The organism is Streptomyces sp. NPDC003284, from assembly GCF_053589675.1.
Window position 1 is genome coordinate 1 of record NZ_JBSFSI010000004.1, and the last position, 115,343, is coordinate 115,343.

Sequence of the window (115,343 nt, forward strand, 5' to 3'; positions counted from 1 at the left end):
GTGGTTTTCCGTTACGCGCGGTCTGCTCCGCAGACACGACGCGCCGCCGCTACGCGGCGGACACATCGCCACGCTCCGCGCGGCCAGCCGGCGACTCCGTCACCGGCTGGGCCAACTCCGTTGGCCCAGGCCCGGATTGCTCCGCAATCCGGGCTGAAGAAATTCGCTCCGCGAATTCCTCAGGCTGGCTGCGAGAGGGGCACGTTTCTTCCTTTAGGTTTCTTGCAAAGACCTAAAACTCTATCAATTCCTCACTGAATTAGAGGTGTTGTGTTGCTGCCAGTTCATGTCTCGGACTCGAGCCCGCGTCAAGGAATACGACTACGACCACCCGGCTGCGGTGATTCGCCGGTTCCGACCCGCTGTCGTCGGCATACCCTCCATCATCCGATCCATGACGGGCTGTCACAATAGAACGGATCGTCGGCGCAAGAGACTGAACCCGATGATCCGGCGGCCCAAGGCGCTACGGACTGCGCGCCACCACCGGACGTGGACACCCCAGACGCTTCCGCATCACCAACCCACCCGGACCACGGCACCCGACGCGGCTGCTGCGTCCCGCCGGGTTCAAGAGGTGCGGGTGTGCCCCGCCGGGCTCAGTGTGGGGGTGTACAGGACGGCGTCGAACGCGGTGGCAGTGTCGGCGAGCGGGGCGTCGGGGTGCGCCGCCGGTGACTTGTCGGTCGTGGTCGGCTGCCACGGTCTCAGGTCGAACACCACCGACCCGGCAGGTCCGGTGAGCGGGGCGGGGGCGTCGGCGGCGTCGGCCGGTCCGGCCTTCGTCAGGTCGTGCAGCCGACGGCTCAGATCCCGGTAGCGGCCCAGTGGGTACCGTACGGTTGGATCGCCGTCGCGCCACACGGCGCCGACCGCGCGGAAGCGGCCGAGTTCCTGTCGGGCGAGGTGTGCGCCGAGCGAGCCGGTCACGCGGCGGTCGAGGTGTTCCACCTGTTCGAAGAGGAGGATCCGGCCGTCCGGGTGGCGGCGTGCGACCTCCTGGAGCGTCAGGTACTGGGCGGCGTCGCGGACGGCGAGGTCGCGGTGGTCGCCACCGGCGGCGCGGTGCTCCAGCAGGAGGCGGTGGAGGTGGTCGGCGTGCGGACGGTCGGCGGGGTCGTCGAGTACGGTGTGCCGCGGCGTGCCGCCCAGCTCCTCGGGGGCTGTGCCGTACATCTCCAGTCCGTAGAACCGTACGTGCCGGGCGGGGTCGAGAGTGGTGTTGTGCCGTCGCAGCCAGCGCAGCAGCGCGCGGTTGTCCGGCAGGGGTGTCCTGCTCCAGGACCACATGCCGGTGATGGCGGCGGGGGTGGGCTCGTCCGGGCCGAGGCCGCGGATGTACGCGTCGGTGGGCCGGGACAGGGCGAAGTTGGTCTCGGCGGCGATGGCCCGGACTGCGTGCCGCTCGACGAGGTGGCGGACGACCGCGTTGCGGGCGGTGAGGTACTCGGTGCGCAGGTGGACGCCTTCCGACCAGCCGAGGACGCGGGCGTCGGCGGCCAGTTCGCCGAGGAGGGCCGCGCACCGGCCGTCGAGTGGCGGCGGGGCGCCGGCCGGGTCCGGCCCGGTGTCCTCGGCTTCCCGCCCGGGCCGTCGGTGCCCTGTGGTCACGAGGTCTTTCCCTTGGCCGCTGTGCTCAGCAGCGGCAGGTAGCGGTCGAGCATCCACGGCAGGCTCAGTACCGACACGGCGCTGGTCGCGTAGACCATCGCAGGGTCGGTGAGGGGCACGTATCCGCCGCGTTTGACGGCGGGCATCCGCCGGAACAGCGTGTTGGCCTCCAACTGCTGTTGTACGGGCTTGCTGAGGTACCAGGAGACCAGGACGTCGGAGTCGATCGAGTCGAGTTTCTCCAGGCTCAGTTGGGCGGCGAAGGACTTGGCGCTCGACGGCAGGCTCGGGGAGACGGTGAAGCCCAGTTGGTGCAGCAATTGCACCCGGGTGTCGGAGGAGAGGTAGAGGTTGTAGCTGCTGGTGGTCGTGCCGGAGCCGAAGGCGACGGTCTTGCCGGTGAACTCCGGATGGCGGGCCTTGGCGTCGGCGATCAGCTTGTCCGTCGACTTCTCCAGCGCGGTGGCCTCGGTGGACATTCCCAGCGCCTTGCCGACCAGCCGCAGTTGGTCCTGCCAGGAGGTCAGCCACGGCTTGCCGGGGTAGCCCACCGTCGGGGCGATGCGGCTGAGCTGCTGGTACTGGGCCCCGGTGAGGCCGGAGTCGACCGCGAGGATGACGTCCGGGCGCAGTGCGGCGATCTGCTCGTACGGCACGTCGCCGGTGGCGTACTTCAGCAGCGTCGGCTCGGCGCCGTGCAGTTTTGGCGCGTCCCACGGCAGGATCCCGGTCTTGTCCCCGGTGTCCCCGCTCATGTCCTGCATGCCGACGGGGGTGACGCCCAGGGCCAGTGCCGCGTCCTGACTGCCCCAGCCGATCGTGACCACGCGCTCGGGGCGGGTGGGGATGGTGGCCTTGCCGACGGCGGAGTCGATGGTGACGGGGAAGGCTGAGGAGTCGCCGGTGGTCGTCTTCCCGTCGGAAGAGGCGTGCGAGGGCGTTTTGCTGTCGCTCGAACAGCCTGCCGCTGCCAGGCAGAGGGCAGCCACCACGGCGGGAAGGATCCGGCCAGTCCAGGTTTTCATAAGGTGAGCCTAACCTAACCCGTCTCGTCTCTTCGTCCACCTCATCCCCTCCCCTATCCCTCACCGACCGGGCGTCCGCGGAAGGCTCCCCTCCCGCCCGTCGGCCACCGGTCGCGTCCGCCTCCGGACCGTTGCTGTTCCGCCGGATCTGCTGGGTCCATGAGTCGGCCCTCGACCGAGGCACCGCCCTGCTGCCTCGGCTGGCCGAGGCGAACTGCGTCTCGGCGGCCGAGGGAGCGAGCCTGGACGGAGAGCGCATGCTTCTGACGGGTCATCAAGGTTCTTTCTTGTGTTTTCTTACGCTCCCTCACATCCCTTTATAGATAGGGGACTTGAGAAGGGTCGTCGAGGATGCGGTTGCGGGAATGCAGCCATGCCCCGCGGCGCGGGGCCTCCTTCCCGTACCGGGCGAGGGCGACCTTGGGATTGAACTCGGGGGTGACGCGCGCTCTGGCGGTGATGACGGCGTCGATGTGCGGTTCGAGCCAGGGGAACAGGCGGGGCAGGGCGCCGCCCAGGACGACGAGGTCGAGGTCGGTGTAGCTGGCCATGGTGGCGATCGCGCCGGCCAGCGCTCTGCCCGCGACGTCGAGGGCTTCCTCGGCTCTCGTATCGGCGTGTTCAAGGCGGTCGGTCAGCTCCGTGAGAGAGTGTTCCGCGTCCTCGGTGGCCAGTCCGGCTCGGGTGAGGATGGCCGTGAGGCCCAGGTACTGCTCCAGGCACCCCCGGGCCCCGCACCCGCAGGCTGGTCCGTTCATGTCCACGGTGATGTGGCCGCATTCTCCGGCCAGTCCATGCGCTCCGCTGTAGACGTCGCCGTCCACGAGGATGCTGCCTCCGACGCCGGAGGCGCCGTTCAGATAGGCCATGGCGGTCGGGCGGGTGCCGTCGGGGTGGGCCGCGTACTCGGAGAGCGCGCCGAGCCGGCCGGTGTTGATCAGGCTGAGGTCCCGCGGGCCGCGGAGCCGGGCGCGCAGGGGGGTGCGGAGGTCGGCGTGGCCCAGGCCGAGTTCCAGCGAGGCGGTGATGGTGGCGTCGGAGCGTACGAGTCCGGGCACAACGACGACGGGTGCGGGCACATGGACGTCCGGGCGGTCCTCGGCGGCTTCGAGGGCGTCGTCGAGCATGCGTCCGACGACGCCCACGTATCCGTCGACGTCGCCGAGCGGCACGGCGTGTTCCCCGGTCGCGGTCCACAGGATCCGGCCGGTGAAGTCCCTCACCTCCCCCACCACATCGCCCGAGGAGAACTGGACGGCAACGGTACGGATGCGGTCGGGCGCGGTGCGCAGCAGCCGCCGGGGCCTGCCTTTGCCGCCCTTGACGTCTCCCGCCTCGTAGGCGAGGCCGCGGGCCATCAGTTCCTCGATCATCGTGGTCACGGTCCCGCTCACCAGGCCGGTCCGGGCCCGGATGTCGCTCCGGGCGCACGGTTCGTGGTCCGCCAGGGACCGCATGATCAGGGCCAGGTTGTGCCGGCCGACATCGGCCGACACCGCAGGTGACGGAGGCATGGGCTACATCCTGTAGCGGCGGCGCGGAGCGTGCAAGCCGTTGATCCAGAGGGCGGGGTCCCCTGTGCCACAGCGGGGCGGGACGCCGTGAAACTATTTACGTCAACCGTTGACTTAAGTGCATGTCTCCTTAAGGTCGCCACACCACCCGCCGGAGTCAGGCCACGACCGGTAGCCCTCACCCGCGGATGCGACGTGATGCCGCCGCGGCATCACCCGGTGGGCCATGACTTCGACGAGGAGGATCCGTGCGCCACGATCAGCACTCCAGGAGATTCAAGACAGCGCTGCTGTCGGCGTCACTACTGCTGTCCGAGGCCGGAGCCGTGTCGGCGACCCTGCCCGAACTGGCCGAGGCGTTCCCGCACGAGAGCCGGACGTCCCTGCAGAACTTCATGACGGTCGGGTCTGCCGCGGTGATGGTGTGCACGCTGCTCGCCGGCGCGCTCGCCGGACGACTCGGCAAGCGGCGGCTCACCCTGGCGGGCATGGCGCTGATGGCCGTCGCCGGGATGGCCCCGCTGGTCCTCATCCCCCTGGGAAGCTTCACCGCGCTGCTCGCCTCGCGCCTCGTCCTCGGTGTCGGCATGGGCTTCGTGCAGCCGCTGAGCGCCAGCGTCATCGCCGACTTCTACGAGGACAGGGAACGCGAGGACATGCTCGGGCGGCAGAGCGCGGCCGTCGGTCTGGGCGGCGTCGTCTGGAACATGATCGTCGGCCTGCTCATGCTGTGGGACTGGAAGGCCGCTTTCCTCGTCTACGCGGTTGGCCTGGTGAGCCTGGCGCTGTACGCGCGCTACGTCCCCGAGCCGCGCCGACGGACCGCGCCCACGGCCGCGGGGCCGAAGACTCCTCGCTGGTACCGGCTGGGTGCGGACGCCTGGATCGCGTCCTGTCTGATGCTCGTCTTCACCGCCGGCTACCAGGCGCTCGTCATCTCCATGCCGCTCTCCTTCGTCGGCGAGAAGCACCTCATCTCCTCGTCCACCGTCTCCCTGGTCATGACGGGTTTCGCCCTGGCCTCGGTCGCCGCCGGGCTGGCCTTCGGAGCGGTCCTGCGGCGCCTCGGCAACTGGACCGGCGCGGTCTCCGCGCTCGTACTGGCCGCCGCCCTGCTGATGTGCGGCTCGGCGCAGAACGCGCCGACCGGGTTCCTCGCGGCGATCACGGCCGGTCTCGGATTCGGCGTCTACATGCCCTTCCTGGTCACCGGGACGAACAACCGGGCCACCCCGCAGACATCCGCCATGGCGACGGCGCTGCTGTTCACCGGTGCGGCGGTCGGCACACTCCTGGCCCCCTCCTACTTCAGCGTGCTCGGCGCGGCCGTCGGCGACACCGACGCCACCACGCAGCTGAGCGTCGCCTCTCTCACCCTCGTGACCGTCGCCGGCCTGACGGCGATCCGATACGTCCGCATGGACCGCACCCCCACCATCCCGCAGCGCGAACTGGAGCAAGCATGAACACCACCCCTGCACGGCCGGCACACCTGATTGCCCCTCAGGCCCTTCCCTACGACGAGTTCCCCGAGAGTGAGAGGTCCAGCGACGGCATGCGCGTCGTCACCGCGGACCTGACCTCCCGGCACGCAGGTATGACCGCCGGAGTCGAGTACGCCCGCAAGGACGGCCACCCCCTGCACACACATGTCCTGACCCCTCCCGGACCCGAGGGGGACGAGCGTGTGTTCCCGCTGGTCGCCTTCGTCCAGGGTTCCGGCTGGCTCAAGCAGGACCTCGGGGCGAACCTTCCCGCCCTGGCCGAGTTCGCCCGGCGCGGCTATGTCGTCGCCGTGATCGAGTACCGCCCCTCCTCCGTGGCCCCCTTCCCGGCCCAGATCAAGGACGCGCGTACGGCGATACGCCACCTGTGCCGCAACGCGGCCGAGTTCCGCATCGACCCGGACCGCGTCGTCATGTGGGGCGACTCCTCCGGCGGCCACACCACGGTGCTCACATGTCTCACGGAGACCGACCAGTACTTCAGTGACGAGCCTCTTCAGGACGAGCCACTGAACATCCGGTGCTTCATCGACTACTACGGCCCCACCGACATCTCCCGGATGAACGAGGAGCCCTCCGTCATGGACCACATCGGCCCCGGCAGTCCTGAGGGCATGCTGATCGGCGGCCTCGACGTGCTGGAGCATCCCGAACGGGTGGCGCCGACCGTGGCGATGAACCACGTGAAGCCCGCCCCCGGACTCAGGCCCCTGCTCATCGTGCACGGCAGCAAGGACCGGCTCGTCCCCTTCGGCCAGAGCGTGCTGCTGTACGACGCGCTCAGAGAGGCGGGGCAGCCCGTCACCTTCTACCGGCTCGCCGGTGCCGACCACGGAGGTGCGCCGTTCTGGCAGGAGGAGATCCTCGACCTCGTCGACGACTTCATCCGGAGCAACCTGCGCTGACACCGGGCGTCCGGCCGGGCCCGGCGGCGTGCACGCGGCGGGGCCCGGCGGCGTGCCTGCCGCTGGCCCGGGCCCGTAGCTCGAAGCGGCCTGCGTGTCCCGGGCCGGGCCATCAGCGCGGTGTCGCAGGACCGGCGGCTCGGCGGCCCGGTCCGCCGGAGGACGCCTCGGAAAGGCCTGCCCAGGAGTGGAGTTGTCTGCGTGAGGACACGGAGAGCTTGCGCATGGCGTTGGCCACATGGTGTTCCACGGTCCGTGGGGAGAGGTGGAGGGTGGTGGCTATCTCTCTGTTAGTCAGGCCCTGTCCCGCGAGGTGTGCGACCTCGTGTTCACGCGGCGAGAGGCAGTCGCGATAGGCGGGCCGGCCCGGACGTGTGCTCGGCACGGTGACGAGAGGGCGGACGCGCGCCCGGACCCGGGACGCGTCCCAGGCAGCTCCGAGCCCGGCTAAGTGGCCTGCCGCGTCGGTCAGTTGCTGGATCGCCGCTCGGTCCGAGGCGTCCACCGCCAGTACGCAGGCGGCAGCGGCCTCGGTGGCGAGGTTCGCGGAGTAGGGCCGGGGCACAGCCGCGTACAGGTCGGCGCAGGCCCGGTAGTCGTCGGCCGCTCCGACGAGGTCGTCCCGGGCCTCGGCCAGTGCGGCACGGCACCAGCGCTGCGCGGCTGCCACCAGGGAAGAGTGCGGCGGAGTCACACCGACCGTGAACTCCGTCGCCATCTGCTGGGCGACGGATACCCGGTCTGCGCGCACGGCCGCGGTCACGGCCCAGGGCGCCACCTCCGCCGCCCACGCCCAGATGGCCTTTCCGCGCAGCCGGGACCAGGCCGCCGAGGCCTCGGCGCAGGCCTCTGCATGGTCTTCCCGGGCCAGTGCCAGCCTGATGCGGACGGTGGACGTGACCATCGACAGCGGGACCAGCTGCCGGCCGGCTCCCCCGCATCGGTCCAGCCATTGCTCCGCCTCCGGCCAGGCGCCGCGCGCCAGGGCCAGCGAGGCCAGTACGGCATACGCCTCGTCGCAGAGGAGCGGGACGTCGGCGCTCTCGGCGGCCAGGTGCTCGGCGAGGGCCGCCAGACCTGCCCAGTCACCGGTGAACCAGCGCAGCAACAGTGTGCTGCTGCGGATGGTGTGGCCGGTGAGATGTCCCGCCTGGCGGCGGTCGGCGAGTGCCTGTGCGCTGTCGAGCAGGTCGCGGGCGTCGTCGTAGCGCCCGAGCCACACCGATGCGTCGGCCGCGTTGCACAGCCCCCGCACCCGGTGCCGTGCTTGTTCGGGGAGCTCGTCCTCGGGAGGTGCGGCGTCGAGTGTGCGGCGTACGGCGGCGTCCTGGAGGGTGAGCAGCAGGGAGACGCGGTTGGCGGCGACGGCGGCTCGTGTCACCGGGTCGGACGTCACGGCCGCCGCCGCGTCGGCCTGCTCCAGCCAGTGGCGGTGCTCGGTGAGGGAGATACCGGGCCAGTGCGGCATCGACATACCCGATGTCACACGTGCGACCAGTTCCGTGTCGCCCGGCAGGGAGTGGACGATCTGTTCCAGGCGCAGCCAGTCGTCGCGGTCGAGCGGGGCCGGTGTGCACAGGAACAAGCCGCGCAGGACGCTCGCGTGGCCGCGGATCTGCGGCGGAAGGGTCTTCGCGTCGGCAAGGGTGTCCAACAGGTTTCTGGCGGCGTCGGGGGGCAGAGCCGCGGCGATGTGCCGCAGCTGGCCGACGGCCAGCCTGGACCGATCGGCCGGTGTCATGGCGCTGTCCGCAAGGGTCTGACCGAGCAGGAGCGCCGCCTCCTTCGGGCGCCCGTCACGCAGGTGCGCCGTCACGGCGCGTTCCACCGCCCTGCACCGACCGCGCTGCCGTCCGGCCGCCCGCAGGTGTGCCGCCACGGACGGCCAGGGTGTGTCCTGACGCTGCCTCAGGACGTGGGCGGCGCGGGCGTGCAGGTCACGCCGGAGGGGACCGGGGAGGGCGGCGGCCACCGCGTGGGCCGCGAGGGGGATGCCGAAACCGTAGCGGTCCGGTCCCTGCTCGTCGATCGCGGACACCGAGAGGGCGGTGAGCAGCGCCGCGCGCCCGGTGGCCGGTTCCAGACCCGACACCGCCACCAGTTCCGCCTCCGAGGCGGGCTCGGCGAGGACGGCTGCCGCGCGTATCAGGGGGTGGTGCTCGGCGGCCACGGCCTGTGTCCGGGACAGGGCCGCCTCCGCCAGCCGGACCGGAGGACCGAGCCGCGCCGTGTCCTCGACCGTCAGCGGACCTGACTGCCCTGTCGAGGCGGCGAGTTGGACAAGGGTCTCCACCACCACCTGCGCGATGCCGCCGGTGAGTTCGCACAGCCGGTCCGCCGCTTCCTGCTCGCACGGCAGGCCCAGCAGTTCGCCGGCCAGCCTCCCTGTCGCCTCCTTGTCCAGCGGCCCGACCCGGCACCGTGCGAGCAGGACCCGGGACGGACAGTCGAGCGGTTCGCCCAGCAGCAGTCCTGGTACGGGGAGTTCATCGGGGCGGCAGGTCATCACCAGGACCGCGCCGATCGGCAGGTCCCGCACCAGACGGCGCAGAGCGGCCGTGGTGGCGGGATCGGCGGCGTGGACGTCCTCGACCACCGCGAGCGTGGGACCCGGGGCATCGGAGACGCTCCGTACCCATCGTGCCCGGACACCGTCGTCCACAGGCCGGGCGCAGGACAGGCACGACAACTGCGCACCGGCCGGTCGCGCCGTCCCCAGCCGACGCACCAGGTGTGACTTGCCCACCCCGGCGGCGCCTTCCACCACCAGGACGAGCGATGACCGAGCCGAGGGCCGCAGGACTCGGTGCAGCAGGTCAGCGCATGCCTCCTCCTCCAACAGCGGCACCGTCACGGTCTGTCGTCTTCCGTCCACGCAGCCGCCGCAGGGGTCGTCACCTGTCTGTGAACCGGCAGTCCTCTCATACCTGTGCTCTCTCCCCTGTCAGCCCATCGGGCAGTTCAAGCATGGACATGTCATACCTCTCGGGAGGTGTGCTGCGCCACCGGTACGGCGGAACGGCTCGCCTCCCGTGCTCTCGTCGCCGGTGCCGACGCCCGCGTTCCGGAAGTCGAGGACGCCGTACCGGGCCTTCGCCGCGGATCTTTCCGATCCGGACTCTTCCGGCGCGGATCCTTCTGGTGCGGTGGATCCTCGTGCTTCACCGGTCTCCGGTCCGGACCCACCGGTGTTCCGAGCCGGTGCAGGAATTCTCTGGGCATCCGTATTTCGCCCCTCCGCATTGAACGGGCGTACGCCGGCGCAGCAGCCTGTTGGCCGCCGGGAGAACCGCTCCGCGCTGCCCCCTGCCGGCCGTACCGTCCATCCCCCCGCCTGGCGCCTCCGCTCCGCTCGCGCGCCAAGTAAGGAACCGCATCATGAAGTCACTCGAAGCCGTCCCCACGATCGTGGCCTGCGCCGTCGTCGCGCTGTCGGCGGGTACGAGCACCGCGAGCGCGTACGACGGCGCTCGAACCGCGGACTCCGCCGTCACGACGAGCCGTTCGGCGGCCCCCGCCGTCGCCGGGCTGTGCACGTCAGGTGCGCTCTCCGGCCAGAGTGTGGCAGGCGCGCGCTCTCCCGGCGAGGTGACGCGTCGGCTCGGCCCGCTGACGCGGCAACACCGGGCGGCGCGCGGCTACGTGGCCGGCAAAGGCGCCCAGGCCGCTCCCGGCGGCTCCCGGACAGACGGCAAGCCGATGGCGGCGACCATCCACCCCGCACAGGGCACGGCGTTCAAGCAGCTTCAGGGCAGCGACGGCGCCTGCGCCACACAGTCCGTCTCCACCCAGGTACGTGTCAGAGACACCGGTACCACCATCTACACCCCGACCATGTACCCGGCGGGCGGCTCGTGCATCGAGCTGGTCACCGTCTACAACCAGGGCGAGGCATCGGTGTCCGCCTGGGACTGGTGCCGCAGCGTCACCTTCAAGGCGTCGGTGCCCATCGACAGCGCCTTTCTGAACACCTACAGCGACGGCCGCACCAGCGCCTACACCGGACGGGTCGTCAAGACGTCCGCGGCGACCAACACCTGGGCCGCCGACCTGTACAACTTCCGGACCGGCGGCTGGGACCGGCTGTACACCCAGTCGGGTACCACGCAGGCCCGTTACGACGGCTGGGACATCTACGAGCTCTACTCCACGGTCGGGGCCTCGGGCCGGTCCGGTTCCTGTGACGCCATGTCGGGCATCACCTTCGAATCCGCGAACATATCGGTGCGCACCAACGGTGTCTGGGCGGCGGCCTCCCCGGCCAACTCCGACACCGGGTACGACGCACCGAACAGCGCCTTCTACTGCCCCACCCGCACCTACCGCATGGTGAACGCCTACGACCACTGGCTGGCTGTCGGCTGACGGGCTGTCCCTGGCTGTCCCGCGCCGCCATCTGGTCCCGCGGTGCCGGGACGGCGGCCGCGATGCGCGCGGTTGCCGCCGGGTGCGGTCGGGTTGCCGACGATCCGGGTCAGGGGGCAGGAATGCGGTAGCGGCCGCCAGTTGCATGCGGGGGCGGACAGGGTGCCGGGAACGGCCACGTCGACCCGTTAGGGTTCGCTTGGCTGGAGAAGCGGTGCCTGGCGATCACCCGCCCGCGAAGCAGCTCGGCCGGAGTGAGGGAAACGGTATGGATGTCCGGCAGTTGGAGTACTTCCTGGCTGTCGTCGACCGGGGCGGCTTCAACCGGGCCGCGTCGGCCCTGTACGTGTCGCAGCCGTCGTTGTCGCAGGCCGTGCGCGCGCTGGAGCGTGATCTGGGGGCGGAGCTGTTCCACCGGATCGGTCGCCGGGCGGTACTGACGGAGGCGGGCAAGGCGCTCATCGAACCGGCTCGTGGCGCTGTCCGGAGCCTGGACATCGCCCGGGCACGTGTTGCCTCGGTGCGCGAGCTGAAGGAGGGGCGGCTGGACGTGGCGTCGATGCCGTCCCAGGCGGTGGAGCCGCTCACCTCGTTGATCCGGGCGTTCCGGCAGCGGCATCCGGGCGTGACTCCGGCGGTCAAGGCCGTCTTCACCGCCCGCGACGTCATCGACGCGGTGCGCACGGGCGCGGTGGAGCTGGGGCTGCTGGCCTCCGCGAGTGAGGTGCCGGACAAGGAAGTACGCGCTCACGTGCTGGATGAGCAGCGGTTCGTCCTGCTGGTCCCGCCCGGTGGTCCGTTCGGTGGCCGGCGCACGGTGCGGTGCGAGGAACTGGCGGGGCAGCGGCTGATCGTGGGACAGCCCGGTACCGGTATGCGGGCCTACGTCGACTCCCTGCGTGACCATGGCATCGAGTTCAGCGTGGCGGTCGAGACGGAGCACCGGGTGGCGCTGCTGCCGCTGGTGCTGGCGGGCGTCGGGCTTGCCGTCGTCACGGAGTCCTGGCGGGGCATCGCGCAGAAGACGGGGGCCGAGGTGCTGGACATCGAGCCCGCGACCGCGCTGCGGGTGTCACTGGTCAGCCGCCGGGGTGTGCTGTCGCCGGCCGCCGCCGAGTTCTGGAGCATGACCGTCTCCGCCGACGGCGACTGATAGGCGGTGCTTATAAGGCAGATTCGGTTTGTGTCTTGGACGCGGTCACCGGGTCGTTGCTGCAATCGACCGTATGACGAACCACCGCATCGCCCTGATCCCCGGTGACGGCATCGGCGCCGAAGTGCTGCCTCCCGCACAGCGGGTCCTCGACGCCCTCGGCCGCCGGCACGGCTTCACCCTCTCCTACACCTCCTACGACGACTGGTCGTGCGAGCGGTACCTGCGCGAGGGCGCGATGATGCCCGAGGACGGGCTCGACCGGCTCCGGGACAAGGACGCCATCCTGCTGGGCGCGGTGGGCTGTCCCGGGGTGCCCGACCACGTGTCGCTGTGGGGGCTGCTCATCCCGATCCGGCGCCGTTTCCGCCAGTACGTCAATCTCCGCCCGATCCGGGTCTTCGAGGGCATCGACAGTCCGGTGCGCGGGGCGGTGGCCGGTGAGGTCGATCTCGTCGTGGTCCGGGAGAACGTGGAGGGCGAGTACAGCGAGGTCGGCGGTCGGCTGAACCGGGGTTTCGCCGACGAGATGGCCGTGCAGGAGGCCGTGTTCACCCGGGCCGGGGTCACCCGTGTCCTGGACTACGCCTTCGGCCTGGCCGCCCGTCGCCATGGCCGGCTGACGTCCGCGACGAAGTCCAACGGCATCGTGCACACCATGCCGTTCTGGGACCAGCTCGTCGCCGAGCGGGCCGAGCACTTCGATGAGGTGTCCTGGGACCAGGAGCACATCGACGCCCTGGCGGCCAAGTTCGTGCTCGAACCGGCCCGGTTCGACGTCGTCGTCGGCTCCAACCTCTTCGGGGACATCCTCAGCGACCTGGCCGCCGCGGTCGCGGGGTCGATCGGCATCGCCCCGGCTGCCAATCTCAACCCCGAGCGGGAGTTCCCCTCGATGTTCGAGCCGGTGCACGGCTCCGCGCCCGACATCGCCGGCCAGGGCATCGCCAACCCGCTCGGCGCGATCTGGTCGGCGGCCATGATGCTCGACCACCTCGGTCACCCGGACGCCGCCAAGGACATCACCGACGCGATCGCCGCCGTCCTGGCGAAGACGGACGTCCGCACCCGGGACCTCGGCGGCACCGCCACCACCGCCGAGTTCACCGACAAGCTCCTCGAACTGCTCTGACCCGCCCGCCCGGTGCGACGAGCGGACCGCGCGGCGGACGTCCGCGAAGGCCATCGCCGCGCGCAGCAGCCGCCGGGGCCGCGTGGACGACGCCGCTCCCTCCCGCGCGGGCTCCCGGCCCGCCCCTTTTTCCCCTTGGCCGCACGCCTTTCCCCTTGGCCGCACGCCGCACCGGTCCACCCGCGCCGAAGGCCGGTCCACACCCCGGTTGCGCCCCGGTCGCGCCCCGTTCCTCGACGAGGAGAAACGCCATGGCAGCACCCGCGACCCTCACGTCAGAGCCCGCCGAGGCAGCCCAAAAGCCCTGGTACCGGCAGTTGTACTGCTGGGTCCTGACCGCCATCATCACCGGCGTCCTCACGGGCTGGCTGTGGCCCGGCGTCGGCACCGCCCTGGAACCCGTCGGCACCACCTTCGTCGCCGCGATCAAGATGCTGATCACGCCGATCGTCTTCCTGACCGTCGTGGCGGGCATAGGCAGCGTCGACAGCCTCGGCCGGGTCGGCCGCGTCGGCCTCAAATCCCTGCTCTACTTCCAGGCCGGCACCCTCGTCGCCCTGCTCGTCGGCCTCGTCGCCGTCAACGTCTTCCAGCCCGGCGCCGGCGTCCACGCCCACCCCGGCGACCTCCACCTGGAAGGAGACGCGAGCCAGTACGTCAAGGACGGCCAGAACCAGGACTGGTGGCACTTCCTCACCGACCTCGTGCCCACCAGCGCCGTCGGCGCCTTCGCCGAGGGCGACATCCTCCAGGTCATCTTCTTCTCGGTCCTCTTCGGCGTCGCCCTCAAAGCCGTCGGCCCCGTCGGAGAACCCCTCGTCGACGGCATCCAGCGCCTCAGTTCCGTGATTTTCAAGATCCTGCACTACGTGATGCTGGCCGCCCCCGTAGGTGCCTTCGGGGCCATGGCCTACACCATCGGCAAGTACGGCATCTCCACCCTGACCAGCCTCGGCCGGCTCATCGGCCTGTTCTACGGCACCTCCGCGTTCTTCGTGATCGTCGTCCTCGGCGCGGTCACCGCCGCCCTGCGGCTGAACATCTTCCGGCTGCTGCGCTATCTGCGCGAGGAGTTCTTCCTCGTCCTCGGCACCTCGTCCTCCGAGAGCGCGCTGCCGCGGCTGATGGTCAAGCTCGAAGGACTCGGCATCCGCCGCGACATCGTCGGCCTCACCGTCCCCACCGGCTACTCCTTCAATCTCGACGGCAGCTCCATCTACCTCTCCCTCGCCGCCGTCTACATCGCCCAGGCCACCGACACCCCCCTCAGCATCGGCCAGCAGCTCAGCCTGCTCGCCGTCATGATCCTCGCCTCCAAGGGGTCCGGCGGGATCACGGGGGCCGGCTTCATCGCCCTGGCCGCCACCCTCTCCACCGTCGGCACCGTCCCCGCCGCCGGCATCATGCTCATCTTCGGGATCGACAAGTTCATGTCCGAGTGCCGCGCCCTGACCAACCTCGCCGGCAACGCGGTCGCCACTCTCGTCGTCGCCCGCTGGGAGAAAGCACTCGACACCGCACACGTGGTGACGGTCCTGCGGACCGGAGAGCCCGACCCGCTGCCCGAGCCGTCACCGCAGCCGGCCGTGAACCCGTCGACCGGCCTGCCCGCTCAGCAACCCTCGAACGTCTGACCACAGACGTCCCGGGCCTCATGTCGCGCCAGGCCCGGGCAGGCGGACGCCCGACGCGTACGCCACCTCGGTGCCCGGCCCGCAGTCGGCCGGGCACCTTCAGCCGGGCACCTTCAATCGACGTCGGCCTCTGGACGTACGTGTCGGTACACGAAGCTCGCCGCGGGGCCGGGGCATCACCACGAGACCGAGGATCACCGGATCCGGGTGCCGGTCCATGGCCTCGTCCGCGTGGTGGGCCGGGACCGGGTGTCGCGGTCGGGTTGCTTCGGTGTGGGGGCTCGGTGGCGTGCTGTCGGGTGGGGTCAGCCGCCTGGGGGAGGTTTGTCCTCCCCTGGTGTCCGCAGCGGGGAGGCCGCGTTCCGGGGTTCCGCCGGGGTCTGGCGGCGTTCTTCGGCGGCCTCGACGATGAGGCGCGCGGCGTGTGCCGGAAGGGCCAGGTTCCTTTGCAGCCATGCGGCACTGGTCTCCGGGGTCTGGGCGGTGGCCAGGATCCATGCCGCGTACATGCGTTCGATGGGTGGCCCGTTCGGTGCGTCTGAGACAGCGCGTGCCGCCTCCTCCGGGAAACCGTCCAGGGCGTGGGAAGCGAACCAGGTCGTTCCGACCGGACCGGCAGGCCGGGCCGGTGGGTTCCGTCCGCCGCGTCGCGCGAGGGACTGCCGCAGCACGGTGCCCACGGAGAGGGTGACAAGTGCGGCGGTCAGCACGAGGGCAGCCACCCATGCGTGACCGGTCCCGGGGTGCTGTGTCCAGAAGGGAAGCAGCCACTCCGTCACGCGTCCGCTGGGGAGGAAGGGGGGATTCACTCGCATCTGAAGCCTCTCGTCGCCCTGGACGGATATCCGGAGGAGGCGGCACGGGCAGTCGCTGAAAGGGGCCGCCCGTGTGGTGGGCGCTTGCCGCGTGCCTGTTCCGTTCGGATGGCAGGCCGTATCGGGGATCAGGGCTACTGCTTCCATGGTCTCACCCTCCGCGGCTGTCCTGCGGGGCAACGTCCGGACCCGGGCACACAGCGTGGGCGAGGCGGTGCTCGCCATCGAGACCTCATCCCGGCCGGCCGGACGATCCTCACCAGTTTCTTGTGTTCGTCGTCCGGGCGAGCCGCGGTGACGGCCCGGTCGGGCGGCCGGGGGGCGGTCGCTTCGTGGCGGGGGTGTTGTCGTCGGTCTCCGGGCAGGTCACCGCGTATGCACCGGGCTGAGCGGTCCGTGCCGGGCGTCTCCTGCCCGAGTGGGCGGGGCGGGCGGTCCGGCACCACCGGGAAGAGGTCTTTCCTGTGTTCCGGACGGACCATGGACGTATGGCCTCGTGACGTCCCGCAAGCGGCGGGCCCACGTGCCGCCGAGATCGGCAGGGCAGAGTGATGACCGGCAGTCCGTCCGCGCCACGGCAACCCGCCCACCAGCGGCAGTTGCCCGGCGTTCCCCTCTCGTCGCTGGTCAGGCGACCTGTGGCGGACCGTGGTGGGCAGATACTCGGCCGTCTGGCCGATGTGATCGTGAGGTTGCGCGGCGCGGACTACCCGTGGGTGACGGGGGTGGTGGTCGGTGTGGGCCGCCGACCGCTGTTCGTCCCGGTCGAGCAGGTGTCCGCCCTGGACAGCGAGGGCCGGGTACGGCTGGCCAGCGCCCGGCTGGATCTCCGCCCCTTCGAACGCCGCGCGGGCGAGGTGCTCCTGCGCGCCGATGTGCTGGGGCACCGGCTGATCGACGTCGCCGAAGCCCGCCTGGTGCGGGCCTCCGACGTGGAGCTGACGTGGCGCGACGGGAAGTGGCTGGTGTCGTGTGTGGACACTCGTCGGCCCCATCGGCTGCCGGGGCTCCCCCGGGGGCACTCGGCGGTGCACGGGCTCCGGGACTGGCGGGACTGGAAGGAGTTCGAGCCGCTGATCGGGCACAGCCGCAGCGCTCTCGCCCGCCGTCCCACGGCCCGCATCCGTCGCCTGCGGCCGGCGAAGATCGCCGACCTCCTGGAGGACGCCTCCCGGGACGAGGAGCGCGAGATCCTCGGTGACGTCCGGCAGGATCCGGAGCTGGAGGCGGACGTCTTCGAGGAACTGGAGGAGGACCGGGCGTCCCGGCTGCTGGATGCCCGGACGGACGAGGAGATCGCCGCCGTACTGACCCGGATGCGCGCGGACGACGCCGCGGATGCCATCGACGATCTTCGCCAGCGCCGCCGCCGTCCGGTGCTGGACCTGCTGCCACCCGGGCAGCGGGCGAAGGTGCTGACCTTGATGGGCTACAGCCCTGACAGTGCGGGAGGTCTGATGGGCATGGACTTCCTGGCCCTTCCGGCGGACGCGACAGTGCGCGAGGCCGTGGCCGCTGTCCGGGACGCGCGCCGGCTCCAGCCGCAGGCGCTGACCACCGTCCACACCGTCGACGGCGCCGGGCGCCTGCTCGCCCTCGCCTCTCTCGTCGCCCTCCTCCAGACGCGGGGCGCCGTCCGGCTCGGGGAAGTGAGCGAGACGGACCCCGTGCGGGTCGGTCCGGACACCGATCTGGTGGACGTCGCGCTGCTGATGGCCGACTACAACCTCCTCACCCTGCCGGTCGTCGACGAAGAGGGAGTCCTGCTCGGCGTCATCACCATCGACGACGTTCTGGAAGCGACGCTGCCGGACGACTGGCGGCGCCGGGACGTCGCGCCGCCCCCGGACGCTCACCGCACGGAAGGACCCGAGAGCAACGCCGTCTCCTGATGCCGGAGGGAGTCCTCACCATGAACGAGCCCCAGCCGCCCCGCCGCCAGCCTGCCCCTCCCGTCCCTCCGGCCTCTCCCGTCCCTCCGGCCTCTCCCGTTCCTCCCGCTGCCCCTTCCGTTCCTCCCGCTGTGCCTTCCGTTCCTCCCGCTGTGCCTCCCGCGCCGGACACCGGGCCCGGAACCCCGCCTTCCGGTCACGGCCACCCCAGCCCCGGTCCCGGCCCCGGCCCCGGCCCCGGCCCCGTCGAACGCGGTGCGCCGTCGCGCCGCCGCAGGCCCGGCGAGGACGCCGCGCCGACGACGCCTCCGCCCGAGCCCCGGCCTGCGTCCGCTCCCCGGCCGCCCCCGGCCGCGGTGCTGGACACGGCCCACCTCGGCGATATCGAGGGTGCCCTGGGGCACATCCGGTTGCAGGAGGCGGACATCGGCCGGGGCCTGAAGCGGCGGCTGCTGACCTTCCTGGCGATCGTCGGCCCCGGTCTGATCGTGATGGTCGGTGACAATGACGCCGGGGGCATCTCCACGTACGCCCAGGCGGGCCAGAACTACGGCTACAGCCTGTTGTGGGTGCTTCTGCTGCTCATCCCTGTTCTCATCGTCAACCAGGAGATGGTGGTACGGCTCGGCGCCGTGACCGGTGTCGGGCACGCCCGGCTGATCAACGAGAGGTTCGGCAGGTTCTGGGGCTGGTTCAGCGTCGGCGACCTGTTCGTGCTGAACTTCCTGACGATCGTCACCGAGTTCATCGGCGTCTCGCTCGCCCTCGGCTACTTCGGCATCAGCAAGTACGTCGCCGTACCCCTGGCCGCCCTCGCACTCGTCGCGATCACCGCCACCGGCAGCTTCCGGCGCTGGGAACGCGCGATGTTCGCCTTCATCGCCGTCAGTGTCCTGCTGGTGCCGCTGACGCTGTTGTCGCACCCACGCTACGGCGCGGCCGCCCACCACCTTCTCGTCCCGGGCGTCCAGGGCGGCGTGACGTCCGAGGCGGTACTGCTGATCATCGCGATCGTCGGCACCACCGTCGCCCCCTGGCAGCTCTTCTTCCAGCAGTCCAACATCATCGACAAGCGCATCACCCCCCGGTTCATCACCCATGAGCGGGCCGACACCATGCTGGGCTCCCTGGTCGTGGTCGGCGGGGCCGTCGCGATCGTGCTCGTGGCCGACTACGCCGTGCGGGGCACGAGCGCCGCCGGGCACTTCTCGGACGCGCTGGGAATCGCCGACGCGCTCGGCGGGCACAGCCGCGTCCTCGGGGCACTGTTCGCCCTCGTGCTGCTGGACGCCTCGGTCATCGGCGCCGCTGCCGTCACCCTGGCCACCAGCTACGCCTTCGGCGACGTGTTCCATCTGCGCCACTCCCTGCACCGCAGCTTCGGCGACGCCAAGGCCTTCTACTCCACCTACGCCGGGATGGTCCTGGGCGCCGCCGCGATCGTGCTCATCCCCCACGCTCCCCTGGGGCTGATCACCACCACGGTGCAGGCGCTGGCCGGACTGCTGCTGCCCTCCGCCAGCGTCTTCCTGCTCCTGCTGTGCAACGACCGGGCGGTCCTCGGCCCATGGACCAATCCACGCTGGCTCAACATCCTGGCCGCAGTGATCATCGCGGTACTCCTCATGCTGTCCGGGGTCCTCGTCGCGACCACCCTGTTCCCCTCGCTGAACACCGCTCTGGTCGCGGTCTGGCTGGCCGGGGTCCTGGTCATCGGGCTCATCGCCGCCGGAGTGTGGTTGCGGCTCGGTCGTGGCCGACGGCCGCCGGCCACCCGCCGGACCCCGGAGGTACCGCGTCGTGAACGGGAGAGCTGGCGCATGCCGCCTCTCGCCCTGCTGAAACCGGTCACCTGGTCGCCCGGCATGAGACTGGGGATGAGCCTCCTGCGCGGCTACCTGGTCGTCGCCGCGCTGCTGTTGCTGGTCAAGGCCGTCCAGCTCGGCTGACCAGACGGCCCGGTCCGGGCCCGGACCGGGACCGGACCGGCGTACGCATCGACCCGGGCCAGGGACCTGGCTGCCCAGCCGGGCAGGACGATCGCCGTGCCGGGCCGTCCTCAGGTCCGGCCGACGCCCGGCGATGGCGATGGCGATGGCGATGGCGGTGGCAGGGGCGGGAGCGGCTCGTCGTAGAGCCAGGCGTGCAGGAGCGGTCCGGTGGTGTGGGGGGCGTGGCGGGCGGCGTGCGCGACGAAGGCGCGGGTGTCGGCGCTGCGGCCGCGGTGGGCGTGGTGCCAGGAGCGCAGCAGGGTGAAGAAGCGCTCGTCGCCCATGGTCAGGCGCAGGGCGTGCAGGGTGCAGGCGCCGCGGGTGTAGACGCGGTCGTCGAAGATGCGGTCCCGGCCCGGGTCGCCGAGCCGGAGGTTCTGCGGCCGGCTGTGCAGCGCGGCCCACTCGCGCCGGGCGATCGCGTCGGCCGGGTCCTCGCCGATGTGCTCGGACCACAGCCACTCGCAGTAGGTGGCGAAGCCCTCGTTCAGCCAGATGTCGCGCCAGTCGCGCAGGCTCACGCTGTTGCCGAACCACTGGTGTGCCAGCTCGTGCGCGACGAGTGTCTCCCAGGTGCGGCCGCCGTCGATGTGGTTGCGTCCGAAGACGGGAAGGGTCTGGTTCTCCACGGGTTCGTCGAGGTCGGCGTCCACGACGACGGCGCCGTACGTCTCGAAGGGGTAGGGGCCGAACCAGCCGGTGAACGCCTCGATCATGGCGGGCTGGCGGGCGAGGTCGTGGCGGGCGTGGTGGGAGAGGTGGGCGGGATAGGCGTCGCGTCCGGTGACGGTCCGGCCGGTCGCGCTGTCGCGGGCCCGCCAGGTGTCGTGGGCGAAGCGGCCGGTGTAGAGGGCGGCGAGGTAGGGAGCCATGGGACCGCTGTGGTGATACGTCCAGCATTCGGTGGCGCCGTCCGCACGGTGTTCCGCCAGTGTGCCGTTGGCGAGCGCGTGGTGGCCCCGGGGCACGGTGATCCGGAAGACGAACTCGGCCTTGTCGTCCGGGCGGTCGTTGCAGGGGAACCAGGAGGGGGCGCCGAGCGGCTGGGCGGCCACCAGTGTTCCGCCGTGTGCGTCGCCGGTGCGGTCCCAGCCGATCGCGCCGAACGGGCTGCGTACGGGACCGGGCCGGCCGCCGTAGGCGATGTCCAGGGTGAAGGGGGCGCCCGCGGCGAAGGGGTGCGGGGTGGGCAGGAGCAGCTTGCTCCGCCTGGTCCTGGCGCGGACCCCGATGCCGTCCACGCGGGCGCTGCGCACCGTGAGCCGTGCGAGGTCGAGTTCGACCTCGCGCAGCGGCCGGGCGGCCACGGCCCGGATGAGCGCCCGGCCCTCCAGGACGCCGGCCGCCGGGTCGTAGGCGAGGCGCAGCTCGTAGGAGGTGGTGTGGTGGCCGTACGAGCCGTGGCCGGGGAAGTACCGTTCGGCGGCGGGCTGCGAGAGGCGGTCGGCGGCGGTCGCCGCGAGCGGGCCGAGGGCGGCGCCGCGGATCAGGGCCCGCCGGGTGCACCGGGTCATGCCGCCTCCCCCGTCGGGAGGACGCCGTCGGCGCGGGGCGGGGTCGCACCGGCGATGGGGTTGCCGGCCCAACGGGTGCCGCCGGGCACGGTTTCGCCGCGCATCACGAGCGAGGACGCGGCGATCGAGGCCCCGGTGCCGATCGTGGTGCCGGGCAGAGCGATGCTGTGCGGGCCGAGGGAGGCTCCGTCGGCTACGCGCACCGTGTCCATCCGCATGATCCGGTCGTGGAAGAGGTGGGTCTGCAGGACACACCCGCGGTTGACGCTGACCCCGTCGCCGAGGCTGATCAGATCGGTCTCGGGCAGCCAGTACGTCTCGCACCACACCCCGCGCCCCACGCGGGCGCCCAGGCTGCGCAGCCACCAGTTGAGCGCGGGGGTGCCGAGGTGGGCTCCGGCTCCCCATGGCACGGCCAGCACCTCCACGAAGGTGTCGAAGAGCTCGTTGCGCCACACGAACGACGACCACAGGGGGCGTTCACCGGGCTGGAACCGGCCCACGAGCAGCCACTTGGCGAGGGTGGTCAGCAGACAGGCCGTCAGGCCGGCGGCCAGCAGGAGCGGAGCTCCGGCGAGCGCCGCCAGCGGCGGTCCGCCCGCGACCAGTGCGTCCTGCTCACCCAGCAGCACGCACTCGGCGAGCAGCGTGCCGAGGACGACGGGCAGCAGGCGGCAGGTCTCCACGGCCGCGCGGGCGGCCACCAGCCGCCGGGACGGGGCGAACGTCCGTGCCGGGTCGGAGTGTTCGGCGACCCGGGGCAGCGGCATCGCCGGGCGGCCGATCCACGACGTGCCCGCCCGGCCGTGGGCCGGTGCGTCGGACAGTACGCCGATCAGCGCGCGGTCGGGGACCTCGCGGCCGGGCCCGACGATGCCGGAGTTCCCGACGAACGCGCGCGTCCCGATGCGCACAGGTCCCAACCACATCCAGCCGCCGTGCAGTTCGTACGGCGCGACGAGCGTGTCGTCGGCGAGGAACGCGCCGTCCCGCACGTCCAGCAGGGACGGCAGGGGCAGCACGGTCGAGATCTCGGTACCGCGTCCGACGCGCGCGCCGAGCAGGCGCAGCCAGTACGGAGTGGCGAGGCTCGCGTAGAGGGGGAACAGGCCGGCCCGGGACTCGTCCAGAAGCCGGGTGACCAGCCAGGCCCTCCAGGCCACGGCTCCGTCCGCCCGGTGCGGGCCGGGGGTGATGGCGCGGCTCAGCAGACGCACGGCCAGGGCCGTGATCAGCATGCCGCACACCATGGTCGTGACCGCGAGGACAGGTGCGGCGACGAGCAGGCGCAGCGCCGCCTCGGACAGGGCCGGTGTGTGGCGCACCAGGAGGTAGGTCGCGAACAGGGCGGGTGCGGAGGCCAGCAGCGACAGCAGGGGCAGTCCGGCGAGGGACAGCGCGTAGGCCAGGTGGCGGCGGCCGCGCCGCCCCTGGGGCGGCGCGGGCCGTCCGCGGTCCGCCACACGCCCGGCCGCCTCGGCGGGCCGGGCGGGGGAACCGGTCCACACCTGTCCGTCGGGGACATGTGTGTCCAGGCAGCTTCCGGCGGTGAGTTCGGCGCCGTCCCCGACCGCGGCGCCCGGCAGCAGCATGCTGCGATGCCCCACCCGTGCGTCGGCGCCGACGCTGACGCGTCCGATGTGCAGGGTGTCACCGTCGAGCCACCAGCCCGAGAGGTCGGTCTCCGGCTCGACGCTGCATCCGTCGCGCAGGTCGGCCAGGCCGGTCACGGGCGGCATGGCGTGCAGCCGGACGTCCCGGCCCGTCGTGCATCCCAGGATCCGGGCGTACCGGGCGGCCCAGGGGGTGCCGAGCAGGGACGGCACGCCGAAGGCGGCCACGGCCCGCTCGGCGCTCCACAGCCGCAGATGGACGGTTCCGCCGCGCGGGTGGGCGCCGGTGGTGACCGAGCGGGTGAGCGTGCGGGCGAGGGCCGCTCCGATCAGGCAGCGCGCCGGTGTGCTGAACAGCACCAGCCAGCCGAGGAGGACCAGCCACCACGAGGTGTGCGGGGTCCACGCGTGCGGGGCGAACCAGCCGAGGACGTCGTCGGCCGCCGCCAGTCCGACCAGCGTGCGCAGTCCGGCGACACCGTAGGCGGCCGTCTGGACGCAGAACTGGATCACCGAGGTACGCCTCGGGACCGGGCGGGCGGGCCGTACGGCGGCCGTGGTGGTGGCCAGGGAGTCGAGGTGGTCGGCCAGGTGCCGGAGCACGGGGTGCCGGTAGACGTCGGCGACGGAGAGGCCCGGGTGCCGCTCCCTGAGCATGGACGTCATCCGGGCCGCCGTGAGGCTGGTCCCGCCCAGGGCCGTGAAGTCGCTGTCCGGGCCGGGCCGCCGGCCGAGCAGCTGCTCCCAGAGGTCGGCCAGCCGTGCGGCCGTCCCGTGCAGGTCGTGCTCCGGGCCGCCGGTGCCGCACTCGTCCCCGTCGAGGGGCACGGGCCAGGGCAGGGCCGGGCGGTCGATCTTCCCGGAGGGACGGACGGGCAGGTCGGTGACCTCTGCCAGTACCGGTACGAGCGCCGCGGGCAGCCGCTCCGCCAGCAGTGCCCTGGCCCCGGCCGCGTCGAAGACCGGCCCTCCCCCGGCGGGCGGTGCGGGGACGACGTAGCCGACGAGCAGGTCCGTGCCGCCCGCGGTCGTCCTGACGGCCGCGGCCGCCGCCCCCACCGCGGGCAGGGCGAGCAGGGCCGCGTCGATCTCCCCCAGTTCGACCCGGCGGCCGCCGAGTTTGACCTGGTCGTCGGCGCGTCCGACGAACACCAGACCTTCGGGGTCGGCACGTACGAGGTCGCCCGAGTGGTAGGCGCGCGGTGCGCCCAGGGCGGGGCAGGGCCGGAACCGTTCGGCGTCCTTGACCGGGTCGAGGTAGCGCCCTGTGCCCACGCCCGCGATGACGAGTTCGCCCTCCTGCCCGTACGCGACCGGTTCGCCGGCCGCGTCGACGACGGCCAGCCGCCAGCCCCGCAGGGGCAGTCCGATCCGTACGGTGCGGCGTGGGGCGAGGAGTGCGGCGCAGGCCACGACGGTGGTCTCGGTGGGGCCGTACGTGTTCCACATCTCCCGGTCCGGCGCGGCGAACCGGTCGACGAGGCCGGGCGGGCACGCCTCACCGCCCAGGATCAGCAACCGGACGCGCCGCAGCGCCTGTTCGGGCCACATGGCCAGCAGCGTCGGCACGGTGGAAACGGCGGTGATGCGCCGTGCGTCGAGCCAGGGGCCCAGCTCGTGGCCCGCGCGCACCAGGGCGCGTTCGGCGGGGACGAGGCAGGCGCCGGAGCGCCAGGCCAGCCACATCTCCTCGCAGGAGGCGTCGAAGGCGACCGACAGTCCCGCCAGGACGCGGTCGCCCGGTCCGAGCGGACGTTCCCGCAGGAACAGGTCCGCCTCGGCGTCGACGAAGGCGGCGGCGGACCGGTGGGTGACGGCGACCCCTTTGGGCGCGCCGGTCGAGCCGGAGGTGAAGATGATCCACGCGTCGTCCTCGGGTGCGGGCGCGCGCAGCTCGCCCGCCGCCGCGCCGGTGGGCGACGGCAGGCCGGCCGGCTGCGGACCGGCGGTCAGGACGGCGCACACCCCCGCCTCGCGGAAGACGGTGGCGGCCCGCTCGTCGGGGTCGTCGGCGTCGACCGGTACATAGGCCGCGCCGCAGCTCAGCACGGCGAGGATCGACAGGTACAGCTCCGCCGTGCCCGACGGCAGCCGGACGCCCACTCTGTCGCCGGGTCCGATGCCCCGGCGGGCCAGGCGCCGGGCGCGCTCGCGGACCTCGGCGCACATGTCGCCGTAGGAGAGTGTGGCGCCGCCGGTGTCCAGGGCGGGCGCCTGTGGATGCGTGCGGGCGGTGGTGTGCAGGACGTCGATCAGCGTGCGTGGGGACGGCGCGTCCGCGGTGCGGAAGAGAGCCCGGTCACCGGACGACGTGTGGGGTCGGCCGAGCGGCTCGAATACAGGCGAAGACAATGCGGTGCCTCTGTCCGTGGTGCCGGGTGGGCGTCATGCCCTTGTCGGCCTTTCAGATGCCGGGAGATGCCAGGTGGTGCACCAATGAAAGGCAAGTCATTCCGCACCGGCCCATGGGAAGGAATTGAGGAACCGTAGATGATGCGTTCTTCCGTGTTCGACCGAAAGGAAATGGCGAAGGGGGTTTCGGTTTTCCGGAAAGAAAGCGGCGAGAAAAAGGGGCGGAAACAGTTCTGTTCAGGTAAGGAATTGTCGGCGGTTCCCGGTTCCCGGTTTCGTGCCCGTGCCGCCGCCGTGCGAGGGAGGGCGACGTGGACCGGTGTGCCGCAGCCGGGCGCGGCCTTCGCTTCACGGGGATTCCGTCGGCAGCAGGACGACCAGCCGGGCGCCGGGCCGGTTGTCCTCGACGCGGGTGCTGCCGTGGTGGGCCATGACGGCGTCCCGGACGATGGCGAGGCCGAGGCCGCTGCCGCCGGTGTCCCGGGCACGGGCGTCGTCGAGGCGGGTGAAGCGTCCGAAGACGCGTTCCCGGTCGGCCTCGGGGATGCCGGGGCCGTCGTCGGCGACGACCAGTCGCGCGGTTCCGTCGTCCGTGCGCAGGCTGACGTCGACCCGTGTGGCGGCGTGCCGCAGCGCGTTGTCCAGCAGGTTGCGTACGACACGGGAGAGGGCGTCCGCATCGCCCGTCACCCGCGCCGCGCCGACGGCGTGCTGGTCGACCAGGAGCCGGGTGCGCCGACGGACGTCGCGCACCTCGGCGAAGACGATCTCGTCGAGGTCGACGGGCCGGGCCCGCAGCCGGGGGCGGGCGTCCAGTTGCGCGAGTCCGAGCAGGTCGTCCACGAGCCGGGTGAGCCGTTCGGTCTCGTGCAGCAGACCGGTGGCGAGGTGCTGCGCGTCGGTCGAGCCGGGATGGCGGGCGGCGATCTCCAGGCGGGTGCGCACAGTGGTGAGGGGGCTGCGCAGTTCGTGGGCGGCGTCCGCGACGAACCGGCGCTGGCGCCGTGTCGCGGTGTCGAGGCGGGCGAGCAGGTCGTTGAAGGTCGCCGCGAGCCGGCCGAGCGCGTCACCGGCGGACGGTACGTCGACGCGGCGGCTCAGATCGGAGGCGCTGATCTCGGCGGTCTGGGCGCGCATGGCGTCCACCGGCCGCAGCGCGCGCCCGGTGAGCAGCCACACCACACCGGTGAGCAGCGCGACGACCGCGGGCACACCGGTGGCCAGGCCCACGACGAGCTGGTCGAGGCTGTGGTCCACGCCCTCGGTGGGCACGGCCACGTACACGGTGAGCGGGGTGTGCCGCGTGCCCGCGGGGACGCCGACGGCGCGCCAGGTGCCGCCCTCGCCCACCGGGACGTCATGGACGGTACGGGCGTGCGGGGTGTCGGACCGGCTCGCGGGGAAGGTGAACGCCCGTGGCTTCCCCCGCAGGTTGGGCGAGCTGGAGCGCACGGCCCCCTTGCCGTCGACGACCTGTACGGCGACCTCTCCGTGGTCGGTCGCCGGTACCTCGGCGGTTATGCGGTCGCTGATCTGGTCGGACGCCACCAATTGAGCGCGTTCGAGCGCGGTCTGGTCGAGACCGCCGATCAGGCTGGCGTGGAGCCAGGCGACGAGCAGCACGGCGGCGGAGACCAGTCCGGCGGCGATGCCCACGGCCGCGGCGGCGGTCAGGCGCAGCCGCAGCGAACGGCGGGCCCACCAGGACCGGACGCCGGGGACCACCTCTCACCTCGCGCCGCCGCGCAGCCGGTAGCCGGCGCCGCGGACGGTCTCGATGGTCCGGCGGTCGAACGGAACGTCGATCTTGCGCCGGAGGTAGCCGACATACACCTCGACGATGTTGGTGTCGCCGTCGAAGTGCTCCTCCCACACATGGGAGAGGATGTCCGTCTTGCTGATGACCTCGTCCTTGTGTCTGACGAGGTATTCCAGGAGCGTGAACTCCCGTGCCGTCAGGTCGATGTCCCGGTGACCGCGGCGGCAGCGGCGGCGAGCGGGATCGAGGGTGAGGTCGTCGACGGTGAGCACGGCGGGCCGGGCCGGTGCTCCTCGGCGCAGCAGGGCTCTGAGGCGGGCGACGAGCACCACGTAGGAGAACGGCTTGCTGAGGTAGTCGTCGGCGCCGAGGTCGAGGGCGTCCGCCTCGTCGTATTCCCCGTCCTTCGCGGTGAGCACCAGCACCGGCGTCCATATCCTGGCCGACCGCAGGCGCTTCAGCACCTCGTACCCCGACAGCGAGGGCAGCATGATGTCCAGGACGATGACGTCGTACCGTTCGTACCGGGCCCGCCACAGACCGTTGACCCCGTCGTACGCGACGTTCGCGACGAAGCCCTCCGCGGCGAGCCCTTCGGCGATGGCCCCGGCGAGCGGGCGCTCGTCCTCGATGATCAGCATCCGCATGGCGGCCTCTCCGCTCCACGATAACGCCGGACGGCGACGGCCGTTTCCGGAGAGGACACCCAGGACGGCTGGAGCGGTCCTCGTGTGCGCGGGTCACCCGCGCAGCGCCGAGTCCACCAGGTCGACGGCCAGGTCCCGGGTGTGCTGGACCGGCAGGCCGTGGTCGAGATACCAGTCGTCCGTGGCCTCCGGGTGGGGGCCGGTGACCGCTACGCGGCCCGCTCCGAACCTGGTCACGAGGGCGGCCGGGGCGCCGTTGTCGTAGACGGCGAGGACGGTGGCGTCGGCGTGCTCGTCGAGGGCGAACAGAGGGCCGTCCTGGAAGTAGAGGGTGCGGGGACGGCCCCGCCAGGTCACCGGGACCAGGGTGTCCCTGTCGTGGCGGACGGTCGCGCCCGGTGAGGAGATGTACCGGTCGGTGTCCCCGGGCAGCAGGCCGAAGCCCGGTGTGGCCCCCGCGAGATAGCCGCCGAGGCAGAACCCCAGGTAGCGGCCGCCGCCCCGGACGAAGGCGCGTATGTCGCGGCGGTGCCGCCGCAGCTTCCGGTAGGCGGAGGTGAGTTCCCCGCCGCCGGGCTGGGCGTACAGCAGGGCCTGCGACAGGGACTCCGCCGAGAGCGGGAGCGTCTCGTGGGGGCCGGTGAACCGGACGGCCAGGTCCCACGGCCCGGCGTCGAGCATCTCGGCCACCGTCTCGGAACATCCGGGCAGCAGGGCGGCGGGGCCGCGGTAGACGAGGGCGAGGCGGCGGTCCGGGGTGGCGGTGCGGGGGGCGGTACCGCGCGCCGTCATCCGGGGCCTCCGGGCTCTCCGCGTCCTCCGGGCTCTCCGCCGCGTACGTCCGCGGATTCCTCCGCGCCCGCTTCCGCGGGAAGCCCGCGCCAGGACGTTCCCGGTGCGAGCCGCTCGCCCTTCATCACCAGCGAGAGCGCGCCGAGCCGGGCGCCTGCGCCCACGACCGTGTCGTAGAGCACGATCGTGCGGGTGCCGACGCTCGCGCCCGGACCGACGCGCACCGTGGACATCTTCATCACCCGGTCTTCGAACAGATGCGTCTGGAGGGAGACGTTCATGCCGACGTCGGCGTCGTCCCCCACCTCGACCAGGTCGAACTCGGTCAGGAAGGTGGTGCCGATCCAGGTGCGCCGGCCGATGCGGGCGCCGAGCGCGCGCAGCACCGGCGGCAGGAACGGCGTCCCCACCAGGGTGCCGACGCCCCCCGGGACCGCCGCCGCCTCGAACAGACCGGTGACGAACTCCGTACGGCGCACGAACAGGCTCCACAGGGGCTCCACGCGCGGCCGGTACCGGCCGGCGACGACCCACTTGGCCGCGACGCAGAACCCCAGGACGGCCAGCGCCGAGCCCGCGGCCAGCAGCGGGGAGACGAGCAGCGGCGCCACGAGCCCGGTGCCGCGGCGGGCCGTCCAGGTCAGGGCGAGCAGGTACAGGAAGGCACCGGTGGCGAGTACCGAGGCGGGCACGGTGGCCCGGAAGAACTCGATCACCAGACGGACGAGCACGGCCCCGCGGGTGGGCCGGAACGTCAGCTTCTCGGGGTACGTCCCGCTGTCCTGGCGTACCGGCAGCCGCAGCGCGGGCGAGCCGAGCCAGGTGCTGTCGGCCGGGACCCGCTCGTCGGCCGGTACCGTGCCGACGCCGACGAGGCTGCCCGGACCGAGCCGGGTTCCGGCGGGCACGAGGGCCGCGTTGCCCACGAACGCGCGCCCGCCGACCTCGGTGGGGGCGAACGCCACACGGTCGGCGGCGAAGGTGGCGACGCCGATGCCCGCCATGTCGGCGACGAACGAACCGTCGCCGAGGGTGAGCAGGTCCGGATCGATGTGCGACGCCGTGGAGACCTCGGCGCCGCGGCCGGTCCGGGCGCCGAGCAGCCGCAGCCACGGCACCGTGTAGAGCGTGGCGTACAGCGAGTTGGTGAGGAGCAGGCTGTGTTCGAGCAACTTGTCCGCGATCCACTTGCGCACGCCGAGCGCCGACCGCACCGGGTGGATGCCCGGCGGTGTCCTCGGCAGGACCAGCCGCTTGCCGAGGGCGACGACCAGGCAGGTCGTGACGACGAGGAGCGGACCGGACACCGCGGTGGCCACCAGTGCCCCGACGATGCCCGCACGCAGCCAGGCCCACCAGAACAGCGCGACGCCCGGCAGGGCGGCGGCGACCACGGCGGTCTCCAGCAGGGCCAGTCCGAGCAGGACGGCGGCCACGTGCCTGGGCCGCCAGCGGTCCGGTTCACGGGTGTCGGCGCCGGGCGCGCCGCGCGTGCCGTCCGGGCCGACGCGGGTGCGCAGCATCGTCTCGACGAGCGGCGAGAGCGCCGCGACGGGACGGGCGGGGGATCCGGCGCGGCGCGCGCCGGCGGGGAGCGGATCGTACGGGCCCGTCACGGACTGCTCGCCGAGCGCGGCCCCGGGACCGAGGCGGGCACCGGGTTCGAGGACGGCGTTGGCACCGACGTACGCGCCCGCGCCGACGGTGATCGGGGCCACGGTGACGCGGCCGTCGGAGACCTGCCACGGCCGCAGCGTCGCACCGTAGCCGATCGCGGCGTCGTGCTCGACGCGCAGCAGTGCGGGCAGGCCGACGAGGCTGGTGGCGATGGTGGTGCGGCGACCGATACGCGCGCCGAGAAGCCTCAGATAGGGGCCCATCAACGCGGATCCGCTGAGCACCCGCAGCGGGCTGATCCCGAGGACCAGCACGTCCAGCGCCCACAGCCGCAGGCAGGTGGCCCCCCACAGCGGGTAGTGGCCGGGGCGGATGCCCGCTGCCAGCGGTCGGGCGAGGACGACCGGGAGGAGCCAGCGTACGGCGAGGTAGCCGGTCAGTACGGCGATCGTCGGTACGACGGCCCCCGCGGCGAAGGTCTGTCCGTGACGCAGGGCGTAGGAGAGCGCCACCGGGCCGGTGAGCAGGAGCAGCAGGCCGTAGAAGGCCATGGCCTGGGCCAGTCCGGCGCGGGCGATCCTGGCACTGCTGTGCCGCAGGGGTGCGGGGCGCGGTGCCCCGGGCCGACGACCGCCGTCCGTGGCGGCGCGGGTGCGCAGACGTGCGGCGAGGGTGCGCACGGTGGGGTTCTCGTAGAGGTCGCGGAGGGTGGGGGCGACTGTGCCGTCTCGGTCGCCGTCGCCGTCGCCGTCGCGCAGGAGCGAGACGGCGCGCGCCGCGAGCAGGGAATGACCACCGAGTCCGGTGAAGAAGTCCGCGTCGGCGGAGAGTTGGCCGGGAGCAAGGCCGAGCACCCGCGCCCAGGCGTCACGTACCCTGCGTTCCGTCTCGTCCCTGGGCGGAATCACGCGGCCCGTGCGGGCGGCGAGCCGGTGGCCGGTCGGCGCGGGCAGCCGCGCGCGGTCGGTCTTGCCGCTCGGCATGACCGGCAGGCGGTCGAGGAAGTCCAGCGTCACGGGCACCATGTAGGCGGGCAGCGCGCGGCGCAGGCGCTCGTGCAGCCGGGCGGTGAGGGTGTCGTCGTCCTCGGAGCGGCACACGGCCGCGTCGTCGGGGCCGGGTGCGGGCGGGGTGCCGGAGGCCGGACGGGATGTGCCGGTGCCGTCATCGGCGCGCACCACGTACGCGGCGAGGACGTGGTCGCGGGCCTCGCCGTCAGCGTCGTGCTCGCCGTCAGCGTCGTGCTCGTCGGCGCCGGTGCGGCGGGCGCCGGGCGGGGTGGTGAGGATGGTGGCGGCCTGGGCCACGGCGGGGTCCTCCAGCAGCACGTTGTCGATCTCGTCCAGGGACACCCGGTAGCCGCGGATCTTCACCTCCGCGTCCGCCCGGCCGAGGTATTCGATCTCGCCCTCGCCGGTCGCCCTGCCGAGGTCTCCGGTCCGGTAGAGCCGGCCGCCGTGGGCCGCGGGGGAATGCTCGATGAAGCGGTCGGCGGTGAGATCGGGGCGGCCCACGTAGCCGCGGGCCAGGCCGGGTCCCCCGAGGCAGATCTCGCCCACCGCGCCGTGCGGCACGCGCCGTCCCCGCTCGTCGAGGAGGACGGCGCGGTACGTCGGCAGGGGCCGGCCGATGGTCACCGGCCGGTCCGGGAGCAGTTCCTGCCAGGTCGCCGTGACGGTGGCCTCGGTCGGCCCGTAGGTGTTGAGGACACGCCGGCCGGGACGGCTCCAGCGCCGGACGAGTGAGGCGGGGCAGGCTTCGCCGCCCACGACGAGGGTGCGGACCCGCGGCAGGTCACGCGGGATGGTCTCCAGCAGCGTCGGCACGCAGTACAGGACGGTCACCTCGCGCTCCTCCAGGAAGTCGGCGAGTTCGACGCCGAGGTGGGCCGGGCCCGCCGGTCCGGCGACGAGCGCGGCTCCTGCCGTCCAGGTGGGCCAGATCTCCTCCAGGGAGAAGTCGAAGGAGAGGGCCATACCCTGGTACACACGGTCCTGGGGCCGGACACCGTAGACGGGGCCGACGACACGCAGGAAGTTGCAGATGCTCGACCGGGCGATCTCCACGCCCTTGGGCCTCCCGCTCGATCCCGAGGTGTACATGATGTACGCGAGGGGGTCGCCCGTACCGCTCGGGTCCTCGTCCGCCGTCCGGCGGACGGCCGGCAGCGTGGCGAGTTCCGCGGCGCAGGTGTCGGTGCGGACGACCCGGCGCGCCCCACCTGCCGCTCCGCTGTCCGTGCGGGCCGTGCGGGCCGCGAGGGCGGACGTGGTCAGCAGTACGGCGGCGTCCACGTCGCTCAGGATGAAGGCGACCCGGTCCGGCGGCGCCGCCGGGTCGATCGGCACGAACGCCGCGCCCGTCTTGCACACACCCAGCAGCCACACGTACAGGTCCACGGAGCGGGGCAGCAGGATGGCGGCGCGGCTTCCCGGACCGATTCCGGCGGTGCGCAGGTAGTGGGCCGCCCGGTCGGCTCGGGCGTCGAGGTCGGCATAGGACAGCCGCCGCGTCCCGCATACGAGGGCGAGGGCCCCCGGGGTGCGGTCGCGTGCGGCCTCGAAGAAGCGGTTCAGTCCGCCGGTGACGCCCACGGGGCGCGCGAGGTCCGGGGCGCCGGGGCCGGGGGCCGGAACGACGGGCGTGGTGGTGACGGGCGTGGTGGTGGTGACGGGCGTGGTGGTACGGGGAGCCATGGGCTTCCTTTCCCTCTGTTCGGGTTCCTCTGGCCGGGCTCCTCTGGTCGGGTCCCTCTGCTCGGGACGTACTTGCTCGGGACGTACTGCTCGGCCGTCCGCCCCTCGGCGGGGCTTCCTGTGACTCCTCCAGCCTGGGCGGAGCTTGCTGAGAAGACGCTGAGAAGGGGGTGCCCTGTGCGGAAACGCGGCCGCCGCGGATTCCTCGGGTTCGCCGTGGTGGCCGGAGGCGGGCGCCCGAAGCCGGAGCCCACCGCGCCGACCGGTACGGACGGGACCTACATGGCCGCCGCCAGTTCGCGGACGAGGCTCGCGCTGACCTGGGGCACCTCGCCGTACTCCGGGTCGTCGCTGTCGACGGGGAGCTGGTGGAGCACCGCGGCGATGCGTGGCGGGAGGCGGACGCCGAGGCCCTCGTGGCAGCGGGCGATCATGTCGGCGCGTATCGCGTGGGGCAGGAGTGTGCCGGAGGTGTCCAGGACTTTCTGGACGCGTTCGCGTCGGCGGGTGTCGGCGAGGGTGTCTGCCTGTCGGCGCCAGGTCTCGGCGTCCAGGACCTCGCCCAGGGCGCGGTGCAGGAGGCTGAGGAGGGAGGCGGCGGTGTGGTTGCCGCTGCCAGCCGCGAACTGGAGCCAGAACTGGCTTCCGTCGCGGTGGCCGGAGATGTACAGGAGCGCTCCGAGGACGAGGGCCCCTTCGGGGTGGATGCGCCGGCTGTTGGCGAGCAGTGCCAGGGAGGCCGCGGCGGTGGGCATGGCGAGGATCAGGGCTGCGGCCAGGTCCAGTTCGTGGGCTGCTTGCTCCTGGTCGGAGGGGAGTGGGCTGGGCGCCGCCAGGAGGCGGGTCCAGCCGCTGTCCCGGTCTTCGGCGGACAAGGACCGCGGCAAGCGGTCCGCCTCGGCGTTGTGCTCGACCTCGGGGTCGGCGGGCTGGTACGTGTCGTGCAGGAGTTGCTGCCGTTCCGTGGTCACCGCTGTCCTCGCTGGTCTCGCAGTGCTCGGGCGAGGCGGGCGAGGGCCTGGGACGCGGTGGAGCGGATGTTCGCCTCGGTGGTGTCCAGGTACTCGGCGATGACGCTGTCGGGGAGTTCGAGCAGATAGCGCAGGACCACGACGTCATGGCGGCGTTCCGACAGCCCCTTGATCGCGTCGTACAGGGCTTCGTGGACTCCCTGGGCCTCGGCGCGGTCCTCGGCGAGCTGGGCCGCCTTGCGGACGACCGCCACCCAGTCCGGCACCCGCACCTGCTCGTCGGCCGTCATCGCCCTCTCCGCCAGGGCGGCGCCGATCTCCTCCTTGACGAACGCCCAGGCGCGGAACGCCGGGACCGGTTCACGGAGCACGCGCGGCCACTGCTGCCGCAGGCGGCCCTTCATTCTGTTCACCGCGGCCTGTGCCGCGCTCTCGTCACGCAGGCGTGCTCGGGCGACCCCGAGCCAGGCCCGCTCGTGCGTCTCGCAGAACGCGTCGTACGTCAGCCGAAGGGCTGGCCGGACCGCCGCCCAGTCGCTCCCCGTCACGTGCCCATCCCCTCCCGGCGCCTCTTCTTCATGGTGGCGCCCGGCGCAGGCCGCCCGCAGCCGTTCAGGGATTCCCGGGCGGTGCGAGCGGCGGTCGGTGAGGGGAACTGGAGTCCCCCACAAGCACATTGGAGCGCATCGGCACGCCTGGTGTTCAGGCGTCACTCGCAGCGATCGTTATTGATCGGAAAATCAGGCAACTTGTATGATCCGATCAACACGACGCCTGTCTGGACGGCGCTATCCGGTCATCGCGAGTCGCCATTCCGGCCGGTGCGGCACCGGAGAGCGATATTCCGTCTGACGCGGTGGGCATAGTGACTGAGGCCGCGCCAGCCGGCCCGCGATCCGCCTGGGCGTGCCCCGGGACGCGAGTGCGGACCCTCGCGCGGTCGCGGGATCGGAGCAGTCCAGGACCCAGGGGGAGCGCATGGCCGCAGGAACCGCCCATGAGGACGCCGACGGGGATCCGGAGGTCAACCTGGACTTCCATGTGCCGCACTCGGCGCGGATGTACGACTACTTCCTGGGCGGGACGACCAACTTCCCGGCTGACCGGGAGGCCGCGGGGCGCGCGCTCGCGGTCTTCCCGTACGCGCGGACGGCCGCTCGCGCCAACCGCGGCTTCATGCGGCGCTCGGTCCGTCACCTGGCCGAGTCGGGGATCCGGCAGTTCATCGACATCGGGACCGGGATCCCCACATCGCCCAACCTCCACGAGGTCGCCCAGCAGATCGACCCCCGGGCGCGGGTGGTGTACGCGGACAACGACCCGATCGTCCTCATCCATGCCGAAGCTCTGCTGAAAGGAGCCCCCGAGGGCGTCACGGCCTATGTGCAGGCCGACGTGACCCAGCCGGAGGCCATCCTCGAAGCCGCCCGCAAGCACCTGGACTTCTCCCAGCCGATCGCACTCAGCCTGAACGCCGTGCTGCACTTCGTGCCCGAAGGCGCACACAAGATCACCGACGTGTTCAAATCCGCTCTGCCGAGCGGCAGCGCGCTGGCCGTCAGTCATCTCACGGCGGAGTTCGCCCCCGAGGAGACCTCCCGTCTCACCCAGGTCTACACGGCCGCCGGAACCCCCACGCGAGCCCGCGACCGCAACGAGTTCGCGCGCTTCTTCGACGGCTGGAACCTCGTCGACCCCGGCATCGTCCCCACCCCCCGGTGGCGCCCCGACGGCAGCAGCGCCGACGAACCCGTCACCGACGCCGAAGCGTCCTGCTACGCAGCCGTGGCCATCCGCCCCTGACCCCCATAGCCGCCGGGTGCGGGCCGGGGAGCCCCGCCGTTTCACCTATCAGGGTGTGTCCGCTATCAGGGGGTGTCCGTCTGCTCGGCCTTCCGAGGCCGCTTGTTCTTGCGACTGTTCTTGCGACGCGACTCGTTCCTCACGGCGTATGCCTCAAGCACGCTCCGGACGTGCTCCTCCGCCGTCGCTGTATGCGGTGGCCGGTGAGGCGACGGAGAGCCGAGGAAGAGGTCAGGGTGGGGCCGTGCGTGACGGGGTCCGCGCCACGGATCACTGGGTGCTCGCGGCGGGCCGGACGACGATCTCGTTCACATCGGTGGCGGGCGGCCGGCCGACGGCGTAGGCGATGGCCTTCGCGATGGCGGAGGCGGGCAGTGCCTCGGCGCGGTAGGTCTTCATCGCGGCCCTCGCCTCCGGATCGCTGATGGCGTCGGCGAGTTCGGACTCGGTCACGCCCGGCGAGACCAGGGTGACCCGGATGCTGCCGTCGGACTCCTGGCGCAGTCCCTCCGAGATCGCCCGGACGGCGAACTTGGTGGCGCAGTAGACGGCCGCCGTGGGCGAGACCTCGTACGCTCCGACGGAGGCGATGTTCACGAAGTGGCCGCCGCCTTGGGAGCGCATCGCGGGCAGGGCGGCGGCGATGCCGTGGAGCACCCCTCGTACGTTCACGTCGATCATGCGGTCCCACTCGTCGGTCCGGAGAGCCTCCAGCGGCGACAGGGGCATCACTCCGGCGTTGTTGACGACGACGTCGATCCGGCCGTACTCGTCCAGCGCCGCGTCGACGAACGCCTGTGTGGCGGACGCGTCGGTCACGTCCAGGGTGCGGAAGGCGGCGGTGCCGCCCTCCTCCGTGATCTGCGCCGCCAGCCGCCGCAGGCGGTCGGTACGGCGCGCGCCGAGGAACACCCGGTGCCCGTCCGCCGCCAGACGGCGCGCGGCCGTGGCAGCGGACGACACGGCGACCAGGACACGCTGTGGCTGGGGGCGGCGCACCCGGCCACACGGTGGGTCTGCGGCGGGTGACTGTCACCCGCGTACGCCTGCACGGCCCGTACAGCGGCCGGTCCTGTCGGCGGCCCCCGCGCCCGGCGCGGAGGCCGCCATGAGCCGACGGTGCCTGCGGGAGGCGCCGGCCCGGGGAGTGCGGGTGGCTACGGAGTCAGTAGAGCACCCAGAGGGAGATACGCCCGTTGTTGTCGACGCAGGTGGCGTCCTGGTAGTGCTTCTTCGCCTCGGGGATGTCCGCCTGGCACGCCGCCATGTCGGGGTACATCTCGGGTCCACCCGCGATGTCGTGCCAACTGGCGGCGGAGGCGGAACCAGCCGTCAGCGGAATCGCGGCCACGGCGGCAACGGCAGCAAGCCCGTAGGTCATTCGCTTGCGCCACGACTTCATGCATCTCTCCTCGTGTGAAGGCCGGACCCGGGTCGGGTCCCTTCGTGTCAGCTCAACCGGTGCCCGAGGAACCACCGGGCAGTCCTCACTTCACAACACCGGCACCAGATCTCCCACCGGCACCAGATCTCCCACCGGCACCAGGTCTCCCACAGGCACCGTCGGGCGGCGAGCGGGGATGCCCTTCGGGGCCACGGCGGTGTCGCCCGGACGCAGGTGTCGGCCGTTGTGCGGTCGGCGAGCCGGTGGAAGCGCGCGGCCTGCGCAAGGAGTCCGCGGGCGTGTGGCCTGTTCAGGTTTCGACACGCGCCCCCTCAGCTCGGCATATCCCGCCTCGCAGGGGATATCAGGGAGTATGCCGAGAGCCCCCGGGGGCTCTCGACGTCGCCACACCAGAACGGAAGGAACACTCTCGTGGGCATCATCGCCTGGATCCTGATCGGCCTCATCGCGGGCGCCATCGCCAAGGCACTGACCCCTGGCAAGGACCCGGGCGGCTGCCTGGTGACGATCCTGATCGGCATCGTGGGCGGACTGCTCGGCGGCTGGCTGGGCAAGGTCATCTTCGGCGTCCACTCGATCAACGGCTTCTTCAGCCTCTCCACCTGGATCGCCGCGATCGTCGGTTCCGTGATCGTGCTGCTGGTCTACCGCCTGGTGACAGGCCGCTCGCGCTGACATCCGGTGCGATGACGAGGCAGGCGACGCCCACCGGCGTCGCCTGCCTCGTTTCGTGGGTCGACGGCCGGTGCGGCCCGGCCCACGCCGACCGGAGACGACCAGGGCAGGAAGTAGAATCGGACAGGCCGGGCGACGGCAGGCCATGACGCCTGACCGCGGGGATCGGTCAGTCACTGCCTGGGACAGCCGGTCCCGATGCGCAGGGAAAGCGGGATGGCGTGGACAGACTTACCGCCGTCGAGCATGCGCTGCGCGCGGCGATGCCGAACGCCCTGCTCGACATCGTCACGGTGGCTCTCATGGAGCACTACGGTGCCGTACGCGTCGAGTTGCGGCTGGCCGACTACAGCATGAGGTCGTTGCAGGCGGTCGAGACGGTGCCGTTCTCGACGGAGCCGGTCCTGATCCACAACAGCCCCCAGGGGCGGGCCTTCGGGGCCCAGGAACCTCACGTCGTCCCCGATCCCGACGGGCACGCGGTGACCGTGCACTTCCCGGTGACCATCCGGGGTGACCGCATGGGGGTGCTGTCCGTCACCCTGCCGGAGGACCGCTTCGTCCAGACACTGATCCCGGAGATGCAGCACATCTGCGACGTCCTGGGGCATGAGATCCTCGTCGCGGAGCGCGACACCGACCAGTATGTGCTGGCCAGGCGGGCCGCGCGCCTCACGCTGGCCGCCGAGATGCAGTGGCAGCTGCTGCCGGGGCGGGCCTGCTCCCGGCCCGAGTTCTCTCTCGGGGGCCACCTCGAACCCGCGTACTCGATCTTCGGGGACAACTTCGACTGGTCCGCCTCCGCCGACCATCTCACGCTGACCGTGACCAACGGCATGGGCGAGGGCATCCAGGCCGCTCTCCTGACCAACCTCGCCGTCAACGCCATGCGCAACGCCCGGCGTGCCGGACTCGGCCTGGCCGATCAGGCCCGCCTCGCCGACCAGGCCGTCTACGCGCAGTATCACGGTGCGGCCCACGTGTCGGTCCTGCTGCTGCGCTTCGATCTCGCGACCGGCGAGGTCCAGGCCGTGGACGCGGGGTCCCCCCGGCTCTGGCGGCTGAGGGGCAATCATGTGGACGCCATGTCGCTCGACGCCCAGTTGCCTCTCGGCATGTTCGAGGACACGCCCTACGAGTGCGAGTACTTCCAGGTACAGCCCGGCGACCGCCTTCTCATCGGCAGCGACGGTGTGTACGACACCCCGTCCTCCGCCGGTGAGAAGTACGGAGAGCGGGCCCTCGCGCGGGCGCTGACCGCCACCCGGCTGCTTCCCCCGCCCCAGGTGCCCGGAGCGGTGCTGCGCGAACTCGCGGCCTACCGGGGAGAGACACCGCTGGACGACGACGCGCTGGTCGTCTGCCTCGACTGGAACGGGCGGCCCTGAGCCCGGGATGTGCGGAGCGGCGGCGAGCGTGACGCGTCGGGCCCGGTGGTCCGGGCGGCCACCGCCGGATCCGGACCCGTGCGCCCACCGCCGCGGCCGACGCTCCGAGCAGGGTCCGCGGGTCGGCCGCGACGCACGGGCGGGCGGTCTCAGCCGGGGTGACCCGCCCGGTGCCTCAGGCTGTCCTGTCGGCCCGGTCGGTGCGGCGGACCGGCGCGATGTCCTCCGCCGAGTCGCGGAAGGCCGACAGCCCCTTGAGCAGGGCAACCCGGGACGAGCGGGGCATGGCCTCGATCACGGACCGCAGCACCTCTTCACGCTGTGCCCTGAGCTCACGCAGATACGTCTCGCCCCGCTTGGTCAGGTGGAGCGTCAGCTCTCTTCGGCTGACGGGGCTCGGGGTCCGCTCGACGAAGCCGAGCGCCTGGAGCCGGTCGCACAGACGGCTGACGGACGGCGCGGAGGAGCCGAGCAGCTCGCCCAGCGTGCGCAGGTTGATGCCGTCCTGCCGCTCGAGGCTGTAGAGCACCCGCAGTTGCGAGGAAGACACCGGAGTGACCTGGACGGCGTCGCGGCCACGCTCCCACAGCACTTCGAGGAGCTCGATGATCTCACAGGCCGCTTCGGCCGCTTCCCTGGACGGAGGCGAGGGGGAGGTGGCTTGTGGGTTCATGGCGTGGAGCACTCCGTTGGGATGTCATCCCCGTCTCACAGGTCGAACCGGCTGGACTCGCCCCGCTTCCAGGGTCTGGTGTTGCGTCCCGCCCTCTGCTCCCGCAGCCTGACAGCCGCACACTCGTGGCCGCAACATCCGGAGCACAGGTCAACCCTATCCTCCCACGGGCACCGTCCCACCGGTGACTGCGCGCCCCGGCCGGGCACTTCACGCGCTCGTCCCGCCACGCGAGCCGCTAGGTGCCCGAGTCCCCCGTCTCGATCGCCGGTTCCGGGTCGGCGGGCAGGTGGGCCGGGGAAGCGCCCGTGAGGTACTCGTAGGTGCCCGTGATCCGAAGGAGCCGCTCCAGTCGCGGACCCGTCCGGTCCAGCCGGAAGCCGAGGCCGGCCTCGTGGGTGTCGCGGTGGAGCTGCAACAGGACGGCCAGGCCGGCGGAGTCGGCCGTGGCCACCTCCCGGCAGTCCAGCCGCAGTCCGCGTACGCCGTCACAGCCGCGCAGGGCTTCCCGGATCTCGTCGAGTACGTCGTCTCCGGTCTCGTGGTCCAGGTCGCCGACGAGAGCCAGGCACAGTGTGTCCGGGTCGGTGGAGGGCAGGATCCGCAGGAAAGCTGCGTCAGGGGTGGTGGGCACGGGTCGATTCCAACGTCCGGGGTCAGCAGTGGGCGGCCAGCTCGGCGCGCGCGGTGCCGAGGAGGCCGCGGGCGCGAGGAAAGTCGTGGAGTTGTTCGGTGAGCAGGTCGAGGCCCGGCAGCAGGGAGCGGGCCGGGACACCGCGGGCGGTGAGCACGTCGGCGGTCCAGGCGAGGAAGCCGGTGAAGATGTCGGCGTCGTCCACATAGAGGGCGGCGGCCAGGAAGTCGACGATGTGGGCGAGGTCCTCGGCCGTGCGTTCGCGTTGCTCGTCGTCGTAGTCGCGCATCGCGGGGAACCGCTCTTCCAGGCGGTGGAGGGTCTCGCGTACGAGGCTGCGCGCGGAGCGGGTGACCATGGTGTATTCCTGGTCCGCCAGGTGCGGCAGGTCGTCGACGGCCTGGTGCGGCGGCCGGGGCCCGGTCAGGGGTCCGGCAGCGAGCCGGTCGGCGGCGGTCCGGGCTTCGGGCGCCCAGGCGTCGGCGCCGAGGCGGTGGGCGCGGCGGCCGTCGGTGCCGAAGGCGAGACCGCCGACCATGACCGGCGTACCGACGGCCTGCACGGCGGTGATCGCCGCGTGTGCCAGGGGCAGGCGGGTGGGCAGGGCGGCCGACAGGCACACGGCGGTCGCCCCGCTGCGGTGGATCTGGCTGACCAGGTGCGCGGTGGGCACCTGGGCCCCGAGGTAGCTGACCTGCCAGCCGCGCAGGCGCAGCGTCTCGGCGAGCAGGCGTGCGGGGAGCGCGTGCCATTCCTTGTCCACGCAGGCGACGGTCAGCGTGCCGCGCGGGGTGGCCGGGCGCGGCATGGGGAGGGCGGCGATGACGCGGTCGTTGATGGCGGTGGCGGCGTGCTCGTCGGCGACGCTCATCCGGTTGGCGGCCCATTCGGCGCCCACCTTGTGCTGGACGGCGCCGATGACGTCCAGCAGAACCGTCTCCGCCGTCAGCCCGGCCTCCAGGCAGTTGTGGATCACATCGACGGCCGAGTACTCGTCCGCCGCCCGGACGGCCGTCCAGAGCTTGTCCGTCCATTCCACGGCCCGCTCGTCACGGTCGGGGGAGGCGAGGCGGGCTCCGACGCGGTGGCGGGCGCTCTCCCCGTCGCGGCCGGGGCGGGAGGTGGCCGTCATGTGGTGTACCTGCCTCGCGTCGTTCCGTCCACGGCGCTGAGGTGCGCTCCGCGGGGTGCGGTGATGGCCAGGACGGCGATGTCGTCGTGGCGCCCGTCCCCGATCCACTCGTCGGCGAGCATCTGGACACGCTCGACGACCGCCGCGGCGGGGATGCCGGCGCATTCGGCCAGGGCTCGCTTCAGGCGCTGTTCACCGAACATGGTGCCGCCGAGAGGCCCTCCCTTGGCCTCGGTGACGCCGTCGGTGTAGAGCAGGCAGGTCTCGCCCGGGGCGAGCCGTACATGGGCGGTGCGGGAGCTGATCGTCGGCATGGCCCCGATCAGGGTGCCCCCGGTGTCGGCTTCCTCCACCCGGCCGTCCCGGCGCACGATCAGCGGCGCGGGGTGGCCTGCCGACGTCAGCCGCACCAGCACATCGCGGTCCTCGCGGCGTACGGAGGCGAGCACGAGTGTGGCGAAGCGCACCCGTTCGCTGCCGCGCATGGCGTTGTTGAGCAGCCGCAGCATCCGCGCGTGGTCGTCGGCCATCGGCAGCAGGGCGTGCAGCGTGTTGCGGATCTTGCCCGTGAGGACGGCGGCCTCCAGGCCCTTGCCCGCCACGTCTCCCAGGACGGCGAGGGTCTCGGGGCACTCCTCGCCGGGCGGGTGGACGTCGTAGAAGTCGCCGCCGATCCGGTCGGTGTCCACGCTGGCCCGGTAACCTCCGGCGAACTCGACTCCCTCCACGTGCCGCGGTGTGGGCGGGAGGAGAGCGCGTACGAGGGTGTCCGCGACGGCGTTCTGCTCGGCGTACAGCCGCGCGGCCGACATCGCCGCACCCGCGCGGGCGGCGAACAGCCCGGCGAACGCCTCCTCCGACTCGGTGAAGGCGGCCTCCTCCGCCCGGCGCAGCAGGATCAGCGCACCCGCCGGTACTCCGTGTCCGGGAAGGGGGGTGATGGCCAGTGACCCGACCGGACCGAGGCCCTCGGGGATGAGCCAGTCCGGGGCGGTGGCGGGATCTATCCAGCGTGAGGGCACCGGCGGGAAGCCGCGCAGCGCCTCGGCGAGTCCCGGTACGTCCTCGGGTTTGCTGGACACGGTGACCCGGGTGAGGCGCCCCTGCTGGTCGCAGACGACCACCGGCAGCTTGCGCGCTCTGCTCGGGGCGATGACGAGTGCGGCGTCGGCCAGATGCGCGGCGGCCAGTCTCGCGGTGACCTCCATGCACCGGTCCAGGTTCAGCGAAGCCAGCAGCGCGCTGGAGGCTTCCGCCAGGAACCGGGTGCGCTCCCGCTCCGTGGCGAGTTCCGCCGCCACCGCCCGGTGGGCGGTCTCGTCCACCAGCCACCACGCCGTCCCGCCGTCGGCGAGGCCGGTCCTCTGCGCCGAGAAGTAGCGGTCGCCCACCTCGCCGCCGACGTCGCCGGGTTCCGCGGCGTGCTGTGCGGAGGCGAGCCAGGGCGGCGAGGACAGCGGCTCATGGACGCGCGTGGCGGGAAACAGGGCTGAGGCGGCGTCGTTGAGCTCCACGACCCGCCCGGTGCGATCCACGACCACCACCGGGTAAGGGGCAGTTGCCGGACTCGCCGCGCCGACGGTGTTCATACCGGTACTCTCCGGGAGAGCAGTCATGGAACAGGGCCCTCCACGTGGCCCTTCACCTCACATCACGCGTATGCATCACTTGCCGGACGACAACTATTCCGCAATCCTGGCATCCGGGCAACCCGCCCCGGCGCCCGGGTGGGTACCCACGAGCGTCCGTCGCATTCCCCGGGACCGGCTTCACCCCGGGGCTGCCTTGGAGCCAGGACGGAGGTGCTGGCAGAGTGCAGAGCATGAGCGACGAACAGCTGGTCACAGTCAGGGCAACCGAGCGGGCGTTCGTGGTGGCGGCCTCCGGGGAGATCGACGTCGACACGGTCAACGAGCTCCATGAGGCCATGGCTCAGGCGTGGCGGGCGAATGTCGCGGTGACGGTGGTGGACCTGTCGCAGACCGAGTTCGCCGACTCAAGTCTCCTGAACCTGCTCCTGGAAGCCCACCAGAGATACGCGGCCGAGGGGCGGCTGCTGGCTGTGGCGGGCCCCTTCCATCCGAACGTGACACGCCTGTTCAAGGTCACCGGCACCGCGGACTACCTGCCGCTCGCCGCGACCATGGACCTGGCTGTCCAGCGGGCGGAGTCCCGCCCCTGAGCCACGCGGTCCGGCGGCGGTCGGCCCGGCCGGCTCCCGCTGGCCCCCTCCCCCATACCCGTGCGGCACGCATACCCGTGCGGCACGGTTCGGGTGCCGGTGACGGTCTCGGTGTCCGAGGTGTCCTGGGTGTCCTGGGTGTCCGGGGTGTCCGGGGTGTCCGGCCCGTCGAGCTGACGCGACTCGGGCTCAGGCGGTGCGTCGGCCGTCGTCCTTCCCGGGTGCGGCGCCGGACCGGAACAGGCGGAGGGCCGGGCAGTGGTGAGCGGCGTGGAGCAGGAAGGCGACCTCGGCGGTCACGGCCGTCGCGCCGTCGCCCGCCGGGCCGGTGCGGGGCGCGGCGGGTGGGGCGAAGCGGGGTTGCTGGGCGCAGCCTCCGCCGAGCAGGCAGGCGGGCCGGTCGACCTCGTCGCTGTCGGGCGGGTCGGCCGGTCGGCGCTGCGGGCAGTCGAGGGCGGCCGGTCCGGCGCGGTCCCGGAGCACCAGCACCGCGTCCCGGGTCTCGATCACCTTGCGGTAGGCGAGGAAGCGCCAGTGGGAGGGCGGGGCCAGCAGTTCGGCGCAGCGGGAGGGGTAGCGGTCGAGCACCACCTGGGGCGATGCCCGGACCAGTTCGTGCCAGAGCGGCCACAACCGCCACAGGGCGCGGGCGTCGGCGGCGGCCCGGCGGGCCGCGCCGAGCAGGGGGACGAGCAGTGCGGCACCGCGCAGCACCGCGTGCAGCCCGATGACCAGCCGCAGCGCCGCGCCTTCGCCGGGCAGCGACGCGGGGGTCAGGACCGCGGCGAGGCGCCCGGCCCAGTAGATGCCCGCGCAGACCGCTCCGGCGCCGAAGAGTCCGAGGCTCAGGCCGAGTCCCCGGTCGGCCGTCCGGCGGCCGTGGCGGAGACAGAGCGTCGCGCAGGCGGCGTTGGCCGCGAGGTGGATGCCGCCCAGGACCAGCCAGTAGAGCGCCGAGTGGGTGACCCGGAGCACGCCGTCCACCAGCGTGGGCCCGCGGGAGCGTTCGGCGAGCACCAGGGCCGACAGCACCGCGAGGGCGATCGGGGCGCCGGCCCGTACCGCGGTGCGCAGCCGGGGCTTGTCCGCCGCCCGCGCCACGAAGAGCAGGACGGCACCGGCCGAGAGGACTCCGGCGGCGTTCCTGACCAGGGGCAGGGCCCAGCGCGCGCCGTACGGGCCGGAGGCGTGCCGGACGAACGGCAGGTCGAGCACCATGGCGACGGCGGCCAGGGCCACGCCGCCCCACAGCAGGCGCTGCCGGGGGCGGCGGACGGCGCCCGGCAGGCTGGAGAGGACCGCGGCGACCAGGAATCCGGTGGTCAGCGGCTGGTACCAGAGGAGCCAGAGGGGCAGGTGCGCCCTCATGTCAGGGCCACATTCCGGTGGCTTCCCGCAGCCGGTCCAGCACCTCGTCCGGGCGGCGGGCGGGGGCCTCGCCGTCGAGCCGGAGCATGGTGGCGAGGGTCTCGGCCTCGCGCTCCTGCGGGGTGGAGTAGTCGGCGCGGGGCATCAGCCGGCGGACGAGTCGCCGGTCCAGGTCGGGCAGCAGCCGCTCGGCGGCCGCTCCGCCGGGGACGATGCGGTGGTGGTCCAGGAGTATGTGGGCCAGTTCGTGGAGCACGATGTGTTCCTGGTGGAGCCGTCCGGTGCGCTGCTCGTAGAAGATGTGGTCGGCGGCCTCGGTGCCGAGCCACAGCCCGCAGGTACCCGCCGCCGCGGCGGCGGCCGGGAGCGGGTGGAGGTGCAGGGGCCGGCCGCGCCGCTCGGCGACCTGCTCACAGAGCTCCGGCACGGAGAAGGGCCGGGGCAGCCGGAGTCCGGCCATGGCGGCCTCGCACCGGCGGCGGCGTAATCGGGTGTCGCACATGGACATCTGCTCTCCTGCGAGGCGGGGCCGGGGCGGCGGGGGAACGCGCGCGTGACGGAGTCCGGCGGGGGCGGCGACGGGCCGGGCGGAGGGCCGTCGGGCGCGGAGTGCGGCCACGGGCCGCCGCGGGGCCCGGGGGGGGTGTGATGGTGGGCTACGCCCCTGGACCTCCCTGCTCCGGGGGTGGCCCGGCGGAGTCGTCGACCGGCATGTTCTGTACTTTCCGTGCCTCGTTGACCATGGTCAGCAGGGCGTCCAGGGTGGCGGGTGACAGTCCGTCGGCGCGCAGCGCGAGGTTGCGCACCCGGGTGTCCCGCAGGGCGGCGGCGAGCTGGAGCTGTGTGTCGACGCGGGCGGCCACCTCGTCGTCCACGAAGTAGCCGGCCGGTACGCCGAAGTAGTCCGCCAGCACGCCGACCTGATCGAGCGTCACATTGCGCTTGCGCCCGGTGGCGAGCTCCCAGAGGTAGGTGCCGGAGATGGCCCGGCCGGTCTTCTCGGAGATGTCCCGGGCCAGCCGCGCGTAGCCGGGGCGCTTGCGCTCACCGGCGTAGCAGACGGTGATCAGCCGGGCCAGCCGTTCGCCGAACCCGCCGGGCACCGGCCGGTCCGGCGCCGGTCTCGCCGTGTCGTGCTCGCTGCTCATCCAGCACCCCTGTCCGTGTCTTCGGCGGCCCGGGTGTGTCGGGCGGTCCGGGCGGCCGAAGGGGTCCGGGCCCGGAACGCCGGGCCGGGCGCCCTGGTCCAGTCAAACAGCCGTCCGTGTCGGCTGACAACAGGCAACTGCCAGCGGAACTTGGCCACTTCGCGGGCGAGCGATCGAACCCGGCCACCGGGGGCCGGGCGGGTGCCGGACGTGCACCGGGCCACCGGAACGACTTCCACCGGTCAGGACGCGTACCGGGCCGGGTCGTCCGGCGTCCGCCATAGCGGACGCCGAGAGGCCGGATGCGCGGAGAACCGGTCATCCGCCGGGCGCGGCTTGACATGCCCACCAATCGCTGGCGTACGGTTACGGGACTCGACAACCGCTACAGCGGACACACCGGCCACTCCTCGCGGTCGGCGGCACCGGCCGGACTCCGGTCGGGCGCACCACGGTCGCGTCCCGTGTCCCCTCCGGTCCCGTCCCGCTCCGTCCCCCGTTCCGCCGCTCTCCCGTGCGATCCGTCCCGGTTTCCCACCGGCTTCCCGTCCCTCGCCTCCGGCACGCCCCCGACCGGCCGTCCCCCGGCCCTCCCGGCCGGATCCCTCATGTGTTCCACCCCGGGCGCACGTGTTCCACTCCGGGCGCATGTGTTCCGCCCCGGGCGCGCCCCTCGGGCCCGTGCCCGCCACGGGTCCGTCCCGCCGCCCCGCGAACGGCACCCGGCGGCCCGGCCCGGTGTTCCGGCGTTCCTCCCGGCGTCACCCCGATCCCCGGCACGTTCCCCGGCTGTACGGCCGGAGGACCCCATCGGAGGTTCTTGATGACCGACGCACAGCCATGGCCGGCCTGGCCGGTGCACACTCCCGACACCGAACGGCGGCTGCTCGACGTGGTGCGGTCCGGCCGCTGGGCGGTCAGCGGCGCGTTCACCGGACGGCCGTCGTACGAGCAGGAGTTCGCCGACGCCTTCGCCCGGTTCATCGGCGTCCCCCACGCGGTGCCCATGTGCAACGGGTCGGCGGCGCTGACCGTCGCGCTGGAGGCGCTGGGGGTGCGGGCCGGTGACGAGGTGCTGGTACCGGGCCTGACCTGGGTGGCGTGTGCCTCGGCGGTGCTCCGGACAGGAGCCGTACCGGTCCTGGTGGACATCTCCCCGCAGACGCTGTGCCTGTCGGTGGAGGCAGCGGCGGCGGCGGTCACACCGCGCACCCGGGCCGTCATGGCGGTCCATCTGCACGGTTCCGCCGTCGACATGGACGCGCTCACCGCGCTGGCGCGCCGCCACGGTCTCGCCGTGCTGGAGGACTGTTCGCACGTCCACGGCGCGTCCTGGCGGGACCGGCGGCTGGGGTCGCTGGGCGACGCGGCGGCCTTCAGTCTCCAGCAGACCAAGCTGCTCACCGGTGGCGAGGGCGGGGTGGCCACCACGTCCGATCCGGCCGTCCACGAACTGCTCTACCGCAAGCGGGCGGACGGCCGGGGGCCCCGGCCGGACGCGCCCGTCGGCGAGCTGCAACTGGCCGAACACCCCGGCGTGCAGGGCTACAACTACTGCATGAGCGAGTTCGGCGCGGCGGTGGCGCTGGACGGTCTGGGCAGGCTGGCCGAGGAGAACGCCCGCCGCCGCCGGTCGATGCGGCGGCTGGAGGAACTGCTCGCCGGCTTCGACGGGGCGGCACCGCTCTCCCGCCCGGAGGCGGTCACCGAGGACGCCGCCTACCAGGTCTGCGTCCGGCTGGACCCGGACGTCTTCGGTCCGGCCGCCAAGCACACCGTGGCCGCGGCCCTGACCCGGGAGCTGGGCGTGCACGTGGAACCGATCGACTCGGCGCTGAACCGGAACGACCTGTACCAGCCGCTGGCTTCGGTGTGGGCCACCGGCGACCGGCGGCGCGAGCTGGATCCGGCGCGGTTCCGGCTGCCGGTGGCGGAGGCGGCCGGGGAGAACGCGGTGGTCCTGCCGCACCGGATGTTCCTCGCGGAGCCCGAGCGGATGGGCGAGATCGTCGCGGCGCTGGAGAAGGCGAGAGCCGCATCGTGACGGCTCCGGCCGAGGCCGACTGTCCTGGGCCGTCCGGTCCGGACGGCGGAACCCGGGGCGGGCCGTCCGGATGCGGCCGAACCGTCCGGACCCTCCGGCCCCGCTGGTCCTTTCGGCCCCTCTGGTCCCTCCGGCCCGTGCCCCGTCCCGACGAGCCCGTACCCCGTCCTGACGAGAGAGAGGTCCGGCGATGAGTCTCCGCACCGAGGCCGAGTCCCCGGCGCGCCCCGTGGCGTCGACCGCGCAGGGGACGCTCTTCCACGGCGACGCCACGGTCTTCCTCCGTGCGCTGCCCGAGCGGAGTGTGCGTCTGGTGGTCACCTCCCCCTGGTTCACCGGGCCCCGTGCACCGTCGTCGCAGGACCCGACCGGCCCCGCCTTCGGCGACCGGCTCGACCACCACCTGGCCGAGACGGAGCGGGTCCTGCTCCCGGACGGCAGTGTGGTGCTGGAGACCGGGGGCGCCTGGGCGCGGGACCGCCCCGTGCGCACCGTCCAGCCCGGACTGCTGGAGGTGAACGAGGAGTACGAGGAGCGCCGGTTCAACCGGCTGCACGACTGCGTGACCACCTGGTTCTGGCTCTCCCGGTCGCCGCCCCGCTCTACTTCATCCGCCTGCTCACCGAGGAGGGCGAGCACGTCGTGGATCCCTTCGCGGGGATCGGCTCCACCGCTCTGGCGGCCGAGAAGTCCGGCCGCAGGTGGTCCTGCGACGACATCTCGGCAGCGGCGATCAGCATCGCGAAGCAGCGCATCGACACCTTCCGGAAGTGATGGCGATGGACTTACAGGCACGTGAACCAGCGGCCGCGGCGGACGCCGCCGCGGCACCACCGCTTCCCCCGGGACTGCGGGAACGCTCCTTCGACATCGCGGGGAAGCGGGTCCGGGTCGTCCTGGGCGAGCACATCGGGGCGGAGATGGCCGCCGCGCTGGCCGAACTGGACGCCGACCGGTTCGTGGTGGTGACCGACGCCACGGTGGCGGAGCTGGCCGCCGGGGCGCTGGTGGAACGGCTGGAGCGCACCACCCCGACCCTGCTCCTCTCGCACCCGCCCGGTGAGGAGTTCAAGAACCTGGCCACCCTCTCCCGGTTCGTCGACCTGGCCCTGGACTTCGGGGTGACCCGGCGTTCGGTGGTGGTGGCGGTCGGCGGCGGCATCCCGGGGAACATCGCCGGTGTACTGGCCGGACTGCTCTTCCGGGGGCTGCGGCTGGTCCATGTGCCGACCACCGTGATCGCCGCCTGCGACTCGGTGCTCTCGGTCAAGCAGGCCGTGAACACCGGGCACGCCAAGAACACCGTCGGCCTCTACCACATCCCCGAGGCCGTCCTGGTCGATCTCGCCGTGGTGGCCACCGGCTCACCGCGCGACCTGCGGTCGGGCACGTGCGAGACGGTGAAGAACGCGCTCGCCATCGAGCCCGCGCAGATTCCCCGGCTGCGGCGCCTGCTGCGCCGGGAGGCCGACTACTCCCCCGCCGACCTGGGCGAGATCTTCGAGCTGAGCCTGGCCGTGAAGGGCCGGCTGCTGCGGGAGGACCCGTACGAGAAGCACGCGGGCGTCCTGCTGGAGTACGGGCACACGGTCGGCCACGCCCTGGAGCTGGCCGGGGCCGGGCGCGGGCCCGGCGGCGGCGACATGGTCAAGCACGGTGAGGCGGTGGCCCTCGGCATGACCGCCGCCGCGGACGTCGCCCACCGGGCCGGGCTGCTGGACGCGGAGGGCCTCGCCGTCCACGAGGAACTGGTCGACCGCATCGGGATCTGCCGCTGTCTGACGGTGGGCATCGCGCCCGAGACCGTGCTGCACCACATCGCGTACGACAACAAGCGCGGCTACCGCTCGTGCGACGGGTCCGAGGTGGCCATGGTGCTGCTGCGGGCGGTCGGGGCTCCGCTCAACGCCGAGCAGCGGTATCTGACCCCGGTGCCGCAGACCCTGGTGACCGCCGCCGTGCACGACCTGCTGCGCCGGGGCAAGGAGTGCACCGCCGGGCACGGTCCGTCATGACCGGCCTCACGTCCCGGCTGCCTGAGCCGGCCCTCGCGGCGTCGGCGGCCCACCCGCCGGACGGACCGGCCGTGGTGACGGTCCGCTCGCCGCTGCGCATCTCGCTGGCGGGCGGCGGCACCGACCTGCCGAGCTACTCCTCCCGGTACGGCGGGCTGGTCGTCGGCTGCGCCATCGACCGCTACGTGGGGGTGACGCTCTTCCCGCGTGACTTCCGGGGCCGGCTGCGGACCGCGGTCGACACCACCGTCGAGTGCGACCGCGCCGGGAACCACCCCCATCCCATGGTCCGGGCCTGTCTGCTGCGGGCCGGGCTGGACGAGGGCTGCCAGCTCGCCTCCTTCAGCGACGCGCCCAGCGGCAGCGGGCTCGGTGGTTCGGCCGCCTTCGCCGTCTCGGTGCTGCACGCGGCGGCCCCCGGGGCGTCCGCGCGGACGCTCGCCGAGACGGCCGCCGCGGTGGAGATCGACGACCTCGGGCGGGCGGTGGGCAAGCAGGACCACTATCTGGCGGCGTACGGCGGCATCCGGCTGCTGCGCTTCCACCGCTCCGGACGGGTCGACCCCCAGCCGCTGGAGCTGCCCGCGGCGGTACGGGCCGGCCTGGAGGCCCGGCTGCTGCTCTTCTACTCCGGCACCAGCCGGGACGCGGGTGCGGTGCTGGCCGAGCAGAACGAGCGCACCCGCAGCGGCAACGACGACGCGCTGCGGCGGCTGCACGCCATCCGGTCGATCGCCGACGAGATGGTGAGCGCGCTGGAGCGGCGCGACCTGTCGGCGATCGGACACCTGGTCAACGAGCACTGGTCGCTGAAGTCCGGGCTCGGTTCGCGCATCAGCAGCCCGCGTCTCCAGGCGCTGCACGACCGGGCGCGGGAGGCGGGGGCGAGCGGGGCCAAGCTGCTCGGGTCGGGCGGCGGCGGCTTCCTGCTGCTGGTGTGCCCGCCGGAGCGGCACGCGGAGGTACGCCGGTCGATGGCCGCGGCGGGCCTGCGGGAGCTGCCGTTCCGGCTGGCCGAGGGCGGTACCCGGGCGATCCGGATGCCGCTGTGAGCGCCGCCGGAGCCCCGCCCCCGGCGGCGGAGCACGGGCCTGGGGCACCCGGTCCGGGGGCGGGTGCGGTGGCCGGGCCCGCGGGGTCCGCGGCGGTGGCTCCCGGGCGGCGTACGCCCGTGGCGGTCACCGTGGTCACCCTCACCCGCACCCGGCCGGCGCTGCTGGCGCGGGCGCTGGCCAGCGCGCAGACCCAGTCCCCGCCCGGCGGCTTCGAGCACCTCGTGGTGGCGGACGACTGCGACGAGACCCACGCCCTGCTGCGCGGCCGCGAACTACCGGGGAACGTGCGCTGGTTGCTGGCCGGACGGGGGCCCGGCGAGGTCTCCGGTCCGGGCCGCTCCTCGCGGCTGCGCAACATGGCCGTCCGGATCAGCGAGAGTCCCTGGATCACTTTCCTGGACGACGACAACGAGTGGGAGCCGGACCATCTGACGAGCCTGCTGGAGTGCGCCCGCCGGACCGGGCACCGCGCGGTCCACTCCCAGCTCAGGATGTTCCACCCGGACGGCACGCCCTACCTGGACCAGCTCGACCCGTGGACGGCCGACGAGGAGGCCGCCCGCGCCGAGTACGCGCGGATGCGGGCCAGGGGCGTGGTGGCGCCCGGCACCTGCGTCCGCCGGGACCGGCTCGACCCCCTGGACACGCCGGACCCGGTGGTCTCGGTGGACACCGGCGAGTGGCTGCTCGCCCGGGAGCTGCTGCTGCGGCTGCCGTTCCGGGACGACTTCGACGCGGCCGACGAGGCCGCGAGGACCGGCGAGGACGACAAGCTCGCCGCCGATCTGCGCCGGGCCCGGGAGCCGGTCTCCTGCACCGGCCTGCCCACACTCCGCTACTACCTGGGGGGCTACTCCAACAACTTCGCCTCCGCTTTCGACCCGACGTTCTCCTGGCAGGCATGAGGTACCTCCGATGAGTTACGACCTCGTCGACGGGAAGGTCGTCAGCCCCGAGGGCTGCGAGCTGAACGTCGCACACCACTGCAACCTCGGCTGCGCGTCGTGCAGTCATCTCTCGCCGGTCTTCCGCCGGTCGCTGATCGCGACGGAGACCGCCGCGCGCGATCTGTCCCTGCTGGCCCGTTCGTTCCGCGCCCGGTTCGTCAAGGTGCTGGGCGGGGAGCCGCTGCTCCATCCCGAACTGGTGCCGCTGCTCGGCCTGGTACGCGACTCCGGGATCGCCCCGCACACCACGGTCTGCACCAACGGGTTGCTGCTGCCGAGGATGCGCGACGACTTCTGGGCGGCGGTGGACGAGGTGGAGATCTCGGTCTACCCCGACCGGGAGCTGCCGGAGGAGAAGATGGCCGGGGTGCGGGCGTACGCCGACAAGCACGGCGTCCGGCTCACCCTGGCGTACTACTCCCACTTCCGGTACTCGTACGCGGAGCGCGGCACCGAGGACGACGGGCTGGTCCGGCACATCTACGACACCTGTCAGATCGCCCATGTCTGGCGCTGTCACACGCTGTACGAGGGCCACTTCTTCAAGTGCCCGCAGTCGGTCTTCCTGCCGCAGGTGCTGGCGGGGGCCGGGGACCCGATGGCGGACGGGCTGCGGCTCAGCGACGCACCGGACTTCCCCGAGCAGTTGCTCGCCTACCTCCGCTCGCCGAAGCCGCTGCGGGCCTGCCGCAACTGCCTGGGCAGCGCCGGGATGCGCATGCCGCACCAGCAGCGCAACCGCCGCACCTTCCGGGAGCTCCAGGACCACAGCTCGGAGGAGCTGACCGACCGTCAGTTCCTGCGGCTGCTGGACGAACGGCCGGACGCCGACGACGGATGCGCCGTCGAGGACCGGGACGCGTGGCGGGAGCGGCTGGCCGAACAGCCGCCCGCGGCGGTGGCCGCGTCCGCGCACACCGGGGCCGGCCGGTCCGCCCCGTCCGACGCGTCGGGCCGCCGTGCCCGGCCCGCCCGCCACGCCCAGGAAGAGAGGTTCTGATGCGCTGTCTGGTCACCGGCGGCTCAGGGTTCATCGGCCGCCATGTCGCCCGCCGTTTCCACGAGGACGGCCACGAGGTCCTGGTGCTGGACACCCGGTGGACGCCGGGCGATCCGTTTCCCGGGGAAGCCGCCAGCGTCACCGACGAGCACCGGCTGCGCGAGCTGTTCGCCGACTGGCGCCCCGACGTCGTGGCGCACCTGGCGGGCATGGCGGACGCCCGTGCGGTGCTGGCCCAGCCGGTGGCGGCCATGGACGCCAATGTCACCGGCACCGCCGCGGTGCTCGCCGCCGGCGCGGCGTCCGGGGTGTCCCGGGTGGTGATCGCCGGGAGCTGCTGGGTCTACAACGCCATGCCGGTCAACGCCGTGGACGAGGACGAGCCCTTCCTCCCCACGGGTGCGGGCCACTTCTACACCACCACCATGATCGCCAAGGAGCTGCTCGCCCGGGACTTCGCCCGGCTGCACGGACTGGAGTCCACGGTGCTGCGCTACAGCCCCGTCTACGGTCCGGGCATGTGGCCGGGCCTGGTCGTCTCCGCGTTCCTCCGGGCGGCGGCGGCCGGCGGGCCGCTCACCGTCTTCGGGGACGGCGAGGAGCGGCGGGCCTTCCTGCACGTGCACGACCTGGCCGAGGCGTTCCTCCGGGCCACCGCGCCGGTCGCGGCCGGCCAGGTCTACAACCTGGAGGGCCCCGAGATCATCACCACCGGTGAACTGGCCCGCAAGGTGTCCGAGTTGTTCGGTGGCGTGCCGGTGGAACACCGCGAGGAGCCGACGCGCCGGGGCGAACTGGTCTACTCCCAGCGGTTCGTCTCCACCGACAAGGTCCGCAGGGACCTCGGCTGGACCCCGGGAATCGGGATCGACGAGGGGCTGCGCACCCAACTGGCCGCGATGCGCGAGGAGGTGGCGGCCGGATGAGCGCCCCGCGTGTGGTTCCGGTCCGGCCGGACTTCTCGGCCGGGGACGTCGAGGAGATCCTCGGCGCGATCCGCACCAGCCTGGAGACCGGCATGCTCGCCCAGGGGGAGCAGGTGGCGGCCTTCGAGCGGGAGACCGCCGCCGCCACCGGGGCGCGCCACGCGGTGGCGACCGGCACCGGCACCGGCGCCCTGGTCTGCGGGCTGCGGGCACTGGCGGCCCGGGGCGAGGGCGAGGTGCTGGTACCGGCCAACTCCTTCTACTCCTCGGCCGCCGCGCCGCTGCTCGCCGGGCTGCGCACCCGGCTGGTGGACGTGGAGCCGGACACCCTGGCGCCCTCCGTCCGGACACTGCGGGAGGCCGTCACTCCCGGCACGGTGGGGGTGCTCACGGTGCACCTGGGCGGTCTGATCAGCCCGGAGCTGCCGGAGGTGGCCGCCTGGTGCGCCGAGCGGGGACTGTGGCTGTACGAGGACTGCGCGCACGCCCACGGCAGCCGGCTGGACGGCAGGCACGCCGGCCGCTTCGGGGTGGCGGGCGCCTTCTCGTACTTCGCCACCAAGGTCATCACGGCCGCCGAGGGCGGCATGGTCGTCACCGACGACGACGAACTGGCCGCCGCGGTACGGCTCCACCGCAATCTCGGCAAGCCCGAGGAGTGGCGCAGCCATCACACCGTGCTGGGGGAGAACGCCCGGATGAGCGAGCTGCACGCGGCCGTCGGCCGGGCCCAGCTCCGCCGGCTGGACGAGTTCCTCGCGGTGCGCGAGCGGCTGGCCCGGCGGTACACGGCGGGGCTCGCGCACCTCCCGGGGCTGACCCCGGTGCTGCCCCGGCAGACGGCGGCGAGCTGGTACAAGTACGTCGTCCTGCTCGACCCCGGCACCGACCGGGCCGCGCTGCGCGCCGCGCTGGCCGAGGCGGGTGTGCGGCTGGGCGGCGAGATCTACGAGAAGCCGCTGGACGCCCAGCCGGTCTTCGAGTCCCTGCTGCCGCCCGGCCGCCATCCGGTGGCGGACGACCTCTGCGCCCGGCACATCTGTCTGCCGCTGCACACCCGGATGACGGAGGAGGACGTCGACCTGGTGCTCTCCGTGCTCCCGGACGCGCTGAAGGCGGCCACCGGCTGACGCCGGTCCCGTCCGGCCCCGCACCACCGGGCCGGACGGGCACCCGGCGGTGCCGCAGGTGGCGTGCCCGGCGGGGCCACCGCCCGGCCGCCGGGCCACCGCCGCCCCGTATCCCGTGCTCCGTGCCCCGTACCCCGTGCCTCGTCCGCCGATCCGATCGATCCCCCGCCTCGCCGGGCCGTCCGGCCGGGGCCCGACGCCTCCGAGAGGTGACTGACGTGCCCGCGCTCACCCATGAGCAGCTGTACATCTTCGACACCACCGGGTTCCTGGTGATTCCCGGGGTCTTCGGCTCCGGGGAGGTGGAGTCCTTCCGCTCCGAGCTGGAGCGGCTGGACACCGTGGACCCCGGCTTCCCGCGCACCCGCCGCTATCCGGATCTGCCGGCCGCCAGCCCGGTCTTCGCGCGACTGGCCCTGGACGACCGGCTGGTGGCCCCGGTGCGGGACGTGGTCAACCAGCCGCTGCGGCTGCTGGAGGGGTACGGACTGCGCCGTACCAAGGACAGCGTGCTCTATCTGCACGGCGGCAACGCGGAGCTGCTGGACCTCGGTGACCGGCAGGTGGGCCGGGACCTGTCGATCACCCACACGTACCACGACGGCAGGCTCTACTGCCCCTACGTCAAGGCCCTCGTCTACCTCAGCGACATCCGGTCACCGGAGGACGGCTCCTTCTGCTACGTGCAGGGCTCGCACAAGGCCAACTTCCCCCTGCTGCGGGAGCGCGCCGAGCGGGGGGAGGACACCTCCCTGGTGGACTCCGGATTCCCCACCCTCACCGATGTGTTCGTCCGCTCCGGGGACGTCCTGCTGCTCAACGAGGCGCTGATGCACGGCACCCGGCGCAAGCTCACCGAGGGAGACCGGCTGCTGACCGCCTTCGGCTACGGTCCCACCTTCTTCACCCAATGGCGCGAACTGGACGGAGAGACGGCGGATCTCCGGGGCTCGGGCTATGTCGACCACGACGTGGAGGAGGACTTCGTCCCCTGAGTCTCCTCCCGGCTCCCGCCCGTCCCTTCCTGGCTTCCGTCCGTCCTTCCCGGCTTCCGTCCGTCCCTTCCCGGCTTCCGTCCGCGCCCACCGAACCCACCAGAACAGGTCTGGGGAACACACCGATGACACAGGATTCCTTCGCCCCCGCCGTCCGCCCCGGACGGGACGTGTGGGACGAGTACCTCGCCACCGCGGGACCGCTGCTCGGCTCGATGGGCGCCCAGGTGCGGTCGCTCATCAGCGAACTCGACACGGTGCGCCACGAGGGCTCGACCGTCTACCTGGCCGGCAACGGCGGCAGCGCGTCCGCCGCCTCGCACCTGGCCCAGGACCTGCTGAAGGGCGCCTACGACGGCGGCCGCCCGCTGCGGTCGGTCGCCCTCACCGACAACCTCTCCATGCTCACGGCGTACGCCAACGACTGCGGCTACGACCGGGTGTTCGTGGAGCCCCTGGCACATCTGGCCGCCCCCGCCGACCGGTTGCTGGTGATCAGCTGCTCCGGCACCAGCGCCAATGTGGTCGCCGCCGCCGAGTGGGCCCGCCGGGCGGGGCTGCGGGTCATCGCCGTCACCGCGGGCGACGGCGGGCGGCTGCGCGACCTCGCCGACGTGGAGGTCAACGCGCCTACCAAGGACGTGGGGCTGGCCGAGGCGATGCACAGCCTCGTCTTCCACTTCGTCACCCAGTGTCTGCGGGACGGCACGGGCGAGCGGTGAACCGGCCGGACCGCGAAGGGACGGGACGGGGACGCCCCCGGGTGTCCCCGTCCCACGAACGGCCCGGGTCAGCCCACGAGGAAAGGCAGGCACAGCCCATGCGCGCTGCGGTACTGAACGGACCGCGGGACATCACCGTGACGGAGGTGCCCGGACCCCGGCTGCCCGAGGGCTGGGCGCTGGTCCGGGTCGCCTACAACTCGATCTGCGGCAGCGACGTCTCGCTCTACAACAACGCCTGGCACGGCACCGCCTTCCCGGCCGTGCCGGGCCACGAGTGGAGCGGTGTGGTCGAGCAGGCGCCGCCCGGCCAGGTGGTACCGGGCGACCGGGTGGTGGCCGATCTCACGCTGAGCTGCGGGCAGTGCCGTTGGTGCCGGCGCTCCCAGCCGGTGATGTGCCCGGGGCTGCGCGAGTTCGGCTTCACCGACCCGGGCGGCTGCGCCGAGTACGTCGCGGTCCCGGCCGCCAACCTGGTGCGGCTGCCGCCGGACGCCGACCTGCTGGCCGCCACCCAGGCGGAGCCGCTCGCGGTGGCCCTGCACGCGCTCTCCCGGGTGCGTCTCGCGCCCGGGGAGACCGTCGCGGTGCTGGGCTGCGGCGGGATCGGGCTGACCCTGCTCCAGGCCGCCCAGGCGGCCGGGGCGCAGGTGGTGCTGGCGGTGGACCCGCTGCCCGGCCGGGCCAAGACGGCCGGGCTGCTCGGGGCCGGTGCCGCGCTCGGCACCCCCGAGGAGGTGGCCGACTGGATCGCGGACGCCGGGCCGGACGGGCTGCCCGACGTCGTGCTGGAGGCGAGCGGCGAGCCCGACGCGATCCGTACGGCCACGGCGCTCGTCGCCCCGGGCGGGCGGGTGGCCCTGGTCGGCTACCGGGTGGGACGGCAGGTGGAACTGGAGTCGGCCCGCTGGCCGCTGAAGCTCATGGAGACGGTCGGGACGATGGGACCGGGCCGCTTCATGGGCACGGCCGCCGCGCTGGTCGCCCGCGGTGTCCTGCGCACCGACCTGGTCGTCACCGACGTGCTGGACCTGGCGGCGGCGGACGAGGCGTTCCGGCTGGCCGACGCGCCGGGGCCGGACACGATCCGGGTCGCGGTGCGGGCGGACGGGGCCTAGCCGGTGGAGACGGTCCGCACCCGGGTGGACCCGCTGACCGGGGCCCGGGTGGTGGTGGCCGGGCACCGGCAGCGGCGCCCCCGCACCCGGTCCGAGGACTGCCCGTTCTGCCCCGGCGGTCTGGAGGCGCCCGAGCCCTACCGGGTGCGGCGCTTCCCCAACCGGTGGCCCGCCCTGGGCGAGGGGCGCTGCGAGGTGCTGCTGTACTCGCCGGAACACCGGGCCTCCTGGGCGACCATGGAGCAGGCGCAGGCGGAGCGGGTGGTGGAGCTGTGGCGGGAGTGCGCCCGGGAGCTCGGGGCGCGTCCGGACGTCGGCTATGTGCTGCTCTTCGAGAACCGGGGGGCGGACGCCGGGGCGACCGTGGACCATCCGCACGGTCAGGCGTTCGGGCTCGCCGAGCCGCCGCCGACGGCGAGGGCGCAGCTGGACCGGGACGGCGGGGACTGTCCGCTGTGCGCGCCGCCGGCCGCCGGTCTGGTGGTGGCGCGGACCGGCGGCTGGACGGCCTGGGTGCCGGAGGCTCCGCTCTACCCGTACGCCCTCCGTCTTGCCCCGGCCCGCCATCTGCCGGACCTCGGGGCGTGCGGGCCGGCCGACCGGCGCGCGCTGGCCTCGCTGCTGGTCTCGGTGGCGGGCCGGGTGGAGCGCTTCTTCGGCGGCCCGGCACCGTACTTCCTCTGGGCGCACCAGCGCCCGGTGGACGGCGGTGACTGGCCGTCGGCCCATCTGTATCTGGAGATCAACGTGGTGTGGCGGGCGCCGGGGGTCCCGCGCTATGTCGCCGCCGGGGAACTGGGCAGCGGCATCTTCTTCACCCCGCAGGAGCCCGAGGTCACCGCGCGCCGGCTGCGGGAGGCGCGGTGAGCGCGCCGCGCCCGGACCGGCGGGCTCCGGGCGCGGGCGCCCGGTCAGGCGGCCAGTTCCTCGAACTGGTCGACCAGCAGGGCGATCGGGTCCGGCGGCATCTGCTCGCGGACCGCCTCGGCCGCCCGCCGGCCGATCGCCGGCCATTCGGCGCGCCGCTGCCAGGCCCGCTCCAGGGCCTCGTCCAGGCAGGCGGCGACCGGCCCGGCGGCGACGAAGCCGGTCTCCCCGTCGGTGAGCAGTTCGGCGTTGCCCGCCACATCGCTCACGACGACCGGACGGCCGCAGAGCATCGCCTCGATGATCACGGTGGGCAGTCCCTCGGCGCGGGAGCAGAGCACCAGGGCGTGATGGGTGCGCCAGACGTCCTCGATGTCCTTGACGTACCCGGCGAACTCCACGTTGCGCAGGTCCAGCCGGTCCCGCAGGGCGCGGAGCACCTGCTCGTACTCGCCCGCGCCGTAGAGCGAGAGGGTGACGGGGCGCGCCCGCCACTTCGGCATCGCCAGCACGTCGAAGAGCACGTCGTGGCCCTTGCTGTTGGGGTCGAGCCGGGCCAGGCAGGCGAGCCGTACCGGGGTGTCACCGGCCGGCCAGGGCGGCGCGGCGGTGTAGTCGACCTTGAAGTGGCAGCGCACCACCCGGGCGTTGGGCAGGGCCTCGCCCACCTGGCGCTCGGTCAGCTCGCGGTTGCTCTCGGAGACGAAGAAGGAGGCGCGGGCGCCGTGGTAGCCGGCGGCCAGCCGCCGTGCCACGTCGTCGGTGCACCACTCGTACTCCGAGGCGGAGTTGGCGTAGGCGACGTAGGGGTAGCCGAGCCGGGCGCACTCCTCCAGCCAGCCGAGTCCCTCGTAGTTGTCGCCCTGGGACACCACCACGAAGTCCGGCCGCACCTGGTGCAGGGTGCTGGTCCGCCGCTCGGACCAGGGCAGTTCGGCGATGGGCCGGGCGTCGAACGGCGGCAGGTCCCAGCGGCGGTGGACGACGCAGCCGGCCTGTTCCAGGGCGGCGAGTTCGCCGGGCACCTCCTCCCAGCCCTTGACGCTGGCGTGGACCTCCGCGCCCCGCCGCAGCCACTCGGCGGCGGCGAGGGCCCAGTTGGTCTCGCTGGGGCCCCAGGGCGCCGACTCGTTGGCGGATACGAAGAGCACGCGCGGACGCGCGGATGCGGTGTCGCTCATGTGCGTGACCACCTCGGGAAAATGCGGCCGAACTGCCGCGACCAATTCCGGGACGGCATTCGGAAAGACCCGCGCCGAATTCCCGGAGAGACAGCATCGAAGGTAACAGTGAATCGGTTCACGAGGAAGTACGGAGAATGCCGAGAACACGAGGGGGAAAAAGTCAGGCCACATTTTTCCTCGACCGGGACGGAACAGTGAACGCCGCCCCGCCGCCGGGTCTTTATGTGACGCGTCCCGAGGAGTTGCGGCTGCTGCCGGGCGCCGCGGAGGCGGTACGGACACTGAACCGGCGCGGCCACCGGGTGGTGGTGGTGACCAATCAGCGGGGGGTGGCGCGGGGCCTGGTGACCCCGGTGGAGCTGGCCGCGGTCGAGCGGAGGCTGGCCGAATTGCTCGGGGCCGAGGGCGCGCACTGGGACGGTTACTACGTCTGTCCGCACGCGGCGGACTCCTGCCGGTGCCGCAAGCCGCGTCCGGGACTGCTGGAGGCCGCCGCCCGGGACCTGCCCCGGCTCTCCCTGCCGGACGCGGTGATGATCGGCGACAGCGAGACGGATGTGGGGGCCGGCCGCGCGGCCGGCTGCCGCACGGTGCGGCTGGCGCCGCCGGGCACACCGTCGGCGGCGGACCGGGTGGTGGCGGATCTGGGGTCCGCCGTACGGATACTGACGGAGGGAGAGTGACGATGCGGCTCCTGGTGACGGGCGGCGCGGGGTACATCGGCAGTGTGGTGGCGCGGCGGCTGCTGGACGAGGGCCACCGGGTGGTGGTCGTGGACGACCTGTCGAGCGGCTTCGCCGACGCCGTGCCGCGGGGCGCGGAGTTCGTGCGCGGTGACATGGCGGCGGCGGCCGGGATCCTGGCCGGACCCGACCGCTTCGACGGGGTGGTGCATCTGGCGGCGCGCTCGCTGATCGACGACTCGGTGCGCCGGCCGGAGCGCTACTGGCACGGCAACACCCAGCAGTCGCTGGTGCTGCTGGACGGCATGCTGGCCGCCGGGGTGGGCCGGATCGTCTTCTCCTCCACGGCGGCGACGTACGGGCAGCCGGAGCGGGTGCCGATCCCGGAGGACGCCCCGACCCGGCCCACCAATCCGTACGGCGCCTCCAAGCTGGCGGTGGACGGGGCGCTGGCCGACTACGCGCGGGCGCACGGTCTCGCCGCGGTGAGCCTGCGCTACTTCAACGTCGCCGGGGCGGTCGGCCGCCACGGGGAGCGCCACGAGCCGGAGACGCACCTCCTGCCGCTCGCCCTGGCCGCGGCGCAGGGCCGGGGGCCGGAGCTGCGGCTGAACGGCGACGACTATCCGACCCGGGACGGCACCTGCGTACGGGACTTCATCCATGTCGCGGACGTCGCGGACGCGCATCTGGCGGCGCTGGCCGGGGCGGTGAGCGGCACGCACCGGATCTACAACCTGGGCAACGGCCGGGGGTTCACCGTGCTGGAGGTGCTGGAGGCGGTGGCCCGGGTCACCGGGCGGCGGGTGCCGTTCCGCCGGGCGGAGCGCCGGCCGGGAGATCCGGCGACGCTGGTGGCCTCCGCCGAGCGGATCCACGCCGAGCTGGGGTGGAAGCCCGGCCGCCCCACCCTGGAGGAGATGATCGAGGATGCCAGGGCCTTCCACGCCCGCCGCCGCTGAGCGCCCGCCGCCGGTCCTGCCCCGCGGGCCGGTCCGCGCCGGGCTCGTGCGTACCGGGCTCGTGCGTTCGCGGGGGCTCGCGGCCTCCGGGCGGGGGCCGCCCGGGGCCGGGGGCGGCGCCGGGCGGCCCCGGGCCGTCAGGCGGCGGGTGCGGTGGCCGGCGGCCCCCAGAGGAACTGTGCCAGTTCCTCCGGATCGGTGAAGCCGGAGAGATCCAGCGGGGTCTCCTCGAACACCTCGAAGTCATGCAGGAAGGTGAAGGCGAGCAGCTCGCGGGCGAAGTCCCCGGTCCGCTTCCACTGCGCCCCGTCGAGCAGCGCGGCCAGGATCCCGCGGTCGCCCCGGAAGGCGTTGAGATGCAGTTGCACCAGGCTGTAGCGGGGGTCGCCCGCGTAGACGTCGGTGAAGTCGACGATCCCGGAGACGGCGCTCGCCCCCAGGTCCACGAAGATGTTGGTCCCGTGCAGGTCGCCGTGGACGAACCGGGGTTCGCGCCCGGCCAGCAGTGTGTCCACGTCCGGCAGCCAGTCCTCCAGGCGGTCCAGGAGCCGGGGCGAGAGGTAGCCCCACTCGCGGTGGTCCTCGACGGTCGCCGCGCGCCGCTCCCGCAGCAGCTCCGGGAAGACCTCGGAGCCGGGGGTGAGCACGGTGTCCCCGGTCAGCGGCACCCTGTGCAGCCGGCCGAGCACCCGGCCGAGTTCGCGGGCCAGGGCGAGCAGAGCGCCCCGGTCGGCCGTGCCGTCCATCGCGGACCGCCAGGTGGTGCCGGTCATCCGGCTGATCACCAGGTAGGGCCACGGCCAGGCCCCGGTGCCGGGCCGCAGTTCGCCGCGGCCGAGCAGGCGGGGCACCGGCACCGGGGCGTCCGCCAGCACCGCGTACGCCTCGGACTCCGACGCGAGGCTCTCCGGACCGCACCAGTGCTCGCCGAACAGCTTGATCACCGGGCCGGGTTCGCCGACCAGTACGGGGTTGGTGCTCTCGCCGGGCACCCGCAGCACGGGCGGCACCGGCAGCCCGAGCTCCTGAAGGGCCCGGCGGGCCAGCGGTTCCCAGAATTCCTGGTCGTTCCGCAGACTCGCGTAGGAATCATCCGAATCAATACGGTCGAGAAGTAACAGGGATTCTTGTGTCACAGCGGACCTCGATTCACAGCGCACGGGCCGGCGTAATTCCGCACGGCCGGTCGCGGCACGGCCTGTCCGCACCGCGGCTCGAAGAATTCGACGCCAGGCTAGCACGGACATTTTCCCGACCGCCGGTGAAGACCGGTCACGCCATCTCCCCGAGGAGTGAATGGAATTGAGCGCGCCGCTCGCGGAACCGGCCGGGCCGCGTTCCTCCTGGACCGCCCTGCGGCGGGTCGGCCCCTATCTGCGCCCGGTCCGGCTGCCGGTGGGCGCCGCCGCCGCCGCGACGCTCGGCGCGCTGCTGTGCGGACTGGCCATTCCGCTGGTCACCCAGCGGATCGTGGACGGGCCGCTGAGCACCGGCGACGCGGGCGCGGCGGTGCGGCCGATCCTGCTGGTCGCGGTGCTCGGTACGGCCGAGGCGGCGCTGTTCTACGCCCGCCGCAAGCTGATCGCCCGTCCCACCGCGCTGGTGGAGTCTCGTATGCGGGCCGATCTGCTGGCCCATCTGCTGCGGCTGCCGGTCGCCTTCCACGACCGCTGGCCCTCGGGGCAGTTGCTCTCCCGGGCGGTGGGCGATCTGGTCGTGCTGCGGAAGTTCCTCGCGTTCGCCGCGCTGTTCCTGGTGGTCAACTCGGTGACCGTGCTGGCGGGTCTGGGGGTGCTGTTCCTGATCGACCCGTGGCTGGCCCTGGTGGGGCTGGCGAGCGCGGCGCCGCTGCTGCTGGTCTCCTACTTCTACGAGACCCGGTACAAGGTCGCCGCCCGCGCCACCCAGGACGAGGGCGGCCATCTCGCCACGCTGGTGGAGGAGACCATGCTCGGCATCCGGGTCGTGCGCGCGTACGGGCAGGGCCGGGGCAGGCTGGCGCTCTTCCGCGCCCAGGCGGAGCGGCTGCGCACCGCGGAGCTGCGGGTGGTGCGCATCATGGCGGCCCTGGCCACCGCGCTGCTGGTCCTGCCGGAGCTGGGCATCGCGGGCCAACTGGGCCTCGGCGCGGCGGGGGTGGCCCACTCCACCCTGACCCTGGGCGATCTGGTGGCGGCCGTCACGGTCAGCACCTATCTGCGCTGGCCGACCGAGTGCATCGGCTGGGCCCTGGCCGAGACCAGCACGGCCGCCGCCGCCTGCGACCGCTACTGGGAGGTGCGCGACACCCCGCCGGGCCTGACCGACCCGGCGTGTCCGAAGCCGCTGGTGCGGCCGGTCCGAGGCCGTCTGCGGCTGGAGAACGTGGAGTTCCGCCACCCGGGAGCCGACCGGGCGGTGCTGCGGGACGTGTCCCTGGAGCTGCGGCCGGGCGAGACGGTGGCGCTGGTGGGTGCCACCGGGTCGGGCAAGACCACGCTGGCCGCGCTGGTGCCGCGGCTCGCCGATGTCACCGCCGGCCGGGTCACCGTGGACGGCGTGGACGTCCGGGAACTGCGCCTGGCGGACCTGCGGTCCGTGGTGGGATGTGCCTTCGACGACCCGCTGCTCTCCTCGCTGACGGTGCGCGAGAACGTGACCCTGGGCGCCCCGGAGGCGACCGACGAGGCCGTGTGGGAGGCGCTGCGGGTGGCGGGCGCCGCGGACTTCGTGGCCGCGCTCGGTCCGGACGCGCTCGCCGTGCGCATCGGCGAGCAGGGCATGTCGCTCTCCGGCGGACAGCGGCAGCGGATCGCCCTGGCCCGCGCGATCGTGGGCCGGCCCGCGCTGCTGGTGCTGGACGACCCGCTCTCCGCGCTCGACCTGCACACCGAGGCGGAGGTGGAGCAGGCGCTGCGCCGGGTGCTGCGCGGCTCCACCGCGCTGGTGGTGGCGCACCGGCCCAACACCGCGCGGATGGCCGACCGGGTGGTGCTGCTGGAGGACGGCCGGATCACCGCCCGGGGCACCCACCGGGAGCTGCTCGCCACCTCGGCCGCCTACCGGGCGCTGATGGCGGTGGAGCCGCGCCCGGCCGGGGACGCCCACGACGACGGGGCGGTGCTCCGGTGAGCGCGGACACCACCTCCCCGGCCGCCGGACCGGTGGCGGACCGCCCGGCCGGGCCCGCCGGACCGCCGCCCGAGCGCCGGGAGGCCCGCCGGGTGCGGCGCGCGTCCCGGCAGTTGCTGTACGCGCTGCTCCGGCCCCACCGGTGGCCGTCCGGCGCGGCCCTGGCCGCCCTGGTGCTGGAGAACGCCTTCCAGCTGGTCGGCCCGCTGCTGGTGGCGCGCGCCATTGATGTCGGCATCCCCCGGGCGTCGGCGGACGACTGGAACCCGCTGATCCGGTGCGTGGCCGGATTCACCGCCTGCGGGGTGCTGGCCGCCGGGACGCGCTACGCGTTCTTCCGGATCTCCGGTTCGGTGGGCCAGGCCGTGCTGCTGGAGCTGCGCACCCGGATCTTCGACCGGGCCCGGCACCTCCCGGTCGCCTTCCACGAGTCGTACACCTCGGGCGCCGTCATCTCCCGGCTCACCGCCGATGTGGACGCCGTGCGCGATCTGATCGAGGCCAGTCTGGACGGGCTGCTCACCTCGGTGCTGACGGTGACGGGCATCTCGGTGCTGCTGCTCTGGCTGGACGCGCCACTGGCGCTGGTCGTGCTGGGGTCCATCGTGCCGCTGGTCGCGATGACGCGCTGGTTCCGGCGCCGTTCCCGGATCGCGTACCGGCGCGCCCGCGACACGGTGGCGGAGATCATCGTGCGGTTCGGGGAGAGCATGAACGCCGTACGGGCCGTGCAGGCGTTCCGCGCCGAGCGGCGCAAGCACGCGGCGATGAACCGGCTCAACGACACGTTCCGGGACGCCCACACCGACGCCCTGGAGGTGGTCGCCCGGTACACCGCGGGGGTCCGGCTGACCGGCAACATCGCCCTGGCGGTGGTGCTGGCGCTGGGCGCCCTGCGGGTGTCGTCGGGCGCGCTGCCGCTGGGCGTGCTCGCCGCGTTCCTGCTCTATCTCCGGCGCTTCTACGATCCGCTGGACGAGCTGGCGACCTTCAACAACCTCTACGCCTCGGCGGCGGCGGCGCTGGAGAAGATCGCGGACTTCCTCGCCACCCCCTCCTCGGTGCCGGAGCCCGCCGCGCCGGTGCCGCTGCCGCGCGACCGGCCGGTGCGGGGGGCGCTCGCCTTCCGGGGGGTCGGTTTCCGCTACCGGCCGGACACCCCGCCGGTGCTGCGCGGTCTCGACCTGGACGTGCCGGCCGGACAGACCCTGGCGGTGGTCGGCGCGACCGGGGCCGGCAAGTCCACCGTCGCCAAGCTGGCGGCCCGGTTCTACGATCCGACCAGCGGCGCCGTGCTGCTGGACGGGGTGGACCTGCGCCGGCTCCCCGACCGCACGCTGCGCCGCGAGATCACCCTGGTGACGCAGGAGAACTTCCTGTTCGACGGCAGCGTCATGGAGAACATCGCGCTGGCCCGTCCGGACGCGGGGCCGCAGGAGGTCCGGGCCGCCGCGCGGGCCGTCGGCGCCGACGCGTTCATCTCCGCGCTGCCCGAAGGCTATGACACCGAGGTACGCAAGCGGGGCAGCCGTCTGTCCGCGGGCCAGCGCCAGTTGGTCGCCCTCGCCAGGGCCTTCCTGGCGGATCCGGCGGTGCTGCTGCTGGACGAGGCGACCTCCAGCCTGGACATCCCCACCGAGCTGGCCGTCCGGCGCGCCATGGACGCGCTGCTGGCCGGCCGCACCTCCGTGATCATCGCGCACCGCCTCTCCACCGTCCTGGCGGCGGACCGGGTCCTGGTGCTGGCGGACGGTGCCGTGGTCGAGGACGGGCCGCCCGCCCGGCTCGCCTCCGGCGACGGCCCCTTCGCCGCCCTCCACGCCCGCTGGATCCATGCGACGGGGTGAGCGCGCCGGGGCCCGGTGGGCCGCACAGATCCTGGGGAGGGGGCCGCCCGGCGGCGGAGCGCCCGATGTCTCGCACCGCCCGCCGGGCAGGAGTTCGTCAGGCCGGCATCACAGCAGTTCGCACTCCGCCGAGTCGTCGATCCGCACCGACTCAAGGGTGTCCAGCCACTTGTCGAAGATCGACTCGGGCTGGATGCACTGCGCCCCGCCCTTGGTGTCGCCGATCCATATCGTCTCGTGCCGTGTGTTGATGACCTGGAGCGGTGCGGGCAGCGGGGCCGGCAAGTACTGCCAGGGTGTCACCTGGTCGTACCTGTAGACGACTTCGCCGTCCTTGACGAAGCAGACGGAGGGATAGGCGCAGGGCGCCGCGGGCGTCGGCGGGTCCGTGGGCTCGGCTTGCGCCGTGGCGGTCGCTCCGCCGAGGAGCAACAGGGTGGACGCCAGTACGGCCATGACGCTCCGTGAGCCGACGACTGCCATCATGAACTCCCGTCCTCAAGAAGACGCGATCGAACGCGTCTTCGATCTTTCACACTGTCCCCATACGATACGTGCAGGGTCAAGGGGCGAAGGCGAGCCCGCCGAGGCGTGGTTCGCAGGGAGTTGTCGGCGGACTGCGACCGGGACCGCCCGGTCCGGGACCGCCCGGTCCGGGGCCGATTCGGTGCCGCCCGTCTCCGCCGCCCGGCGCGGGCGGCCGCGGCGGCGTTCAGTGCGGTGGCTGCCCCGACTCGGGTCCGCGAACAGGCCGTTGGCCTGCGGGGACATGAGGCCGGCCGGGTGTGCCACGGCCGGGCCAGGCGAGGTCGTCGACCGCGAGAAACGGCTCAGCGGCCAGGGCCACGGGGGTCGCCCCGGTGAACGCCATGACGTCCCGGTGCAGATGGGACTGGTCGGCGTAGCCGGTGTCGGCCGCGACCCGGGCCGCGGCCTCGCCCGCGACCAGGCGGTGGGCGGCATGGTCGAAACGGACCAGCTTCACAGCGGACTTGGGCGGCAGGCCGAGCTGCGACCGGAACCGGGACCACAGCCGCTTGCGGCTCCACCCGACCTCGGCGGCGAGCCCGTCGACCCGGGCCAGGCCGCGGCTGACGACGATCCGGTGCCAGGCCCAGGCCACCTCCGGGTCCACCGGCGGCCCTGCCGCACACCGGCGGGCGAGCAGCGCCTCGGTCAGCGCGAAGCGGCCCTGCCACGACGGGACATCGCCCAATTGCTCACGGAGCCGGGACGCCTCCCGGCCCCACAGATCGCCCAGCGGGACGGCGGCGCCGTCGAGGTCGGCCGGGGAAGCGCCGAGGACCGCGCGGGCGATCACCGGGGACAGGCGCACCTGCACGCACTCCACGTTCGCTCCCCGCGCCCGGACCGCGCCTCCGGTCCCGAGACCGGGCCCGGCGACGATGCTTCCCCGCTCCTGCCGCCCGGCGGCGCAGTCGAGGACGGTCGAACCGGCGCCGAACTCCAGGAGCAGCGTCACGGCCGGGTGCGGAACCATCCGGAGGGGATCCAGGTCACGGACACGGAATCCGGCCATGGTGAGCCCGGCCACCCGGCTGGGCCGCCGCGGACACGCGACGTCCCACTCGGCCGCACCGTGCGTGAAAGTCCCCACCGTCGCATGCTACTTGGGCTGACGGCAGGGAACATTTGTCCAATCCCGTGGCGGGGACCGGGGGTGACAGTGGGCTCATGACTGTTTCCGACGGGGGTCCGCACGCGCGGGGCGGCCCCGAGGCCACCGAGAGTTCGCTCCTGCCGCCGGACCGCGGCACCGGTCCCGGCCCGGACGCCTTCGTCGCACCGCGGTCCCCCGCGGACCGCCACCGCCCGGCCGGCCTTCACCACGAACCACACCGTACGGGGGACTGAATGACGACGAGGAAGGGATCCCTGCGGATCCTCGTGTCCGGCGCCGGTATCGCCGGTCCCGTCCTGGCGTACTGGCTCACCAGGCACGGTTTCCGCGTCACCGTCGTCGAGCGCGCGGCGGCTCCCCGCAGGACCGGCGGCCACGCGGTCGACCTGTTCCGGCCCGCGATGGACATCTCGGAGAAGATGGGTGTGCTCCCGCGCGTCGAGGAGCGGGCCACCGGCACCCGCCGGATGGCCGTCCACGGGGAGGGCGCACGGCGTCCCGTCCGGGTGGACCTCTCCAAGATCTTCGACGCTGCCTCGGACCGGCATGCCGAGGTCATGCGCGACGATCTGAGCGAGATCTACCACGACGCCACGCGCGACGACGTCGAGTACCTCTTCGGCGACTCGATCACCGCCCTCTCGCCCGACGGCGAGGTGCGGTTCGAGAACGCGGCGCCGCGCCGCTTCGATCTCGTCGTCGGTGCGGACGGACTGCACTCCACCGTGCGCCGCCTCGTCTTCGGCGACGAGTCCCGCTTCAGCGCCTTCATCGGGGCCCACTTCGGGGTGCTGACCCTGCCGGACGTCTCCGATCTCGACGGCGAACTCGTCCTCCACGTCGGCGTCGACCGTACCGCCGGTATGTACGGCGCGCGGCACCTCGACGGCGCGCGGGTCCTGTTCCTGTTCCGGAGCGAGCACGCGCTCGACCGCCGCCACCACCACGACGTGCCCCGGCAGAAGGAGTTGCTGCGCGCTGCGTTCGACGGCATGCACCCGGAGGTGGACCGGTGGCTCCGTGAGCTGGACCGCACCCCGGCGTTCTACTTCGACTCGATCACTCAACTCCGCATGGACACCTGGTCGCGAGGGAGGGTGACGCTCGTCGGCGACGCGGGCTACTCCCCCGGCCCGGCGGTCGGCGGCAGCACCAGCCTGGCCGTCGTCGGAGCGTACGTCCTCGCCGGAGAGCTGGCGCGGGCGGGCGGTGACCACGAGCGGGCCTTCCCTGCCTACGAGCACGCGATGGCGGAGCACGTACGCGGCAGCCACGCGGCCGCGCTCGGCGCGGCGAAGACCCTGATCCCCCGCTCACGCCTCGGTGTACGGGGACTGGCCCAGGGCGCCCGGCTGATCTCCGCCCTGCCCGCCGGGCCCGGCCGCGCCCTCCTCCGCCTCACCACCAGGAGTGCACGCCTGTACCACTCCATGACCGTCGACGACTACCCGCCGTCGCCCCCCGCGTCAGGAGACCCGACCGGCGTCGTCGGCGACGCCGGGGACCGGCCGGGAGTGCCCCGGGTGCGGGAATGAGCCTTTCCCGCACCGGTCATGACGGTGTGTCAGAAAGCTTTCCCGTACCGCCCGTGCCGCCCTCGCCGCCCTCGTCCTGCGAGGGTCCGAGGTTCTGCACCTTGCGCGCCTCCTCGATGATGGTCAGCACCGCGTCCAGGGTGGCCGGTGACAGGCCCTCGGCGCGCAGCGCCAGGTTGCGGACCCGGGAGTCGCGGAGCGCGACGGCCAGCCGGAGCTGGGAGTTGACCCGTTCGGCGACGTCGTCGCTCAGGAAGTACTCGGGCGGCACACCGAAGTACTCGGCGAGCACGTCGAGTTGCTCCAGGGTGACGTTCCGCTTCTTGCCGGTGGCCAGCTCCCAGAGGTACGTACCGGAGATGGTCCCGCCCGTGGTCTCGCGGATCTCCTTGGCGAGCCGGGCGTATCCCGGGCGTTTGCGTTCGTCGGGGTGCAGGGCGGCGATCAGCTCGTTGAGACGCTGTCCGAACGCGCGCAGCAGCGGACGGCCCTCCCGGTCGGTTGCCGGTGTGTGGTCACTCATGCGCCCCTCCTGCCTACGGTGGTCCGGCGGGCGCCGCCGCCCGCAAGGGCGGTGACTCTACCGCGTTCATGTGTGCCCTTGTCCGCTGTTGACGCATGCCCGTCGAGTTGGCGTACGCTCACCATTCGTTGTGTCCACTAGAGCTGATGACGCTGCCGGGACCGCGCGCGGTTCCGCGGATGCGGAGGTCCAGCACGATGAGAGCAACGCCGACGATCCCCCGTCTCCCTCGTCTCCCCCGTCTTCCCCGTCTCCCCCGCCGCCGGCCGGTCCGGACGGCCGGCGCACTGGCCGTCGCCCTGGTGGCCGGCGCCGTCGTGGCCACATCGGCCGACGCCGACCCCGGGCACCGCCCCGCCAGGGCGAAGAACGTCATCCTGCTGGTCGGGGACGGCATGGGCGACTCGGAGATCACCCTGGCCCGCGACTACACGGTGGGCGCGGGCGGGCGGCTGCACATGGACGGCTTCCCGCAGACGGGGACGTACACCACCTACTCGGTCGACGCGCACGGACGGCCGGACTACGTCACCGACTCCGCCGCGAGCGCCACCGCCTGGGCCACCGGCCGCAAGACCGTCAACTACCGCATATCCAAGACCCCCGACACCGACCGCCCGATGCCCACCGTCCTCGAACTGGCCCGCCGCGAGGGCCTGGCCACCGGATCGGTCACCACCGCGGAACTCACCGACGCCACCCCCGCCGCGATGGCCGCGCACGTCGGCAACCGGGACTGCCAGGGACCGGCCGACATGAAGACGTGTCCCGGTGACACGATCGGGCGGGGCGGCCTCGGGTCGATCGCCGAACAGTCCGTACGGCTGCGGCCCGATGTCCTGCTCGGTGGTGGCTCGCGGCGCTTCGAGCAGCAGATCACCGAGGGTCCGTACGCGGGACTGACCGTGGCGCAGCAGGCGGAGCAGCTCGGGTACCGCATCGTGACCGACGCCTCCGGTCTGCGGGCGGTCCGGCCCGGACGGCCGGTGCTCGGCCTGTTCGCGCCGGAGGACGTGCCCGTGGAGTGGACGGGGCGGCCCGCGGCCCGCGGCGGCACCGAGGCGCAGCGCTGTGTCACCGCCAACCCCCGCCGCCCGGCCGGTACCCCCACCCTGGAGGCGCAGACCCGCAAGGCCATCGAACTGCTGCACTCCGGGGCGCGGGCGGGCAAGGGCTTCTTCCTCCAGGTCGAGGGCGCCTCGATCGACAAGCAGGACCACGAGGCGGACCCGTGCGGCCAGATCGGTGAGACCGCGGCGTTCGACCGGGCCGTCAAGGTGGCCCGTGACTTCGCCGAGCGCCACCCCGACACCCTGGTGATCACCACCGCCGACCACGCGCAGAGCAGCCAGATCGTGCCGGTGGACGCGGAGCCGATGGGGCTGTCGGCCACGCTCGTCACCGACGAGGGCGGTCGTCTCAAGGTCAGTTACGCGACGACGACCACGCCCGAGGACGGGCAGGAGCACACCGGCGCCCAGGTCCGGATCGCGGCCCAGGGGCCGTTCGCCGAGCGGGTGTCGGGCGTCACCGACCAGACGCAGCTGTTCACGACCCTCACGAGCGCGCTCGGCCTGCGCTGAGCCGCCTCCCGCGACCGCGCTCCCGCCGTCCGGGCGAGGTGAGGCGGAAAGGCGGCCGGGACGCGGCGGTGCGCCTCCTCACGGGCGGCCTGCCGGGCCGGGCCGTCACGGTCGACGGCCGGGGCGACGGCGGCGAGGGGCCCTGGGACCACGGTCCCAGGGCCGGTCCCGCCCCGGAGCACGGTCCCGGGTGCGGTCTCGTCCTCTGCGCGGACGGATCGACGGCCCCTCGGATGATCCTCTTGGAGGGCGCCGAGAAGAGCTCCGGCGCCCTCCCCAGAAGGGCATTCCCGTGAACGAACACGCACCGCGGTACCACCGTCCGAACCGCCTCAGCGGTCGCCGACGCGGGGTGGCGGTGACCGTGACCGCGGTGGCCGCCGCCGTGGTGGCCGGCATCCTGGCACCGGCCACGGCCTCCGCCGGACCGCGGCCGGGCGTCATGCAGCAGCGCCTCGACGCACTGGTCCAGAAGGACGGCGTGCCCGCCGCCCTCGCCACCGTCAAGGGCCGCGACGGCCGTATCCGCACCTACACCGCCGGGGTCGGCGACGCGGCCACCGGGTCCAGGGTCCCGGTCGACGGGCAGGTGCGGATCGGCAGCAACACCAAGACGTTCACCGCCGTCGTCGTCCTGCAACTGGTCGCCGAGGGCAAGGTCGGCCTCGACACGAGCGTGGACACCTACCTGCCCGGCCTGGTGCGCGGTGACGGCATCGACGGCCGGCACATCACGGTGCGCCAACTGCTCCAGCACACCAGCGGCCTGCCCGACTACGTCGACCACGAGGTCATCCTCAACAACCCCGAGCGCTACTTCGAACCGCGTGAACTCCTCGACGCCGCGCTGGCCCGGAAGGCCCGCTTCGCGCCCGGCACCAAGTGGGAGTACAGCAACACCAACTACCTGCTGGCGGGCCTGATCATCCAGAAGGTCACCGGGCGCCCGCTCGGCGAGGAGGTCACCAAGCGCGTCATCGACCGGATCGGCCTGCGCCACACGTACTTCCCCGTCCCCGGGGACATGACGATCCACGAGGCCCACCCCAAGGGCTACGAGCATGCCGCGGACGGCTCGCTGCGCGACTACACCGAGCTGGACCCGTCCTGGGGCTGGGCGGCCGGCGCGATCGTCTCGACCAACACCGATGTCACCCGGTTCTACGGCGCGTTGCTCGGCGGCCGCCTGCTGCCCGCGGCCCAGCTCGCCCAGATGCGCACCACCGTCCCGGCCGACGGGGTCGGGTCCGGAGTCCGCTACGGACTCGGCCTGCTGAGCCGCCCGCTCCCCTGCGGCGGGCTCGCCTGGGGGCACGGCGGGACGATCCCGGGCTACCAGACCTTCGGCGGCACCACCGACGACGGCCGCGCCGTGAACGTCACCGTCACCACGATCGCGGACGACGACGCCGCACAACACGTGGACCAGGCCGTGGACGAGGCGCTCTGCCACTGATCTCCCCCGGGTGGCCCGCGCCGGTCCTCGGCGCCGGCCACCCCGCCGCACCACCTCGCACCTCCCCCTTTTTTCCCAGCAGTGGAGCAGTGGAGTCCCGATGAACGAACACACCTCTCAGCGCACGGCGCGCCGTCTCCGCATGGTGCGGTACGCCACGACGGCCACGGCCGCCGCCGGGCTGGCGCTGACCGCCATGGCCCCGACCGCGGCCTCCGCCGCACCGCGCCCGGACGTCGTGCAGCAGCGCCTCGACGCGCTGGTCCAGAAGGACGGGATGCCCGCCGCCCTCGCCACCGTCAAGGGCCGCGACGGGCGCAGCCGCACCTACACCGCCGGGGTCGGCGACCTGGCCACCGGGTCCAGGGTCCCGGTCGACGGGCAGATCCGGGCCGGCAGCAACACCAAGGCGTTCACCGCCGTCGTCGTCCTGCAACTGGTCGCCGAGGGCAAGGTCGGCCTCGACACGAGCGTGGACACCTATCTGCCCGGCCTGGTGCGCGGCGACGGCATCGACGGTCGGCACATCACCGTCCGCCAACTGCTCCAGCACACCAGCGGCCTGCCCGACTACATGGACGCCCCCGCGCTGTCCGACTTCACCACCATCCAGTACCGCTACTTCGAGCCGCGCGAACTCCTCGACGGGGCACTCGCGCAGAAGGCCCACTTCGCGCCCGGCACCAAGTGGGAGTACAGCAACACCAACTACCTGGTGGCCGGCCTGCTGATCCAGAAGGTCACCGGCCGCCCCTACGGCGAGGAGGTCACCAAGCGCGTCATCGACCGGATCGGCCTGCGCCACACCTACGTCCCGGCCACCGGGGAGACCGCCCTCCGCGAGCCCCACCCGCACGGCTACCTGAACACCGGCCCGGACGCGCCGCTGATCGACTACACCGAGATGGACTCCTCGATGGCCTGGTCCGCGGGGGCGGTGGTGTCCACCAACACCGACCTCAACACCTTCTACGGCGCGCTCCTGGCGGGCCGTCTGCTGCCCGCCGCCCAGCTCGCCCAGATGCGCACCACCGTCCCGGCCGAGCTCCTGGGCCCCGGTGTCCGCTACGGCCTGGGCATCCAGAGCAGGCCCCTGTCCTGCGGCGGCCTCGTCTGGGGCCACGGCGGCACGTCCGTGAGCTACCGGACCCGGGGCGGCGTCACGGAGGACGGCCGTGCCGTCGACATCGCCGTCACCACCATCCCGGACGCGCCCGTTGCCCAGCACATGACCGACGCGGTCGACGCGGCCCTCTGCCGCTGACCTCCGCCCGGCCCCGCCGCCGGTCAGGCCGTGGCGCGGTCGGGCCTGGCGCCGCCGTCGACCGGCAGTACCGTGCCGGTGACGAAGGAGGACCGGTCGCTCAGCGGCCGCGCCGCCGCCCCGGCGATCTCCTCCGGGGCGGCCGGCCGGCCCAGCGGGACCGGCTCCTCCTCCCGCGTGAACCGGTCGCGGATCAGCCCTTCTTGGCCGGACGCAGGAACGAACCCCAGCCTCCGGCCGGTTTCTCGCCGACCTCCAGGGTGCGCAGACGCGCGAGGACCGCCGGGTCCTGGACGTCGAGCCAGTCGACGAACTGCCGGAAGGAGACCAGCCGTACATGCGGCCGCGCGGCGATCTGCCGCAGGGTCTCCTCGACGGCGTCCATGTAGATGCCGCCGTTCCACTGCTCGAAGTGGTTGCCGATGAACAGCGGCGCCCGGTTGGTCTCGTACGCCCGGTCGAAGCCCGCCATGTACGCCTGGGACGTCTGGGCGCGCCAGTACGGGTAGTTGTACGACGGTGCGCGCGTCGTGTTCTGCGACTGGTTGGCCAGCATGTTCCAGTCCATGGACAGCACTTCGAAGCTGTGCCCGGGGAAGGGGATGCTCTGCAACGGCAGGTCCCACAGTCCGTTCCGCTTGCGCGGCCAGCGCTGCACCCCGCCCGGTGACGAGGCGTCGTAGCGCCAGCCCAGTTCCCGCGCGGCCGGCAGCAGGTTCTCCTGGCCGAGCAGGCAGGGGGTGCGGCCGCCCACGAGTTCCTTGTCGTAGTCGAAGGGCAGCGGCGGCTCGTCGTGCCAACCGGTGTTCGTGCGCCAGGACTTGACGAACGACCGGGCCTGCTCGATCTCCGAGTGCCACTGCGCCGGGGTCCAGTCGGCCACCGATCCGGAGCCCTCGCAGAAGTGCCCGTTGAAGTGTGTGCCGATCTCGTGTCCGTCGAGCCAGGCCCGGCGGACGTACGTCAGGGTCTCCTTGATGTGCGCGTCCGTGAGGTAGCCGATGTCCGAGGCGCCGACCGGGTTGTTGGGCGGCCGGTACAGCCGCTTCCGGTCCTCCGGCAGCAGATAGAGGCCGGACAGGAAGAAGGTCATCCGGGCGTCGTGGGCGCGGGCCAGTTCCAGGAAGCGCGGGAAGAGCCCGGTGCCGAGTTCGCCCGCGCCGTCCCAGGAGAAGACCACGAACTGCGGCGGGGTCTCGCCCGGTTCGAGCGCGGTGGGGGCGCCCGGCTGGTTCGGCTGCCGCCCGGTGTACGCCGTCGAGCCGTCGCCGATCAGCCGGGGCGCCTGCCGCGCCGCTCCCGGGCCCGACGAGCCGGAGCCCCCGCTCCGTTCACATCCGGTGAGCGCGGCGGCGGCCAGACCGAGGCCCGCGCCGACCCCCAGGCGCGCCGCCCTTCGGCGGCTGATTCCACTCGTCGCCACGCCATCGCCTCCTCGACCGGTGAGCCCGACGCCAGGAACAATAAGGACGATAAGTGTATGAAAGTGAGTATTTGGCGCGGCGTGGTGCATAAAGGGCTGCCCAAAGAGGGGGGCGGCGGGGCGCTGCCGGTTACGACGAAGCCGCGCATCCGGCCAGCGCGGTTCGGGCCAGCCCGCGCAGCCAGGCGTGCGCCTGGTCGGTGTCATAGCGCTGATGCCATGACAGGTACACCGGTGCCGACGGCAGTTCGAGGGGAAGAGGGCGCACGGTCAGGCCGAGGTCGGTGACCGCCGTCCGGGTGGTGGCCTCGGGGACACAGATCAGGAGATCGGAGCCGCGGACGAACTCCAGTGCGGCCGCTTCCGTGGGTGCGGCCGCCACCACGCGGCGAGTGAGGCCGAGACGGGCGAGGGCGTCGTCGACGGCGTCGCTGAGGTTTCCCCGCCGCGAGACGGTGACATGCTCGGCGGCGGCGTACCGCTCCGCGGTGACGGCGCGGCCGCGGGCGAGCGGGTGCCCCTGCCGCATGACGACGACGAGGCGGGTCTCGCCCACGCTCTCGGCCCGGATGTCCGGCGCGCTCGGCCGGGTGGCGTTCGCCTCCAGGTCGACCTCGCCGCGCCGCAGCTCGGGGGTGTCGACGCTCGCCTCCGCGAGGAAGCGCAGGCGCACGCCAGGTGCCTGTCCACGTACGGCGGTGAGCAGCGCGGGGCCGCACAGAGCGGCCAGGGAGTCGTGCCAGCGGAGGGTGAAAGTGCGCTCCAGGGTGCCCAGATCGAGCTCACGGCTCGGCGCCAGCACCCCCTGGACCTGGTGCAGCAGCTCATGCACCTGCTCCCGGACGGCGATCGCGTACGGCGTCGGGGTCATCGTCCGGCCCGTGCGCACCAGGATCTGATCCCCGGTGGTGCGCCGGATCCGCCCCAGGCTCCGGCTCATCGCGGGGGCGGTGACATGCAGGCGGGCGGCCGCCCCCGCCACGCTTCCCTCCTCCAGCAGCGCGTCGAGGGCGGAGAGCAGATTCAGATCCAGTTGCATGCGAGTAATGCTATCCGTGCCTGACATGCATTTGAAGTCAATCAAAGGGCTGTATACCGTCGAGAGCAGAGCGCGGGGCGGACCGCACGACGCGGCCCGCCGGCCTCAACCCACCTTCTGCACACGGGAGTACAGCCATGTCCGAAACGCTTCAGACCACCGCGCTTCAGACCACCGGGGCAGCCCTCGACGACGCCGACCTGCTCGGCCGGACCGCGGCCGCCGTGCGCGCGGCCGGTGCGGCGCTGCGCGAGCGTTTCGGTGACGTGGTCCCGTACCGGACCCGGGACGAGCTCATGCGCGCGCTCGCCGACAACGACGACACGGCTCTCGGCATCCTGCGCCCGGCCCTCACGCGTCTGCGCCCGGACGCCGGATGGGTGGAGGACGAGCTGGACGGCGGGGCGCTGCCGCCCGGCGAGTGGTGGGTGGTGGATCCGGCCGAGGGCAACGTCAACCACCTGCACGCCCTGCCGGAGTGGGCGGTGACCGCCACCCTCGTGCGGGAGAACCAGCCGGTGCTCACCGCGGTCCACCTGCCGCTGACCGGCGAGACCTACACCGCGCTCACCGGCGGGGGCGCCCACCTCGACGGCCGCCCGCTGCATGTCTCCCCGACCACGGACCTCGGCCTCGCCCTCGTGGCCACCAGCCAGGCCCGGCCGGACGAGGACGAGGAAGTGGTGCGGCGCGTCGGCTCCTCGATCACCGCGATGCTCTTCGGCGCGCTCGTGGTGCGCACCGCCGTCCCCGCGACCCTGCATCTGCTGAACGTGGCCGCCGGCCGGATCGACGCCTTCTGGCAGTTCGCCGGGGCCCGCGCGGACCTGCTGCCCGGGGCGCTGCTCGTCACCGAGGCCGGCGGCCGGATCTCCGACGCCGAGGGCCGCCCCTGGACACCGCGGAGCGAGAGCTTCCTGGCCGCCGCGCCCGGCGTGCACGCCGAGGCCGTCAAGACGCTCTCCCGCTGACCGCACACCACCATCCGCACACCGCCATCCGCACACACGGAAGGACCAGATCGACATGACCACGATCGCAGTTCTCGGAAACGGCCGCGTCGGCGGCAACCTGGCCGCGGCCCTCACCCGGGCAGGGCACGAGGTGACCGCGGTGGACCGCACGCCGGGCGCCGCCGCGGCGGCCGCGCGGACAGCCCGGATCGTCGTCAACGCCACCCCGGGCGCCGGCTCGCTGGACCGGCTCACCGCCCTGCGCGAGGAACTGCGCGACAAGATCCTCGTCGATGTCTCCAACGCCACCGTCGACGGGCCCGACGGCCTGCCGGGCGACCTGATCCACCCCGGTTCCAGCCTCGCCGAGCAGCTTCAGGAAGCGCTCCCCGCAACTCAGGTCGTCAAGACGCTCAACACCATGCTCTTCCCGGTGATGACCGCGCCCGCCGCCCTGGCACAGGCACCCGACGTCTTCCTCTCCGGCGACGACCCGCAGGCCAAGCGGACGGTCCGGGAACTGCTGGTGGACCTCGGCTGGCGCGAGGAGTGGATCACTGATCTCGGCGGGATCCGGACCGCCCGCGCCACGGAGGCCGCGATACTTTTCGTACCGCATGTGATCCGGTCCAGCGGATTCGCGCCCTTCGCGATCTCGATCGCCCGCTGAGCCGGGCCGGTCACGGCCGGGCAGCGTCCCCCAGCGCGGCACGGGCGGCGCCTCCGGCGGGGAGTCAGGCCAGGAGCGCGGTCGCCTCGACCTCGACGAGCACATCCGGCTCGAAAAGATGTTCGACGCCGATGAGCGAGGCCGGAGGCAGCGGCAGCGGGAGGCCGATCTCGTCGGCGACGGCCTCCACCCCGGCCATGAAGTCGCCGATCTTCTCCGGGGCCCACCGGGTCACATAGAACGTCAGGCGCAGCACGTCCGAGAAGGCCGCGTCCGCGCCCGCCAGTCCGACGGCGGTGTTGCGCAGCGCCTGGGCGACCTGCCCGGCCAGATCACCCGGCGCGACAGGGGTTCCGTCGGGCCGCCGCGCGATCTGGCCGCTGACGTGTATGTGCCTGGTCCCGGTGCCCACGGCGACGTGGTGGTAGGGAACCGGCTGGAGCATGCCGGGCGGAGTGAAGCGGTGAACAGTCATGGGTGTCTCCTCCGATCTAGGTATCGTGAAGCTACCTAGTAGCAGGAAGACACTTCAACGAGACCAGGTTTCGCCATGGATACCGCCGCCGAGGTCCGCATCGACGCCCCGCACCGCGAACTGCTCGACCAGATCCTCGACAAGTGGTCGCTCGCCGTCCTCAACGACCTCTGCGAGCGCCCGTGCCGCTTCAACGAACTGCGCCGGGCCATCCCCCAGGTCACCCAGAAGTCGCTGACCGCGACGCTCCGGCGTCTCGAACGCAACGGCGTGGTCGAGCGCGAGGTCGTCTCCACGCGCCCCGTGGCCGTGCGGTACCGGATCACGGACCTCGGCAAGACCCTTCGGCATCCCGTCGACGTGCTGCTGGCCTGGACCTCGCAGCACATGCCCGCCGTCGAGCGCGCACGCGAGGACTTCGACGAACGCGAGGCGGCCCGGCTGTGACGACCTGTCAGTGATCGTCCCAGTGGCCGCTGTGGGCCGCGTGGCGATGGCCGTCGTGCACGTAGTCCATGTGGTCGCCGTGCGGGACGGCCACGTGTCCGCAGCCCTCGCCGTGGACGTGCTCGTGACCGGAGTGCTCCTGGTGCGCCCCGGCCTCGCACTCGTCCGCGTGGCCCTCGTGCTCACGGTGCAGATGACCGTCGTGCACGTAGTCGACATGACCGTTGTGCGGGACCGCCACGTGCCCGCAGCCCGCGCCGTGCCTGTGCTCGTGTCCGGGGTGCTTCTGGTGCTGCGCCGATGTCGCCATGCCGCTCATCTCCACCGTTCGGGCCGCCGACACGTCGAGGGCGGCGGTACCGGATCCCCCGGATCCCCCTCCCGCTTTCTCTCCTCACATTCTTCCCTCACAGGAAAGACTGCCACGGAGGACAAAGGGTGACAAAAGGGGCGTCCCCCGGCCATGGATCTCGGCGGCAGGGCCGCGTTCCCGATCACCCCCGGCGCCTTCGGTCCGCGGTGTACCGCAGGTGGGGGGCGACGCTGCGCAGCTTCTCGCAGGTCTCCTCGATCTCACGGTCCGGGCTGGACCGGGCGGTGACTCCGGCACCCGCGCGCAGCCAGGTCTCCTCGCCCTCGCCGATGACGGTACGCAGCACGAGGGCGGCGTCGAGGGCTCCGGCGGTGCTGCCCCGGAAGACCGCGCCGCCGTACAGGCCCCGGGGTCCTGCCTCGTGCCGGGCGAGGGCGTGCAGGGCGTCGCGGATGGACACGCCGGTGGCGGTGATCGCGGGGAAGAGGGAGGCGAAGGCGTCCCACGGCCCGGCGTGCCCGCCGAGCCGGCCCGTCACCCGTGATGCCAGGTGCTGCACCGAACCGCGCGGCCGGACCGACATGAACTCCTCGGCCACGACGGAGCCGGGCCGGCACACCGCCGCCATCTCCTCCCAGGCCAGGCGCACGGACACGGCGTGTTCGTGGATCTCCTTGGGATCGCGGAGCAGCTCCGCGCGCCGCCGGTCGTTCTCCGCGGGGTCGGGGCCGTACGCCCGGGTGCCCGCGAGGGGCTGGGTGCTGACGCGGCCGCTCTCCGTGACCTCCAGGACGGTCTCCGGGCTGAACCCGGCCGCCCGGTAGCCGCCGAGGTCCAGCAGGTAGGAGCGGGCCGGGGTGTTGGCCCGGCGTCCCGCGAGATAGGTCGCGGGGAAGTCCACGGCCGGTCCGGCGGGCAGCGGGACCTTCCGGGAGATCACGGCCTTCTCCAGGAGCCCGGCACGGATGTCCTCCACCGTGCGGGCCACCGCGCGCCCGTAGGCGGCGGTGCCGGTGGCGATGAGGTGTTCGGCCCACTCCGGTGTCGTTCCCTCCGACGGGGACTGCCGGGGTGCCCGTTCGGCCAGCAGGTCCTCGACCTTGCGCAGCCATGCCTCGTCCACCGCCCGCACCACGGTCTCCGCCGCGGTGAGAGTCACCTCGACGGACGGGATCAGGGCGTGCAGCAGCGGTCCGTCCCCGGCGGCGCCGGGGTCGGCGTGGAGCAGATGGGCGAGTTCGAAGGCCGCCCAGCCGTAGAAGTGCCGCCCGCCGCCGGACGCGCCGGGCGCCGCGGACAGGGCGCTCAGCGCGGCGGCGAACACGGTCGTCGGCCGGCCGTCGGTGCGGGAGCTCCAGGTCCGCCCGGCGGCCCGCGCGGTGACGGCGTCCGCGTGGGCGGTGAGGCTGACGGCCGAGCCCGCCGCGAAGTGCCAGACGCCGCCCTCCGCCTCGTACACGAGGTACTGGTCGGCCAGGCACGCCTGGGCGAGGCGGGTCGCCGTGGCCGCGGGGTCGGGGCAGGGTGCCAGGGTGCTCGGGCGCCCGAGGGACGGGACGGAACGCGCCCAGGAGTCCCAGGTGTTCCGGGGGCCGGTGCTCATCGTGTCGTGCCTTTCCGCTGCCGCCGGGACCGCCGGGTCCCGGCGGATCGCTGCTGTCGGTGGATCGCTGCTCCGGGGTGCGGGGTCATGACCGTGCCGCCAGTCGCCAGCCGTGGGCGCGGGTGCGCCGCTCCCAGAAGGAGGCGTACGTGCCGCCCGCCGTGACCAGCTCGTCGTGCGTGCCGCGTTCGGTGATCCTGCCGTCCTCCAGGACGAGGATCTGGTCGGCGTGCACGACCGTGCCGAGCCGGTGCGCGATGACCAGGAGGTTCTTGCGGTCGGCGAGGGTGCGCACGGCTTCGGCGAACAGTGCCTCGCTCTCCTGGTCGAGGGCTGCGGTGGCCTCGTCGAGGACGAGGACCGGCGCGTCCTTGAGCAGGGCGCGGGCGATGGACACCCGCTGGCGCTGTCCGCCGGACAGCCGTGCGCCGCCCTCCCCCACCCTGGTGTCCCAGCCGCCGGGCAGTTCCCGGATCACCCGGTCCAGTCCGGACAGGGCGGCGGCCTCGGCCAGTTCGGCGGGGCCGGCGTCCGGGGCCGCGATACGGACGTTCTCCTCGATCGTGCCGTCGAAGAGGTGGACGTCCTGGAAGACGAGGGAGACTTGGGCGGCCAGGTCGTCGGCGCTGATGTCGCGGACGTCGACGCCGCCGACGCGGACGGTGCCCTGCGTCGTGTCCCGGAACCGGGCGATCAGCGAGGCGACCGTGGTCTTGCCCGCACCGGAGGGACCCACCAGGGCCGTCATGCCGCGCTCGGGAAGGCGGAAGGTCACGTCGTCCAGGACCGGGCGTGCGCCGGTCTCGCCCGCCTCGTACCGGAAGGTCACCCCGGTGAACTCCACGCTCGCGTCACGGGGTGCCTGCGGCTTCGCGGGCTGGGGGAACGGCGGCTCGTCAAGGACGGCGCCGAGCCGTTCCAGGGTGTTGCGGGCGAGGCGCATCCCGGCGCCGGCCTCGGCGGCGGACGACACGCTGTCGATCAGGCGGACCAGCAGAACCAGGAGCGCCAGCAGGGCGGGCACGCTGAGCGACCCGTCGAGCTGCCAGGACACGCCGAGGGCCAGCAGCAGGGCGAGGACGAGCCGGGTGGCGAAGGTGAAGGAGACCAGGCCGGGCAGGCCGCGGACGATGAGCCGCCGGTCGGCGCGGGCCGCGGCCGCCAGGGCGTCGTCCAGCGCCCCGTAGCCCTGCGCGGTCCGGCCGAACGCCCGCAGGACCGGCTGGTTGCGGGTGTACTCCAGGACCCTGTCGGCGGACTCGCCGATCGCGGTGTCCCGGGCGAGGTCGAGCCGGCGCATCAGCGATGTGCTCGCCCGCTGGACGGCGTACAGCACGGGCGCGCAGACCAGGAGCACCAGGGCGGTCCGGGCGTCGAAGAAGAAGGTGGCGGCCACCATGGTCGCCGGGGTGAGCACGGAACTGATGAAGGGGCGGAGCAGATGGGCCGGTGTGCTCATCACCTGGATGACGTTCTGTCCGGCCAGTCGGCTGAATTCGGCCGTGCGGCCGGCGGTGAACCAGCCCAGCGGCAGGCGCAGGGCCTGGTCGGCCATCCGGCGGTGCAGCGCCCGCGAGAGCCGGGAGCCGACGGTGAAGCCGCCGCTGAGGGCGGCGCCCTGGAGCACGGCGTAGGCGAGGACGCAGCCGGTGAACGCCGTGAGCCAGGGCTGGACGTCATCGGGGCGGGGGCTGAGCAAGGCCTTGAGCACGGGGACGAGGAGGGCGAAGGCGACGCCCTGGAGGACGGCCGCGCCGGACTGGAGGAGCAGCAGCCGGTTCAGTGGGCGGGAGCCCTCCGGGCCCAGTACGCGGTAGAGCTGACGGATCATCGTGCGCTTCCCTCCTCGATGTCGTCCGCCGCGCGGTCCGGTCCCGTACGGGCGGACCGCCGGTGCGGTGGGCTGTCGGGCTCGTCCGGGGCCGCGGTGCTCCGGGCCTTCCACAGCGCGGTGTAGCGGCCTCCGGCGGCGAGCAGGTCGTCGTGGCGGCCCTGTTCGGTGATGCGTCCGTTCTCCAGCACCACGATCCGGTCGGCGGAGCTGATCGTGGACAGCCGGTGGGCGATGACGAGCAGGGTGCGGCCGGCCGTGAGTGCCGAAAGGCCCTCCTGGATGAGCGCCTCGGAGTGCGGGTCGGCGTACGCGGTCGCCTCGTCGAGCACGACGACGGGTGCGTCGGCGAGCAGCGCGCGGGCGATGGACAGGCGTTGCGCCTCTCCGCCGGACAGGGTGACCGCCGTGCCGAGTACCGTGGCGTAGCCGTCGGGCAGCTCCATGATCCGGTCGTGGACGCGGGCGGCGCGGGCGCACCGCTCGACCTCCGCGCCGGTGGCGTCGGGGCGGCCGAGGCGGATGTTGTCGGCGACGCTCGCCCGCAGCAGCCGTACGTCCTGGAGGACGAAGCCGACCCGGCGGTACAGCTCGGCCGCGGGGATGTCGCGGACATCGGCGCCGCCGAGCGTCACCGTGCCCGCCGTGACGTCGTGGAAGCGGGGCAGCAGCGCGGCCAGGGTGGACTTGCCGGAGCCGGAGGGGCCGACCAGCGCGGTGACGGTGCCGGGCGCGAGATCGAGGTCGACACCGCTGAGGACGTCGGTGTTCCCGTCGTAGGAGAAGGACACCCCGCGCAGGCGGACGTGGTGGCCTTCGGGGAGGGCGGGGGTCACCGGCTCCGGGAGAGTGGGGGCGTCCAGGAGGGCGGTGACCCGCAGGGCGGCCGCCTGGCCGGCCCGGATCTGCTGGACGCGGGGGCCCACGACGCCCAGGGGAGCGGCGACGGCGGGGCCGAGCAGGAGGAAGGGGACGAGTTCGGCGCCGGTCATCCAGCCGTGGGTGACGAACACCGCGCCCGGTACGACGAGGAGCAGCAGGACCACGGCCGGGGTGACCACCAGGATCGCGGCGGTGGAGGCGGCGAGAGTGGACCGGACCCAGCCGGAGAAGAAGTCGGCGAAGCCCTCGGTGGCGCGGACGAAGCGCTCGTGGGCCTTGCGGCCGCGCCCGAAGCTCTTGAAGACGGCGATGCCGGACGCGAACTCCACGGCGGCGGCGGAGATCCGGCCCACGGCGGCACCGAACTCGGCCATCTGGGCCGCGGCCCCGGCCATGGCCCGGCTGAACAGGTACACGCCCAGCAGCAGCGGCACCACGGCGACCAGGGCGAGGCGCCGGTCGACGGTGCACAGATAGACCAGGGTGAACACCGGGGCGGTGAGCACGGAGACGATGTCGAGCAGGGTGTGGGCGAACAGGGTGTGCAGTGCGCTCACGTCGTCCTGTACGGCCTGCTTGACCTCGCCGGTGCCCCGTTCGGTGAGCCGGCCGAGCGGCAGCCGCCCGATGTGCCGGGCGAGCCGGCGGCGGAGGGTGAGCTGGAGGTCGTTGTCGGCGAGGTGGGCGAGGGCGCCGGCCGCCGTGCCGCACACGAGGGCGACGAGCCCGGCCGAGCAGGCCAGCGCCACCAGCGGCCAGAGCGCGTCACCATCGGCCGGGGGATCCGTGGTGAGGCGCCCGGCGATGCGGGAGACGGCGATGAACGGCACCACTGCGGCGAGAGCGGCGGCGGCCTGGAGACCGACGGCGAGGGCCAGTCGTCCGCGGACGGGCGCGGCCAGCGTGCGCAGGGGGCGCGGCGGTCTGCCGGGGGTGTCCGCGCCCTCGGCCACGGCGTCCGGGCGTGCCGGGGCCGGGCCGGACCCGGGCGGTTGTGACGTCACTTGACGAGTACTCCGATCTCGGGGACGGGCCTGCCGCCCGCCTCGGTGATGCGGCGGCTGGTCATGCCTGCCTCGCGGGCCAGCGCGGCGACGTCGAAGGTGTGCCAGTCGTAGCTGTCGGCGACCTCGCGGACGGTGCGGCCGTCGCGCAGGACCTTCCAGGTGGTCGTGAACCGCATGGCGTCGCCCTCGGTGGGTTCGCCGCCGATCCACCACTCGTACGTCTGGCGGCCGATGGTCTCCCGCAGGGACATGACCGGGGGGATGACGCGGGGCGCGGAGACCCCCATCAGTTCCACGACCACGGGCGCCCCGTCCGGCAGCCGGTCCGCGAGGCGTTTCCACAGCGCCACGCGTTCGGGGACGGTGAGATGACCGGCCACGCCGAAGACGACGACGGCGGAGAGCCGGTCGGGCAGGACGAGGTCCTGGGCGGCGCCGTCCACGACGGTGCAGCGGCGGCGCAGGTCCGGGTCGCGGGCGACCCGGGAGGTCAGCATGGCACGCATGGTGGCGGACGGCTCGGCGGCGAGGATCTCCGCGTCCGGGAGGGCGGCGGCGATGACCTCGGTGATGCGTCCGGTGCCCGCGCCGATCTCCAGGACGGGGCCGTGGGACACGTCGAGTCCGGTGAGGATCCGGGTCAGCGGGGGGCCGCTGCTGGCGGTGTGCCGGGTGGCGACCAGTTCGTAGAACTCGGCCGCGGCCGAGTAGTAGTCGATCACGATGTTCTCCGGGCTGGGGCGGCCGGGCGGGCGGACTCGGGGCGGCGGCTCACGGGGTGCTCGGCCAGATGTGCGCGCCGCCGGTGGTCAGCGACGGGTCCAGCCCGCGCAGGACGGTGGCCACGACCTCACGGCGCCGGGGGGTGAGGTAGAAGTGGTCGCCGGGGAAGACGCGTACCTCGGTGCGGGCGGTGGTGAGGTCCGCCCAGCCGCCCGCCCGGTCGCGGCTGCGTGCCGCGCCGAGTTCCGGGTCGGTGCTGCCGGTCAGGACGTGCAGGGGGCAGGACAGCGGCTCCCGGCCGGGTGGCTCGTATGTCTCGATGATCCGGTAGTCGTGGCGTACGGCCGTGAGGATCAGGGAGCGCAGCCCGGGATCGTCCAGGATCTCTTGACGGGTGCCGCCCAGCCGGGCCAGTTCGGCGCTCAGGGTGTCGTCGTCCTGGCGGTGGAGCTGCCCGGTGACCGCCGTACCGGGGGCGGCCCGCCCGGACGCGAACAGGCGGCGCGGGCCCGGGAGTCCGCGGCGGTTCAGCTCGTGAGCGAGGTCCCAGGCCACGGCGGAGCCCATGCTGTGTCCGAAGAGGGCGTACGGCCGGTCGAGCAGCGGCGCGACGGCGTCCGCCACCGCTGCCGTCAGCTCGCTCATGCCGCTCGCCCCGGGATCTCCGAGGCGGTCCTCGCGGCCGGGGTACTGGACGGCGAGGAGTTCGGCCTCGGGGGGCAGCAGTGCCGCCCAGGGCCGGTAGAAGCTCGCGCTGCCGCCCGCGTGCGGCAGGCAGATCAGTGTGCACCGGGGTGCGGGGCCGCCGTTCCACCGCCTCAGCCACGGGCTGTCGGCACGGGCGGCGCGGGCGGCGGGCCGGACGGGGGGCCGGGCGGAAGGCGGGAAGGACGCGCTCGGCGGGACGGGGGCGGTCACCAGGCGACCCTCAGTTCTTCGAGGCCGAAGGTGGCGGAGTCGTGCTTGACCACGACGTCGTCCCGGTCTCCCGCGAGGCGGAGGGTGGGGACGCGGCGGACGAGCGTCTCCAGGGCGACCTCCAGTTCCAGCCGGGCCAGGTGCTGCCCGACGCACTGGTGGACGCCGTGGCCGAACGCGACGTGGTGGTTGTCGGTGCGGTGGAAGTCGACCCGCTCCGGCTCGTCGAACTGCTCGGGATCGTGGTTGGCCCCGGCCAGCAGGGCGATGACGCCGTCGTCGGCGGGGATCGTCCGGCCGGACAGCTCGATGTCCTCGGCGGCCACGCGCAGCGGGATGGAGTCGGCGACGGACAGGACACGCAGGAGTTCGTCGACGGCGGCCGGCATCAGGGAGGGGTCCCGGCGCAGTTCCGCCATCAGCTCCGGCCGTTCCAGCAGGAGCAGCGTGCTCAGGGCGATCATGCTGGTGGTGGTCTCGCGGCCGGCGTTGATCGTGATGCCGAGGGTCGACAGGAGCTGGTCCATGGTCAGGTGGCCGGGGACCAGGTGCTCGGTGACGAGCCTGGAGATCAGGTCGTCGCGCGGCTCCTCCCGCCGCCTGCCGATCAGCTCGGCGAGCAGGCCGAAGAGACCGCCGAGGGCCCCGGAGACCTGCTCGGCGGTGCTGTGGCGGGAGCCGGAGATCCGGGTGACGTCCCGGAAGAACTCCAGGTTCTCGCCGGGGACGCCGAGCAGTTCGCAGATCACCGAGGTGGAGACGGCGTTGGCGTAGGCGGAGACGAGGTCCACCGGGCCCCCGGCGGCGAGCATGCCGTCCAGGATCTCGTCGACGCGGGCCTGGACGGCCGGGCGCATCGCGCGCACCCGGCGCACGGTGAACACCGGCAGGAGCATGCGCCGGTACGTGGTGTGCTCGGGGGCGTCGGTGCGGATGAAGGGACGGAACCTCGCCCCGGCCTCCTGCTCGCCCGCTCCGAGGGCCGGGAAGGCGGGGCGGCGGATGTCGGCGCTGATCCGGGGGTCGGAGAGCAGTTCGCGTACGTCGTCGTAGCGGGTGACCACCCAGGCTTCGCGCCCGGTCGGCAGGGTGACGCGGGCGACCGGCTCGTGGGTGCGCAGCGCGTCGTACTCCGCGGGCGCCGCGAAGGGGCAGCCGCGCCGGATGGGGAAGTCCCGGGGCGGGGCGGCGGTGTCCGTGCGGGGTGCGCCGGGGATCCGGGGCGCCGTCGGGGTCTCGGGGCTTGTCATGGAGGCTCCTAGCCGTCGGTGGAGGTGAAGGTGGTGGAGGTGGTGGAGGAGGGGAGGAGGGGGCTGGTGCGCGGGGTGTCCCGGGATGCCGGGACGACGCCCGGAGCGCCGGGACCGTCCGGAGCACTGAGATCGTCCGGAGCGCCGGGACCGTCCGGAGCGTTCCGTGCGCGCGGCACCTGCGGTCCGACGGGCGGGCCGGACGTGTCCGGTGTGCGGGTGAGCACGGCCAGCGGGGGTGCTCCGGGCCGGGTGGGCAGGGTGCGTGCGGTCATGCCGGACTCGGCGACGACGTCCTTGAGCCCGAAGGGCTCCCAGCGGTAGGAGTCGTGGACCTCGCGTTCCGCCTGCGGGGCGCCGTCCCGGTGGACCCGCCAGGTGGAGTGCAGGCGCATCACGCCGTTCTCCGCCTCGTCCGGTGCGCCGCCGAACCACCACTCGTAGCGTCGGCGTCCGGCGGTCGCGGTGGCGAGCCGGGTCTCGGGCAGCGTCGTCGGCTCCTCGAACTGCATGAGTTCGACGATCACGAGCCCGCCGGGCACGAGTCGCCGGGTCACCCGCCGCCACAGCCTGGCCCGCCCCTCGGCGTCGAGGTGGCCGAGGACTCCGCAGAGCAGCACGGCGCTGATCCGGTCGGGAAGATCGAGGTCGGGGGCGGCGTCCGCGGTGACGGTCACCCGGGTCCGCAGGTCCTCGTCGCTGAACACCCTGCTGGTGAGCACGGCGCGCATGCCGGCCGACGGTTCGCAGGCGATGATCTCCGCGTCCGGCCGGGCCCTGGCGACCGCCTCCGTCAGCAGACCGGTGCCGGCGCCGATGTCCACCACCGGCCCGCTGCCGAGGTCGGCGTCGGCCAGGAGCGCGGCCACGGCCGGGGCGCTCGCGGTCGCGGTGTGCCCGGCGGCGACGAGGTCGAAGAACTCGGCCGACGGGGAGTACGCGGCGGCGTCCGGCGGCCGGGCCGAGGCCGCTTCCGGTACGGGGCGGGCCGGCGCCCCGGCGGCGCCGGGACCCGGCGCGGCCGGGGCGCCGGGAGGCGGGGACGGCTCGGGGCGGGGCTGCCGGGACCGCTCCCGCGCGGGGAAGACGTCGCTCACCGCGAGGGGGCGCGGTGTGCCCGGCCGGACGATCTCGGGAGGCCCCAGCCGGGCCGCGAGATCGGTCCAGATGCGGCACACGGCCAGCTCGTACTGGCCCGCGCGCAGCGCGTCGCCGCCCTGCGCGACCGCGTCCCGCAGCCCGTCGAGCGCGCTGCCGATCGCTTCCGGCCACAGGTCGGAGAAGACGGTGCGGAAGGGGCCCGTGCTCCCGACCACCGCCGTGGTCCCGAGTCCCAGGCTGCCGGTGCCGGGGCCGTCCAGGACGAAGCGCCGGCCGGTGTCGCGCCCGATGTGCAGCCGGGGGCTCCACAGGACGGGCCCGTGGGTGTCGGCGAGGGTGAGGACCCCGCCCTCCGTGCCGAGGGCGATCCGGTGCCAGTGCAGGGCGTGGTTGTCCCGGTCGGACGGGTCGAGCTGGTGGTGCACCCGCAGGGTGAGGGGTGCGCCGCCGAACACGCCGTGCAGGGAGCGGAACGGCTGGGGGCCGATGCCGGCGGGCAGCGGTGCCGGGTCCGCGAAGCGCCAGGGCCGCAGGGTGCCCATGGCCTGTCCGAGGATGTCCACCAGGGGGTGCATCAGATGGACCGGGGTGGCGGCGTCCAGGAAGAGCGGCCGCTGCCGTGCGACGAGCCGCCGGGCCGCCTCGATGAAGGAGCGGACCGGGGCGACGTGCGGGTAGTGGGTGTTGAGCCGGTACTGCACCCCTCGGCGGCGGGCGTGTCTGAGGTTGCCGGTCAACTCGGTGAGGTGCACGGGGTGTTCCTGGAGCACGTGGATGCCCCGGTCCATGAGCGCGCGGGCCAGGTCGGTTCCCGGTCCGCCCGAGATGGACGAACTCACCGCCACGCAGGCCGCGTCGATGTCGTCGGGGAGGTCGCCCGTGTCCGTGTGGTGGGGGACGCCCAGGCTGTCGGCGTACGCCCTGGAGGCTTCCGATCCCCGGCTCAGGAGGCCGGCCAGGGTGTATCCGGGGCGCCGCCGTACGGCTTCGGCGTAGAAGCGGCCGAAGTTGGTGCCGCAGACCAGCACACGCAGTGGTGTCGAGGCGCTCACAGGACCCCCTCCTCCTGCTGCCCGGCCCCGGCGGCCGTCCCGGTGAGCCGGAGGTCGGCGGCCCCGCGGGAGCGCAGGTGCCGCACCACGGTGTCCGGGTCCAGCACGTCGCAGGCGAAGTGGACGCCCGCCGGGACCCGGCCCCGCAGCACCGCGTCCACCGCCAGGGCTCCTACGGCGCCGGTGAGCCGGTAGCTGCTGGCCGCGCGCAGGGTCAGTCCGGCGGTGGCGGGCGTTCCTGACGCGGTGCCCGACAGCGCGAAGTCCATGACGTAGTAGGGCTTGCGCCCGGCCAGGTCGAGGTCGGCGGCGAGGATCAGCCGCTCCGCCAGCCGGTCCCGGTCCTCTCCGGCCGCGAGGCGGGCGGGCAGGAGGCCGAGCAGGGCGCGTACGGCGGGGCCGGGGTGGACGTTGTACCAGTCGAGCCGGTCGACGCCCAGGCCGGCGGCGAGGCGTTCGCTCTCGCCGCTGAGGTAGGGCTGTACGGCGACCCGGCCGGGGAACGCCGGGTGCGCGGTGTCCTCGTCGGTGCGCAGGGCGCGCGGCACGCGGCGGCCGCCGCGGACGGCCGCCAGGGCCTCGCCGAAGGCCGCGCCGCCCGCGCCGCCCGAGCTGAGGGAGAGCATCAGGTCGTGCGCCACCGTCGGCGAACAGGGCTCCAGGCCCCCGCAGTGCGCGGTCAGCGCGGCGACGCGTTCCAGGCCCTGTCCGGCCAGCCAGCGGGGCAGCAGGCTGGACAGACCGGGCAGGGCGCCCGCGGACAGGACGACCGTGCGGGCGTCGCGGGCGGGATCGCCGCCGTCGAGGAGGTCCTCGGCGGCCGGGTCGTCGCCGGCCACGTCGACGCAGTGCGCGCCGGCGCCGAGTGCCGCGGACGCCACGGTGGCGCGGAGCCGGTAGGTGGGGCCGGCGCAGTTGAGGACGATGTCGCAGCCCTCGGTGAAGGCGCGCAGACCGTCCGGTGCGGTGGCGTCGGCCCGGACCGTCTCGTCGTGGCCGCCGGGGCCGTCCGCGGCGACCTCGCGCAGGGCCGACGCGGTGCGGCCGCCCAGCCGCAGACCGCTGTGGCCGAGGGCGCGCAGTTCGCGTACGGCGGCCCGGCCGACCGCGCCGGAGGCGCCCAGGACCCCGATCACGGGCGTGGTCATCGGGTGATCGCCCCCTCGGTCAGCTCGGCGAGGGTCTTGAGGATGCCGGGCGCGTGTTCGACGGACAGGCAGCTGTAGTGGTCGCCGCCGATGTCGACGATGTCCAGGTCGCCCAGGGTGAGTTCCTCCCAGTAGGCGGTGACGGCGTCCTTGCTGCCCGGGAAGGGGTACGCGCCGTCGTGGCGCAGGAAGGTGATGTCTCCGGCGTAGGGCTCGGCGTCGTAGCGGGTGATGGCGAAGACGCTCTGCCGGAAGGCGAGGAAGAGCCGGGTCATGTGGTCGGGTTCGTAGGTGCCGGCCGACGCGGGCACCGCCTCGCACATCCGCGCGATGCGGGTGGCGCGGGGGATCCCGGCCAGTTCCCGGAAGCGTCCCGCGACGTCCGCGAACTCCTCGGGCAGCGCGGCGAGTCCGCCGTCCGGCAGGACGCCGGGTCCGGCGGCCAGGACCGCGTCGGCCGCCGCGGCCACCCGGTACTGGTCGTCCGGGAAGCCGAGGTCGGCCGGGTCGATGCCCATCATGACGGCGAAGGAGTACTCGGCGAGGAGTTCGTCGTCGAGCCGGAAGCGGGGGCTGTGGCTGCTGATGACGGTGAGGCTCTCCACCTCCGCCCCGGACTCGGCGAGGTTGCGGGCCACCTCGGTGGCGATCAGACCGCCCAGGCAGTAGCCGACGACGTGGAAGCGGCCGCGGCCGTCGGCGGTCAGGGCGCGGGCGTAGTCGGCCGCCAGCTGCTCGATGAGTCCCTCCGGCGGGGCGGCGAGGAATCCGTCCAGGTCCGGGACCTCCACGCCCACGACCTCGGCGAGGCCCGGCGAGCGGCGCCGGATCTCGGTGACCAGCGCCCGGTACGGCATGATCGTCGCGGTTCCGGCGTGGACCAGGACGGTGGTGGGCTCGTCGTCAGAGCGGGCGCCGTGCAGGTGGATCACCGGGTCCGTGCGTACGGCACCGGCGGCCGGTGCGTCCTCGGTGCCCGCGAGCCCGCGCAGGAACGCGGCGAGCCCGGCGACCGTCGGGCGGCGCAGCATGTGGCGCAGCACGACCTCCCACTCCAGGTCGGCGGCGCGCGGTACGCGTTCCCGCAGCCGCCCCACCATGCGGGCGACGAGGAGCGAGTCGCCGCCGAGGTCGAAGAAGTCGTCGTCGCGGGTGACGCGCTCCACCGCGAGGAGCTGCGACCACAGCTCGGCGAGGCCGGTCTCCAGGTCGTCCATGGGCTGCTCGTCCACGACGGCGGCCGGGCCGCTCTCGCGGGGCAGCCAGTCCCGCAGGCGGGCACGGTCGGTCTTTCCGTTGGCCGTGCGGGGCAGGCGGTCGACGACCTGCCACACCGAGGGGAGCATGTACTCCGGGAGCCGGGTGGCCGCCGTGCGGGCCAGTTCGCCCACGGGAACGTGATGGCGGTCGTCCTTCAGGGTGGCGAGGAAGACCTCCTGGCCGGTCACGGCCAGCGCCTCCCGGGCGCCGGGCAGTGAGGTGACCTCGGACGCGCCGTGCGCGTCGAGGAGTTCACGCCACTGCGCGTGGGTGAGGAAGGACTGCCCGGTGTGCGCGCGCACATCGGTCCAGGTCCGTCCCGCGACTTCGAGGAACTCCATGGAGACCAGCAGCGGCAGGTTCTCGTCGCGGGTGTTCTCCACGAACACGAGCTGCCCGCCCGGCACCAGCAGTTCCCGCAGCCGGCCCACGGCCGCGTCCGTGTCGGCGGCGGCGTGCAGGGTGTTGGCGCAGATCACCACGTCGAAGGTGTGGGGCAGCAGGTGCTGGGCGCGCGGGTCCTCGTCGACGTCGAAGCGCTGGCAGCGGACCCAGGAGTGGTCGGCGAAGCGCTCGCGGGCCTCGTTCAGGAAGAACGCGGAGGCGTCCGTGAACAGGTAGTCGACGCCGTACTCGGCGAGGACGGGCACCAGTTCGCCCGTGGTGCCGCCGACGCCGCCGCCCACCTCCAGCACGCGCAGCCGCTCCTCGCCGGTGTGGCCCGCGGCGATCTCGCGCAGCGCGGCGGCCACCGCGTGGTTGAGGTGCCGGATGGCGAGGTTGTCGCGGTAGGCGGCGTCGGCGGCCTCGGTCGCCGCGCCGGGGAAGAGCAGTTCCCGGATGCCCGCCTCCCCGGAGACCAGGTGGGGCAGCCGCTCGGCGCAGGTCCGCATGACGGTGAGCAGTTCGGTGCTCCAGCCGACCTCGTGTTCCAGCTCCGCGGCCCGCCGCCAGGCGTGTTCCGCCTCGCTGTCCGGGACGGTGACGAGACGGGTGTAGGTGTTGTCGCGGGAGCGGTGGGTGAGGCGGCCGCGTGCCGCCAGGGCGCGCAGCCATCGCCGCACGATGTGCCGGTGGCGGGGCGTGGCGCGCAGTGCCGTGCCCACCTCCTCCGCCGTGCGCGCCGCGCCGTCCGCGAACGCTCCGCAGGCGTCGAGGACGCGGGCCATCTCGGCGAGGGCCACGTCGTCGAGGGCGGCCAGGAACTCCGTGAGCCGTGCGGCGTCGACGGCCGCCGAGGCTTCCCGTACGGCGTCGGCCGCGGCCGCGCGCGCCTGTGACCGCGTCGCCGCCGGGGTTCCGGCACGGTCGGCGTCCGTGTCCGCCGTGCCGTCCTTGCGGGCCGTCTCCACGTACGCGGCGAGGCGCCGGCCTCCGGCCGCGGAGTCGTCGACGATGACGGCGCCCGCCGCGACCCGGGGGTGGGCCTGTACGGCGGCCTCGACCTCGGCCAGTTCGACCCGGTAGCCGCGGATCTTGACCTGGGCGTCCTGGCGGCCCAGGAACTCGATGGTGCCGTCGGGGAGGTACCGTCCGAGATCGCCGGTGCGGTAGAGCCGCTCTCCGGTGGCGGGGTCGGTGAGGAACCGCTCCGCGGTGCGGCTCTCGTCGCCGAAGTAGCCGAGGGCGACACCGGCGCCGCCGATGTACAGCTCGCCCGGGACCCATTCGGGCCGTGGGCGCAGCTGCCGGTCGAGCACGGCGAACGTCTGGTTGGTCAGGGGCGTGCCGTACGGGATGCTCGGGCGTGCGGTGTCCACCTCGCCGATCGGATGGGCGATGGACCAGATGGACCCTTCGGTCGCGCCGCCGAGGGAGACGATCTCCAGGCCGGGGAGGATGTCGCGGGCCTGGTCCGGCAGGGCGACCGGTATCCAGTCGCCGGATATCAGGGCCAGACGCAGCGAGGCGCCGTCCGTGGGGGGCTCGGAGCGCAGCCAGTCGCACAGCATGTGGAGCTGGCCGGGTACGGAGTTCCACACCGTGACGCCGAGGTCGCGGACCAGTTCGGCCCAGTGGGAGGGGTCGCCGCGCCGGTCGGCGTGGGGCAGGACGAGGGTGGCGCCGACGGCGAGCGGTCCGAACAGGTCGTAGACGGAGAGGTCGAAGCCGAGTCCCGCGATGCCGAGGACGCGGTCGTGCTCGGTGAGGGTGAAGCGGCGGTTGATGTCCTCGACCGTGTTGAGGGCGGCCCGGTGGCTGATCATCACGCCCTTGGGTGTGCCGGTGGAGCCCGAGGTGTAGATGATGTACGCGAGGTCGTCCGGGTGGCGCCGCGTTCCGTGCGCACCGGGTGCGGCCGCAGTGTCCTCGGGGAGCAGGTCGACGGCGAGTGCCGTGACGTCGTCCGGGAGGTCGTCGATGTCGGCGAGCCAGGACTGGGTGAGGACCGTGCGGACGCCCGCGTCCGCGATGATCGTGTCCCGGCGGGCCGGTGGCTGGGCGGTGTCGATGGGCAGATAGGCACCGCCCGCCATGAGGGTGCCGAAGACGGCGACGACCTGCTCCCAGCCCTTGTCCGCCCAGATCGCCACGGGTTCTCCGGGGCGCAGTCCGGACGCGGTCAGCGTCTCGGCGAGAGCGCTCGCCCGGGTCACGAGCTGCCGGTAGGTGAGGGCCAGTTCGGAGGTGCGGACCGCGACGGCGTCCGGTGTGGCCTGGGCCTGGGCGAGCACGGGTTCGTGCAGGAGGGCGTCCGGCAGGGGCCCCTCGGTCGCGTTGACCGCGTCGCGGCGCGCCGCCTGTTCCGCGGGGAGCGGGATGCCGGCCGGTGCGTCCCAGGCGGCGTCACCGGCCTCGCCCTCGGCCGCCAGGGCCCGTACGAGTGCCGTGTACGCCTCGAACATGGCGTCGGGCACCCCGTGGGCGAGCGCGCCCTCGCGGATGTCCCAGGACAGGCTGAGCGTGTCGCCGCGGTGCATGACCTGGCAGTCGAGCCACACCTGCGGGGTCCGGGTCACGGCGTACGTCACCTCGGGGGGTACGCCCTCGGAGGTGGCGCCGGTGCCGAGGGCGCTGGTGAAGACGACCGGCATCAGCACCGGGGCGCCTGCCCTGCGGGACAGCTCGGCGAGCACCTCGGAGCCGGTGAACAGGGGATGCGCGAGGTCGTCGAGGAGCTGTTCCCCGACCAGGCGCGTGCGCTCCGCGAAGGCGGCGGGGTGCTCCAGGTCCACGGCGAGCAGTTCGAGCGTGGTGAAGTCGCCGACGAGGCGGCCGGTGTCCTCGTGCGGGCCGGGCCGGTCCACCGTGGGCACGTTGAGCGTGAACCGGCTGGTGCGCGACCAGCGGCCGACCGTCTCGGCGTACGCGGTGAGCAGCACCGTGGAGAGGGTCAGTCCGCGCCGCGCGGCCCGTTCGGTGAGGCGGTCCCGGTCGGCCGCGGGCAGCAGGACCTCCAGCCTGCGGAAGGTCACCGGCTCCGCGGGAGCCGGAGTGCGGGCCGCCTCCGCCGGGCCGCCGACGCCCGCTTCCCAGGCTTCGGCGAGGGGCAGTTCGGGTGCGGGCGGCAGGGTGTCGAGCCGTTCGGTCCAATAGGCGCGGTCGCGGGTGTGCGCGGCGGTACCGACGAGAGCGCGGCGGGCCAGGACGTGGTCGCGGAAGGTGATCCGAGGTGCTTCGGAGAGGGGTTCGCCGCCGTAGCTGCGCCGGAACTCGGCGAGCAGGATGCGCAGACTGGCGTGGTCGGCGACCAGCATGTCGAAGGAGAGGTGGAGCACGGCCCGCTGTGCGGTGCGGCTCACGTGCACCTCGAAGAGCGGCCACCGGTCGGTGGGCGCCTCGCGTGCGGACAGCCGCGCACGGGTGCGCTGCACCTGCGCCTCGGCGGCGGCCGGGGCCAGGGCGGTCAGGTCGTCGGCCTCGACGGCGAGGGCGGGCACGTCGGCCAGGACCTGCTGGTAGCCGTCGTGGTGGACGATCGCGCGGAGCATGTCGTGCCGCCGGACCAGTTCCCGCCAGGAGGCGGTGACGCGGTCCACGTCCAGGTCGGGGTGTTCCAGTTCGACGTAGGCGTGGCAGCCGACACCGCCGTAGGCGTAGGCGTCGGTGCGGCCGATCAGGTAGGCGGCCTGGATGTCCGTCAGCGGGAAGGGTTTGTGGCGGCCTTCCGGGTCGGCCCGCAACGCCGGTTCCTCCGCTGCCAGATGGCGCAGGACGGCTTCCTTGTGGGTGCGCAGTTCGGCCCGGTGCGCGTCGGTGAGGCGGCCCTGGGGGGCGCGGAAGCGCAGTTGTCCGTCCTCGGCCCACAGCACCACGCCCTCGTCGGCGTAACGGGCCAGCAGTTCAGCGATGTTCACAGCTCTCCGGTCTCGTAGGCGGTCCCGTGGGCCGCGAGCGTTCGGGTGATGTCCGCGGCGAGCGCGGCGACGGTCGGTGCGGCGAAGAAGCGCCGGGCGGGCACGGCGGCCCCGAGGCGGCGCTCGATCGCGGTGAGCAGGCGCAGGGCGGTGAGGCTGTCGCCGCCCGCGGTGAAGAAGTTGGCGTTGCGGTCGGGTGTCCAGTGCGGCAGGTGCTCGCTCCACAGGGCGGCGAGGGCCGACTCGGTGCCGCCGTGCGGCGGTTCGGCCGCGGCGGGCACCGTCTCCGGTCCCGCCAGGGCGGCCAGGGCTGTCCGGTCGACCTTGCCGTTCGCGGTGAGCGGCAGGGCCGGCAGCAGCTGGATGCGGGAGGGGACCGCGTAGCCGGGCACACGCTCGGCCAGCAGGGCGAGGAGGCTCTCGGTGAGGCCGGGGTCCGCCGGGGGTGTACCGGGCGCGACGGCACCGGCGTGCTCCGCGTGCGCGGGCTCGTGCGGTACGGCGAAGGTGGCCAGGCGCTTCGCGGTGCGCTCCCCCACGGCCACGACGGCGGCTCGGGCGACGGCCGGGTGGGACTCCAGCGCGGCCTCGATCTCACCGGCCTCGATGCGGTGGCCCGCGATCTTCAACTGGCTGTCGAGGCGGCCCAGGAACTCCAGCAGGCCGTCTCCCCGGAACCGGCCCAGGTCGCCGGTCCGGTACCAGCGCCGCCCGTCCTGTTCGACGAACTTCTCGGCGGTGCGGGCCGGGTCGGCCAGATAGCCGCGGGCCAGTCCCGCACCGCCGATCCACAGTTCGCCGGGCGTCCAGTCGGGGCAGTCCCGTCCGTCCCGGCCGACGACGCGGTAGTGCTGCCCGGTCAGGGGACGTCCGTAGGGGACGGAGACCCACCGGGGATCCAGCTCCTCGACGGTGAGCGTGTTGGACCAGACGGCGGCCTCGGTCGCCCCGCCCATGGCGACGAACACGCAGCGAGACGCGGTGCGTCGGCGCAGCCGGCCGGGGAGATCGAGGCCGATCCAGTCGCCGGAGACCAGTGCGGTCCGCAGCCCCGCGAGGCGTCCGCCCTCCGGCGTCTCCTGCTCGTCGGCGTCGAGGAGCAGGTCGAGCAGGGCCGGGACGGTGTTCCAGACGGTCACCCCGTGGCGGTCGAGCAGGCCGGGCCAGCGGGCCGGTTCACGGCGCTGGTCCTCGGTGGGCAGCAGGAGGGAGCCGCCCGCGCCGAGCAGCCCGAAGAGGTCGTACACGGACAGGTCGAAGTCCAGTGCGGACAGGGCGAAGACCCGGTCGTCCGCGCCGATGCCGTGCCGGGCGTTGATGTCCGCGATCGTGTTCCAGGCGGCCGCGTGACTGATCTGCACCCCCTTGGGCGCACCGGTGGAGCCCGAGGTGAAGATGGTGTAGGCGAGCGCTTCGGGAGACGGATCCGCCGGTGCGGCGAGCGGCTCGTGGCCCTGGGTGTCCGTGACGGACAGGGTGCGGGGAGCCGTTCCCGCCGCGGCGGGCCAGTCGCCCAGGACGACGTCGAAGGCGGCGGTGGCGCGCACCCGCTCCCGTCGTGCGGCGGGCTGTTCGAGGCTCAGCGGTACGTAGGCGGCACCGGCCGCGAGGACACCGAGGACCGCGGCGACCTGTTCCGGTCCCTTGGGCAGGGTCACCGCGACCAGGTCGCCCGGAGCCACACCGGCGTCACCGAGCGCGGCGGCCGTGCGCAGTGCCCGGTCGGCGAGGGCTCCGTACGTCACCTCCTGCCCCGCGGTGGTGACGAGGGCGGTCCGGCCGGGGGCCCTCCTCGCGTGGGCGAAGAACGCCGCGTGCAGCGGGCGCGGGACCACCGGTTCCAGGGCGGCCTCCCGGGCGGCGGCGGCCCGCCGTTCGAGATGGGCGGCGGGCACCAGGCCGGGCAGCGGCGCCTCCCAGTCACCGGCGACGACATGGCGCAGCAGCCTCTCGTAGGCGCCGGACATCGCGTCCAGCACCCCCTCGGGGAAGAGGTCCTCGACGGCGTCCCAGGTGACGACCAGGTTCCCGGACTCCTCGGTGACCTGGTTGTCCAGGCACACCTGCGGGGACTGCGAGATGCCCCAGACCTTCGCGGGGAAGCCGGTGCCCGCTCCGGCCAGCGTCGCGTCACCGACGCCGATGGCGCTGGTGAACACCACGGGCGCGGCGGCGTCCACGGTGCCCGTCCGGCGGCCGAACTCCCTCAGCAGCCAGTCGGCCGGGACGTCCAAGTGGTCCAGGTCCTCGGCCTGGCGGCGTTGCAGTGCCAGGGCGGCCGCCGCCCAGGACGCGCCCTCGCGGCGGTGCCCCGCCGGGGAGAGGGTGGTGAAGTCACCGAGCACCCGGTGGATGTGCGGGTGGACGTCACGGCGGTCGAAGAGGGTGAGCGTGACGGTCACCGCGTCCGTCCCGCTCCAGGTCTCCAGCACCTCCGCGTACAGGGCCAGCAGGACGGTGGACGGGGTGAGGCCGTGCCGGGCGGCCCGGCGTTTGACGGTCTGCCAGTCCTCGGCGGGCAGGCTCAGCCGGCGCCGGGTGAAGACGGGTGCGTCGAGGGTGGCCGGGTCCCGGTCGAAGGGCAGGGACGGCGGGGGCGGGAGTTCGGCCAGCCGCTCCCGCCAGTGGGCGCGGGCCCGCTCGGCCGCCTCCGGATCGGCGGGCAGCCCAGTCAGGTAGTCGCGGAACGACACGTCGAGGGGCGGCAGTTCGTGCCCGGGGTCGGCGTAGAGCGCGTTCAGTTCGGCGTAGAGCGTGGTGATGGAGAGGGCGTCGAGGACCAGGTAGTCCAGGCCGATGCCGACGCGGGTGCGTGCGGCGCCGCCGTCGTGGTGGCGCACCGCCCCGATCGCGAAGAGGGGCCATCGGGCGGGGTCGCGCACCTGCCGGGACAGGCGGGCGCGCAGCGCGGCCAGCGCCTCGGTGGCGTCGTCGGCCGGGACGTCCGCCACCGGTATGCGTACGGGCGGTACGTCGGGCAGGACGCGCTGGTGTCCGTCCTCCACGACCGCGCGGAGCATGCCGTGCCGCCGGACGAGGGTGTTCCAGGCGCGCTCCAGTCGGCCGAGGTCGACGTCTGTACCGTCGAACTCGGTGTAGTGCCAGGTGCCGACGCCGCCGAGGGTGAGACGGGGGTCGCGGCCGGTGTGGTAGGCGGCCTGGACGTCCGTGAGCGGGAAGGGCTCGTGGGCGCGGTCCGGGTCGGGCACGAGGACCGGCGCGGCGGCCGGTGCGGGCTGTGCGCCGGTGGCGGCGCGGGGGTGCAGCGTCTCGCAGAAGTGCTCCAGCACGGGGCGGGCGAAGAGGTCGGCCACGCGGGCGGCGGGGAACCCGGCGGCGCGCAGCCGGCCGATCATCCGGGTGGCGACGAGCGAGTCCCCGCCGAGCAGGAAGAAGCTGCTCTCCCGGCCCACTTCGGGCACGCCGAGCAGCTCGGCCCACTGGGCCGCCACCGCGGTCTCCACCGGTCCGAGCGGTGCCGTGGTGCGGGGGCTGTCGTCCCCGGCCGCCTCGGTCAGCGCCCGGCGCACGGCCGCCCGGTCCAGCTTGCCGTTGGCGGTCAGCGGCAGGTCGCGCAGGACGAGCAGGCGTTCGGGGACCATGTGGGCGGGGAGCCGCCGCGCCGCCCGCAGGCGCACCCGGCCGGGATCGGGTGCCGCGCCGGGGGCGGACACGGCGGCGGCGAGGTGCCGTACGGGTGTGTCGAGGACGCAGGCGACCGCGTGCAGCACGGCGGGGTCGTCCTCCAGGGCGGACTCGACCTCGCCGAGTTCGATCCGGTGACCGCCGATCTTCACCTGGTGATCGGCGCGGCCGAGGAACTCCAGTACGCCGTCGGGCCGGTAGCGGGCCAGGTCACCGCTGCGGTACCAGCGTTCGCCGTCGTGCTCGACGAAGCGTTCGGCGGTGCGTCCGGGGTCGGCGCGGTAGCCGTCGGCCACACCGGGCCCGCCGATCCACAGCTCGCCGGGGACGAGGTCCGGGCAGTCGCGTCCTCGTCCGTCCACGACCCGGGCCCGCATGTTGCGCAGCGGCACACCGTAGGGGACGGACTTCCAGGCGGGGTCGGTCTCCTCGACCTCGAACACCGTGGAGTGGACGGCGGCCTCCGTCATGCCGCCGAGTGCCACGAAACGGCAGCCGGGCACGAGGGCGCGCAGCCTGCGGGGCTGGTCGAGGCCGATCCAGTCCCCGCCGAGCAGCACCATGCGCAGGGAGTCGCCGAGGCCGTCGTCCTCCCCGGCGGCCATCAGCAGGTCCAGCAGGGCGGGCACGCACTGCACCAGTGTCACGCCGTGCGCGCGCACCAGACGGGCCCAGTGATGGGCGTCCCGGCGGTGCTCCTGTCCGACGGCCACCACCTGGCCGCCGAGCGACAGCGGGGTGAAGATGTCCCAGGTGGCGAGGTCGAAGTCGAGCGCGGAGAGCGCGAGGACACGGTCCGCGGGGCCGAGGCCGAGCTGCTCCTCCATCGCCTCGACCGTGTTGACGATGGCGCGGTGCGGCACCTCGACGCCCTTGGGCAGTCCGGTGGAGCCGGAGGTGAACAGCACGTAGGCGGGCAGGTCCGGGTCCGGCCGGACGACGGGGGCGGGCTCGTGCGTCCCGGCGTCCTCCAGGAGCAGCACCGGGGTTCCGGAGACCTCCGCGCAGAGCGGCGCGTGCTCCCGGTCGGTGAGCACGGCGCGGGCACCGGCCACGGAGTGGATGCGTGCGCGGCGCACGGTGGGCTGTTCGACGCCGACGGGGGCGTACGCGGCGCCAGCGGCCAGGATGCCGAGGACGGCGGTGATCTGGCCGGCGCCCTTGGGCAGGGTCAGCGCGACGGTGTCGCCCTCGCGCACGCCGTGGGCGCGCAGCAGCGCGGCGATCCTCCGGGCGGTGTCGGCGGCTTCCCCGTAGGTGAGGGTGCCGCCGCCGGTGCCGACGACCGCGACACGGTCCGGCTCGGTCTCGGCGAGCCGGAAGAAGCGGGTGTGCAGGGCGCGGTCCGGAACGGGCGCGGGCGGCAGCGCCGCCACCGCGCGCCCCGGCAGGACGTCGGGGGCGAGCAGGCCGTCCACCGGCCGGGCCCAGGTGCCGGGGTCCGTGATCAGACGGGTGACGAGGCCGCGGTAGGCGTCGAACGCGGCGTCGGGCACTCCGGCCTCGAACACGCCGTCCCTGACGTCCCAGTTGAGGAGGAGGCCGCCGTCGAGTTCGGTGACCTGGGCGTCCAGGAAGACCTGGGGGCCCTGGGAGATGATCCAGGAGGGGCGGCCGAAGGACTTCTGGACGTCCTGTCCGAAGATCTCGCCCAGTCCGATGGCGCTGGTGTAGACGACCGGCGCCAGCACCGGGGCGCCCTCGGCGCGCGCGAGGTCGCGCAGGACCTCGACGCCGCCGTACGCGCCGTGGGAAATGCCTTCCTGGAGGCGTTCCTGAAGGCCGCGGGCCTGCCGGGAGAACGGCAGGGACGCGCTCATGTCCGTGTCGAGCAGGACCGAGCTGCTGAAGTCCCCGACCAGAGCGGCCACGTCCGGGGTGAACAACTCCCGGTCGAACAGCGGGAGGTTGAGCAGGAAGCGCCGGCTGTCGCTCCAGGCGGCGACGACCTCGGCGAAGGCGGTGGCGAGGGCGGCGGCGGGGGTGATGCCGTGCCGTCGTGCGGCGTCGATCAGGGCCGCCTTGTCGGCGGGGTCCAGCCAGTGGTGCAGACGGCGCGAGCGGGTGAGCGCGGTGTCGGCGGCGCCGACCGGGGTCAGCGGGTCGACGGTGGTCGGCAGGCGCGGTGCGCGGGGCAGCTCCGGCAGGCGCTCGCGCCACCAGGCCGCGTGCCGCTCGCGTTCCGCCTTCCGGCGGGCGTCGTGCTCGGCGAGGTAGGTGCGGTAGTCGAGGCCGAGCGCGCGGGGCCGGTCGTCGGGGCAGTCGTAGAGGCGGCGCAGGTCGGACAGGAGGACGCGCAGGCTCAGGGCGTCCCCGGCCATCATGTCCAGGCCGATCTGGAGCCGGGTCCCTCCGCCGGGGAGCAGGCACAGGGCCGCGCGGAAGACGTCGCCGGAGGTGATGTCGGGGCGGGCGTGGGTGTTGCGCTCGCGCAGCAGCGCCAGCTCGGCCTCGGCGTCCTGCGGAGCGCGCTCCCGCAGGTCGTGGATGGTGAGGGGGGATCCCGGCGGGCCGAAGCGCTGTCTTCCCTCCTCGTCGAAGACGGCCCTCAGCATGCCGTGCCGGAGCACGAGGGCGCGCAGGGCGGCGCCGAGCCGTTCGGGGTCGACCCCGTGGCCGTCGAGCTCGACGTAGAAGTGCGCGGCGACGCCGCCGAGCGGCTGGCCGTCCTGGCGTCCGATCCAGTAGGCGTGCTGCATCGTCGCCAGCGGGAAGGACTCCGCCGGTTCGTCGTCGGTGGACGCCTGGAGCGCGGTGGCCTGACGACCGGTCGGCGCGTGCGGCGCGGGTGCCTCGGCGGGGTGCTCCCGTCCGAGCAGGGCCGTCCAGGCGCCGAGGGTCGGGGTGCGGGTCAGCTCCTGGAAGGTGACCGTGCTGCCCGCGCGCCGCCACGCACCGGCCAGGGACATCAGCATCAGTGAGTCGAGGCCGAGTTCGAAGAGGTCCCGGTCGCCGTCCAGCTCGTGCGGCGCCGTCTCCAGCGCGTGTGCCACCGCTTCACGTACGGCGTCCGGCGCGAAGAGGGACCGCTCGCCTTCCGCTGTCCGCGCCGGGACGACTGCTTCGTCACTCACTGATGGGGCCTTCCGGTCTGAGGGGGCGGGTGGAGTGGCCGCGTCGGCGGCGGGGGTCCGTCCGAGGGACCGAACTCACCCTAGATTGAAATGATTTTCATTTCTATACTACGCATCGTAGTCACACAAGAGGTCGCGGCACCAGAGCCCGTGGTCCGGCAACGAGAGGCAGAACCCCCATGACCGAGACGGAACAGACCTGGTCCGAGGCGGAATCGGCGCGCTACCGGGCCGCCGGGCACTGGGAGGGGGTCACCTTCGGCGCACGCCTGCGCCGGGCGGCCGCCGCCCACGGGAGCCGTGTCGCCCTGGTCGACGGGGACCGCCGGTGGACCTACGCCGGCCTGGACGCCGAGGCCGACCGCGTCGCCCGCGGACTGCGCGGACTCGGCGTCGGACGGGGGGACCGCGTCGTGGTCCAGCTCCCCAACCGGGCCGAGTTCGTGCTCGTCTGGTTCGGGCTCCAGCGCCTCGGAGCGGTCCCGGTGCACGCCATGCCCGGCCACCGGCGCCGGGAGATCGGTCATCTGGTCCGCGTGTCGGAGGCGGTGGCCTGTGTGGTGCCCGACCGGCACGCACGGTTCGACCACCGTGCGCTGGTGCGCTCGGTGCGGGCGGAGAACGGGCCGGGCGGCTCGCCGCTGACCGTCGTCGTGGTCGGCGATCCCGGTCAGGAGGACGGATTCGTCTCCTTCGAGGCGCTGCGGGCGGCTGCTCCCTCCCCGCGCGGTCTCACCCCGCCGGACGCCCTGCCGGTGCCGGGTGCCGACGACGGCGGAGCGGACCCCGGCGACCTCGCCCTCCTGCTGCTGTCCGGCGGCACCACGGGCCTTCCCAAGCTCATCCCGCGCACCCACGACGACTACGCGTACAACGCCCGTGCGTGCGCCGAGGTCTGCGCCCTCGACGAGCGGACCGTCTGTCTGGCGGTGCTGCCGCTCGGGTTCAACTTCGCCTTCGCCTGCCCCGGTGTGCTCGGCACCCTCATGGCCGGCGGCACGGTCGTGGTCGCCCCGGACCCCAGCCCGCAGACGGCCTTCGCCCTCGTCGAGCGGGAGGGGGTGACCCTCACCTCCCTCACGCCTCCGCTCGTCCCCCACTGGATGGACGAGGCCGCCTCCGGTTCCTGGAACCTGGACAGCCTCGCCGTGGTGCAGGTCGGCGGGGCCCGGCTGCCGGAGGAGCAGGCCCGCAGGCTCGGCCCGGCGCTCGGGGTGACCGTGCAGCAGGTCTTCGGCATGGCGGAGGGGTTGATCAATCTCACGCGGCTCGACGATCCCGAGGACCTCGTCCACTCCACCCAGGGCCGTCCCGTCTCGCCGGACGACGAGATCCTGGTGGTGGACACCGACGGCAGGCCCGTGCCGGACGGGTCGGCGGGCGAACTGCTCACCCGGGGCCCGTACACGCTGCGTGGCTACTACCGCGCCGAGGAGCACAACCGCACGGCCTTCACCCCGGACGGCTACTACCGCACCGGCGACGTGGTGCGGCGGCTGCCGTCCGGGCACCTCGTGGTGGTGGGCCGGATCAAGGACCAGATCAACCGCGGGGGCGAGAAGATCGCCGCGGTCGAGGTGGAGGAGCAACTGCTCGCGCATCCGGCGATCACCGCGGCGGCGCTGGTGGGGGTGCCGGACGAGCGCAGGGGCGAGCGGACCGTCGCCTTCGTGGTCGGCGACGGCGAGGTTCCCGGCGTACGGGAGGTGGCCGCCCATCTGAAGGAGCGCGGACTCGCCGAGTACAAGGCGCCGGACGAGGTCGTCCGCGTGTCCGGCCTCCCGCTCACCGCGGTGGGCAAGGTCGACAAGGCCACGCTGGCACGGGAGTTGCCGCGCCGGTGACGCGCGGCGCGCAGGGGCGCCGGCTTCTGTGCCGGGCGCCCCTGCGGCCCACCGCGTGAAGCTCCCTCCGGCCGCGCCTACTTCGGCACGGTGGGGACCGGACCGCCCTCAGGGGCGAGCAGTTTCCGGGTGACGGGATGCTCCGGGTGCACCAGGACGCGGTCGGCCCGGCCGGCTTCCACCACCCGGCCCTCGTCCAGGACGACGACCCGGTCCGCGCGCGAGGCCGCGGCCGCCAGGTCGTGCGTCACCATGACGACGGTCAGGCCCGGCGTCCGCCGCAACTCGTCCAGCAGGTCAAGGACTCGGCCCGCCGTCTCCGGGTCGAGCGCCGAGGTGATCTCGTCGCACACGAGGACACGCGGTCCGGCGGCGAGTGTCCGCGCCAGCGCCACGCGTTGGCGCTGGCCCCCCGACAACTCCCCCGGGCGGCGCCCCAGTACGTCCTCGTCCAGCCCGACCAGCCGCAGCAGCCGCACCGCCTCCCCGGACGCGTCCCGCGCCGACCGGCCGCCCAGTCCCCTGAGCGGGCGGGTGAGCGCGGCCCTCACGGACTCGCGCGGATTGAGGGCGCCGCGGGCGTCCTGCGCGACGAGCTGCACCGGAGCCGCACGCCCCCGTGGCACGCCGTCGCCCCGCCACTCGACGCTCCCCGCCGCCTTGGGATGCAGCCCCGCGAGGCAGCGGGCGAGGGTGGTCTTCCCCGACCCCGACGCCCCCACGACGGCGGTGCAGGAGCCCGCCGGGACGGCGAGGGAGACGTCGTGCAGCACGGCGGACCGCCCGTGCGCGGCACACAGCCCCCGCACGAGGAGCCCGTCGGCCACCACGGGTCCGGCAGCGGTGACGTGAGGGGCCTCGCCCGGGGAACCGCCGCCCGGGGAAGCACCGGACGGCCGGACGGGCGACGGCGCGACCGGTATCCCGCGCCCGGCGATCCGCCCCGCTTCCAGGCGGATCACGTCGTCCGACACCGATCCGAGCCAGGCCGGGTCATGGCTGACCAGCAGCGCGGCGCGGTCCCCCGCCCGCAGGGTCTCGGCCAGCAGCGCGCGCATCCCGTCCGCCGTGACCGGATCCAGACCGCTGGTGGGCTCGTCGAGGACCAGCAGGCTCGGCCGGCCCGCCAAGGCCAGCGCGAGGGCCACCCGCTGGGCCTGCCCGCCCGACAGCTCCCGGGGCAGCCGCCGCCGGAAGCTCCTGTCGGCGGGCAGCCGCACGGACAGCAGCAGTTCCTCCACCCGCGCGCGGACGCCCCCGCCGCGCGCCACGGCCGAGCGCAGCCGTACCGCCTCGGCGATCTGGGCGCCGATCCGCAGCGCGGGATTGAGCGAGGAGGCCGGGTCCTGCCCCAGGAAGGAGACCACCCTGCCCCGCAGCCGTCGCGCGTCCGCCCGGTCGAACGGATCGAGGCCGGCCACCCGGACGGTTCCGGCACGGACCTCCAGCCCCGGACGCACATGCCCGAGCAGGCCGTGCGCCAGACTGCTCTTGCCCGACCCCGACCGGCCGACGACGCCCAGGACCTGCCCGGCCCGCACCGAGAGGCAGGCATCGCGCAGGACGGGCGGCCCTCCGGCTACGGGACCCACCGTCAGCCCGCCGACCTCGGCGAGCGCACCGGCGTACGGAACGCCGAGGGGCGCTCGGCCCGTCATGCGGCACCCCGCCCCACCCGGTCCGCCAGCCGCCCGGCCAGCAGGCCGACGCAGACGGACAGCAGCACCAGCAGCAGCGCCGGGGCGAGGAACGGCACGGCGGCCAGCGTCGCTCCCGGGACGTTCTCGCTCACCATGCGCCCCCAGTCGGGCGCCGCCCCGCCCGGTCCGAGGCCGAGGAACCCCGCGGTGGCGGTGAGGTGCAGGGAGGCGACCAGGCGCAGCGCGGTGTCCGTCAGGGCCGGTCCGGCGATGTTGGGCAGCACGTCGTGGCGGAGCACGGCCCAGCGGCCGTCGCCCCGGGCCAGGGCGGCTTCGACGTACCCGCCGTCGAGCACGGTGTCCGCCGCGGCACGCAGCACGCGGGCGGAGAACGGAGCGGTGGCCAGGGCGACCGCCGCCACCAGGGTGGCGCGGCTGCCGGGGAACCCCGCGGCCAGGACGAGGACGACGAGGAGGCCGGGGAGCACCGCGAGAGCGTCCACGCAGCGGAGCAGCAGGTCGCCAAGCCGTCGGGAGGCCAGGGCCGCGAGGACCCCGGCGGCCGTCCCGACGGCTCCGGCCGCCGCCGTGCCGGCCAGGGCGGTGAGGACGATGGTGCGGCCTCCGGCGAGCACCCGGCTCGCCACGTCCCGGCCCAGCACGTCGGTGCCGAGGGGGAATGGGCCGTCGGGCTGCTGGAAGGGGGCGGCGAGGCGCGCGGTGGGGCTGTGCGGGGCGACCAGCGGGCCCAGCAGGGCGAGCAGGAGGACGAGCAGGGTGGCCGCCGCCGTGATCAGGGGTGGCCGGCGGCGCCGGGGTGCGCCCGGCCGTTCGGCGCGTGGCCGTCTCCCCGGTGGGGTGAGGACCGTCGTCATCGTCCGTGCCCTTTCCGTGCGCCCAGCAGACGCGCGCAGATGTCACCCGCCAGCAGCACCATGAGCAGCACCCCGGCGAGCGCGGTGGAGATGCCCTGCACCATGGGTATGTCCCGTGCGGCGACGGCCAGTTGGAGTTCCCGGCCGATCCCGGGGTAGTCGAAGACGTTCTCCACCACCACCGCCGAGCCGACCAGCGCGCCCGTGGTGAGGGTGAGCGCCTGGACGGCGGGGCCCGCGGCGTTGGGCAGGATGTGGCGGACGGCGAGCCGCGCCCCGCGCACTCCGTTGAGCCGTGCGGCCTCGCAGTAGGGGCCGGCCGCGACGTCGGCGACGGAGGTCCGCAGCAGCCTGGTGGCCACCGCGAGACCGACCGCGCTGAGCGTCAGCACCGGCAGGACCAGCGCGCGCGGCACGTCGAGCGGGGTGCCGCCCAGGGGGATGACGGAGACCCGGGGCAGGATCCCCAGCCATACGGACAGGACGGCGACGAGCAGCGTGGCGACGATGAACTCCGGTACCGCGGCCAGGATCTGCGCGGCCGTCGAGACGAAGCGGTCGGCGGCGCCGCCGCGCAGGCCGGTCCACAGGCCCAGCAGCGTGGCGAGCGGCACGGTGACCGCGAGTGTCAGCCCGGCGAGGAGCAGGCTGTTGGGCAGCCGGGCCGACAGGACCTCGGTGACCGGGCGGCCCCCCATGAAGCCACGGCCCAGGTCCCCGCGGACCGCGCCCGCGAGCCAGTCCGCGTACCGCTCGGCGGCCGGCCGGTCCAGGCCGAGCCCGGCCCGGACGTCGGCGCGCCGCGCCTCGGAGGCGTCCGCTCCCGCGACCGCGCTCACGGCGTCCCCGGGGAGTACCGCCGTGGCCGCGAAGATCACGGCCGACAGCACGATGAGCAGGGCGGCCGCGCCCGCGAGGCGGCGGCCGACGAAGGCGGCCAGGTTCACGCCAGCGACGCCCGGGAGAAGCCGGGGAACTGCTCGAAGAGGTCGTCGCGGATCCCGGCGACCCCCTTGGCCTGGGCGTTCAGGTGCGGTTTGAAGACCGGCAGCACCTGGTTGCCGTCCTCCCAGCGCGTACGCTGCGCCTGGGTGCCCATTTTCTTCGCCTCGCGGCTGTCGCTCTCGGCGCGGGCCCTGGCGACGAGGGCGTCGGTCGCGGACCCCTTCCAGCCGAACGCCGAGGGCGATCCGCCCGCCGTACTCATCTGGTAGGCCGACAGGGCGGGGACGGGCATCTGGTGGGAGCCGGCGAACGGCAGCGCCGCGTAGGCGGGGAAGTCCGCGTACAGCTGCCCCGCGGGCAGTTCCCGGACGGACGCGCGGACACCCGCCTTCTTCAGGTCCTCGACGAAGAGGGCGGCCGTCTCCACCATGCCCGGGGTCTCGGGGCCGGTCGTCAGCGTCACCTTCATCCCTTCGGCCCCCGCCTCCTTGAGCAGCGCGCGGGCCCGCTCCGGGTCGTGGGCGCGCTGGGGCAGGCTCTCGGCGTAGTCGGGGAAACCGATCGCGGGGAGGTCGTTGCCGGCCTGGGCGTTGCCGTAGAAGACGGTCCTCACCATGGCCTGCCGGTCGACGGCGAGCTTGAACGCCTCCCGGACCCGAGGGTCGTCGAAGGGCTTGGCGCTCATGTTCATCTGGAAGGAGAGACCGACGAAGGAGGGGCTCCTCGTGGGGACGAGTTCGACCTTCCCGCTGTCGTCGAGCGTGCGCGCGGTGACGGGTGACAGGTCGTGGGCGAACTCGATCTCACCGCTGGTGAGCGCGCCGGCCCTGGCGGTCGAGTCGGCGATCGACCGCAGCTCCAGGCCGTCCAGGTGCGGCACATGGCCGTAGTGGTCGTCGTAGCGCTCGAACGCCGAGCCCTGGCCCGCGGTGAACCCGGTCAGCCGGAAGGGACCGCAACTGGGCATGCCCTCGCGGAAGACCTTCGTGCCGTTCTTGACGACGAGGAAGTTGCCCTGGCACAGGATCATGCGGCCGTCGGCGATGGGCCGCAGCGTGGGCAGTACGACCTTCAGGTCTCCGTCGGCCCTGGCGTGCGCGAGGTCGAAGTCGGCGGCGGCGAGCCGGTACACGGGCAAGGTGCTCCTGGCCGCGAGGGTGCCCAGAGAGTGCAGGATGTCGGCGGAGGTCAGTTCGGAGCCGTCGGTGAAGCGGACGCCGGGGCGCACATGCAGGGTGTAGGCCGACAGGTCGTCGGAGACGTCGATGCCCTTGAGCACGCCGTAGCGCACCCCGTCGGCCCCGCTCGGATCCAGGTCGCCGAGCGTGCCGTGCCAGGCGCGGGCGCGCACCAGGTCCAGTGCCGAGGGGCTGTTGAAGAAGTCGAGGGACTCGGCGGCGCCGCCACCGACGAAGGCGGCGCGCAGCGTGCCGCCCGAGCGGGGCGAGGCGCCCGCTCCCGCCTTCCGGCCGGAGCCGGGCTCGTCGGTGGAGCACGCGGCCAGCAGGCCGGGTCCCACCGCCAGAGCCGCGGCACCCGCCGCGCCCCTGCGGAGGAAGGCGCGGCGATCGAACTGTCTGGACATGTTTCTCCTTGCCGTTGTGCGGGCTGAACCGAGCACCGGGAGATCTCCGCGCGGCACATGAACCGAGGCCAGGGCGAAGGCGGTTGACCGGGGGCGACGAGCGCGCGGACGGACGGGCGGTACCGCACGGCCTCGCGCGCACCGTCGCGGCACGACAACCAGACAATAGACGAAAACGACTTCCATATTCAATAAAGATCTGGACGACCCGCCCGCGCCCGGCGTCTCCGTCATCCGGGTGGGGACGGACGCTCGGCTGCTCTACGCTCTTGGGGCGCAACCAACCGCCGCGATCAGGGGGGTACTTGGTGTCTTCGGCGTCGCCGTCCCACAACAACGATCCGGCCCCGGCTCCCGGCCCGCCTCCGCCACCGCCTCGGCGCTCGGCTCTGCGTCGCGCCCGGGACTGGTTCGCGGGGTTGAGCGAAGGTGGCAAGGTCGCCCTCGTCGGAGCGGTGATCACGACTCTCGGCGGTGGTGTCTTCGGTCTGATCACCGCTGTCGCCCCTGCTGTCCTGACCAGCGCCGACAAGGACGACAAGCCATCGGTGCAGGCGTCCGAGACGCCGGGCACGGCCGTCTCACCAGCGACCGCCGCTCCGCCGGACGCTCAGCACGCCGAGTCCGGTTCGCCGGACGCCCCTGCGCCAAGCGTCAGTTCTAGCTCTGACCCGAACGCCGTCCAGTACACAGGATCTGTCCGTATCGCGGACGCAGGACCGGACCTCGACCTCGTCCCTCCGAAGATCGGCACCTCCCACCCTGCCCCCGACATTGTCATCGCCCCGTTCGACCCGTCGCACATTGAGGCGTACAGCGTGGTGGACGAGCCCCGATTGGCGCTCTGGACAGGCTCGGCGATGCCCGACAGGCAGGGCTGTTCCGACCTGCTCTCCACTCAAGGGGGGACAAGAGTGAAGGTGGAGAAAGGAACGGTGGTCTGCGTCCGGACCGATACCGGGCGCATCGCCGTCCTGACCGTCACCGCGACGAGCGGTGATACCGAAACCGGTGACCTGGCACAGGTGACCGTGTGGTCCGAGGTCACCGACTAGAACCCGCCCGACCAGGCTGGGGCGAGGCGGTCGCCGGGGAACTGCGGCGCGTCCGTGCGGCCCGCGCGACCCTCCACCGGCGTCGGCTCGCCACGAACGGCGACCTCCCTGATCGGGCGGGCAGCCGACCGCTTCAGCCGCGCCCACGGGGGATGTTTCTCCTCCGGCGGCGGTAGCGACTCCGCCCGCCACCGACACGATGCGCTCCCCCGGCCCGGCCGCCGAAGGAGCGCATCTGTGGGTTTTCCGGAACGGTGAGCCGCCGTTCGACGACTGAGGGGGCGGCCCGTGGCCCTAGTTCGCGGCGGGCGCCTCCGGGCTGGGGCGGAAGAAGACGGCGGACGTGAGGCCGACGGGGCCGCCGGGCGGGAGGAGTTCGACGGTGTGCGGCCAGGTCTCGGGCCGGGGCAGCCCCAGGGCCGTGGCGAGCCGGGAGGCGAAGCGGGGCATCAGGGGGGTGGCCGCGGTGGCGAGCAGGCGGGCGGCGGCCAGTTCGAGGGCGACCGCGGTGCGGTTCTCGTCGTGCCACTCCCGGTTGCCCGCCAGGAGCGCCTGGCGGCGCCCGAAGGCGGCGGCGTCCTGGGCGATGCCGTCCAGTTCGGCGGCGGCCTGCCTCAGGGAGAACCCGTCGGGGCCGAGCGCGGCGGTGAGGGCGGCCAGGCGGTTGCCGAGCCGGCCGAGGAAGGCCGAGTGCTCGGGGGTCCAGTTCCCGGCGTCCGGGGCGGTGCCCCCGTGGTGGGTGTCGACGCGGCGCCCGAGGTCGTTGAGCCACTCCTGCCAGGTGCCGATGAGGGTGTCCCGGAGCACGGCGTCGTAGACGGCGCGCCGGAAGTCGGTGCGTTCGCCCTCGGGGCGGGTGCGGGCGAGGAAGTACCGGACCGCGTCGACGCTGTCGGGCCCGAGGATCTCCTTGCCCCAGACGGCGTGGCGGCGGCTGGTGGAGAACTTCTCGCCCTCCAGCAGGTAGAACTCGTTGACGTGGTAGTCGATGTCGGGTGCCCACCGCGGGAAGGCGAGCTGGTAGAGGACCGGGTAGAGCACCGAGTGGTAGAAGCTGTTGTCGTAGCCGAAGAAGTGGACGATCTTCCAGTCCGGTCCGGGGTCCAGCGCCCGCCAGTCCTCGCCGTCGCGCTCGCCCAGGGCCTGGATGCCGTGCAGGAAGCCGTACGCCATCTCGGGCCACACCCAGATGACCTGGCCGTCGGTGGTGTCCTCGGCGGGGGGCACGCCCCAGGTGGAGGGGTGGGTGAGGGGGATGTCGAGGGCGGGGCGGGTGAACAGGCGGTGGGCCAGCTCCGCCAGCCGGGCCGGGACGCGTCCCTGGCCGTGGTGTGCGCGGACCGCGTCGGCGAACTCGTGGAGGGGCAGGGACAGCCGGGTGACCGGTGCGCGGCGGGGGGCGGCCGGTGACAGCGCGGACCGGGGGTCCTTGAGGTCGCTGACCACGTTGGGCTCGCCGCACTCCTCGCACAGGTTGCCGCCGGTCCCGGCCGCGCAGTGGGGGCAGGTGCCGGTGACGTCCACCTCGTAGAGGTACTGGCCGCCGTCGGCGTCGAAGAGCCCCTCACCGGTGGTGGGGGTGACCTCTCCCGAGGCGACGAGCCGGGAGAAGTACTCCCGCAGGCCGTCCGGGTAGCGCGGGTCGGTGCTCGTGACCGTGTACTGGTCCGGCTCGATGTCCATCAGCCGCAGTGTCCCGGCGATCTCGGCGCTGTGGTGGGCCGCCGTGCCGGCCGGGTCCCGGCCCTCGTCGCGGGCGGCGCCCAGGACGTAGCTCTGGTAGTCGTCGCTGCCGGTCAGGTGCCAGGCCCGGGTGCCGTTCATCCGCTGGAAGCGCACGTAGGCGTCGGCACCCAGATACGGCCCGGACAGATGGCCGAGGTGCAGGTCGCCGTTGGGGGTGGGCGGGGTGGAGAAGACGAAGACCGGCCGGTCGCCGAAGCTCTTGCGGGCGGTGGACCGGGCCGAGGCCATCGCGCGCTCGGCGTCCCGCCAGTACTGGGTGAGGAAGACCAGGTCGGTGCTGCCGGTGTTGTGCAGGACATGGGACTCGAAGGGCTCGAACAGCGCCACCGTGCCGGGCTCGGCGGCGAACCGTTGCGTCCCGGCCACGAACTCGCCGCTGCCGGCGACGACGACGAACAGCTCGGTCTCGTCGTGGTGGTGGCTGTCGGAGCTGCGGCCCGGGGCGACCCGCCCCCAGCCGGCCCCGACGCCCAGGCCCTCGACGGAGCTCATGTCGATGCCGAACGCCTCGTGCAGCGCGTCCGGGTCGTACCTGTTGATGATCACCTCTGGGCCTCCTGTGCGGGGGGTGCGGGATCGAGCAGATCGGCGGCCTCTGCGGCGAGGGCGGGCGCGAGCCGGTAGCCCGAGCCGCCCGCCGCGCCCGCGAACACCAGGCGCCCGTGCGGGTCGAGCGCGCTCACGAGCGGCTCGTGGGCGGGGCCGTACGCGTCGCAGAAGACCCGCCCCGAGACGCAGTCGCCGACCAGGGCGGGCGCGTAGCGGCCCAGGACGGCGCGGGCCTCGGCGAGGTTGCGCGCCGAGACGCCCTCCGTCACCGTCCGGGGGTCGACGTCCCACTCCGGGCAGGTGTAGCTGAACAGCCAGTGCCCGCGGTGGTGCAGGGGCAGCAGGAACGCGTCCTCGTCGTGGAAGACGATCGCGTGGTCGCCGTCGCGCGGCGGCACATCGACGTGCATCGCCACGATCTTCTTCACCCGGGCGCCCAGGGGCGCCACGAGTCCCTGCCAGGCGGGGGCGGCGAGCCAGGGCCCGGGGGCGAGCAGCGCCCGCTTCGCCGTGAGGGTCCGGCCGGTGCTCAGGACGACCTCGACGGCCCGCTCGCCGGGATGTACGCCGGTGACGCGCACACCCTCGTGGAACGCGGCCCGGCCGCGCAGCCGCCGGGCGAGCAGCTGGGTCAGGGCGGACACGTCGGCGTACTGGCAGCCGTCGCCCTCCCAGGCCGCGGTGCCGGGCGGGAGGAGGACACGGTCGTCGGGCGGACCGGGCACGGGCCGCAGGCGGGCGCTCGGCAGGTAGGCGGCGCGCAGTTCCGCCGCGCGGCCGGCGGAGGCGACCACGGTCATGGGCAGCGGGCGGACGGGCAGGTCGGGATAGCGGGCCAGCAGCGCGGTGTAGGCGTCCTGGCTGCGGGCGGCCATGCGGCGCACCCGTTCGGTGGCGCCGCGGGGGAAGTGCAGACCGGCCGAACGGTGGCTGGCGCCGGAGCCGATGGTGTCCTGGTCCAGGACCACGACGGAGGCGCCGGGGCGGCGGGTCACGACCTCGTGGGCGGTCATGCAGCCGATGACCCCGGCCCCGACGACCACCACGTCCACGTCCACGCGCGCACCCCCGTCCCTGTACCAGTCCCTGTACCTGTCCCTGTCCCTGTCCCTGTCGGCGGCTGTGTCCGCGGCCGGGGGCACGGGGCCCGTGGGCGCCGTCACGGGAGCCACGCGTTCTTGGGGCCGGTCTTCGTCGACCACTCGATGAACGAGGCCAGCGGGTCGTCGCTGCGCACCCCGCGCAGCCGGTCCGCGATGCGCCGGCTGCGCCAGGCGTTGAGGCTCAGGTTGGGGTCGGCGAGACCGCGCTGCTGCCGTACCGCGTTCTGGACGAAGATGTTGCGGTCCGGCGGGCCGTCCCAGCGGACGGCGAAGTCCTGGTCGACGCGGAGTTCGCCGTCCTCGCGCTCCAGCCTGTCGGCGATCGGGGCGAGGAAGCCGGTGGGCGCGGGCCGGAAGCCGGTCGCCCAG

The 115,343-nt window shown here is 73.5% G+C and carries 85 protein-coding genes (1 of these 85 running past the window's edge); 37 read left to right on the top strand and 48 right to left on the bottom strand.

What is annotated here, in order from left to right; translation table 11 throughout:
• Positions 1-570 precede the first annotated feature (570 nt).
• From ACWDYF_RS10090 to ACWDYF_RS10100, 3 genes are all read right to left on the bottom strand, one after another.
• The gene (locus tag ACWDYF_RS10090; RefSeq protein WP_389467419.1) at positions 571-1,611 is read right to left on the bottom strand and encodes an erythromycin esterase family protein; all 1,041 of its coding nucleotides are present in this window, start codon (positions 1,609-1,611) and stop codon (positions 571-573) included.
• A complete protein-coding gene (locus tag ACWDYF_RS10095; protein WP_389467421.1) occupies positions 1,608-2,636 on the bottom strand; it encodes an iron-siderophore ABC transporter substrate-binding protein in 1,029 nt (342 codons plus the stop codon). The genes ACWDYF_RS10090 and ACWDYF_RS10095 overlap by 4 nt, the downstream gene beginning before the upstream one ends.
• Positions 2,637-2,953: 317 nt before the next feature.
• On the bottom strand, positions 2,954-4,150 hold the full coding sequence (locus tag ACWDYF_RS10100) for an ROK family protein (protein ID WP_389467424.1): 1,197 nt from the start codon (positions 4,148-4,150) through the stop codon (positions 2,954-2,956).
• 248 nt (positions 4,151-4,398) lie between these two features.
• Here ACWDYF_RS10100 and ACWDYF_RS10105 point away from each other — a divergent pair, with 248 nt between their 5' ends.
• Together ACWDYF_RS10105 and ACWDYF_RS10110 are read left to right on the top strand one after the other, a co-directional pair.
• A complete protein-coding gene (locus tag ACWDYF_RS10105) occupies positions 4,399-5,616 on the top strand; it encodes an MFS transporter (RefSeq protein WP_389467426.1) in 1,218 nt (405 codons plus the stop codon).
• Positions 5,613-6,560, top strand: coding sequence for an alpha/beta hydrolase fold domain-containing protein (locus tag ACWDYF_RS10110; protein WP_389467429.1), 948 nt, complete (start codon positions 5,613-5,615; stop codon positions 6,558-6,560). Before ACWDYF_RS10105 ends, ACWDYF_RS10110 begins: the two co-directional genes overlap by 4 nt.
• Positions 6,561-6,672: 112 nt before the next feature.
• Here the strand turns inward: ACWDYF_RS10110 and ACWDYF_RS10115 are convergent, their stop codons facing one another.
• Positions 6,673-9,156, bottom strand: a complete 2,484-nt coding sequence (locus ACWDYF_RS10115; protein ID WP_389467432.1) for a helix-turn-helix transcriptional regulator — start codon at positions 9,154-9,156, stop codon at positions 6,673-6,675.
• A gap of 782 nt (positions 9,157-9,938) precedes the next feature.
• Here ACWDYF_RS10115 and ACWDYF_RS10120 point away from each other — a divergent pair.
• The 6 genes from ACWDYF_RS10120 (at position 9,939) to ACWDYF_RS10145 (ending at position 19,500) form a co-directional block, all read left to right on the top strand.
• Complete coding sequence (locus ACWDYF_RS10120) at positions 9,939-10,925, top strand: hypothetical protein (protein WP_389467435.1); 987 nt, start codon at positions 9,939-9,941, stop codon at positions 10,923-10,925.
• Between the two features lie 268 nt (positions 10,926-11,193).
• Entirely contained in the window at positions 11,194-12,078 is an 885-nt protein-coding gene (locus tag ACWDYF_RS10125) for a LysR family transcriptional regulator (protein ID WP_389467438.1), read from the top strand.
• Positions 12,079-12,151: 73 nt separating this feature from the next.
• Complete coding sequence (locus tag ACWDYF_RS10130) at positions 12,152-13,210, top strand: tartrate dehydrogenase (protein ID WP_389467441.1); 1,059 nt, start codon at positions 12,152-12,154, stop codon at positions 13,208-13,210.
• Positions 13,211-13,461: 251 nt separating this feature from the next.
• Positions 13,462-14,844 (top strand): C4-dicarboxylate transporter DctA, encoded by a 1,383-nt coding sequence (gene dctA / locus ACWDYF_RS10135; RefSeq protein WP_389467445.1) that lies wholly within the window; start codon positions 13,462-13,464, stop codon positions 14,842-14,844.
• A 1,453-nt stretch (positions 14,845-16,297) separates the two neighbouring features.
• Positions 16,298-17,551, top strand: a complete 1,254-nt coding sequence (locus tag ACWDYF_RS10140; protein ID WP_381736346.1) for a magnesium transporter MgtE N-terminal domain-containing protein — start codon at positions 16,298-16,300, stop codon at positions 17,549-17,551.
• A 356-nt stretch (positions 17,552-17,907) separates the two neighbouring features.
• A complete protein-coding gene (locus ACWDYF_RS10145) occupies positions 17,908-19,500 on the top strand; it encodes an NRAMP family divalent metal transporter (RefSeq protein WP_389467448.1) in 1,593 nt (530 codons plus the stop codon).
• Between the two features lie 110 nt (positions 19,501-19,610).
• On the opposite strand, the gene ACWDYF_RS10150 is transcribed toward ACWDYF_RS10145, so the two are convergent.
• The 8 genes from ACWDYF_RS10150 to ACWDYF_RS10185 form a co-directional block, all read right to left on the bottom strand.
• Positions 19,611-21,056 carry a M1 family metallopeptidase gene (locus ACWDYF_RS10150; protein WP_389467451.1) on the bottom strand — a complete coding sequence of 482 codons (1,446 nt, stop codon included), beginning with the start codon at positions 21,054-21,056 and terminating at the stop codon, positions 19,611-19,613.
• Positions 21,053-25,021 (bottom strand): Pls/PosA family non-ribosomal peptide synthetase, encoded by a 3,969-nt coding sequence (locus ACWDYF_RS10155; protein WP_389467454.1) that lies wholly within the window; start codon positions 25,019-25,021, stop codon positions 21,053-21,055. Before ACWDYF_RS10155 ends, ACWDYF_RS10150 begins: the two co-directional genes overlap by 4 nt.
• Before the next feature lie 348 nt (positions 25,022-25,369).
• Positions 25,370-26,746 (bottom strand): sensor histidine kinase, encoded by a 1,377-nt coding sequence (locus tag ACWDYF_RS10160; protein ID WP_389467457.1) that lies wholly within the window; start codon positions 26,744-26,746, stop codon positions 25,370-25,372.
• A 3-nt stretch (positions 26,747-26,749) separates the two neighbouring features.
• Positions 26,750-27,427, bottom strand: a complete 678-nt coding sequence (locus ACWDYF_RS10165; protein WP_381736350.1) for a response regulator transcription factor — start codon at positions 27,425-27,427, stop codon at positions 26,750-26,752.
• A gap of 93 nt (positions 27,428-27,520) precedes the next feature.
• Positions 27,521-28,219: a BPL-N domain-containing protein gene (locus ACWDYF_RS10170; protein WP_389467461.1), complete on the bottom strand. Its 699-nt coding sequence runs from the start codon at positions 28,217-28,219 to the stop codon at positions 27,521-27,523.
• Positions 28,216-32,532: a Pls/PosA family non-ribosomal peptide synthetase gene (locus tag ACWDYF_RS10175; protein WP_389467466.1), complete on the bottom strand. Its 4,317-nt coding sequence runs from the start codon at positions 32,530-32,532 to the stop codon at positions 28,216-28,218. The genes ACWDYF_RS10170 and ACWDYF_RS10175 overlap by 4 nt, the downstream gene beginning before the upstream one ends.
• Before the next feature lie 278 nt (positions 32,533-32,810).
• Complete coding sequence (locus ACWDYF_RS10180; protein ID WP_389467470.1) at positions 32,811-33,503, bottom strand: hypothetical protein; 693 nt, start codon at positions 33,501-33,503, stop codon at positions 32,811-32,813.
• Positions 33,500-34,051: an RNA polymerase sigma factor gene (locus tag ACWDYF_RS10185; RefSeq protein WP_389467473.1), complete on the bottom strand. Its 552-nt coding sequence runs from the start codon at positions 34,049-34,051 to the stop codon at positions 33,500-33,502. Before ACWDYF_RS10185 ends, ACWDYF_RS10180 begins: the two co-directional genes overlap by 4 nt.
• 430 nt (positions 34,052-34,481) lie before the next feature.
• Here ACWDYF_RS10185 and ACWDYF_RS10190 point away from each other — a divergent pair, with 430 nt between their 5' ends.
• Positions 34,482-35,306 carry an SAM-dependent methyltransferase gene (locus ACWDYF_RS10190; RefSeq protein WP_389467476.1) on the top strand — a complete coding sequence of 275 codons (825 nt, stop codon included), beginning with the start codon at positions 34,482-34,484 and terminating at the stop codon, positions 35,304-35,306.
• 270 nt (positions 35,307-35,576) lie between these two features.
• Here the strand turns inward: ACWDYF_RS10190 and ACWDYF_RS10195 are convergent, their stop codons facing one another.
• Together ACWDYF_RS10195 and ACWDYF_RS10200 are read right to left on the bottom strand one after the other, a co-directional pair.
• Positions 35,577-36,305 (bottom strand): SDR family oxidoreductase, encoded by a 729-nt coding sequence (locus ACWDYF_RS10195; RefSeq protein ID WP_389467478.1) that lies wholly within the window; start codon positions 36,303-36,305, stop codon positions 35,577-35,579.
• A gap of 166 nt (positions 36,306-36,471) precedes the next feature.
• Positions 36,472-36,657, bottom strand: coding sequence for a hypothetical protein (locus ACWDYF_RS10200; RefSeq protein ID WP_389467481.1), 186 nt, complete (start codon positions 36,655-36,657; stop codon positions 36,472-36,474).
• Between the two features lie 465 nt (positions 36,658-37,122).
• Here ACWDYF_RS10200 and ACWDYF_RS10205 point away from each other — a divergent pair, with 465 nt between their 5' ends.
• Together ACWDYF_RS10205 and ACWDYF_RS10210 are read left to right on the top strand one after the other, a co-directional pair.
• Complete coding sequence (locus ACWDYF_RS10205) at positions 37,123-37,386, top strand: GlsB/YeaQ/YmgE family stress response membrane protein (RefSeq protein ID WP_018565933.1); 264 nt, start codon at positions 37,123-37,125, stop codon at positions 37,384-37,386.
• Positions 37,387-37,607: 221 nt separating this feature from the next.
• A complete protein-coding gene (locus tag ACWDYF_RS10210) occupies positions 37,608-38,774 on the top strand; it encodes a PP2C family protein-serine/threonine phosphatase (protein WP_389467484.1) in 1,167 nt (388 codons plus the stop codon).
• A gap of 175 nt (positions 38,775-38,949) precedes the next feature.
• Here ACWDYF_RS10210 and ACWDYF_RS10215 read toward each other — a convergent pair whose 3' ends face one another.
• The 4 genes from ACWDYF_RS10215 to ACWDYF_RS10230 all read right to left on the bottom strand — a co-directional run bounded on the left by ACWDYF_RS10215 (position 38,950) and on the right by ACWDYF_RS10230 (position 42,802).
• Positions 38,950-39,447 carry a MarR family winged helix-turn-helix transcriptional regulator gene (locus tag ACWDYF_RS10215; RefSeq protein WP_389467487.1) on the bottom strand — a complete coding sequence of 166 codons (498 nt, stop codon included), beginning with the start codon at positions 39,445-39,447 and terminating at the stop codon, positions 38,950-38,952.
• Positions 39,448-39,685: 238 nt separating this feature from the next.
• The gene (locus ACWDYF_RS10220; RefSeq protein ID WP_389467490.1) at positions 39,686-40,081 is read right to left on the bottom strand and encodes an STAS domain-containing protein; all 396 of its coding nucleotides are present in this window, start codon (positions 40,079-40,081) and stop codon (positions 39,686-39,688) included.
• A 22-nt stretch (positions 40,082-40,103) separates the two neighbouring features.
• Entirely contained in the window at positions 40,104-41,213 is a 1,110-nt protein-coding gene (locus tag ACWDYF_RS10225; protein ID WP_389467492.1) for a cobalamin B12-binding domain-containing protein, read from the bottom strand.
• The gene (locus tag ACWDYF_RS10230) at positions 41,210-42,802 is read right to left on the bottom strand and encodes a PP2C family protein-serine/threonine phosphatase (protein ID WP_389467495.1); all 1,593 of its coding nucleotides are present in this window, start codon (positions 42,800-42,802) and stop codon (positions 41,210-41,212) included. The genes ACWDYF_RS10225 and ACWDYF_RS10230 overlap by 4 nt, the downstream gene beginning before the upstream one ends.
• A 233-nt stretch (positions 42,803-43,035) precedes the next feature.
• Between ACWDYF_RS10230 and ACWDYF_RS10235 the strand changes: the two genes are divergently transcribed.
• A complete protein-coding gene (locus ACWDYF_RS10235) occupies positions 43,036-43,395 on the top strand; it encodes an STAS domain-containing protein (RefSeq protein ID WP_381736361.1) in 360 nt (119 codons plus the stop codon).
• Between the two features lie 189 nt (positions 43,396-43,584).
• Here the strand turns inward: ACWDYF_RS10235 and ACWDYF_RS10240 are convergent, their stop codons facing one another.
• The 3 genes from ACWDYF_RS10240 to ACWDYF_RS10250 form a co-directional block, all read right to left on the bottom strand.
• Positions 43,585-44,763, bottom strand: coding sequence for an MAB_1171c family putative transporter (locus ACWDYF_RS10240; protein WP_389467499.1), 1,179 nt, complete (start codon positions 44,761-44,763; stop codon positions 43,585-43,587).
• 1 nt (position 44,764) lies between these two features.
• Positions 44,765-45,271 (bottom strand): hypothetical protein, encoded by a 507-nt coding sequence (locus ACWDYF_RS10245; protein ID WP_234029274.1) that lies wholly within the window; start codon positions 45,269-45,271, stop codon positions 44,765-44,767.
• Positions 45,272-45,419: 148 nt separating this feature from the next.
• On the bottom strand, positions 45,420-45,911 hold the full coding sequence (locus ACWDYF_RS10250; RefSeq protein ID WP_389467502.1) for a hypothetical protein: 492 nt from the start codon (positions 45,909-45,911) through the stop codon (positions 45,420-45,422).
• Between the two features lie 823 nt (positions 45,912-46,734).
• On the opposite strand from ACWDYF_RS10250, the gene ACWDYF_RS10255 reads away from it, so the two are divergent.
• The 12 genes from ACWDYF_RS10255 to ACWDYF_RS10310 all read left to right on the top strand — a co-directional run bounded on the left by ACWDYF_RS10255 (position 46,735) and on the right by ACWDYF_RS10310 (position 58,730).
• Positions 46,735-47,955: a DegT/DnrJ/EryC1/StrS family aminotransferase gene (locus ACWDYF_RS10255; protein ID WP_389467505.1), complete on the top strand. Its 1,221-nt coding sequence runs from the start codon at positions 46,735-46,737 to the stop codon at positions 47,953-47,955.
• A 576-nt stretch (positions 47,956-48,531) separates the two neighbouring features.
• Positions 48,532-48,729 (top strand): DNA methyltransferase, encoded by a 198-nt coding sequence (locus tag ACWDYF_RS10260; protein ID WP_381736503.1) that lies wholly within the window; start codon positions 48,532-48,534, stop codon positions 48,727-48,729.
• Positions 48,729-49,970, top strand: coding sequence for an iron-containing alcohol dehydrogenase (locus tag ACWDYF_RS10265; protein WP_389467508.1), 1,242 nt, complete (start codon positions 48,729-48,731; stop codon positions 49,968-49,970). The genes ACWDYF_RS10260 and ACWDYF_RS10265 overlap by 1 nt, the downstream gene beginning before the upstream one ends.
• Entirely contained in the window at positions 49,967-51,022 is a 1,056-nt protein-coding gene (locus ACWDYF_RS10270; RefSeq protein WP_381736367.1) for a GHMP family kinase ATP-binding protein, read from the top strand. Before ACWDYF_RS10265 ends, ACWDYF_RS10270 begins: the two co-directional genes overlap by 4 nt.
• Before the next feature lie 119 nt (positions 51,023-51,141).
• Complete coding sequence (locus ACWDYF_RS10275; RefSeq protein WP_389467511.1) at positions 51,142-51,930, top strand: glycosyltransferase; 789 nt, start codon at positions 51,142-51,144, stop codon at positions 51,928-51,930.
• Positions 51,931-51,940: 10 nt separating this feature from the next.
• Complete coding sequence (locus ACWDYF_RS10280; protein WP_389467513.1) at positions 51,941-52,972, top strand: radical SAM protein; 1,032 nt, start codon at positions 51,941-51,943, stop codon at positions 52,970-52,972.
• Positions 52,972-53,898, top strand: coding sequence for an NAD-dependent epimerase/dehydratase family protein (locus tag ACWDYF_RS10285; protein WP_389467516.1), 927 nt, complete (start codon positions 52,972-52,974; stop codon positions 53,896-53,898). Before ACWDYF_RS10280 ends, ACWDYF_RS10285 begins: the two co-directional genes overlap by 1 nt.
• Complete coding sequence (locus ACWDYF_RS10290) at positions 53,895-55,028, top strand: DegT/DnrJ/EryC1/StrS family aminotransferase (protein WP_389467521.1); 1,134 nt, start codon at positions 53,895-53,897, stop codon at positions 55,026-55,028. Before ACWDYF_RS10285 ends, ACWDYF_RS10290 begins: the two co-directional genes overlap by 4 nt.
• 218 nt (positions 55,029-55,246) lie before the next feature.
• Positions 55,247-56,023 carry a phytanoyl-CoA dioxygenase family protein gene (locus ACWDYF_RS10295; RefSeq protein WP_451584273.1) on the top strand — a complete coding sequence of 259 codons (777 nt, stop codon included), beginning with the start codon at positions 55,247-55,249 and terminating at the stop codon, positions 56,021-56,023.
• 125 nt (positions 56,024-56,148) lie between these two features.
• Entirely contained in the window at positions 56,149-56,745 is a 597-nt protein-coding gene (locus ACWDYF_RS10300) for an SIS domain-containing protein (protein ID WP_389467525.1), read from the top strand.
• 98 nt (positions 56,746-56,843) lie between these two features.
• Complete coding sequence (locus ACWDYF_RS10305) at positions 56,844-57,863, top strand: zinc-dependent alcohol dehydrogenase (RefSeq protein WP_018565913.1); 1,020 nt, start codon at positions 56,844-56,846, stop codon at positions 57,861-57,863.
• 3 nt (positions 57,864-57,866) lie between these two features.
• On the top strand, positions 57,867-58,730 hold the full coding sequence (locus ACWDYF_RS10310; RefSeq protein ID WP_389467529.1) for a galactose-1-phosphate uridylyltransferase: 864 nt from the start codon (positions 57,867-57,869) through the stop codon (positions 58,728-58,730).
• 44 nt (positions 58,731-58,774) lie between these two features.
• Here the strand turns inward: ACWDYF_RS10310 and ACWDYF_RS10315 are convergent, their stop codons facing one another.
• The gene (locus tag ACWDYF_RS10315; protein WP_381736375.1) at positions 58,775-59,911 is read right to left on the bottom strand and encodes a glycosyltransferase family 4 protein; all 1,137 of its coding nucleotides are present in this window, start codon (positions 59,909-59,911) and stop codon (positions 58,775-58,777) included.
• Between the two features lie 137 nt (positions 59,912-60,048).
• Here ACWDYF_RS10315 and ACWDYF_RS10320 point away from each other — a divergent pair, with 137 nt between their 5' ends.
• Both ACWDYF_RS10320 and galE read left to right on the top strand, forming a co-directional pair.
• A complete protein-coding gene (locus ACWDYF_RS10320) occupies positions 60,049-60,597 on the top strand; it encodes a D-glycero-alpha-D-manno-heptose-1,7-bisphosphate 7-phosphatase (protein ID WP_389467532.1) in 549 nt (182 codons plus the stop codon).
• Positions 60,594-61,559, top strand: a complete 966-nt coding sequence (galE, locus tag ACWDYF_RS10325; protein ID WP_381736377.1) for a UDP-glucose 4-epimerase GalE — start codon at positions 60,594-60,596, stop codon at positions 61,557-61,559. The genes ACWDYF_RS10320 and galE overlap by 4 nt, the downstream gene beginning before the upstream one ends.
• 137 nt (positions 61,560-61,696) lie before the next feature.
• On the opposite strand, the gene aph(7'')-Ia is transcribed toward galE, so the two are convergent.
• The gene (aph(7'')-Ia, locus tag ACWDYF_RS10330) at positions 61,697-62,695 is read right to left on the bottom strand and encodes an aminoglycoside O-phosphotransferase APH(7'')-Ia (protein WP_389467536.1); all 999 of its coding nucleotides are present in this window, start codon (positions 62,693-62,695) and stop codon (positions 61,697-61,699) included.
• Between the two features lie 160 nt (positions 62,696-62,855).
• Here aph(7'')-Ia and ACWDYF_RS10335 point away from each other — a divergent pair, with 160 nt between their 5' ends.
• Together ACWDYF_RS10335 and ACWDYF_RS10340 are read left to right on the top strand one after the other, a co-directional pair.
• Positions 62,856-64,670, top strand: a complete 1,815-nt coding sequence (locus ACWDYF_RS10335) for an ABC transporter ATP-binding protein (RefSeq protein ID WP_389467539.1) — start codon at positions 62,856-62,858, stop codon at positions 64,668-64,670.
• The gene (locus ACWDYF_RS10340) at positions 64,667-66,517 is read left to right on the top strand and encodes an ABC transporter ATP-binding protein (protein ID WP_389467542.1); all 1,851 of its coding nucleotides are present in this window, start codon (positions 64,667-64,669) and stop codon (positions 66,515-66,517) included. Before ACWDYF_RS10335 ends, ACWDYF_RS10340 begins: the two co-directional genes overlap by 4 nt.
• Before the next feature lie 108 nt (positions 66,518-66,625).
• Here ACWDYF_RS10340 and ACWDYF_RS10345 read toward each other — a convergent pair whose 3' ends face one another.
• Together ACWDYF_RS10345 and ACWDYF_RS10350 are read right to left on the bottom strand one after the other, a co-directional pair.
• On the bottom strand, positions 66,626-67,003 hold the full coding sequence (locus ACWDYF_RS10345) for a hypothetical protein (RefSeq protein WP_389467546.1): 378 nt from the start codon (positions 67,001-67,003) through the stop codon (positions 66,626-66,628).
• Between the two features lie 226 nt (positions 67,004-67,229).
• Positions 67,230-68,135, bottom strand: coding sequence for an AraC family transcriptional regulator (locus ACWDYF_RS10350; RefSeq protein ID WP_389467549.1), 906 nt, complete (start codon positions 68,133-68,135; stop codon positions 67,230-67,232).
• Between the two features lie 257 nt (positions 68,136-68,392).
• Here ACWDYF_RS10350 and ACWDYF_RS10355 point away from each other — a divergent pair, with 257 nt between their 5' ends.
• Complete coding sequence (locus ACWDYF_RS10355; protein WP_389467552.1) at positions 68,393-69,694, top strand: FAD-dependent oxidoreductase; 1,302 nt, start codon at positions 68,393-68,395, stop codon at positions 69,692-69,694.
• 16 nt (positions 69,695-69,710) lie between these two features.
• Here ACWDYF_RS10355 and ACWDYF_RS10360 read toward each other — a convergent pair whose 3' ends face one another.
• The gene (locus tag ACWDYF_RS10360; RefSeq protein ID WP_389467555.1) at positions 69,711-70,217 is read right to left on the bottom strand and encodes a helix-turn-helix domain-containing protein; all 507 of its coding nucleotides are present in this window, start codon (positions 70,215-70,217) and stop codon (positions 69,711-69,713) included.
• A 197-nt stretch (positions 70,218-70,414) separates the two neighbouring features.
• Between ACWDYF_RS10360 and ACWDYF_RS10365 the strand changes: the two genes are divergently transcribed.
• The 3 genes from ACWDYF_RS10365 (at position 70,415) to ACWDYF_RS10375 (ending at position 74,520) form a co-directional block, all read left to right on the top strand.
• Entirely contained in the window at positions 70,415-71,800 is a 1,386-nt protein-coding gene (locus ACWDYF_RS10365; RefSeq protein WP_389467557.1) for an alkaline phosphatase, read from the top strand.
• Positions 71,801-72,152: 352 nt separating this feature from the next.
• Positions 72,153-73,256 carry a serine hydrolase domain-containing protein gene (locus tag ACWDYF_RS10370; protein ID WP_389467903.1) on the top strand — a complete coding sequence of 368 codons (1,104 nt, stop codon included), beginning with the start codon at positions 72,153-72,155 and terminating at the stop codon, positions 73,254-73,256.
• A 100-nt stretch (positions 73,257-73,356) separates the two neighbouring features.
• On the top strand, positions 73,357-74,520 hold the full coding sequence (locus ACWDYF_RS10375; RefSeq protein ID WP_389467560.1) for a serine hydrolase domain-containing protein: 1,164 nt from the start codon (positions 73,357-73,359) through the stop codon (positions 74,518-74,520).
• A 23-nt stretch (positions 74,521-74,543) separates the two neighbouring features.
• Here the strand turns inward: ACWDYF_RS10375 and ACWDYF_RS10380 are convergent, their stop codons facing one another.
• From ACWDYF_RS10380 to ACWDYF_RS10390, 3 genes are all read right to left on the bottom strand, one after another.
• Positions 74,544-74,825: an SDR family oxidoreductase gene (locus ACWDYF_RS10380; protein WP_389467906.1), complete on the bottom strand. Its 282-nt coding sequence runs from the start codon at positions 74,823-74,825 to the stop codon at positions 74,544-74,546.
• On the bottom strand, positions 74,714-75,943 hold the full coding sequence (locus tag ACWDYF_RS10385) for a polysaccharide deacetylase family protein (protein WP_381736388.1): 1,230 nt from the start codon (positions 75,941-75,943) through the stop codon (positions 74,714-74,716). Before ACWDYF_RS10385 ends, ACWDYF_RS10380 begins: the two co-directional genes overlap by 112 nt.
• Before the next feature lie 130 nt (positions 75,944-76,073).
• On the bottom strand, positions 76,074-76,982 hold the full coding sequence (locus ACWDYF_RS10390; RefSeq protein ID WP_381736389.1) for a LysR family transcriptional regulator: 909 nt from the start codon (positions 76,980-76,982) through the stop codon (positions 76,074-76,076).
• 137 nt (positions 76,983-77,119) lie between these two features.
• On the opposite strand from ACWDYF_RS10390, the gene ACWDYF_RS10395 reads away from it, so the two are divergent.
• The gene (locus tag ACWDYF_RS10395) at positions 77,120-77,953 is read left to right on the top strand and encodes an inositol monophosphatase family protein (protein WP_389467564.1); all 834 of its coding nucleotides are present in this window, start codon (positions 77,120-77,122) and stop codon (positions 77,951-77,953) included.
• 55 nt (positions 77,954-78,008) lie between these two features.
• The gene (locus ACWDYF_RS10400) at positions 78,009-78,605 is read left to right on the top strand and encodes an NADPH-dependent F420 reductase (RefSeq protein WP_381736391.1); all 597 of its coding nucleotides are present in this window, start codon (positions 78,009-78,011) and stop codon (positions 78,603-78,605) included.
• Between the two features lie 64 nt (positions 78,606-78,669).
• On the opposite strand, the gene ACWDYF_RS10405 is transcribed toward ACWDYF_RS10400, so the two are convergent.
• Entirely contained in the window at positions 78,670-79,080 is a 411-nt protein-coding gene (locus ACWDYF_RS10405) for a Rid family hydrolase (RefSeq protein ID WP_389467568.1), read from the bottom strand.
• A 75-nt stretch (positions 79,081-79,155) separates the two neighbouring features.
• Between ACWDYF_RS10405 and ACWDYF_RS10410 the strand changes: the two genes are divergently transcribed.
• Complete coding sequence (locus tag ACWDYF_RS10410) at positions 79,156-79,527, top strand: winged helix-turn-helix transcriptional regulator (protein ID WP_381736393.1); 372 nt, start codon at positions 79,156-79,158, stop codon at positions 79,525-79,527.
• Between the two features lie 7 nt (positions 79,528-79,534).
• Here the strand turns inward: ACWDYF_RS10410 and ACWDYF_RS10415 are convergent, their stop codons facing one another.
• From ACWDYF_RS10415 to ACWDYF_RS10465, 11 genes are all read right to left on the bottom strand, one after another.
• A complete protein-coding gene (locus ACWDYF_RS10415) occupies positions 79,535-79,837 on the bottom strand; it encodes a hypothetical protein (protein ID WP_389467571.1) in 303 nt (100 codons plus the stop codon).
• Positions 79,838-80,021: 184 nt separating this feature from the next.
• The gene (locus tag ACWDYF_RS10420; RefSeq protein ID WP_389467573.1) at positions 80,022-81,443 is read right to left on the bottom strand and encodes a salicylate synthase; all 1,422 of its coding nucleotides are present in this window, start codon (positions 81,441-81,443) and stop codon (positions 80,022-80,024) included.
• Positions 81,444-81,528: 85 nt separating this feature from the next.
• Complete coding sequence (locus ACWDYF_RS10425; protein WP_389467576.1) at positions 81,529-83,274, bottom strand: ABC transporter ATP-binding protein; 1,746 nt, start codon at positions 83,272-83,274, stop codon at positions 81,529-81,531.
• Entirely contained in the window at positions 83,271-85,160 is a 1,890-nt protein-coding gene (locus tag ACWDYF_RS10430) for an ABC transporter ATP-binding protein (RefSeq protein WP_389467579.1), read from the bottom strand. The genes ACWDYF_RS10425 and ACWDYF_RS10430 overlap by 4 nt, the downstream gene beginning before the upstream one ends.
• On the bottom strand, positions 85,157-85,885 hold the full coding sequence (locus tag ACWDYF_RS10435) for a class I SAM-dependent methyltransferase (protein WP_389467582.1): 729 nt from the start codon (positions 85,883-85,885) through the stop codon (positions 85,157-85,159). Before ACWDYF_RS10435 ends, ACWDYF_RS10430 begins: the two co-directional genes overlap by 4 nt.
• Before the next feature lie 49 nt (positions 85,886-85,934).
• Positions 85,935-86,804 (bottom strand): thioesterase II family protein, encoded by an 870-nt coding sequence (locus ACWDYF_RS10440; protein WP_389467585.1) that lies wholly within the window; start codon positions 86,802-86,804, stop codon positions 85,935-85,937.
• Complete coding sequence (locus ACWDYF_RS10445; RefSeq protein WP_389467590.1) at positions 86,801-88,054, bottom strand: cytochrome P450; 1,254 nt, start codon at positions 88,052-88,054, stop codon at positions 86,801-86,803. Before ACWDYF_RS10445 ends, ACWDYF_RS10440 begins: the two co-directional genes overlap by 4 nt.
• 8 nt (positions 88,055-88,062) lie before the next feature.
• Positions 88,063-90,207, bottom strand: coding sequence for a Gfo/Idh/MocA family oxidoreductase (locus ACWDYF_RS10450; protein ID WP_389467596.1), 2,145 nt, complete (start codon positions 90,205-90,207; stop codon positions 88,063-88,065).
• Positions 90,204-91,355 (bottom strand): saccharopine dehydrogenase NADP-binding domain-containing protein, encoded by a 1,152-nt coding sequence (locus ACWDYF_RS10455; RefSeq protein WP_389467598.1) that lies wholly within the window; start codon positions 91,353-91,355, stop codon positions 90,204-90,206. The genes ACWDYF_RS10450 and ACWDYF_RS10455 overlap by 4 nt, the downstream gene beginning before the upstream one ends.
• Positions 91,352-96,913: a non-ribosomal peptide synthetase gene (locus ACWDYF_RS10460; protein ID WP_389467601.1), complete on the bottom strand. Its 5,562-nt coding sequence runs from the start codon at positions 96,911-96,913 to the stop codon at positions 91,352-91,354. Before ACWDYF_RS10460 ends, ACWDYF_RS10455 begins: the two co-directional genes overlap by 4 nt.
• Positions 96,910-103,632, bottom strand: coding sequence for an amino acid adenylation domain-containing protein (locus ACWDYF_RS10465; protein ID WP_389467604.1), 6,723 nt, complete (start codon positions 103,630-103,632; stop codon positions 96,910-96,912). Before ACWDYF_RS10465 ends, ACWDYF_RS10460 begins: the two co-directional genes overlap by 4 nt.
• A gap of 179 nt (positions 103,633-103,811) precedes the next feature.
• Here ACWDYF_RS10465 and ACWDYF_RS10470 point away from each other — a divergent pair, with 179 nt between their 5' ends.
• Positions 103,812-105,476, top strand: a complete 1,665-nt coding sequence (locus ACWDYF_RS10470; RefSeq protein WP_389467607.1) for a (2,3-dihydroxybenzoyl)adenylate synthase — start codon at positions 103,812-103,814, stop codon at positions 105,474-105,476.
• 77 nt (positions 105,477-105,553) lie between these two features.
• Here ACWDYF_RS10470 and ACWDYF_RS10475 read toward each other — a convergent pair whose 3' ends face one another.
• Genes ACWDYF_RS10475 through ACWDYF_RS10490 form a run of 4 tightly spaced genes read right to left on the bottom strand, consistent with a single transcriptional unit; the run spans position 105,554 to position 110,521 of the window.
• On the bottom strand, positions 105,554-107,134 hold the full coding sequence (locus ACWDYF_RS10475; protein ID WP_389467609.1) for an ABC transporter ATP-binding protein: 1,581 nt from the start codon (positions 107,132-107,134) through the stop codon (positions 105,554-105,556).
• Positions 107,131-107,991, bottom strand: coding sequence for an ABC transporter permease subunit (locus tag ACWDYF_RS10480; RefSeq protein ID WP_389467612.1), 861 nt, complete (start codon positions 107,989-107,991; stop codon positions 107,131-107,133). The genes ACWDYF_RS10475 and ACWDYF_RS10480 overlap by 4 nt, the downstream gene beginning before the upstream one ends.
• On the bottom strand, positions 107,988-108,938 hold the full coding sequence (locus ACWDYF_RS10485; protein WP_389467615.1) for an ABC transporter permease: 951 nt from the start codon (positions 108,936-108,938) through the stop codon (positions 107,988-107,990). Before ACWDYF_RS10485 ends, ACWDYF_RS10480 begins: the two co-directional genes overlap by 4 nt.
• Positions 108,935-110,521: an ABC transporter substrate-binding protein gene (locus ACWDYF_RS10490; protein ID WP_389467618.1), complete on the bottom strand. Its 1,587-nt coding sequence runs from the start codon at positions 110,519-110,521 to the stop codon at positions 108,935-108,937. The genes ACWDYF_RS10485 and ACWDYF_RS10490 overlap by 4 nt, the downstream gene beginning before the upstream one ends.
• A 455-nt stretch (positions 110,522-110,976) precedes the next feature.
• On the opposite strand from ACWDYF_RS10490, the gene ACWDYF_RS10495 reads away from it, so the two are divergent.
• Positions 110,977-111,576 (top strand): hypothetical protein, encoded by a 600-nt coding sequence (locus tag ACWDYF_RS10495; protein ID WP_389467621.1) that lies wholly within the window; start codon positions 110,977-110,979, stop codon positions 111,574-111,576.
• A 294-nt stretch (positions 111,577-111,870) separates the two neighbouring features.
• Here ACWDYF_RS10495 and ACWDYF_RS10500 read toward each other — a convergent pair whose 3' ends face one another.
• From ACWDYF_RS10500 to ACWDYF_RS10510, 3 genes are all read right to left on the bottom strand, one after another.
• A complete protein-coding gene (locus tag ACWDYF_RS10500) occupies positions 111,871-113,868 on the bottom strand; it encodes a class I tRNA ligase family protein (protein WP_389467624.1) in 1,998 nt (665 codons plus the stop codon).
• Positions 113,865-114,929: an NAD(P)/FAD-dependent oxidoreductase gene (locus ACWDYF_RS10505; protein WP_389467626.1), complete on the bottom strand. Its 1,065-nt coding sequence runs from the start codon at positions 114,927-114,929 to the stop codon at positions 113,865-113,867. The genes ACWDYF_RS10500 and ACWDYF_RS10505 overlap by 4 nt, the downstream gene beginning before the upstream one ends.
• A gap of 101 nt (positions 114,930-115,030) precedes the next feature.
• A protein-coding gene (locus tag ACWDYF_RS10510; protein WP_389467629.1) for a lysine N(6)-hydroxylase/L-ornithine N(5)-oxygenase family protein crosses the window boundary here: on the bottom strand, positions 115,031-115,343 show its 3' portion. The gene runs 1,010 nt beyond the window's last position; 313 of the gene's 1,323 nt are visible here — the last part of the coding sequence; the start codon falls outside the window, past its right edge; it ends in the stop codon at positions 115,031-115,033.

What these genes read in the sequence shown, in the direction of transcription:
- ACWDYF_RS10095 (WP_389467421.1), bottom strand. Translation starts at nt 2,636, where the DNA reads ATGAAAACCTGGACTGGCCGGATCCTTCCCGCCGTGGTGGCTGCCCTC.
- ACWDYF_RS10100 (WP_389467424.1), bottom strand. Translation starts at nt 4,150, where the DNA reads ATGCCTCCGTCACCTGCGGTGTCGGCCGATGTCGGCCGGCACAACCTG.
- ACWDYF_RS10110 (WP_389467429.1), top strand. Translation starts at nt 5,613, where the DNA reads ATGAACACCACCCCTGCACGGCCGGCACACCTGATTGCCCCTCAGGCC.
- ACWDYF_RS10120 (WP_389467435.1), top strand. Translation starts at nt 9,939, where the DNA reads ATGAAGTCACTCGAAGCCGTCCCCACGATCGTGGCCTGCGCCGTCGTC.
- ACWDYF_RS10125 (WP_389467438.1), top strand. Translation starts at nt 11,194, where the DNA reads ATGGATGTCCGGCAGTTGGAGTACTTCCTGGCTGTCGTCGACCGGGGC.
- ACWDYF_RS10130 (WP_389467441.1), top strand. Translation starts at nt 12,152, where the DNA reads ATGACGAACCACCGCATCGCCCTGATCCCCGGTGACGGCATCGGCGCC.
- dctA (WP_389467445.1), top strand. Translation starts at nt 13,462, where the DNA reads ATGGCAGCACCCGCGACCCTCACGTCAGAGCCCGCCGAGGCAGCCCAA.
- ACWDYF_RS10150 (WP_389467451.1), bottom strand. Translation starts at nt 21,056, where the DNA reads ATGACCCGGTGCACCCGGCGGGCCCTGATCCGCGGCGCCGCCCTCGGC.
- ACWDYF_RS10165 (WP_381736350.1), bottom strand. Translation starts at nt 27,427, where the DNA reads ATGCGGATGCTGATCATCGAGGACGAGCGCCCGCTCGCCGGGGCCATC.
- ACWDYF_RS10170 (WP_389467461.1), bottom strand. Translation starts at nt 28,219, where the DNA reads ATGACGGCGCGCGGTACCGCCCCCCGCACCGCCACCCCGGACCGCCGC.
- ACWDYF_RS10175 (WP_389467466.1), bottom strand. Translation starts at nt 32,532, where the DNA reads ATGGCTCCCCGTACCACCACGCCCGTCACCACCACCACGCCCGTCACC.
- ACWDYF_RS10190 (WP_389467476.1), top strand. Translation starts at nt 34,482, where the DNA reads ATGGCCGCAGGAACCGCCCATGAGGACGCCGACGGGGATCCGGAGGTC.
- ACWDYF_RS10215 (WP_389467487.1), bottom strand. Translation starts at nt 39,447, where the DNA reads ATGAACCCACAAGCCACCTCCCCCTCGCCTCCGTCCAGGGAAGCGGCC.
- ACWDYF_RS10225 (WP_389467492.1), bottom strand. Translation starts at nt 41,213, where the DNA reads ATGACGGCCACCTCCCGCCCCGGCCGCGACGGGGAGAGCGCCCGCCAC.
- ACWDYF_RS10230 (WP_389467495.1), bottom strand. Translation starts at nt 42,802, where the DNA reads ATGAACACCGTCGGCGCGGCGAGTCCGGCAACTGCCCCTTACCCGGTG.
- ACWDYF_RS10235 (WP_381736361.1), top strand. Translation starts at nt 43,036, where the DNA reads ATGAGCGACGAACAGCTGGTCACAGTCAGGGCAACCGAGCGGGCGTTC.
- ACWDYF_RS10240 (WP_389467499.1), bottom strand. Translation starts at nt 44,763, where the DNA reads ATGAGGGCGCACCTGCCCCTCTGGCTCCTCTGGTACCAGCCGCTGACC.
- ACWDYF_RS10245 (WP_234029274.1), bottom strand. Translation starts at nt 45,271, where the DNA reads ATGTCCATGTGCGACACCCGATTACGCCGCCGCCGGTGCGAGGCCGCC.
- ACWDYF_RS10250 (WP_389467502.1), bottom strand. Translation starts at nt 45,911, where the DNA reads ATGAGCAGCGAGCACGACACGGCGAGACCGGCGCCGGACCGGCCGGTG.
- ACWDYF_RS10255 (WP_389467505.1), top strand. Translation starts at nt 46,735, where the DNA reads ATGACCGACGCACAGCCATGGCCGGCCTGGCCGGTGCACACTCCCGAC.
- ACWDYF_RS10265 (WP_389467508.1), top strand. Translation starts at nt 48,729, where the DNA reads ATGGCGATGGACTTACAGGCACGTGAACCAGCGGCCGCGGCGGACGCC.
- ACWDYF_RS10270 (WP_381736367.1), top strand. Translation starts at nt 49,967, where the DNA reads ATGACCGGCCTCACGTCCCGGCTGCCTGAGCCGGCCCTCGCGGCGTCG.
- ACWDYF_RS10280 (WP_389467513.1), top strand. Translation starts at nt 51,941, where the DNA reads ATGAGTTACGACCTCGTCGACGGGAAGGTCGTCAGCCCCGAGGGCTGC.
- ACWDYF_RS10285 (WP_389467516.1), top strand. Translation starts at nt 52,972, where the DNA reads ATGCGCTGTCTGGTCACCGGCGGCTCAGGGTTCATCGGCCGCCATGTC.
- ACWDYF_RS10290 (WP_389467521.1), top strand. Translation starts at nt 53,895, where the DNA reads ATGAGCGCCCCGCGTGTGGTTCCGGTCCGGCCGGACTTCTCGGCCGGG.
- ACWDYF_RS10300 (WP_389467525.1), top strand. Translation starts at nt 56,149, where the DNA reads ATGACACAGGATTCCTTCGCCCCCGCCGTCCGCCCCGGACGGGACGTG.
- ACWDYF_RS10305 (WP_018565913.1), top strand. Translation starts at nt 56,844, where the DNA reads ATGCGCGCTGCGGTACTGAACGGACCGCGGGACATCACCGTGACGGAG.
- ACWDYF_RS10315 (WP_381736375.1), bottom strand. Translation starts at nt 59,911, where the DNA reads ATGAGCGACACCGCATCCGCGCGTCCGCGCGTGCTCTTCGTATCCGCC.
- ACWDYF_RS10320 (WP_389467532.1), top strand. Translation starts at nt 60,049, where the DNA reads ATGCCGAGAACACGAGGGGGAAAAAGTCAGGCCACATTTTTCCTCGAC.
- ACWDYF_RS10335 (WP_389467539.1), top strand. Translation starts at nt 62,856, where the DNA reads ATGGAATTGAGCGCGCCGCTCGCGGAACCGGCCGGGCCGCGTTCCTCC.
- ACWDYF_RS10345 (WP_389467546.1), bottom strand. Translation starts at nt 67,003, where the DNA reads ATGATGGCAGTCGTCGGCTCACGGAGCGTCATGGCCGTACTGGCGTCC.
- ACWDYF_RS10355 (WP_389467552.1), top strand. Translation starts at nt 68,393, where the DNA reads ATGACGACGAGGAAGGGATCCCTGCGGATCCTCGTGTCCGGCGCCGGT.
- ACWDYF_RS10360 (WP_389467555.1), bottom strand. Translation starts at nt 70,217, where the DNA reads ATGAGTGACCACACACCGGCAACCGACCGGGAGGGCCGTCCGCTGCTG.
- ACWDYF_RS10365 (WP_389467557.1), top strand. Translation starts at nt 70,415, where the DNA reads ATGAGAGCAACGCCGACGATCCCCCGTCTCCCTCGTCTCCCCCGTCTT.
- ACWDYF_RS10375 (WP_389467560.1), top strand. Translation starts at nt 73,357, where the DNA reads ATGAACGAACACACCTCTCAGCGCACGGCGCGCCGTCTCCGCATGGTG.
- ACWDYF_RS10390 (WP_381736389.1), bottom strand. Translation starts at nt 76,982, where the DNA reads ATGCAACTGGATCTGAATCTGCTCTCCGCCCTCGACGCGCTGCTGGAG.
- ACWDYF_RS10395 (WP_389467564.1), top strand. Translation starts at nt 77,120, where the DNA reads ATGTCCGAAACGCTTCAGACCACCGCGCTTCAGACCACCGGGGCAGCC.
- ACWDYF_RS10400 (WP_381736391.1), top strand. Translation starts at nt 78,009, where the DNA reads ATGACCACGATCGCAGTTCTCGGAAACGGCCGCGTCGGCGGCAACCTG.
- ACWDYF_RS10405 (WP_389467568.1), bottom strand. Translation starts at nt 79,080, where the DNA reads ATGACTGTTCACCGCTTCACTCCGCCCGGCATGCTCCAGCCGGTTCCC.
- ACWDYF_RS10410 (WP_381736393.1), top strand. Translation starts at nt 79,156, where the DNA reads ATGGATACCGCCGCCGAGGTCCGCATCGACGCCCCGCACCGCGAACTG.
- ACWDYF_RS10415 (WP_389467571.1), bottom strand. Translation starts at nt 79,837, where the DNA reads ATGGCGACATCGGCGCAGCACCAGAAGCACCCCGGACACGAGCACAGG.
- ACWDYF_RS10420 (WP_389467573.1), bottom strand. Translation starts at nt 81,443, where the DNA reads ATGAGCACCGGCCCCCGGAACACCTGGGACTCCTGGGCGCGTTCCGTC.
- ACWDYF_RS10425 (WP_389467576.1), bottom strand. Translation starts at nt 83,274, where the DNA reads ATGATCCGTCAGCTCTACCGCGTACTGGGCCCGGAGGGCTCCCGCCCA.
- ACWDYF_RS10445 (WP_389467590.1), bottom strand. Translation starts at nt 88,054, where the DNA reads ATGACAAGCCCCGAGACCCCGACGGCGCCCCGGATCCCCGGCGCACCC.
- ACWDYF_RS10455 (WP_389467598.1), bottom strand. Translation starts at nt 91,355, where the DNA reads ATGACCACGCCCGTGATCGGGGTCCTGGGCGCCTCCGGCGCGGTCGGC.
- ACWDYF_RS10470 (WP_389467607.1), top strand. Translation starts at nt 103,812, where the DNA reads ATGACCGAGACGGAACAGACCTGGTCCGAGGCGGAATCGGCGCGCTAC.
- ACWDYF_RS10475 (WP_389467609.1), bottom strand. Translation starts at nt 107,134, where the DNA reads ATGACGGGCCGAGCGCCCCTCGGCGTTCCGTACGCCGGTGCGCTCGCC.
- ACWDYF_RS10480 (WP_389467612.1), bottom strand. Translation starts at nt 107,991, where the DNA reads ATGACGACGGTCCTCACCCCACCGGGGAGACGGCCACGCGCCGAACGG.
- ACWDYF_RS10490 (WP_389467618.1), bottom strand. Translation starts at nt 110,521, where the DNA reads ATGTCCAGACAGTTCGATCGCCGCGCCTTCCTCCGCAGGGGCGCGGCG.